Source organism: Streptomyces sp. NPDC058741 (assembly GCF_042746715.1).
Taxonomy (GTDB): domain Bacteria; phylum Actinomycetota; class Actinomycetes; order Streptomycetales; family Streptomycetaceae; genus Streptomyces.
This window is the reverse complement of the sequence record NZ_JBHYQH010000005.1, coordinates 80453-193417: the sequence shown is the minus strand read 5'-3', so window position 1 is coordinate 193417 and position 112965 is coordinate 80453. Positions and strand designations below refer to the sequence as shown.

Annotated in this window: 106 protein-coding genes, 2 tRNA genes and 6 pseudogenes (2 of these 114 only partly in view); 53 read left to right on the top strand and 61 right to left on the bottom strand. The window is 70.6% G+C overall.

Annotated elements, in window-relative coordinates; all coding sequences use genetic code 11:
• From atpA to ACFW6P_RS06225, 22 genes are all read right to left on the bottom strand, one after another.
• Nucleotides 1-337 carry the 5' portion of a F0F1 ATP synthase subunit alpha gene (gene atpA / locus ACFW6P_RS06330; protein ID WP_386352257.1) on the bottom strand. Its footprint begins 1253 nt before the window's first position, so the window shows 337 of its 1590 coding nt (coding positions 1-337); its start codon is at nt 335-337; the stop codon falls past the left edge of the window.
• A gap of 124 nt (nt 338-461) precedes the next feature.
• Complete coding sequence (locus ACFW6P_RS06325; protein WP_386352254.1) at nt 462-1277, bottom strand: F0F1 ATP synthase subunit delta; 816 nt, start codon at nt 1275-1277, stop codon at nt 462-464.
• Nucleotides 1274-1822 (bottom strand): F0F1 ATP synthase subunit B, encoded by a 549-nt coding sequence (locus ACFW6P_RS06320; protein ID WP_386352251.1) that lies wholly within the window; start codon nt 1820-1822, stop codon nt 1274-1276. Before ACFW6P_RS06320 ends, ACFW6P_RS06325 begins: the two co-directional genes overlap by 4 nt.
• A 39-nt stretch (nt 1823-1861) precedes the next feature.
• On the bottom strand, nt 1862-2098 hold the full coding sequence (locus ACFW6P_RS06315; protein WP_031104199.1) for an ATP synthase subunit C: 237 nt from the start codon (nt 2096-2098) through the stop codon (nt 1862-1864).
• Nucleotides 2099-2176: 78 nt separating this feature from the next.
• A complete protein-coding gene (atpB, locus tag ACFW6P_RS06310) occupies nt 2177-2947 on the bottom strand; it encodes a F0F1 ATP synthase subunit A (protein WP_386352434.1) in 771 nt (256 codons plus the stop codon).
• A gap of 273 nt (nt 2948-3220) precedes the next feature.
• Nucleotides 3221-3658, bottom strand: coding sequence for a hypothetical protein (locus ACFW6P_RS06305; RefSeq protein WP_386352248.1), 438 nt, complete (start codon nt 3656-3658; stop codon nt 3221-3223).
• 307 nt (nt 3659-3965) lie between these two features.
• On the bottom strand, nt 3966-5312 hold the full coding sequence (locus ACFW6P_RS06300) for an MraY family glycosyltransferase (protein ID WP_386352246.1): 1347 nt from the start codon (nt 5310-5312) through the stop codon (nt 3966-3968).
• Between the two features lie 129 nt (nt 5313-5441).
• Nucleotides 5442-6680 carry a serine hydroxymethyltransferase gene (glyA, locus tag ACFW6P_RS06295; RefSeq protein ID WP_386352243.1) on the bottom strand — a complete coding sequence of 413 codons (1239 nt, stop codon included), beginning with the start codon at nt 6678-6680 and terminating at the stop codon, nt 5442-5444.
• 97 nt (nt 6681-6777) lie between these two features.
• Nucleotides 6778-7455 (bottom strand): protein-tyrosine-phosphatase, encoded by a 678-nt coding sequence (locus ACFW6P_RS06290; protein ID WP_386352240.1) that lies wholly within the window; start codon nt 7453-7455, stop codon nt 6778-6780.
• Entirely contained in the window at nt 7452-8099 is a 648-nt protein-coding gene (locus ACFW6P_RS06285) for an L-threonylcarbamoyladenylate synthase (RefSeq protein ID WP_386352237.1), read from the bottom strand. The genes ACFW6P_RS06290 and ACFW6P_RS06285 overlap by 4 nt, the downstream gene beginning before the upstream one ends.
• A 70-nt stretch (nt 8100-8169) precedes the next feature.
• Nucleotides 8170-9015, bottom strand: a complete 846-nt coding sequence (gene prmC, locus ACFW6P_RS06280) for a peptide chain release factor N(5)-glutamine methyltransferase (protein WP_386352234.1) — start codon at nt 9013-9015, stop codon at nt 8170-8172.
• Between the two features lie 31 nt (nt 9016-9046).
• Complete coding sequence (gene prfA / locus ACFW6P_RS06275) at nt 9047-10123, bottom strand: peptide chain release factor 1 (protein WP_386352231.1); 1077 nt, start codon at nt 10121-10123, stop codon at nt 9047-9049.
• 106 nt (nt 10124-10229) lie between these two features.
• Entirely contained in the window at nt 10230-10451 is a 222-nt protein-coding gene (rpmE, locus tag ACFW6P_RS06270; RefSeq protein ID WP_003992975.1) for a 50S ribosomal protein L31, read from the bottom strand.
• 185 nt (nt 10452-10636) lie between these two features.
• A complete protein-coding gene (locus ACFW6P_RS06265) occupies nt 10637-11773 on the bottom strand; it encodes an LCP family protein (RefSeq protein WP_386352227.1) in 1137 nt (378 codons plus the stop codon).
• Between the two features lie 208 nt (nt 11774-11981).
• Nucleotides 11982-13769 (bottom strand): trypsin-like serine protease, encoded by a 1788-nt coding sequence (locus ACFW6P_RS06260; RefSeq protein ID WP_386352224.1) that lies wholly within the window; start codon nt 13767-13769, stop codon nt 11982-11984.
• Nucleotides 13770-13893: 124 nt separating this feature from the next.
• Nucleotides 13894-15921, bottom strand: coding sequence for a transcription termination factor Rho (gene rho / locus ACFW6P_RS06255; RefSeq protein WP_386352221.1), 2028 nt, complete (start codon nt 15919-15921; stop codon nt 13894-13896).
• Nucleotides 15922-16323: 402 nt separating this feature from the next.
• On the bottom strand, nt 16324-17253 hold the full coding sequence (thrB, locus tag ACFW6P_RS06250; RefSeq protein ID WP_386352220.1) for a homoserine kinase: 930 nt from the start codon (nt 17251-17253) through the stop codon (nt 16324-16326).
• 362 nt (nt 17254-17615) lie between these two features.
• Nucleotides 17616-18674: a threonine synthase gene (thrC, locus tag ACFW6P_RS06245; RefSeq protein WP_386352217.1), complete on the bottom strand. Its 1059-nt coding sequence runs from the start codon at nt 18672-18674 to the stop codon at nt 17616-17618.
• Nucleotides 18675-18680: 6 nt separating this feature from the next.
• Nucleotides 18681-19973, bottom strand: coding sequence for a homoserine dehydrogenase (locus tag ACFW6P_RS06240; RefSeq protein ID WP_386352215.1), 1293 nt, complete (start codon nt 19971-19973; stop codon nt 18681-18683).
• Nucleotides 19974-20131: 158 nt separating this feature from the next.
• Entirely contained in the window at nt 20132-21523 is a 1392-nt protein-coding gene (gene lysA, locus ACFW6P_RS06235; RefSeq protein WP_386423037.1) for a diaminopimelate decarboxylase, read from the bottom strand.
• 25 nt (nt 21524-21548) lie between these two features.
• Complete coding sequence (nrtL, locus tag ACFW6P_RS06230) at nt 21549-22667, bottom strand: ArgS-related anticodon-binding protein NrtL (RefSeq protein WP_386423035.1); 1119 nt, start codon at nt 22665-22667, stop codon at nt 21549-21551.
• 146 nt (nt 22668-22813) lie between these two features.
• Nucleotides 22814-23416 (bottom strand): response regulator, encoded by a 603-nt coding sequence (locus ACFW6P_RS06225; RefSeq protein WP_386352431.1) that lies wholly within the window; start codon nt 23414-23416, stop codon nt 22814-22816.
• 120 nt (nt 23417-23536) lie between these two features.
• On the opposite strand from ACFW6P_RS06225, the gene ACFW6P_RS06220 reads away from it, so the two are divergent.
• The 10 genes and pseudogenes from ACFW6P_RS06220 to ACFW6P_RS06175 all read left to right on the top strand — a co-directional run bounded on the left by ACFW6P_RS06220 (nt 23537) and on the right by ACFW6P_RS06175 (nt 32654).
• A tRNA-Arg gene (locus ACFW6P_RS06220) sits at nt 23537-23608 on the top strand.
• 1261 nt (nt 23609-24869) lie between these two features.
• On the top strand, nt 24870-25511 hold the full coding sequence (locus ACFW6P_RS06215) for a DUF4241 domain-containing protein (RefSeq protein WP_386352206.1): 642 nt from the start codon (nt 24870-24872) through the stop codon (nt 25509-25511).
• A gap of 197 nt (nt 25512-25708) precedes the next feature.
• Nucleotides 25709-26482 (top strand): NYN domain-containing protein, encoded by a 774-nt coding sequence (locus ACFW6P_RS06210; RefSeq protein WP_149182621.1) that lies wholly within the window; start codon nt 25709-25711, stop codon nt 26480-26482.
• Nucleotides 26483-27096: 614 nt separating this feature from the next.
• A complete protein-coding gene (locus tag ACFW6P_RS06205) occupies nt 27097-28119 on the top strand; it encodes a hypothetical protein (protein ID WP_386352202.1) in 1023 nt (340 codons plus the stop codon).
• A 226-nt stretch (nt 28120-28345) separates the two neighbouring features.
• Nucleotides 28346-28720 (top strand): hypothetical protein, encoded by a 375-nt coding sequence (locus ACFW6P_RS06200; protein ID WP_386423033.1) that lies wholly within the window; start codon nt 28346-28348, stop codon nt 28718-28720.
• 291 nt (nt 28721-29011) lie between these two features.
• Nucleotides 29012-30032, top strand: a pseudogene (locus ACFW6P_RS06195) (DNA-directed RNA polymerase subunit alpha).
• A 651-nt stretch (nt 30033-30683) separates the two neighbouring features.
• A complete protein-coding gene (locus ACFW6P_RS06190; protein ID WP_386423031.1) occupies nt 30684-31553 on the top strand; it encodes a hypothetical protein in 870 nt (289 codons plus the stop codon).
• Between the two features lie 97 nt (nt 31554-31650).
• Nucleotides 31651-31836, top strand: coding sequence for a hypothetical protein (locus ACFW6P_RS06185; RefSeq protein WP_386352193.1), 186 nt, complete (start codon nt 31651-31653; stop codon nt 31834-31836).
• A 144-nt stretch (nt 31837-31980) separates the two neighbouring features.
• On the top strand, nt 31981-32244 hold the full coding sequence (locus ACFW6P_RS06180; RefSeq protein ID WP_149182616.1) for a CopG family transcriptional regulator: 264 nt from the start codon (nt 31981-31983) through the stop codon (nt 32242-32244).
• The gene (locus tag ACFW6P_RS06175) at nt 32241-32654 is read left to right on the top strand and encodes a PIN domain-containing protein (RefSeq protein WP_149182615.1); all 414 of its coding nucleotides are present in this window, start codon (nt 32241-32243) and stop codon (nt 32652-32654) included. Before ACFW6P_RS06180 ends, ACFW6P_RS06175 begins: the two co-directional genes overlap by 4 nt.
• A gap of 97 nt (nt 32655-32751) precedes the next feature.
• Here the strand turns inward: ACFW6P_RS06175 and ACFW6P_RS06170 are convergent, their stop codons facing one another.
• From ACFW6P_RS06170 to ACFW6P_RS06155, 4 genes are all read right to left on the bottom strand, one after another.
• Nucleotides 32752-34671, bottom strand: a complete 1920-nt coding sequence (locus ACFW6P_RS06170; protein ID WP_386352187.1) for a hypothetical protein — start codon at nt 34669-34671, stop codon at nt 32752-32754.
• Complete coding sequence (locus ACFW6P_RS06165) at nt 34668-35246, bottom strand: hypothetical protein (protein WP_149182613.1); 579 nt, start codon at nt 35244-35246, stop codon at nt 34668-34670. The genes ACFW6P_RS06170 and ACFW6P_RS06165 overlap by 4 nt, the downstream gene beginning before the upstream one ends.
• Entirely contained in the window at nt 35236-36324 is a 1089-nt protein-coding gene (locus tag ACFW6P_RS06160; RefSeq protein ID WP_187645617.1) for a dsDNA nuclease domain-containing protein, read from the bottom strand. Before ACFW6P_RS06160 ends, ACFW6P_RS06165 begins: the two co-directional genes overlap by 11 nt.
• Nucleotides 36325-36641: 317 nt before the next feature.
• Nucleotides 36642-38060 (bottom strand): tyrosine-type recombinase/integrase, encoded by a 1419-nt coding sequence (locus tag ACFW6P_RS06155; RefSeq protein WP_386423028.1) that lies wholly within the window; start codon nt 38058-38060, stop codon nt 36642-36644.
• Between the two features lie 211 nt (nt 38061-38271).
• Here ACFW6P_RS06155 and ACFW6P_RS06150 point away from each other — a divergent pair, with 211 nt between their 5' ends.
• Both ACFW6P_RS06150 and ACFW6P_RS06145 read left to right on the top strand, forming a co-directional pair.
• The gene (locus ACFW6P_RS06150; RefSeq protein ID WP_386352176.1) at nt 38272-39672 is read left to right on the top strand and encodes a hypothetical protein; all 1401 of its coding nucleotides are present in this window, start codon (nt 38272-38274) and stop codon (nt 39670-39672) included.
• 815 nt (nt 39673-40487) lie between these two features.
• Nucleotides 40488-40586 (top strand) — tRNA-Arg (locus tag ACFW6P_RS06145).
• Nucleotides 40587-40860: 274 nt separating this feature from the next.
• On the opposite strand, the gene ACFW6P_RS06140 is transcribed toward ACFW6P_RS06145, so the two are convergent.
• Nucleotides 40861-41310: an SPW repeat protein gene (locus ACFW6P_RS06140; RefSeq protein WP_386352174.1), complete on the bottom strand. Its 450-nt coding sequence runs from the start codon at nt 41308-41310 to the stop codon at nt 40861-40863.
• Between the two features lie 302 nt (nt 41311-41612).
• Here ACFW6P_RS06140 and ACFW6P_RS06135 point away from each other — a divergent pair, with 302 nt between their 5' ends.
• From ACFW6P_RS06135 to ACFW6P_RS06125, 3 genes are all read left to right on the top strand, one after another.
• Nucleotides 41613-41888, top strand: coding sequence for a DUF6448 family protein (locus ACFW6P_RS06135; protein ID WP_386352171.1), 276 nt, complete (start codon nt 41613-41615; stop codon nt 41886-41888).
• 95 nt (nt 41889-41983) lie between these two features.
• Nucleotides 41984-42169, top strand: coding sequence for a 2TM domain-containing protein (locus tag ACFW6P_RS06130; RefSeq protein WP_386423026.1), 186 nt, complete (start codon nt 41984-41986; stop codon nt 42167-42169).
• Nucleotides 42170-42300: 131 nt separating this feature from the next.
• Nucleotides 42301-42759, top strand: coding sequence for an Asp23/Gls24 family envelope stress response protein (locus ACFW6P_RS06125; protein WP_386352165.1), 459 nt, complete (start codon nt 42301-42303; stop codon nt 42757-42759).
• 301 nt (nt 42760-43060) lie between these two features.
• Here ACFW6P_RS06125 and ACFW6P_RS06120 read toward each other — a convergent pair whose 3' ends face one another.
• The 3 genes from ACFW6P_RS06120 to ACFW6P_RS06110 form a co-directional block, all read right to left on the bottom strand.
• Complete coding sequence (locus tag ACFW6P_RS06120; RefSeq protein WP_386423059.1) at nt 43061-43570, bottom strand: MBL fold metallo-hydrolase; 510 nt, start codon at nt 43568-43570, stop codon at nt 43061-43063.
• Nucleotides 43498-43782, bottom strand: a complete 285-nt coding sequence (locus ACFW6P_RS06115) for a hypothetical protein (protein WP_386423024.1) — start codon at nt 43780-43782, stop codon at nt 43498-43500. Before ACFW6P_RS06115 ends, ACFW6P_RS06120 begins: the two co-directional genes overlap by 73 nt.
• Nucleotides 43783-43915: 133 nt before the next feature.
• Complete coding sequence (locus tag ACFW6P_RS06110; protein WP_386423057.1) at nt 43916-44950, bottom strand: Ku protein; 1035 nt, start codon at nt 44948-44950, stop codon at nt 43916-43918.
• A 54-nt stretch (nt 44951-45004) separates the two neighbouring features.
• Here ACFW6P_RS06110 and ligD point away from each other — a divergent pair, with 54 nt between their 5' ends.
• Complete coding sequence (gene ligD / locus ACFW6P_RS06105; protein WP_386352157.1) at nt 45005-45886, top strand: non-homologous end-joining DNA ligase; 882 nt, start codon at nt 45005-45007, stop codon at nt 45884-45886.
• 270 nt (nt 45887-46156) lie between these two features.
• Here the strand turns inward: ligD and ACFW6P_RS06100 are convergent, their stop codons facing one another.
• Nucleotides 46157-46960 (bottom strand): nuclease-related domain-containing protein, encoded by an 804-nt coding sequence (locus tag ACFW6P_RS06100; protein ID WP_386352155.1) that lies wholly within the window; start codon nt 46958-46960, stop codon nt 46157-46159.
• Between the two features lie 165 nt (nt 46961-47125).
• Here ACFW6P_RS06100 and ACFW6P_RS06095 point away from each other — a divergent pair, with 165 nt between their 5' ends.
• From ACFW6P_RS06095 to ACFW6P_RS06050, 10 genes and pseudogenes are all read left to right on the top strand, one after another.
• The gene (locus ACFW6P_RS06095) at nt 47126-47629 is read left to right on the top strand and encodes a protein phosphatase (protein ID WP_386352152.1); all 504 of its coding nucleotides are present in this window, start codon (nt 47126-47128) and stop codon (nt 47627-47629) included.
• Nucleotides 47630-47985: 356 nt separating this feature from the next.
• A pseudogene (locus ACFW6P_RS06090) lies at nt 47986-48725 on the top strand (hypothetical protein).
• Between the two features lie 150 nt (nt 48726-48875).
• Entirely contained in the window at nt 48876-50060 is a 1185-nt protein-coding gene (locus ACFW6P_RS06085; protein ID WP_386352150.1) for a histidine kinase dimerization/phospho-acceptor domain-containing protein, read from the top strand.
• 37 nt (nt 50061-50097) lie between these two features.
• Entirely contained in the window at nt 50098-50565 is a 468-nt protein-coding gene (locus ACFW6P_RS06080; RefSeq protein WP_386352148.1) for an SH3 domain-containing protein, read from the top strand.
• A gap of 52 nt (nt 50566-50617) precedes the next feature.
• A complete protein-coding gene (locus ACFW6P_RS06075) occupies nt 50618-51982 on the top strand; it encodes an FtsW/RodA/SpoVE family cell cycle protein (protein WP_386352145.1) in 1365 nt (454 codons plus the stop codon).
• Nucleotides 51979-53457 (top strand): penicillin-binding transpeptidase domain-containing protein, encoded by a 1479-nt coding sequence (locus ACFW6P_RS06070; protein ID WP_386352142.1) that lies wholly within the window; start codon nt 51979-51981, stop codon nt 53455-53457. The genes ACFW6P_RS06075 and ACFW6P_RS06070 overlap by 4 nt, the downstream gene beginning before the upstream one ends.
• Nucleotides 53458-53664: 207 nt before the next feature.
• Nucleotides 53665-54603: a diiron oxygenase gene (locus ACFW6P_RS06065; RefSeq protein WP_386352139.1), complete on the top strand. Its 939-nt coding sequence runs from the start codon at nt 53665-53667 to the stop codon at nt 54601-54603.
• Between the two features lie 336 nt (nt 54604-54939).
• Complete coding sequence (locus tag ACFW6P_RS06060; RefSeq protein WP_386352136.1) at nt 54940-55599, top strand: TetR/AcrR family transcriptional regulator; 660 nt, start codon at nt 54940-54942, stop codon at nt 55597-55599.
• A 4-nt stretch (nt 55600-55603) separates the two neighbouring features.
• On the top strand, nt 55604-55903 hold the full coding sequence (locus ACFW6P_RS06055) for a hypothetical protein (protein WP_386352134.1): 300 nt from the start codon (nt 55604-55606) through the stop codon (nt 55901-55903).
• 108 nt (nt 55904-56011) lie between these two features.
• The gene (locus tag ACFW6P_RS06050) at nt 56012-57355 is read left to right on the top strand and encodes an NlpC/P60 family protein (protein ID WP_386352131.1); all 1344 of its coding nucleotides are present in this window, start codon (nt 56012-56014) and stop codon (nt 57353-57355) included.
• Here ACFW6P_RS06050 and ACFW6P_RS06045 read toward each other — a convergent pair.
• The 5 genes from ACFW6P_RS06045 to ACFW6P_RS06025 are packed head-to-tail and all read right to left on the bottom strand — an operon-like array spanning nt 57325 to nt 62973.
• Nucleotides 57325-58581: a styrene monooxygenase/indole monooxygenase family protein gene (locus ACFW6P_RS06045; protein WP_386352128.1), complete on the bottom strand. Its 1257-nt coding sequence runs from the start codon at nt 58579-58581 to the stop codon at nt 57325-57327. The genes ACFW6P_RS06050 and ACFW6P_RS06045 overlap by 31 nt on opposite strands.
• 13 nt (nt 58582-58594) lie before the next feature.
• A complete protein-coding gene (locus ACFW6P_RS06040) occupies nt 58595-59242 on the bottom strand; it encodes an ATP/GTP-binding protein (RefSeq protein WP_386352125.1) in 648 nt (215 codons plus the stop codon).
• On the bottom strand, nt 59223-59645 hold the full coding sequence (locus ACFW6P_RS06035; RefSeq protein ID WP_386352122.1) for a DUF742 domain-containing protein: 423 nt from the start codon (nt 59643-59645) through the stop codon (nt 59223-59225). Before ACFW6P_RS06035 ends, ACFW6P_RS06040 begins: the two co-directional genes overlap by 20 nt.
• The gene (locus tag ACFW6P_RS06030; protein ID WP_386352119.1) at nt 59642-60166 is read right to left on the bottom strand and encodes a roadblock/LC7 domain-containing protein; all 525 of its coding nucleotides are present in this window, start codon (nt 60164-60166) and stop codon (nt 59642-59644) included. Before ACFW6P_RS06030 ends, ACFW6P_RS06035 begins: the two co-directional genes overlap by 4 nt.
• Complete coding sequence (locus ACFW6P_RS06025) at nt 60163-62973, bottom strand: nitrate- and nitrite sensing domain-containing protein (protein WP_386352116.1); 2811 nt, start codon at nt 62971-62973, stop codon at nt 60163-60165. Before ACFW6P_RS06025 ends, ACFW6P_RS06030 begins: the two co-directional genes overlap by 4 nt.
• Before the next feature lie 368 nt (nt 62974-63341).
• Here ACFW6P_RS06025 and ACFW6P_RS06020 point away from each other — a divergent pair, with 368 nt between their 5' ends.
• Together ACFW6P_RS06020 and ACFW6P_RS06015 are read left to right on the top strand one after the other, a co-directional pair.
• Nucleotides 63342-64127 carry a protein phosphatase 2C domain-containing protein gene (locus ACFW6P_RS06020; protein WP_386352113.1) on the top strand — a complete coding sequence of 262 codons (786 nt, stop codon included), beginning with the start codon at nt 63342-63344 and terminating at the stop codon, nt 64125-64127.
• A 119-nt stretch (nt 64128-64246) separates the two neighbouring features.
• On the top strand, nt 64247-64891 hold the full coding sequence (locus ACFW6P_RS06015; RefSeq protein ID WP_386352110.1) for a transposase domain-containing protein: 645 nt from the start codon (nt 64247-64249) through the stop codon (nt 64889-64891).
• Here the strand turns inward: ACFW6P_RS06015 and ACFW6P_RS06010 are convergent.
• The 3 genes from ACFW6P_RS06010 to ACFW6P_RS06000 all read right to left on the bottom strand — a co-directional run bounded on the left by ACFW6P_RS06010 (nt 64869) and on the right by ACFW6P_RS06000 (nt 68382).
• Entirely contained in the window at nt 64869-65357 is a 489-nt protein-coding gene (locus tag ACFW6P_RS06010) for a MarR family winged helix-turn-helix transcriptional regulator (RefSeq protein ID WP_386352107.1), read from the bottom strand. The two genes, ACFW6P_RS06015 and ACFW6P_RS06010, sit on opposite strands and share 23 nt — an antisense overlap.
• Nucleotides 65358-65532: 175 nt before the next feature.
• Nucleotides 65533-67947 carry an endopeptidase La gene (gene lon / locus ACFW6P_RS06005; RefSeq protein ID WP_386352105.1) on the bottom strand — a complete coding sequence of 805 codons (2415 nt, stop codon included), beginning with the start codon at nt 67945-67947 and terminating at the stop codon, nt 65533-65535.
• 90 nt (nt 67948-68037) lie between these two features.
• A complete protein-coding gene (locus tag ACFW6P_RS06000; protein WP_386352425.1) occupies nt 68038-68382 on the bottom strand; it encodes a rhomboid-like protein in 345 nt (114 codons plus the stop codon).
• A 667-nt stretch (nt 68383-69049) separates the two neighbouring features.
• Here ACFW6P_RS06000 and ACFW6P_RS05995 point away from each other — a divergent pair.
• The 5 genes from ACFW6P_RS05995 (at nt 69050) to ACFW6P_RS05975 (ending at nt 76185) form a co-directional block, all read left to right on the top strand.
• A complete protein-coding gene (locus ACFW6P_RS05995; protein ID WP_386352102.1) occupies nt 69050-69730 on the top strand; it encodes a spermidine synthase in 681 nt (226 codons plus the stop codon).
• Nucleotides 69731-69865: 135 nt separating this feature from the next.
• On the top strand, nt 69866-70606 hold the full coding sequence (locus ACFW6P_RS05990) for a response regulator transcription factor (RefSeq protein WP_386352099.1): 741 nt from the start codon (nt 69866-69868) through the stop codon (nt 70604-70606).
• Nucleotides 70603-71715 (top strand): ATP-binding protein, encoded by a 1113-nt coding sequence (locus ACFW6P_RS05985; protein WP_386352097.1) that lies wholly within the window; start codon nt 70603-70605, stop codon nt 71713-71715. Before ACFW6P_RS05990 ends, ACFW6P_RS05985 begins: the two co-directional genes overlap by 4 nt.
• Nucleotides 71716-71996: 281 nt before the next feature.
• The gene (locus ACFW6P_RS05980) at nt 71997-75863 is read left to right on the top strand and encodes a multifunctional oxoglutarate decarboxylase/oxoglutarate dehydrogenase thiamine pyrophosphate-binding subunit/dihydrolipoyllysine-residue succinyltransferase subunit (RefSeq protein WP_386352094.1); all 3867 of its coding nucleotides are present in this window, start codon (nt 71997-71999) and stop codon (nt 75861-75863) included.
• A 142-nt stretch (nt 75864-76005) separates the two neighbouring features.
• The gene (locus ACFW6P_RS05975) at nt 76006-76185 is read left to right on the top strand and encodes a DUF6104 family protein (RefSeq protein WP_386352091.1); all 180 of its coding nucleotides are present in this window, start codon (nt 76006-76008) and stop codon (nt 76183-76185) included.
• Nucleotides 76186-76209: 24 nt separating this feature from the next.
• On the opposite strand, the gene ACFW6P_RS05970 is transcribed toward ACFW6P_RS05975, so the two are convergent.
• Nucleotides 76210-77076, bottom strand: coding sequence for a hypothetical protein (locus tag ACFW6P_RS05970; protein ID WP_386352089.1), 867 nt, complete (start codon nt 77074-77076; stop codon nt 76210-76212).
• 147 nt (nt 77077-77223) lie between these two features.
• Here ACFW6P_RS05970 and ACFW6P_RS05965 point away from each other — a divergent pair, with 147 nt between their 5' ends.
• Both ACFW6P_RS05965 and ACFW6P_RS05960 read left to right on the top strand, forming a co-directional pair.
• The gene (locus ACFW6P_RS05965) at nt 77224-78189 is read left to right on the top strand and encodes a DUF4097 domain-containing protein (protein ID WP_386352086.1); all 966 of its coding nucleotides are present in this window, start codon (nt 77224-77226) and stop codon (nt 78187-78189) included.
• 1 nt (nt 78190) lies between these two features.
• Nucleotides 78191-79255 carry a PadR family transcriptional regulator gene (locus tag ACFW6P_RS05960; protein ID WP_386352083.1) on the top strand — a complete coding sequence of 355 codons (1065 nt, stop codon included), beginning with the start codon at nt 78191-78193 and terminating at the stop codon, nt 79253-79255.
• 29 nt (nt 79256-79284) lie between these two features.
• Here the strand turns inward: ACFW6P_RS05960 and ACFW6P_RS05955 are convergent, their stop codons facing one another.
• The 4 genes from ACFW6P_RS05955 to ACFW6P_RS05940 form a co-directional block, all read right to left on the bottom strand.
• Nucleotides 79285-79857 (bottom strand): Clp protease N-terminal domain-containing protein, encoded by a 573-nt coding sequence (locus tag ACFW6P_RS05955; protein ID WP_386352080.1) that lies wholly within the window; start codon nt 79855-79857, stop codon nt 79285-79287.
• Entirely contained in the window at nt 79857-80066 is a 210-nt protein-coding gene (locus ACFW6P_RS05950; RefSeq protein WP_073889424.1) for an HTH domain-containing protein, read from the bottom strand. The genes ACFW6P_RS05955 and ACFW6P_RS05950 overlap by 1 nt, the downstream gene beginning before the upstream one ends.
• Nucleotides 80067-80190: 124 nt before the next feature.
• Nucleotides 80191-81156, bottom strand: coding sequence for a zinc-binding dehydrogenase (locus ACFW6P_RS05945; protein ID WP_386352077.1), 966 nt, complete (start codon nt 81154-81156; stop codon nt 80191-80193).
• A gap of 201 nt (nt 81157-81357) precedes the next feature.
• Nucleotides 81358-82590, bottom strand: a complete 1233-nt coding sequence (locus tag ACFW6P_RS05940) for an NADP-dependent malic enzyme (protein ID WP_386352075.1) — start codon at nt 82588-82590, stop codon at nt 81358-81360.
• A 593-nt stretch (nt 82591-83183) separates the two neighbouring features.
• Here ACFW6P_RS05940 and ACFW6P_RS05935 point away from each other — a divergent pair.
• From ACFW6P_RS05935 to ACFW6P_RS05920, 4 genes are all read left to right on the top strand, one after another.
• The gene (locus ACFW6P_RS05935; protein WP_386352072.1) at nt 83184-84137 is read left to right on the top strand and encodes an ABC transporter substrate-binding protein; all 954 of its coding nucleotides are present in this window, start codon (nt 83184-83186) and stop codon (nt 84135-84137) included.
• Nucleotides 84138-84169: 32 nt separating this feature from the next.
• Nucleotides 84170-85111 carry an amino acid ABC transporter permease gene (locus ACFW6P_RS05930; RefSeq protein ID WP_386352070.1) on the top strand — a complete coding sequence of 314 codons (942 nt, stop codon included), beginning with the start codon at nt 84170-84172 and terminating at the stop codon, nt 85109-85111.
• A complete protein-coding gene (locus ACFW6P_RS05925; protein WP_386352068.1) occupies nt 85108-85869 on the top strand; it encodes an amino acid ABC transporter ATP-binding protein in 762 nt (253 codons plus the stop codon). The genes ACFW6P_RS05930 and ACFW6P_RS05925 overlap by 4 nt, the downstream gene beginning before the upstream one ends.
• Nucleotides 85870-86061: 192 nt before the next feature.
• Complete coding sequence (locus ACFW6P_RS05920; RefSeq protein WP_386352064.1) at nt 86062-86712, top strand: CGNR zinc finger domain-containing protein; 651 nt, start codon at nt 86062-86064, stop codon at nt 86710-86712.
• Here ACFW6P_RS05920 and sodX read toward each other — a convergent pair.
• Nucleotides 86595-87029: a nickel-type superoxide dismutase maturation protease gene (sodX, locus tag ACFW6P_RS05915; protein WP_386352061.1), complete on the bottom strand. Its 435-nt coding sequence runs from the start codon at nt 87027-87029 to the stop codon at nt 86595-86597. The genes ACFW6P_RS05920 and sodX overlap by 118 nt on opposite strands.
• 145 nt (nt 87030-87174) lie before the next feature.
• Here sodX and sodN point away from each other — a divergent pair, with 145 nt between their 5' ends.
• Entirely contained in the window at nt 87175-87570 is a 396-nt protein-coding gene (gene sodN, locus ACFW6P_RS05910; protein ID WP_004983535.1) for a superoxide dismutase, Ni, read from the top strand.
• 240 nt (nt 87571-87810) lie between these two features.
• Here the strand turns inward: sodN and ACFW6P_RS05905 are convergent.
• Nucleotides 87811-88011 (bottom strand): annotated as a pseudogene (locus tag ACFW6P_RS05905) (inorganic phosphate transporter); the annotation flags it as partial.
• 102 nt (nt 88012-88113) lie between these two features.
• On the opposite strand from ACFW6P_RS05905, the gene ACFW6P_RS05900 reads away from it, so the two are divergent.
• A complete protein-coding gene (locus ACFW6P_RS05900; protein WP_386352058.1) occupies nt 88114-88848 on the top strand; it encodes a VOC family protein in 735 nt (244 codons plus the stop codon).
• Here the strand turns inward: ACFW6P_RS05900 and ACFW6P_RS05895 are convergent.
• Nucleotides 88845-89033 carry a hypothetical protein gene (locus ACFW6P_RS05895; protein ID WP_386423021.1) on the bottom strand — a complete coding sequence of 63 codons (189 nt, stop codon included), beginning with the start codon at nt 89031-89033 and terminating at the stop codon, nt 88845-88847. The genes ACFW6P_RS05900 and ACFW6P_RS05895 overlap by 4 nt on opposite strands.
• A gap of 437 nt (nt 89034-89470) precedes the next feature.
• Complete coding sequence (locus tag ACFW6P_RS05890; protein ID WP_386352052.1) at nt 89471-90055, bottom strand: dihydrofolate reductase family protein; 585 nt, start codon at nt 90053-90055, stop codon at nt 89471-89473.
• 113 nt (nt 90056-90168) lie between these two features.
• On the opposite strand from ACFW6P_RS05890, the gene ACFW6P_RS05885 reads away from it, so the two are divergent.
• A complete protein-coding gene (locus ACFW6P_RS05885; RefSeq protein ID WP_386352049.1) occupies nt 90169-90822 on the top strand; it encodes a TetR/AcrR family transcriptional regulator in 654 nt (217 codons plus the stop codon).
• Here the strand turns inward: ACFW6P_RS05885 and ACFW6P_RS05880 are convergent.
• On the bottom strand, nt 90819-91433 hold the full coding sequence (locus ACFW6P_RS05880; RefSeq protein ID WP_386352047.1) for a GNAT family N-acetyltransferase: 615 nt from the start codon (nt 91431-91433) through the stop codon (nt 90819-90821). The two genes, ACFW6P_RS05885 and ACFW6P_RS05880, sit on opposite strands and share 4 nt — an antisense overlap.
• 698 nt (nt 91434-92131) lie before the next feature.
• Nucleotides 92132-92818: pseudogene (locus ACFW6P_RS05875) on the bottom strand (cyclic nucleotide-binding domain-containing protein); the annotation flags it as partial.
• Nucleotides 92819-93144: 326 nt separating this feature from the next.
• Here ACFW6P_RS05875 and ACFW6P_RS05870 point away from each other — a divergent pair.
• Nucleotides 93145-94068 (top strand): 1-aminocyclopropane-1-carboxylate deaminase/D-cysteine desulfhydrase, encoded by a 924-nt coding sequence (locus tag ACFW6P_RS05870; RefSeq protein WP_386355652.1) that lies wholly within the window; start codon nt 93145-93147, stop codon nt 94066-94068.
• Nucleotides 94069-94146: 78 nt separating this feature from the next.
• Here ACFW6P_RS05870 and ACFW6P_RS05865 read toward each other — a convergent pair whose 3' ends face one another.
• Complete coding sequence (locus tag ACFW6P_RS05865) at nt 94147-95745, bottom strand: Na+/H+ antiporter (RefSeq protein ID WP_386355649.1); 1599 nt, start codon at nt 95743-95745, stop codon at nt 94147-94149.
• Nucleotides 95746-95808: 63 nt separating this feature from the next.
• Between ACFW6P_RS05865 and ACFW6P_RS05860 the strand changes: the two genes are divergently transcribed.
• The 3 genes from ACFW6P_RS05860 (at nt 95809) to ACFW6P_RS05850 (ending at nt 97910) form a co-directional block, all read left to right on the top strand.
• On the top strand, nt 95809-96069 hold the full coding sequence (locus ACFW6P_RS05860) for a UBP-type zinc finger domain-containing protein (RefSeq protein ID WP_386355646.1): 261 nt from the start codon (nt 95809-95811) through the stop codon (nt 96067-96069).
• Nucleotides 96070-96342: 273 nt separating this feature from the next.
• On the top strand, nt 96343-96756 hold the full coding sequence (locus tag ACFW6P_RS05855) for an anti-sigma regulatory factor (protein ID WP_356436328.1): 414 nt from the start codon (nt 96343-96345) through the stop codon (nt 96754-96756).
• 17 nt (nt 96757-96773) lie between these two features.
• On the top strand, nt 96774-97910 hold the full coding sequence (locus ACFW6P_RS05850; RefSeq protein ID WP_386423019.1) for an RNA polymerase sigma factor SigF: 1137 nt from the start codon (nt 96774-96776) through the stop codon (nt 97908-97910).
• Nucleotides 97911-97913: 3 nt separating this feature from the next.
• Here the strand turns inward: ACFW6P_RS05850 and ACFW6P_RS05845 are convergent, their stop codons facing one another.
• Nucleotides 97914-98360, bottom strand: a complete 447-nt coding sequence (locus ACFW6P_RS05845; RefSeq protein WP_386355639.1) for a hypothetical protein — start codon at nt 98358-98360, stop codon at nt 97914-97916.
• 115 nt (nt 98361-98475) lie between these two features.
• On the opposite strand from ACFW6P_RS05845, the gene ACFW6P_RS05840 reads away from it, so the two are divergent.
• Both ACFW6P_RS05840 and ACFW6P_RS05835 read left to right on the top strand, forming a co-directional pair.
• Nucleotides 98476-99444 (top strand): diacylglycerol/lipid kinase family protein, encoded by a 969-nt coding sequence (locus tag ACFW6P_RS05840; protein WP_386355636.1) that lies wholly within the window; start codon nt 98476-98478, stop codon nt 99442-99444.
• Between the two features lie 318 nt (nt 99445-99762).
• Complete coding sequence (locus ACFW6P_RS05835) at nt 99763-100020, top strand: WhiB family transcriptional regulator (RefSeq protein ID WP_003992873.1); 258 nt, start codon at nt 99763-99765, stop codon at nt 100018-100020.
• 252 nt (nt 100021-100272) lie between these two features.
• Here the strand turns inward: ACFW6P_RS05835 and ACFW6P_RS05830 are convergent, their stop codons facing one another.
• Together ACFW6P_RS05830 and ACFW6P_RS05825 are read right to left on the bottom strand one after the other, a co-directional pair.
• Nucleotides 100273-101739: a sensor histidine kinase gene (locus ACFW6P_RS05830; protein WP_386355664.1), complete on the bottom strand. Its 1467-nt coding sequence runs from the start codon at nt 101737-101739 to the stop codon at nt 100273-100275.
• Between the two features lie 399 nt (nt 101740-102138).
• Nucleotides 102139-102795, bottom strand: a complete 657-nt coding sequence (locus tag ACFW6P_RS05825) for a TetR/AcrR family transcriptional regulator (RefSeq protein WP_386355634.1) — start codon at nt 102793-102795, stop codon at nt 102139-102141.
• 87 nt (nt 102796-102882) lie between these two features.
• On the opposite strand from ACFW6P_RS05825, the pseudogene ACFW6P_RS05820 reads away from it, so the two are divergent.
• Nucleotides 102883-103632, top strand: a pseudogene (locus ACFW6P_RS05820) (SDR family oxidoreductase); the annotation flags it as partial.
• Nucleotides 103633-103719: 87 nt separating this feature from the next.
• Here ACFW6P_RS05820 and ACFW6P_RS05815 read toward each other — a convergent pair.
• Nucleotides 103720-103884, bottom strand: a pseudogene (locus ACFW6P_RS05815) (glucosamine-6-phosphate deaminase); the annotation flags it as partial.
• A gap of 221 nt (nt 103885-104105) precedes the next feature.
• Here ACFW6P_RS05815 and nagB point away from each other — a divergent pair.
• Nucleotides 104106-104891, top strand: a complete 786-nt coding sequence (gene nagB, locus ACFW6P_RS05810; protein WP_386355631.1) for a glucosamine-6-phosphate deaminase — start codon at nt 104106-104108, stop codon at nt 104889-104891.
• Here nagB and ACFW6P_RS05805 read toward each other — a convergent pair.
• The 6 genes from ACFW6P_RS05805 to ACFW6P_RS05780 form a co-directional block, all read right to left on the bottom strand.
• Nucleotides 104888-105445, bottom strand: a complete 558-nt coding sequence (locus ACFW6P_RS05805; RefSeq protein ID WP_386355628.1) for a hypothetical protein — start codon at nt 105443-105445, stop codon at nt 104888-104890. The two genes, nagB and ACFW6P_RS05805, sit on opposite strands and share 4 nt — an antisense overlap.
• A complete protein-coding gene (locus tag ACFW6P_RS05800; RefSeq protein WP_309097223.1) occupies nt 105442-105690 on the bottom strand; it encodes a helix-turn-helix transcriptional regulator in 249 nt (82 codons plus the stop codon). Before ACFW6P_RS05800 ends, ACFW6P_RS05805 begins: the two co-directional genes overlap by 4 nt.
• 58 nt (nt 105691-105748) lie before the next feature.
• Nucleotides 105749-107287, bottom strand: coding sequence for a glycoside hydrolase family 3 protein (locus ACFW6P_RS05795; protein ID WP_386355625.1), 1539 nt, complete (start codon nt 107285-107287; stop codon nt 105749-105751).
• Nucleotides 107288-107296: 9 nt separating this feature from the next.
• On the bottom strand, nt 107297-108139 hold the full coding sequence (locus tag ACFW6P_RS05790; protein WP_386355622.1) for a carbohydrate ABC transporter permease: 843 nt from the start codon (nt 108137-108139) through the stop codon (nt 107297-107299).
• Complete coding sequence (locus tag ACFW6P_RS05785) at nt 108136-109128, bottom strand: carbohydrate ABC transporter permease (RefSeq protein ID WP_386355619.1); 993 nt, start codon at nt 109126-109128, stop codon at nt 108136-108138. The genes ACFW6P_RS05790 and ACFW6P_RS05785 overlap by 4 nt, the downstream gene beginning before the upstream one ends.
• 146 nt (nt 109129-109274) lie before the next feature.
• Nucleotides 109275-110555, bottom strand: a complete 1281-nt coding sequence (locus ACFW6P_RS05780; RefSeq protein ID WP_386423017.1) for an extracellular solute-binding protein — start codon at nt 110553-110555, stop codon at nt 109275-109277.
• Between the two features lie 316 nt (nt 110556-110871).
• Between ACFW6P_RS05780 and ACFW6P_RS05775 the strand changes: the two genes are divergently transcribed.
• The 3 genes from ACFW6P_RS05775 to mctP all read left to right on the top strand — a co-directional run.
• On the top strand, nt 110872-111636 hold the full coding sequence (locus ACFW6P_RS05775) for a GntR family transcriptional regulator (RefSeq protein WP_386355613.1): 765 nt from the start codon (nt 110872-110874) through the stop codon (nt 111634-111636).
• Between the two features lie 131 nt (nt 111637-111767).
• Nucleotides 111768-112034 (top strand): DUF3311 domain-containing protein, encoded by a 267-nt coding sequence (locus ACFW6P_RS05770; protein ID WP_386355610.1) that lies wholly within the window; start codon nt 111768-111770, stop codon nt 112032-112034.
• A protein-coding gene (mctP, locus tag ACFW6P_RS05765) for a monocarboxylate uptake permease MctP (RefSeq protein WP_386355607.1) crosses the window boundary here: on the top strand, nt 112031-112965 show its 5' portion. It continues 694 nt past the right edge of the window; 935 of the gene's 1629 nt are visible here — the first part of the coding sequence; it begins with the start codon at nt 112031-112033; the stop codon falls past the right edge of the window. Before ACFW6P_RS05770 ends, mctP begins: the two co-directional genes overlap by 4 nt.

The window sequence follows — 112965 nt, the reverse complement described above, 5'->3', positions numbered from 1 at the left end:
CCACCACGCGGCCGAGGTAGCCCTCGCCCACCGCGACGGAGAGAACCTCACCGGTACGGGAGACCGGCTGACCCTCCTCGACGCCGCTGAACTCGCCGAGGACGATGGCACCGATCTCGCGCTCCTCGAGGTTGAGGGCGAGGCCGAGGGTGCCGTCCTCGAACTTCAGCAGCTCGTTGGCCATGGTCGAGGGCAGGCCCTCGACCTTCGCGATGCCGTCGCCGGCAAAGGTGACCGTACCGACCTCCTCGCGCGAGGCCGCGTCCGGCTTGTACGCCTGGACGAAGTTCTCCAGCGCGTCCCGGATCTCCTCCGGCCGGATCGTGAGCTCCGCCATCTGGGTTCCCTGCTCTCCTTGTTGGGCCCGAAGTTTCTTAGGGGGTCTGGGGGCGACCCCCAGGATTCTTCTGCACGGCCCAACCAGGGCCGTCGTCAGTACGTACTGCCTATTGAGTTGCTGCTCAGCCGGCGAGCCGACGGCCGGCGTCCTCGATACGGTCCGCGAGGGAGCCGTTGATGACCTCGTCGCCGACCTGCACCCGGATCCCGCCGAGGACCTCGGGGTCCACGTCCAGGTTGAGGTGCATCGGGCGGCCGTAGAGCTTCGCGAGGGCGGCACCCAGGCGCTGCTTCTGCGGGTCGCTCAGCGGGACCGCCGAGGTGACGATGGCCACCATGCGGTTCCGGCGATCGGCGGCGAGCTTGGACAGGGACTCGAGTCCCGTCTCCAGGCTACGTCCCCGCGGCGCGGTCACAAGGCGCGTGACCAGACGCTCGGTGGCCGACTGGGCCCGGCCGCCGAGGAGGCTGCGCAGCAGCCCGCTCTTGGCCGAGGTGGTGGCCTTGCGGTCCGTCAGCGCGGCACGCAGCTCGGTGCTGCCGGAGACGATCCGCCCGAACCGGAACAGCTCGTCCTCGACGTCGTCGAGCGCGCCGGCCTGCTGGGCGGCCGAGAGGTCGGCGGCGTCGGCCAGTTGCTCCAGCGCATCCACCAGGTCGCGCGAGCGCGACCAGCGCGAGCGCACCATGCCGGCCACCAGGTCGGCGGCCGGGCCGCTGACCTGGGTGCCGAGCAGGCGCTGGGCCAGCTCGGCCTTGGCCTGACCGTCCTGCGCCGGGTCGGTGAGGACCCGACGCAGCGACACCTCGCGGTCGAGCAGCGTGGTGACGGCGGCCAGCTCGTCGGCGAGCGAGCCCGCGTTCACGGACGTGGAGTCCGTCAGCGCGTCGAGACGCTCTCGTGCGGCTGCCAGGGCCTCGCGGCTCGCTCCGTTCATCGGCCGGCCTCGGCCTTCTCCTCGAGCCCGTCGAGGAACCGGTCGATCACGCGGCTCTGCCGGGCGTGGTCCTCGAGGGACTCCCCGACGAGCTTGCCGGCCAGGTCGGTGGCGAGCTTGCCGACGTCCTGGCGCAGCGCGGATGCGGCGGCCTTGCGGTCGGCCTCGATCTGGGCGTGACCCGCGGCGACGATCTCCTCGCGCTGCCGCTGGCCCTCGGCCCGCATCTCGGCGATGAGGGTGGCACCCTGCTCCTGCGCCTCCTGGCGCAGACGCGCGGCCTCGTGCCGGGCCTCGGCGAGCTGTGCCTTGTACTGCTCAAGGACGCTCTGGGCCTCGACCTTCATGGTCTCGGCCTCTTCGATACCGCCTTCGATCGCCGCGCGGCGCTCCTCCAGAACCTTGTTGATGTTCGGAAGCAGCTTCTTCCAGAAGAAGAAGAACACGATGGCGAAGGCGATGGTGCCGACGAGCAGCTCGGGGCCCGGAGGAATCAGCGGGTTCTGCTCCTCCTCGGCCGCCAGCTGTACCAGGTTGGCGATCACATCAGTGCCTTTCGTCGATGCGTGTCGATAAGCGGGTGATTACTTACCGAACACGAACGGCATAACGATGCCGATGAGGGCGAGCGCCTCACAGAAGGCGAAGCCCAGGATCTGGTTGGCACGGATCAGGCCGGCGGCCTCGGGCTGACGAGCCAGGGCCTGGGTGCCGTTACCGAAGATGATGCCGACGCCGATGCCGGGGCCGATGGCGGAGAGGCCGTAGCCGATGGAGCCGAGCGAACCGGAGACAGCGGCGAGGGTCTCAGTGGCAGCCATGCTGATTCTTCCTTCTCTTTCACGGACCGGCGGGGGTTGGCCACCGGACGTATCGGGGAACTGCGGGGGCGGAGGGGCTCAGTGGTGCTCGGCCAGAGCGCCCTGGATGTAGGTGCAGGCGAGGAGCACGAAGACGTACGCCTGGACGGCCTGCACGAAAAGCTCGAAGAGGATCATGACCATGGTCATGACGAAGGAGATGCCGGCCGCCGGGATCATCCAGCTGTTGAGCAGGTACCAGGAGGCGACGGTGAACATCACCAGCATCAGGTGGCCGGCGAACATGTTCGCGAACAGTCGCACCGCGTGCGTGAAGGGCCGGACGAGCAGGTTCGAGAAGAACTCGATGACCATGACCAGCGGCAGCACCGGGCCCAGCGACCTGTCGTAGCCGGTCACGTTCTTGAAGAACCCGACGAAGCCGTGCCGCTTGAAGGTCAGCGAGACCCAGGTCACGTAGACGACCGCGGCGAGAACCGCCGGGTACGCGATGATCGACGACACCGGGAACTGCGCGAGCGGGATCACGGACCAGATGTTCATGATCCAGATGAAGAAGAACAGCGAGACCATCAGGGGGACGTACTTCTCGCCCTCCTTCTTGCCGAGGGTCTCGTAGACGATGCCGCGACGGACGAAGTCGTAGCCGGCCTCACCGACCATCTGCAGCTTGCCGGGCACCACCTTCGCCTTGCCGAAGGCCGCCCAGAAGAAGCCGATGACGAGAACGGTGGTGATGAGGGCGAGCAGCATCACCTTGTTGAACTCGTACCCCCCGACCGTGGCGATCGGCTTGAAGAGGAACGAGTGCAGGCCCGGAGCCGGAAAACCACACCCGTTGTCGGACATGATCCGACAGCTCCAGTCGAAGGCGAGCTGGGTCTGGTCAGCACTCACCGCGGGCTCCTTCGGTGTGACGCATAGGTACGGCAACCTCGTTGTGTCGGCGCGGCGCGCAGCCGCGGGTCGGCACCGGACTGGTGTTACGGATGTGAGGGCGGCTGAGGGGCATCGAGCCTCGCGTTCGAGCAGGCGTCAGCTCAGATGCCCGCGCCCGCGATGCCGCAGTTGGCACCGGACGATAGCAGGAGTTCTCCGTGCTCCTTATCGCGCCCCTACTCGTCACGACGACGACCCGGTCTTCTCGGCGTTCTCGCTCTTCTCGGAGTCCGGGTCCACGTAGAAGATCTTGGCCTTCATGTGCGCACGGGCCTGCGCGGCCATCCACACGACCGTCGCGACGACGAGCCCGATGGCGAACGTCTTCGCGTTGAAGAGAGAGGTGTCCTTGAAGAGGGCGACGAAGATCAGGAGAAGCAGCAGCTGCGCGACATAGAGCATGAGCCCCATGGCCTGGAACAACTGCGGGAGCGTTTTCGCCGTCCACTGGAGAACGTACAGACCGATCCCCATGAAGAGGATGGCCAGCAGTGCGCCCACGGCGGCGCCGACGGCTCCCTTGCCTCCGGCCAACACGCCACTGACGGCGGCCGCGACCACACCGGCAGCGGCTGTGGGCACAGCGCACTGCAGAAGGTTCCGGGCGTCATGGGACGGCATGGCGGCAACTCCGCTTTCGCAGGGGGCAGGGGTGTCGTCATGGACGAGCGTAGTCCCGGGCTGAGTGGAGTCCTCACGCCAACGGACCGTCGCACTGCGGTCCTTCGGCTCTGTCCGGGGGTTCTCGTGAACCGTATCACAAACTATTTGATGCAGTCTTTACCTGGGGATGTGCGTACTGTCACACATGAGAGTGAACACGCCCGTCTGAGCGAGAACCCAGCCGAGATGTCTGGTAACGGGCGCTTCGCACCCCCATCACACTCCCATAGCAACCCCACGAGTTGGCAATGCTCTAGTCAGATTCTTACCTTGTCCCCGCCTTGCGCCGGTCGGCCAGACGCGAACGGGGGCCGATGGCGGTCGCTCCGTTGACGCCGGCGACTCCGGAGGCCACCGGGGTGCGGTCCTCGGCCTCGGCGGGGACGGGCCGGCCGGTCGCGGACGCCGGGGTCGAGGCCTCCGGCGCGAGGGCCTCGACCGTGCCGCGGCGCCGGTAGCGCGGCGGCACGAACCGCTCCATCCAGCGCGGGGTGCGCGGCGTGAAGCGCGGCAGCAGGAGGAGGACCAGGCCGATCGCGCTGAGGAAGACGACGCCGAGCACGATCCACATGGACGCCGAGTTGACCGAGTAGGCCAGGGCGCCGAAGGCGATCAGCGCGGACCAGAAGTACATGATGAGCACCGCGCGGCTGTGCGAGTGGCCGATCTCCAGCAGGCGGTGGTGCAGATGGCCGCGGTCGGCGGCGAACGGCGACTGGCCGCGCCAGGTGCGGCGCACGATCGCCAGAATCAGGTCGGCGGCCGGCACCGCGATGATGGTCAGCGGCAGCAGCAGCGGGATGTAGACCGGGACCGTCTGGTGCACGGCCTCCTTCTCCGAGCCGACGTACAGGTTCAGCGCGTCCGGGTCGACCTGCCCCGTGACGGAGATCGCACCGGCGGCCAGGACCAGGCCGATCAGCATCGAGCCCGAGTCGCCCATGAAGATCCGCGCGGGGTGCATGTTGTGCGGCAGGAAGCCCAGGCACATCCCCATCAGGATCGCGGAGAAGAGGGTGGCGGGGGCGGCGGCCTCGACGCCGTACGAGTACCAGATGCGGTACGCGTACAGGAAGAACGCGGTGGCCGCGATGCAGACCATGCCCGCCGCGAGGCCGTCCAGGCCGTCGACGAAGTTGACCGCGTTGATGGTGATGACGACCAGCGCCACCGTGAGCAGCGTGCCCTGCCACTGGGTGAGCGCGACCGAGCCGACGCCGGGCACGGGCAGCCACAGGATCGTCAGACCCTGCATGACCATCACGCCCGCGGCGATCATCTGGCCGCCCAGCTTGATCAGGGCGTCGATCTCGAACTTGTCGTCCAGGACGCCGATCAGCCAGATCAGTGCAGCCCCGGAGAGCAGCGCCCGCGGTTCGTTGGACGTCTCGAAGACCTGGTCCAGGTTGGTCAGGTGGTCGGCGACCAGCAGGCCCGCGCACAGGCCGGAGAACATCGCGATACCACCGAGCCGCGGAGTGGGTTCCCGGTGCACGTCACGTGCCCGGATCTCCGGCATCGCTCCGGCGACGATCGCGAACTTCCGTACCGGCCCGGTCAGCAGATACGTCACCGCGGCCGTCACGCAGAGCGTCAGGAGGTATTCACGCACGGGCTTCCCCACAGGTCTCGCTGGCCATCTCAGCCTCACACCCTAGCGATGCGCGCATACGAGTGGGGACTTCCGGGTAGCGACGATGGTTGCACGATCAGCTGTGCACCCTGGTGCGCCTACCCCGGCTCACGCCGGATACGGCGGAAATCCACCGGCCAGCTCCCGCACTTCCTCACGGGCCCGCGCCGTCTCCGTCACCCCCCTCAGCACCTGCGCGAGCAGTCCGGCGATCCGGGCCATCTCCGCCTCGCCCATGCCCTGGGTGGTGAGCGCGGCCGTGCCGAGCCGCAGCCCGCGGGCGTCGCCGTGCGGCAGCGCACAGCAGTCCAGGACCATCCCGGCCGCGGCGAGACGGCCCCGGGCGGTGCGCCCGTCGACACCGAGGGGCGCCGGGTCGGCGGTGATCAGGTGGGTGTCGGTGCCGCCGGTGGTGACGGCCAGGCCCTCCGCGGCGAGCCGGGCCGCGAGCACCCGCGCGTTCGCCACCACCTGACGGGCGTACGCGGAGAACGCCGGTGTCGCCGCCTCACCGAAGGCCACGGCCTTGGCGGCGACGGTGTGCATCTGGGCGCCGCCCTGGGTGAAGGGGAACACCGCCCGGTCGACCCGCTCGGCCAGCTCCGCCCGGCACAGGATCATGCCCCCGCGCGGGCCGCGCAGCACCTTGTGCGTGGTCGCGCACACGATGTCGGCGTACGGCACGGGGTTCGGCGCCGCTCCCCCGGCCACCAGCCCGATGGGGTGGGCGGCGTCCGCGACGAGGTAGGCGCCCACCTCGTCGGCGACCTCGCGGAAGAAGACGTGGTCGAAGTGGCGGGGGTAGGCGATCGAACCGCACACGATCGCCTTCGGCCGGCGCGTGCGGGCCAGGGTGCGCACCTGCTCGTGGTCGACGAGGCCGGACTCGGCGTCCACGCCGTAGCCGACGAAGTCGAACCAGCGGCCGGAGAAGTTGGCGGGCGAGCCGTGCGTGAGGTGACCCCCGTACGGCAGGCCGAGGGCGAGGACGGTGTCGCCGGGGCGCAGCAGGGCGGCGTAGGCGGCCAGTACCGCCGAAGTGCCCGAGTGGCACTGGACGTTGGCGTGGTCGGCGCCGAACAGCGCCTTGGCCCGGTCGACGGCGAGGCGCTCGGCGACGTCGGCGATCTCGCACCCGCCGTGGTGCCGTGCCCCCGGGTAGCCTTCGGCGTACTTGTCGGCGAGCGGTGAGCCGAGGGCGGCCAGCACAGCCGGCGAGGTGAAGTTCTCGGCGGCGATCAGCTGCAGCGTCGTCGCCTGCCGCTCCCGTTCCGCCAGCAGCACGTCGGCGAGCTCGGGGTCCTGCCGGCGCAGGACGTCGGCCTCGAGGGCAGGGATGACCGTCATGGTGGGCTCCGGGCGACGAGTTCCTACGTGCTTCTGGACGGTTCGCCGTGGTGACGTACGACCAATGTAGGCCCGGGGCCCGCGGGGCGCTCGGTGCCTACGTCCGTGCGGGAACGCCGGTGAGGGCCGTGACGACCGGGTCGAGCGCCTGGTGTATCTCGTCCCCGATGGACCGGAAGAACGTCAGGGGCGCCCCGTACGGGTCGTAGACCTCGTCCGCCTCGGCGTCCGGGGCCAGCAGCCACCCGCGGAGAGCGGCCGCGGCGCGCACCAGGGCACGCGCGCGGAACACCACGCCCTCCTCCAGGGGAGGCAGGGTGGCCGGATCGATGGCCTTCACCAGACGGGTGAACTCCTTCAGCGTGAAGGTGCGCAGCCCGGCCGAGTGGCCCATGGAGATGACCTGCGCCCGGTGGTCGCGGGTGGCGGTCAGCACCAGGTCGGCCCGGATGACGTGCTCGTCGAGGAGTTCGCGTCCGGTGAAGCCGGAGGCGTCCGCGCCGAAGTCGGCGAGGACGGCCTCCGCGTGGGACTCCATGGGCGCGCCCTCGTGGCCCCAGGTGCCGGCGCTCTCGACGATGAGCCCGCCGCCCAGGATCCCCAGCCGCTCCTGCACGAAATGGCGGGTCAGCCGCTCGGTGATGGGCGAGCGGCACACGTTGCCGGTGCTGACGTGGAGGATGCGGAAGCTGTCGCGCGGTAGCCCCACGAAGGTCGTCGTGATCTCCGCCGCGCTCTCCCCGTCGCCTATGCCACGCCCCTCAGGGGCCGTCAATTCGCCACCTCGAGGTCGGGTACGACCTTCCTCAGCTCATCGGCCGAGAGCGCGCCCGCGCGCAGCAGCAGCGGCACCTCGCGGGTCACGTCGACGATGGACGAGGGCACGTTGCCGGGCGTCGGGCCGCCGTCGAGGTAGACGGAGACGGAGTCGCCGAGCATCTCCTGCGCGGCGTCGCAGTTCTCCGGCGCCGGGTGGCCGGTGAGGTTGGCGGAGGAGACGGCCATGGGGCCGACCTCGGTGAGCAGCTCGATGGCGACCGGGTGCAGCGGCATGCGCACGGCGACGGTGCCACGGGTGTCCCCGAGGTCCCACTGCAGGGACGGCTGGTGCTTGGCGACGAGCGTCAGGGCGCCCGGCCAGAAGGCGTCGACCAGCTCCCAGGCCAGCTCGGAGAAGTCGGTGACGAGCCCGTGCAGCGTGTTCGGGGAGCCGATGAGGACGGGCGTGGGCATGTTGCGGCCCCGGCCCTTGGCGTCCAGCAGGTCGGCGACGGCCTCCGCGGAGAACGCGTCCGCGCCGATGCCGTACACCGTGTCCGTCGGCAGCACCACGAGCTCGCCACGGCGGACGGCGGACGCTGCCTCGCGCAGACCGGTCACACGGTCGGTCGCGTCGTTGGTGTCGTATCGCCGTGCCATCTTTAGCTGGCCTCCTCGTACACGTGCTGCGGGGATGAAGACGGGGCGGTCCGCGAGGACCGCGGGGTGCTCACGGCAGTGCCTTGCGGGCCGTGGCGAAGCGGGGGCGGTTGTTCAGGTCCGGGTGGTCGGCGGCGTCGGTCCAGCCGCGGTCCTCGGCGAAGATCCACGGCACCTGCCCGCCCTGGGTGTCGGCGTGCTCCACGACCACGACGCCGCCGGGGCGCAGCAGCCGGTGGGCGGTGCGCTCCAGGCCGCGGATGAGGTCGAGGCCGTCCTCGCCGGAGAACAGGGCCATGCCGGGGTCGTAGTCGCGTGCCTCGGGGGCGACGTACTCCCACTCGGTGAGGGGGATGTACGGCGGGTTGGTGATGACGAGGTCGACCTGGCCGTCGAGGTCGGGGAAGGCCGTGAGGGCGTTGCCCTGCCGCAGGTCGACCCTGGTCCCCTCGACGTTCTTGCGGGTCCACACCAGGGCGTCCTCGGACAGCTCCACGGCGTGCACGCGCGAGCGCGGCACCTCCTGGGCCAGGGCGAGCGCGATGGCGCCGGAGCCGGTGCACAGGTCGACGATGCACGGCTCGACGACGTCCATGGCCCGTACGGCGTCTATGGCCCAGCCGACCACGGACTCCGTCTCGGGCCGCGGCACGAACACCCCGGGGCCGACCTGGAGTTCCAGGTAGCGGAAGTAGGCGCGCCCGGTGATGTGCTGGAGCGGCTCGCGGGCCTCGCGGCGGGCGATGACCTCCCAGTAGCGGGCGTCGAAGTCGGAGTCCTTGACGGAGTGCAGCTCCCCGCGCTTCACGCCGTGCACGAACGCGGCGAGCTCCTCCGCGTCGGTACGCGGCGAGGGCACGCCGGCGTCGGCGAGCCGCTGGGTGGCCTGGGCCACCTCGGCGAGCAGCAGATTCACTCAAGTCCTCCGGAAGTTGCTCGTTCGTTCCTTACGCGGCTGCCAGCTTCGCCGCGGAGTCCGCGTCGACGCAGGCCTGGATCACCGCGTCGAGGTCGCCGTCCAGGACCTGGTCCAGGTTGTACGCCTTGAAGCCGACGCGGTGGTCCGAGATGCGGTTCTCCGGGAAGTTGTACGTGCGGATCTTCTCGGAGCGGTCGACCGTGCGGACCTGGCTTCGGCGGGCGTCGGCGGCTTCCTTCTCGGCCTCCTCCTGCGCCGCGGCGAGCAGCCTGGAGCGCAGGATACGCAGTGCCTGCTCCTTGTTCTGCAGCTGGCTCTTCTCGTTCTGGCAGGAGGCGACGACTCCGGTGGGGATGTGCGTGATGCGCACGGCGGAGTCGGTGGTGTTGACGGACTGCCCGCCCGGGCCGGAGGACCGGTAGACGTCGATGCGCAGATCGTTGGGGTTGATCTCGACGTCGATCTCCTCGGCCTCGGGCGTGACCAGCACACCGGCCGCGGAGGTGTGGATCCGGCCCTGGGACTCGGTCGCGGGCACGCGCTGCACGCGGTGCACCCCGCCCTCGTACTTCAGCCGCGCCCACACGCCCTGGCCGGGCTCGGTGGCACCCTGGCCGCCCTTGGTCTTCACCGCGACCTGGACGTCCTTGTAGCCGCCCAGCTCGGACTCGGTGGCGTCGATGATCTCGGTCTTCCAGCCGACGCGCTCGGCGTAGCGCAGGTACATGCGCAGCAGGTCGCCGGCGAACAGGGCCGACTCGTCGCCGCCCGCGCCCGCCTTGATCTCGAGGATGACGTCCTTGTCGTCGCTGGGGTCGCGCGGGACCAGCAGCAGGCGCAGCTTCTCGGTCAGCTCCTCGCGCCGCTCCTCCAGCTCCTTGACCTCGGCGACGAAGTCGTGGTCGGTGGCGGCGAACTCGCGCGCCGTCTCGATGTCGTCGCCCGTCTGCGTCCAGGACCGGTACGTGGCGACGATGGGGGTGAGCTCGGCGTAACGCTTGTTCAGCTTGCGCGCGTTGGCCTGATCGGCGTGGACCGACGGGTCGGCGAGCTTCTTCTCCAGGTCGGCGTGCTCGGCGACGAGTTCCTCGACGGCCTCGAACATCTTGGGGCTCCTGTGTGCGGACGGGGGTGAAGGGCGGGCGACCAAAAACGCCGGTCCCGGAGCGCCCGGTGGGGGGCGCGTCCGCGGACCGGCGAAATGGGGCTCGCTACTTCTTGGAGCCGGCGGCCTTGCCGAAGCGGGCCTCGAAGCGGGCCACACGGCCACCGGTGTCGAGGATCTTCTGCTTGCCCGTGTAGAACGGGTGGCACTCGGAGCACACGTCGGCCCGGATGGTGCCGGACTCGATGGTGCTGCGCGTGGTGAACGACGCGCCGCAGGTGCAGCTGACCTGCGTCTCGACGTACTCGGGGTGGATGTCGCGCTTCAAGGTGTCTCCTAGGTTTCGGGAGGGCGCCGGGTCGCCGCCGCGGGATACGGGGGCGTGAACCGGAGCCGACGTACCAGTCTGCCAGGACTGGGGCCATCCCCCAAAACCGGGGGTTGCGGTCGTTTGTTCCCCGCGGGCGGCCGGGGTCCGCTCGCGCAGGTCCCGCGCCCACGGGGACGTACCCCCTACGGGGCGCTCACGACTCCCTTGGCCTCGCCCGCGGCCGTGCCCTTGGTGGCGCTCGCCGGGATCGGCTTGTCGTCCTGGAGCGCCTTCCAGATCCGGTCGGCCTTCTTCTTCTGCAGCAGGACGCGGTTGGGGTCGGCCGGGTCGTAGACGACCGGCATGGTGACCATGTGCATCCCGGAGGGACCGATGCCCTTGAGGCCGCCCGCGAAGGAGGCCAGCCTGTCGACGGAGCCGAGGTCGGAGTCGGCCGTGACCGTCTTCGTCGCGGTCTGGGCGAGGTCGTAGAGCTTCTTCGGGTCGGTGAAGACGCCGACGTCCTTGATCTGGGTGATCAGGGCCTTGATGAAGGCCTGCTGGAGCTGGATGCGGCCGAGGTCGGAGCCGTCGCCGACGCCGTGGCGGGTGCGGACCAGGCCGAGGGCCTGCTGACCGTCGAGTCTGTGGGTGCCGGCCTTGAGTTTGAGGTGGCTCTCGGGGTCGTCGATGTCCTCGGTCGTGGTGACGTCGACGCCGCCGAGGTCGTCGACGAGCTTCTGGAAGCCGGAGAAGTCGACCTCCAGGTAGTGGTCCATGCGCAGGTCCGTGATCGACTCGACGGTCTTCACGGCGCAGGCGGCGCCACCGGTGGAGTAGGCGGAGTTGAACATCGCGTCGCGCGCGGCGGGGTGCTCGTCGCCGTCGGTGTCCGTGCACGCGGGCCGGTCGATGAGGGTGTCGCGCGGGATGGAGACCACGCTGGCCTTCTTGTGGCCCTCGTAGAGGTGGACGATCATCGCCGTGTCCGAGCGGGCGCTGCCGTCGTCGGTGCCGCCGCCGAGCTTCCTGTTGCTGCCGGAGCGGGTGTCGGAGCCGAGGACCAGGATGTTCTCGGAGCCGTTGTCCGCCTTCTCGGGCCGGTCGGCGCCGAGGGCATGGTCGATGTCGACGCTCTTGAGGTTGCCGTTGAGCTTGAAGTACACGTACCCCACCCCGGTACCCCCGAGGACGACGATGCCCGCAGCGGTCCAGGCCGCGATCAGCAGGCCCTTGTGACGCTTGCGGGGCGTGCGGCGGCGGTCCGCGACGCGGCGGCCCGGGCCGTCGGTACCGCTGTCGCCCGGTATGCCCGGGCCCGGCGTGCTCTCGGCGGACATGTGCTCCTCAGCTCGTCTGCGTTCGGTTACCCCCTGCGGTGGGAGCCAGGCGTGGCCGGGTGGTGACCCTTCCTCCCACCATCGTCGCTCCACCCGGTCGGACGGAGAAACTCGGGAAAGGGTTGCACGACGCACTGTGCCCACCGCGTACGGCGGTGGGCACGGTGCGTGTGCGTCACGGCGAGGTGGACCTCGCTCACCTGCGGCTTCAGCCGAAGATGTCGTACTGCTTGAAATCGGTACCGACGGACATGCGTGTGGCGAAGATCTCGCTGGTCGCCTTGCCGGTGCCCGCGTACAGGTAGAGCGTGCCGCCGGGGGTGCGGGCCAGGAAGTCGGCCCTGCCGTCGCCGGTGACGTCACCGGGGGCGTCGAAGGCGTTGTAGCCGCTCCAGGTGCGCACCTTGATCCGGGCCGAGAAGGCGCCCGAGCCGGACTTGCCGGTGCCCTTGTAGAGGTACATGTAGCTGCCCGACGAGCTGCGGGCGATCAGGTCGGTCTTGCCGTCGCCGGTGAAGTCGCCCTTGCCGCGCACGGAGTTGTACTGGTTCCAGCCGGAGCCGACCTTGACCCGGGTGGCGAAGGTGCCGTTGCCCTGGCCCGGGTAGATCCACAGCACACCGGCGGAGTCGACCGACAGCAGGTCGGGCCGGTAGTCGCCGGTGACGTCACCCGGCGCGACGATGCGGGTGCGGGTCTTCCAGTTGTCGGCGATCTGCCGGGTGGACCAGGTGCCGCTGGAGATGACGTAGTGCGTCCAGAAGACGTCGCCGTCGCTGCTGCGCCGGTAGACCAGGTCCTGGTAGCCGTCGCGGTCCAGGTCGGTCTGCAGGACGACGTTGACGCCGCTCCAGTTGCCCCAGGACTCGCGGGCGGCGAACGAGGTGCCCTTGGAATCCTTGGAGTAGCCGGTCGTCGTCGCCGCGTTGCGCACCCACAGGTCGGCCTTGTGGTCGCCGCTGATGTTGGTGTCGTCCAGACGCGGGTAGGTGGCGCCGACGTACGAGCTGACCTTGCTGAAGACGCTGTAGGCGCCCTTGGCGACGCAGTCGGTCACGCCCCAGGACACGACCCCGACGATCCGGTTGTTCACGACCAGGGGGCCGCCGGAGTCGCCGTTGCAGGCGGAGACGGTGCCGGTGTCGCCGCCGGTGGCGGGCTTGCCCGCGCACACCATGTGGCCCTTGACGAAGTCCGTGCCGTAGTAGCCCGCGCAGGTGGTGTCGGACTGGATCGGCAGCGTGGCCGTCTTCAGCGTCTCGGAGACGGCGTCGCTGGTGGAGCTGGTGCGGCCCCAGCCGTAGACCTTGGCGCTGGTGCCGGCCTGGTAGGACGTGGTGTCGCCGGAGGTCGTCATGCGGATCGGCGTGGCCTTCACCGGGACGGGCAGGGTGAGCACCGCGATGTCGTTGTCGATGGTCGTCGCGCTGTACGACGGGTGGTTCCACTGCCGCCAGACGCCGGTGACGGTGCCGCCGTGCAGGTCGGTGCCGTCCGCGGAGGGCAGCTGCGAAGTGCCGGTGACGACGGCGCCGTTGCCGTTCCAGTCGTAGCCCTTGACGCAGTGCGCGGCCGTGAGGATCTTCGTCGGCGCGACCACGGCGCCGCCGCAGAAGAACCCGATGTCGTCGCCGGTGGCGGTGGTGCCCCGGTCGTCGTAGTAGTGGAGCTGCGCCATCCACGGGGCCGTGCCGATGGTCGTCTCGGTGCCGCCGATGACCATCGCGTCGATGCCGCCGTCGGTGGTGCCCGCGCTGAGCGAGGCCTTGCTGGTCTTCCCGGCGACGTCGTCACCGGCCATGGCGCCGGCGACGCGCTTCTCCAGCTCGGCGAGCGACGGCGAGCTGGTGGCGGACTTGAGCGCCGGCCGCGGCAGCGGGGTGGCGGCGCCGGCGGAGGTCGTCAGCAGCGCGGCCCCCACGGCCGCGGCCACCCCGGCCGCGGCGACGGGCAGCGCGATCCGTATCCGACGTCTGTGCCGACCGGCCCCAGGCATGGGTCTACCCACGTATGTCCCCCCTCGGGATCACAGGTTCGAAGAGAGCGTGATCCTACCGGCACACCGGCGGCACGAAGGGCCGCCCCCGTGCGGGGAGCGGCCCTGTCGTGCGGTGCCTGGCTCAGTCGCCGTTGCCGGGCGTCGGAGTCGTCTTCTGGATCTGCATCAGGAACTCGACGTTCGACTTCGTCTGCTTCATCTTGTCGAGGAGCAGCTCGATGGCCTGCTGCTGGTCGAGCGCGTGCAGCACCCGGCGCAGCTTCCAGACGACCGCCAGCTCCTCGTTGCCGAGCAGGATCTCCTCCTTGCGGGTACCGGACGCGTCCACGTCCACCGCCGGGAAGATGCGCTTGTCGGCGAGCTTCCGGTCGAGCTTGAGCTCCATGTTGCCGGTGCCCTTGAACTCCTCGAAGATCACCTCGTCCATGCGGGACCCGGTGTCCACCAGGGCGGTGGCGAGGATGGTCAGCGAGCCGCCGTCCTCGATGTTGCGGGCCGCACCGAAGAACCGCTTCGGCGGGTACAGGGCGGTCGAGTCGACACCGCCGGACAGGATGCGGCCGGAGGCCGGGGCGGCGAGGTTGTACGCACGGCCCAGACGGGTGATCGAGTCGAGCAGGACGACCACGTCGTGGCCCAGTTCCACCAGGCGCTTGGCGCGCTCGATGGCGAGCTCGGCGACCGTGGTGTGGTCCTCGGCGGGGCGGTCGAAGGTCGAGGAGATGACCTCGCCCTTGACCGACCGCTGCATGTCGGTGACCTCTTCCGGACGCTCGTCGACCAGGACGACCATCAGGTGGCACTCGGGGTTGTTGTGCGTGATCGCGTTGGCGACCGCCTGCATGATCATGGTCTTGCCGGTCTTCGGCGGGGCCACGATCAGACCGCGCTGACCCTTGCCGATCGGCGACACGAGGTCGATGATGCGGGTGGTGAGCACACCCGGGTCCGTCTCCAGACGGAGGCGGTCCTGCGGGTACAGCGGCGTCAGCTTGTTGAACTCCGGTCGGCCGCGGCCGTGTTCGGGCGCCATGCCGTTGACGGAGTCCAGGCGCACCAGCGCGTTGAACTTCTCGCGCCGCTCGCCCTCCTTGGGCTGGCGGACGGCACCGGTGATGTGGTCGCCCTTGCGCAGGCCGTTCTTGCGGACCTGGGCGAGGGAGACGTACACGTCGTTGGGGCCGGGCAGGTAGCCGGAGGTGCGGATGAAGGCGTAGTTGTCGAGGATGTCGAGGATGCCCGCGACGGGGATCAGGACGTCGTCGTCGGTGATCTGCGGCTCCTGCACCTCGTCGCGGCCACGGCGGCCACGGCGGTCGCGGTAGCGCCCGCGGCGGCCACGACGGCCGCCCTCGAAGTCGTCCGCGTCCTCGTCGGCCCGCGGTCCGCGGTCCTGGCGGCCGCCGGCCTGCTGGCCCTGCTGGCCGCGCTGGCCGCCGCCCTGCTGGTCGTCGCCCTTGCGGCGGTCGCGGTCCCTGCCCCGGCCGCGGTCGCGGTCACGGTCGCGACGACGGCCCTCGCCGCCGTCACCGGAGTCGGACTTGGCGTCGTTGTTCTGCGACTGCTGCTGCGCGGGCGCCTCGCCCTTGGACTCGTTCTTCGCCTCGGCGGCGACGGTCTCGGGAGCGGAAGAAGGGGATCCGGCGTCGGCCGTGGCACGGCGGCGACGGCGCTCGGACGGCGCGTCGTCCGCGCCGCGCTCGGCCTCGCCCGCGCGGGCGGTGCCCGGCTGGCCGGGGATCTCGATCTGCTGCTGAGCCGCGGCCTTGTCGGCGGGGGCCTCCGAGGCCGCCTTCGCGTCCGCCTTCTTCTCGGCCTGCTCACCGTTGTCGCCCGTACGGGTGCGGGAGGTCGCGCGGCGCTTCGGCTTGGTCTCGCCGGCGGCGTCGGCCTTCGCGGCCGGGGCGGCGCCGCCGGACGCCTGCGCTTCCTTGATGACCTCGATCAGCTGGCTCTTGCGCATCCGCGCGGTGCCCCTGATACCCAGGCCGGAGGCGACCTGTTGCAGCTCGGCCAGCACCATGCCCTCGAGGCCGGTACCACGGCGCCGCCGGGAGCCGGCACCGGTGGCAGGCGCGGAGGCGTCCGTGGCGGGCGCGGCAGCGGTCTCCTCGACACGTGCGCCCATCAGATCGGTGGTGTCGCTCACGAAGGGTCCTTCCCTGGAGCGGACGTCGGCCTGTCTGGCTCGGCGACCGGTTGTGCTGTCCGGCTTCGGTCCGTGTGGTGTGAACCGTGCCGGGGCGGTGGTCCGCCTGAACGGCGGAGGAATCTGGTGATGGCGCTTCCTTGAGCCGTGACACCCAGTGTCAGTGTCACGCGGCGTGGTCGCACCGGTTCCGGAGCGTGCCCTGCGAACCGCTCAGTGTCCTTGTACGGCGTACGGTCCGACGTACGGGACGCAGTGCGGCTTGGGGAGCTCCCGGAAGAATGTCTGTCCCGGACGGGGACACGAGGCACCTCGCCATGGTGGGGTCGGGTGCAGACTTGAGATTAACACTACCGGATCCAACAAACATTCCCCCTCTCGAAATCCGGCAACCGCGCGCTTTCACACGTCATGGGAGGTCGCGAGCGGCAGCACGCTCGCACCCTGCACGTCCAGGCCCAGCCGGTTCGCGGCCCAGTCGCCACCGGCCAGGGCCTCGACCTTGCCGGCGGTGCCCGCGTCGGCCAGCGCCATGACCGTCGGCCCCGCGCCGGAGATGACGGCCGGGATGCCCTCGGCCCGCAGCCGCTCCACGAGCGCCGCGCTCTCGGGCATGGCCGGGGCCCGGTACTCCTGGTGCAGACGGTCCTCGGTGGCCGGCAGCAGCAGTTCGGGACGCCGGGTCATGGCCTCGACCAGCAGGGCGGCCCGGCCGGCGTTGGTGGCCGCGTCGACATGCGGAACGGTGCGCGGGAGCAGCCCCCGCGCCGTCTCGGTGAGTACCGGCTTTCCGGGGACGAACACCACCGGAACGATGGAATCGGCGGGGTCCATCCTGATCGCGCGGGCCGCGCCGCCCTCCATCCAGGAGAGCGTGAAGCCGCCGAGCAGACACGCCGCGACGTTGTCGGGGTGTCCCTCGATCTCCGTGGCGAGCTCCAGCAGCACCGCGTCGTCGAGCTTGGCCTCGGCGCCTATGGTCACGGCCCGGGCGGCGACGATGCCGGCGCAGATGGCGGCCGAGGAGGAACCGAGGCCCCGGCCGTGCGGGATGCGGTTGGCGCAGACGATCTCCAGGCCGCGCGGCTGCCCGCCCAGCAGATCGAAGGCGGCGCGCAGGGAACGTACGAGAAGGTGCTGCTCGTCGCGCGGGAGCGTCTCGCTGCCCTCACCCGCGATGTCGATGTGCAGCCCGGAGTCGGCCACCCGGACGACCACGTCGTCGTACAGACCCAGCGCGAGGCCCAGGGCGTCGAAGCCCGGGCCGAGGTTGGCGCTGGTGGCGGGGACGCGCACCCGGACGGCGGCGGCGCGGAACGCTGGACCGGCCATCGCTCGATGACTCTCCTTGAGCTGCGAAATTGTCGAATGACGTTCGATGGACATTCGATGGTGTACGAGAACCCTCGGGGCCGCTGCCGACCGGACGGGCCGGCCGCTGTCCCGGCCGCGGAGACGGCGCGGCACCGCGTTCCGGGCGGAGGCATATGCGGCGGGCGGGTTCAGTACAGCCTATCGAAGGAAGGTTCCGCGGCGACATAGGGCGCACAGGAGGCGCACGATGCGTGTCGTAAGCCCCCTGTGCATCCGCCGTAGGGATCATCCCCGGTCGAGCGCCGTCTTACGCCGGACCGTGCCGGGCATGTCCCCGGCGCTGGGCGTGTCGACGCACGTCAGGACGGCCCCGGGCGCCCTCAGGCGAGACCCAGGCGCTCCGCCGCGGCCGCCGCGTCGACGGGGACGGTGACCGGCTGCGGGGCTCCGGCGACCGCCCAGTCGGGGTCCTTCAGGCCGTTGCCGGTGACCGTGCAGACGATCCGCTGGCCCGGGTCGACCTTGCCCTGCTCGGCGGCCTTCAGCAGACCGGCCACCGACGCCGCGGACGCGGGCTCGACGAAGACGCCCTCCTGCGCGGCCAACAGCCGGTAGGCGCGGAGGATCTCACGGTCCGTCACCTCGTCGATGAGACCGCCCGACTCGTCGCGCGCGGCGAGCGCGTAGCTCCACGAGGCCGGGTTTCCGATGCGGATGGCGGTGGCGATGGTCGAGGGGTCCTTGACGATCTCGCCGCGCACGATCGGGGCGCTGCCGGAGGCCTGGAAGCCCCACATCCGGGGCGTCCGGGAGGCGACGCCGTCGGCGGCGTACTCCCGGTAGCCCTTCCAGTAGGCCGTGATGTTGCCCGCGTTGCCGACTGGCAGGACGTGGATGTCGGGCGCGTCGCCGAGCATGTCCACGATCTCGAACGCGGCCGTCTTCTGCCCTTCGATACGTACCGGGTTGACCGAATTGACCAGCGCCACCGGGTAGTTGTCGCTCAGGGCGCGGGCGAGGGTGAGGCAGTCGTCGAAGTTGCCGTCGACCTGGAGGATCCTCGCGCCGTGCACGAGGGCCTGGCCCATCTTGCCGAGCGCGATCTTGCCCTGCGGCACGAGCACGGCGCAGACCATCCCGGCCCGCACCGCGTACGCGGCGGCGGAGGCGGAGGTGTTGCCGGTGGAGGCGCAGATGACGGCCTTCGCGCCCTCCTCCTTGGCCCGCGTGATGGCCATGGTCATGCCGCGGTCCTTGAAGGAACCGGTCGGGTTGGCGCCCTCCACCTTGAGGTGGACCTCGCAGCCCGTGCGCTCGGAGAGCACCTGCGCGGGCACGAGGGGCGTACCGCCCTCACGGAGCGTCACGACCGGCGTGCTGTCGGATACCGGCAGCCGGTCCCGGTACTCCTCGATGATTCCGCGCCACTGGTGGGTCATTGCTGGTTACTCTCCTTCAACCCGCATGATGCTGGCGACACCACGCACGGTGTCGAGCTTGCGCAACGCCTCGACGGTCCCGGTGAGGGCCGCGTCGGACGCGCGGTGCGTGACGACGACGAGGGAGGCCTCGCCGTCCTTCCCCGACTGGCGAACCGTGTCGATCGAGACTCCGTGCTCGGCGAAGACGGTGGCGACCTGGGCGAGAACACCCGGTTTGTCGGCCACGTCGAGGCTGATGTGGTAGCGCGTGACGACGTCGCCCATCGGGGACACCGGCAGGGCGGCGTAGGCGGACTCACCCGGTCCGGTCGCGCCGTCGAGCCGGTTGCGGCAGACGGCGACCAGGTCGCCGAGGACGGCCGAGGCCGTCGGGGAACCGCCCGCTCCGGGGCCGTAGAACATGAGCTGCCCGGCGGCGTCGGACTCGACGAACACCGCGTTGTAGGCGCCGCGCACGGAGGCCAGCGGGTGGCTCAGCGGGATCATCGCCGGGTGCACGCGCGCGGTGACGGACCCGCCGTCCGCGGCCCGCTCGCAGATGGCGAGCAGCTTGATGGTGCAGCCCATCCCCTTGGCGGAGGCGAAGTCGGCGGCGGTCACCTCGGTCATGCCCTCCCGGTAGACGTCGTCGAGGCGCACGCGTGTGTGGAAGGCGATGCCGGCGAGGATCGCGGCCTTGGCGGCGGCGTCGAAGCCCTCGACGTCGGCGGTCGGGTCCGCCTCGGCGTACCCGAGGGCGGTGGCCTCGTCGAGGGCCTCCTGGTAGCCGGCGCCTGTGGAGTCCATCTTGTCGAGGATGAAGTTGGTGGTGCCGTTGACGATGCCCATCACCCGGTTGATCTTGTCGCCGGCGAGGGACTCGCGCAGCGGCCGGATCAGCGGGATGGCACCGGCGACGGCGGCCTCGTAGTAGAGGTCCTTGCCGTGCTCCCCGGCGGCGGCGTGCAGGGCGGCGCCGTCCTGGGCGAGCAGCGCCTTGTTGGCGGAGACGACGGAGGCGCCGTGCTCGAAGGCGGCGGTGATGAGGGTGCGCGCGGGCTCGATGCCGCCGATCACCTCCACCACGACGTCGATGTCGCCGCGTTTGACGAGGGCGGTGGCGTCCGTGGTGACGAGGGCGGGGTCGATGCCCTCGCGGACCTTGTCGGGCCTGCGCACGGCCACGCCCGCCAGCTCCACCGGGGCGCCGATGCGGGCCGTGAGGTCGTCGGCGTGCGTCGTCATGATGCGCGCCACCTCTGAGCCGACCACTCCACAGCCCAGCAGCGCCACCTTCAGCGGACGCGTACGCATCATCCGACCTCGTTTCCTCATGACCGTCTACGGTGCAACCAGTCTCACCCACCGAACGGGACTTTCTGCCCCTGGTCCGGATCGTGAGATGTCTATTTCATTTGTACGCGGGTGGAGGACAGGAGATCTTCCACCCGCTCCCGCCGGCCGCCCGGCGTCCCTCAGCCGACGTCCAGACGCAGGAGGTCCTCCTCCGTCTCCCGGCGGACGATGACCCGCGCCTCGCGGTCGCGCACGGCCACGACCGGCGGCCGCAGCACGTGGTTGTAGTTGCTGGCCATGGACCGGCAGTAGGCGCCCGTGGCGGGCACGGCGAGGAGGTCACCCGGTGCCAGGTCGGCCGGCAGGAACGCGTCCTTCACCACGATGTCCCCGCTCTCGCAGTGCTTGCCGACGACCCGGGCGAGCATCGGCGCGGCGTCGGAGGTGCGGGAGACCAGCGCCACGCTGTACTCGGCGTCGTAGAGCGCGGTACGGATGTTGTCCGACATGCCGCCGTCGACGGAGACGTAGGTGCGCAGCCCGTCGAGGGGCTTGGTGGTGCCGACCTCGTAGAGCGTGAAGGCGGTCGGGCCGACGATGGCACGCCCCGGCTCGACGGAGATGCGGGGCGTGCGCAGCCTGGCCGCCTCGCACTCGCGGCCGACGATCTCGCTGAGCGCCTTGGCGATCTCGTGCGGCTCGCGGGGGTCGTCGTCACTGGTGTACGCGATCCCGAGCCCGCCGCCGAGGTCGATCTCCGGCAGCTCGATCCCGTGCTCGTCGCGGATGTCCTTCAACAGGCCGACCACCCGGTGCGCGGCGACCTCGAACCCGGACATGTCGAAGATCTGCGACCCGATGTGGCTGTGGATGCCGACGAGCTCCAGACCGTCGAGCTGCAGCGCCCGCCGCACGGCCTCGGCGGCCTGACCACCGGCCAGCGGAATGCCGAACTTCTGGTCCTCGTGGGCCGTGGCGATGAACTCGTGGGTGTGGGCCTCCACACCCACGGTGATCCGGATGAGGACCTTCTGCCGCCTGCCCAGGCCCTGCGCGATGTGGGCGACGCGCACGATCTCCTGGAAGGAGTCGAGCACGATGTGTCCGACCCCGGCCTCGACGGCCCGGGTGATCTCCTCGACGGACTTGTTGTTGCCGTGGAAGGCGACGCGCTCGGCGGGCATGCCGGCGGACAGCGCGGTGCCCAGCTCACCGCCGGAGCACACGTCCACGTTCAGCCCCTCCTCGTGCAGCCAGCGCACGACGGCACGGGAGAGGAACGCCTTGCCGGCGTAGTAGACGTCGGCATCGGTCCCGAAGGCGGTGCGCCACGCCCGCGCGCGGGCCCGGAAGTCGGTCTCGTCCAGGACGTACGCCGGGGTGCCGAACTCCTCGGCGAGCCGCGTGACCGGGATGCCCCCGACGGTGAGGACACCGTCCTCGTCACGCGTGACGGTTTGCGCCCACACCTTGGGGTCGAGCGCGTTGAGGTCGGCGGGCGGGGCGGAGTAGTGCCCCTCGGGCAGGACATCGGCGTGACGGGGCCCGGCGGGATGTGCGGAACGGCTCATGGTTTCGTGTGCCTCTTCTTGGCTCTCAGAGGTGTTCGGGTGCGTCGATGCCGAGCAGGGACAGGCCACCGGCCAGCACCGCCCCGGCGGCTTCGGCGAGCGCGAGCCGGGCACGATGGGCGGCCGAGGGTTTGTCCTCCCCGACGGGCAGCACGGCGGACAGCAGCGGCAGCGTGGCATCGGCGACGGCGACCAGATGCCGGGCGAGACGGTCGGGGCTGCGGTGGGTGGCGGTGGCGGCCAGGATCCGGGGGTGGTCGGCGAGGAGGGGGAGCAGGACGGGGGTGTTTGTGTCGGGTGCGGGGCTGGAGAGCGGTGGGGGGGTGTGAGTGTTGGGTACGGGGCCGGGCTCGGGGTGGAGGCCGAGGTCGTCGGCGTTGCGCAGGAGGGCCCGGGTGCGGGCGTGGGCGTACCGGACGCGGAAGAGGGGGTTGGCCTCCCGCTGGACCAGGTGATCGGCGGTGATCCGGGGACGGTCGTGGGGAGCGGGGTGCAGCAGGGCCCAGCGTGCGGCGTCACGGCCGAGGGGGACCGGATCGGCCGGGGCGGGAACGGGCCGCAGATCGATCCGCAGGTCGGCGAAGGTACGGGACCCGCGGCCGGTGAAGTCCACGTGCTCTCGGCCGCTGAAGTCCACGCCGAGGACGGACTCCCACTCCGCCTCCGCAGGGAGCCCGCCGGTGCACTCGACCCGGACGAAGTCGCCCTGACTGCGCAGCGCACGGGCGAGGGCGTCCGCCGTCACGACGGCCCGGACCTCCGCCGGGCACCGCATGTGGGCGATGTTCCCGCTGAACCCGACGGCGTGCCCGTAGCGCCGCCCGCGCCGCAGGATCTCCTCGACCAGGCCGACGGAGGCGTCGCTCTCCAGGCTGAGGTTGAGAAACCCGGGCCCGGTGACGACGACGTCCCTGACGCACCACTCGTCGAGCAGCCGCGCGCGAAGGATCTCGGCGACGTGCTGGGCCGGCTGCCCCGCGGGGCGGGCCAGCTGGAGGGCGACATTGGTGGCGTAGTCACCACACCCTCCGGGCGCGGGTGGAGTCACCACGGCCCGCTCCGGCACGGTCACGTTGAGCACCCCGTCGTCGACAGCGCGACGCACGGCGTGCAGCACGGTGCGGGAGAGCTCGGCGGGGGTCACGGGCACCAGCGTATGGGAGGAGGGGGGTGGGAACGCGAGCCGGTTTGGAGGAGGGTCCGAGATGTGGACGGGTGGGGTGGACGAGGTGGAGTGGTGCGTGGAACTACTGGAGCGGCGGCCGGCTGACGGACGGCGCGTACGTGCAACTAGGGCAGGACGGGCTGGTCGAGCGGCGGTGCGTCGCCACCGGCAAAAGTGGGCGCTTGGCCACCGGCAGAGGCTATGGATTCCGACGGATCAGTCGGGGCGGCAACCGCTGCGTGGCTTCCGCTGCCGCTGTCGTCACCGCCCTCGGCATCGCCGCCCTCCTGCCGCCCACCCCGCCGTGCCCGCTCCAGCAACTGCTGCACCATGAGGACCAGTTCGGCCGGCTCGAAGGGCTTGGACAGGAAGGCGTCCACCCCGACCTCGAGCCCGGCCTCGACCTCGGGGTGACTGCACGCGCTGACGATCGCCAGGGGCAGGTCCCGGGTCAGCGGGTCGGCTCGCAGCCGGGCGGCGGTCCTGAGCCCGTCGAGCCGGGGCATGACCACGTCGAGGGTCACGACATCAGGCCGTACCTGACGAACGACATCTAGACACTCGGCACCATCAGCCGCGGTCACGACCTCCAGCCCCTCAAGCTCGAGGTTGACCCTGATCAGCTGCCGGATGACCTTGTTGTCGTCCACAACAAGCACCCGGCCCGACGCGCCTGGCACAACTCGAGAGTAGGTCGACCCCGGCCACCGCGTCCGGGTTTTCCCCACTTCCACCCCGCACGAGGGACTCACACCCCCTCCCCGGCAGCGGAAACCCGTTCATGACCACCTCGAGGGAGCTGGTAGTGTTCTACCCGTCGCCGCGAGCAACAGCTCTCCGGCCGACACGCCCCCGTAGCTCAGGGGATAGAGCAACGGCCTCCGGAGCCGTGTGCGCAGGTTCGAATCCTGCCGGGGGCACTCCGGGAAAGAACTCCTGACCTGCAGAAATACAGGTCGGGAGTTTTTGCGTTCACATCAAAACGCACACGGTCTTTTGACCGTTGCTCTTTTCGAGGAAGGCGCTGCGCCACGGCTTGTGGATAACCCATTCCACAGGTCGATTTCCGCAGGTCAACGACTCACCGCTAGGCATTCAGCGACCTCGCTCCCCAGCAAATGTCGGCCGAGCCGCGTCGCGGGAACCATGGGGTCGCTTTCCTTCGAACATCGCGCATGGCCTGCCTTTATGTGACTGACGGCACATGGAAACGCAAACGGTCTGGTGGGTCGTTGCCGCTTCGGCTTGGAGTGTTGACAGCAGCCTCACAGGGCGCGAGTCGAGCCATTCGTCACTCCAGCGCTGCAGTAGATCCCGCCGCGTATAGGAGGGCCTGTCCCCATGGCTTCGTATGTTGGCAACGGCGGAAGAGTAACGACCGGCACGGACACGCCAGGGCCGGACTTCGCACCCGACGGATCCGCAGCAAGCAAGGCGGACACCCAGCCGGCGCCACGGTGCGCCTGCACCGATGCACCGCGTGGCCGGAAGACGCGAGCACGGCTGTGACAGGGCCGCCCTCCCCGGCGCTGAGATCAGCGTGATCATTGACGTGACGTACGGGGAGGGCTGGGACGCCGCCTCCCGCATGGTCCTTGGTCCCATCAGCCGGGAGCACGCCGCGAACCGGGACGCTACGGGCGAGCGGTACGCCGTGGTGCTGCGCGAGCGAGGGCGCCCGCAGCCGGTCGCCGTGCTGACCATCGCCTGGGCGCACGACTACCTGGGCGTGTGGGCGTACGACGATCAGGGCCGTCGCACCCGTGAACTCGATCTGCGCCGCTTGGAACCCGATCGGCTCCTCCTCCGCCACATCGCTCAGTGGAGGTACGACAGCGACGACATGGCGGAGTTCGCAGACCGCGCGGGGCGCGTGCTCATCGACCTCTACCCGGACGGCAGGGGCCGGAAGGTGTCCGAACCGAAGGGGATCGGGGCGGCTCGCTGCACACCCTGGCCGATGTTCCGGACGAAAAGCGCTGGGCGCCAGCTCCCGCATTTGGCGACTGGGCGTGGGCGGTGGCCATGGCGACCGACGGGCACGTATCCGGCGTCTCCCTGCGGGACGCACCGGTACAACGTCCTCCCCAGGACGGTCCGGCGGAAGACCGGGAGCACGGTCATGCCACCGCCCCCGGGTGGTGTCCGCCCAGCCCCCTGCGCCCGAGCTACCTCGACGAGATGTTCACGCCCGGCACCCGCTTCACCCCACCGGACACCCAGGCCACCGGCCCGTATGTCGTCGAGCGCGTCGTCGACGCAGGATCGCTACGGCTGCCGACCGGTCGGATCGTCGCCTGCGATCCGGGTTGGCTGGATCCCGGCGAGCCGTTCACGGTGGCCGTACCGCCCGGCAGCTACCGCATGCAGATCGCGACTGCGGCCTACCGGACCGAGCACTGGGGCAAGACACTGGACATGCAGGATTTCACCGCCGCGCGCATCCTCATCTCCGGCAAACCCACGGCGACTTGGGAGCTGGCGCTGCGTCTCGGGGAGGACCCGCGGACGCTGCGCGACGGCGAGTTCTACGGATTCGGCGTGGACACAGGCGCCGGCTGCTTCGTCGACGCCGCGGCGGCCGACAGGCTCACCGGCGGAGAGAACACTGTCCCGGACGACGACAGCCCCGACGGCATCGTCGTCCTCGACGACCCGGAGTCCGGCGGCAACCTCATCGTCTACCCAAGCGGCATGGGAGACGGCTCCTACCCGGTGTGGATCGGCCGGGACGCCGACGGGGAGGTCACGTGCCTCGTCGCCGACATGCTGATCCTGCGCCATCAGGAACTGCTGCCGAACCGATCTCAGCAGGACTCGTAGCGGAACTCGCCGGCGCCTCGGCGCGACGGACCGTCGGGCACCCCTCAGGCTCGCGTAGCTCTGGAAACAGTGGCCGTCGACGTAACGGGCGGTCGAAAAGGGCTGGTGCGGTTCCCTGCGCCGCAGGGCGTTGGGCTTGGCTTGGACTCGGTGACTCCTCCGCGACTGCGAGATCGTCTGCGCTACCGTCGGGTGCTGTGGAGAGCACTGCGAAACTGGCGGTATTGATCGACGCCGACAACGCCAAGCCCTCGGCTCTGGAGGAGCTGCTGGCAGAGGTCGCCAAGTACGGCACCGCGCACGTCAAGCGGGCCTACGGCGACTGGACCGGAACTCAGCTGAAGGGCTGGAAGGACCAGTTGCTCGCCCAGTCGATCCAGCCGATCCAGCAGTTCGCCTACACCACCGGAAAGAACGCCACCGACTCCGCCATGGTCATAGACGCCATGGACCTGCTGTACTCGGGGCGCTTCGACGGGTTCTGCATCGTCTCCAGCGACAGCGACTTCACCCGCCTCGCGGCCCGCATCCGCGAGTCCGGCCTGACTGTATACGGATTCGGAGAACGCAAGACCCCTAAGCCGTTCGTCGCGGCGTGCGACAAGTTCCTTTACATCGAGAATCTCAAGAGCGCCACCGCCCCGGCTGAGGCGAAACCGGCCGCGCGAGCCACGGCGGTCAAGCTGAAGGGCGACACCGCGCTGGTCAACCTCCTTCGTCAAGCAGTGGAGGCAGCCTCCGACGACGACGGCTGGGCCCACCTCGCGAACGTCGGCCACATCATCACCAAGCAGCGCTCCGACTTCGACTCCCGCACGTACGGCTACACCAAGCTGAGCGACCTCCTGGCCGCCACCACTCTGTTCGAGATGGACCGCCGCACACCCGGCGGCGGAAAGACTGCCGTCATATACGCTCGCGACAAGCGCCACACCGGCAACGGTCCCAAGGAGACAGTGTCAGGGGACTGATCTTCCGGCGCTGCTCAAACCCCTGTTGCCGCCCGCGGCATCCGGGTCGACCGACCGGCACACCAGTCGCAGAACGTCACAAATCACCAGTTCGGTGACAGCTTCGCACCCGGCCTCTGATACCGGACGTTGGTCCGGTGGTGCCTCGCACGGGGCGAGAGCCACCGGCTCGTCCACGCTGGGGGAAGGCGCCGATTTTGAGAGGGCGCGATGACGTTCGCTCAGCCGTCGCGCCAACCGGGACCACCGCGGCGGCGCGCCGAAGCTCGACTATGTCATGGCCACGCGGGGAAGGCAGGTGACGGGGGAGAGCACCTACCTGCCTCGGATACGGGCGTACCCGCTAACGAGGGGAGGAACGGGCATCACGGGACCTTTGCATACGGTCCACCTGCTCCAGCGTCCCGGCCGCCCGAAGCGTCACACCCCCGCACTCCCGTGTCCGCCGGATCGGGGTCGGCCATCCGCACCGGTTTCTTGGGCCGCAGCCTGTTGCCTCCGGAGCGGGAAGGCCCGGAGTCTGGGTCTGCCGCCATGTGTCCGCATCGTCTCCTGTCCGACGGTTCGTCCATGACCAGGGCCCACTGTCAGTGCCCGGCGGCACAATCGACCTCATGCGCGACCACCGCAACTTCAGAATGGCCGAGGGCGCAGAAATCGTCGGCCGCCAACGTGATGCGTACGAGATGCGGATCAGCATCCCGCTCGACGAAGACGGCTTCCTCGGACGCCAGTGCCCGGCCTGCTCGCTGCTCTTCCGCATGGACGCGCAGCAGTACGAGGCGCTGCCCGACGACCTCACCCTGTGGTGCGTCTACTGCGGCCACCACGCCGAGCACTCCGAGTTCGTGACCGCCCAGCAGCGCGAACGCCTCATGCAGGCCGTGGGCGACCTCGGCATGCAGATCGTGAGCCGGGAACTGAACCGCGCCTTCAGCGGCCTGTCCCGCCGAAGCTCCCGAGGGAGCGGGGTGTCAATCACCTATCGGTCGCAGCCCTACTACCCCCGTCCCCTGCCAGGCATCAGCGAAGAACGCCTCGCCCGCATCCGCACCTGCCCCGGCTGCCAGGGCCGGTATGCGGTCTTCGGGGAACACCGGTACTGCCCAGTCTGCGGACAACTCCCCGCCGGCTCCGTGGCGTTCGACGCCCTCGAGGCCGACAAGGCGCGACTGGACGCCTTGGAGGCCCTACCGCCCGAAGCCAAAGCGCCGCTGCGCGAGCAAGGGGTCTTCACCCGCAACTGGGTGGACACCATCGAGAACATGGTGGGCGCCGTCGAGTCGCTTGCCTCCGCCACCTTCCGCGCGGCCATGCCCAATGCGGAGGACCACCTCAAGGGCAAGGGCAACGTCTTCCAGCGTCTCGACGACACAGCGGACCTGTTCGTCGCCACCGGACACGCGGACATCCGCACCGCTGTCGGGCCCGCGACCTGGCAGCGGCTGACGGAGACCTGGGCGACCCGCCACGTCTTCACGCACAACGACGGGGTCGTGGACGCGCGATACCTGGCCAGAGTCCCCGCGTCCACTGCCCGCGTCGGGCAGCGCCTCGTCGTCACCGGCGAAATGTGCCGCCAGGCGCTCGACGACACCACCACCCTCTGCGAAGCCCTCGTGGCGCTCGCACCCTGACGAATGCGAAGGTGCAGCGATGGACACTGGGGTGGCTGCCCTGCTGGGTACAGCCGTGGGAGGACTCCTCGGAGCAGGCGGGACACCAGGGCAGCCGCCCTGACGGGGACGGTCTCAGGGACGCAGTCAGCACTCGCAATGGCGACGTCAGGGGCGACGCGAGGTATACAGCAGATTCCTTGAGGCCATCACGGCCCACCAGGAAGCTCTGGGACGTCTTTCGTCCATGGCCTACGCCTCCGTCCGGGGAGACCACTCTTCGGAAGAACTCGGCACCGCGTGGCAGGAGGTATCCGCGCTCCTGCCGGTAGTGCGCGCCACCGGCCCCATCGTCATGGTCGAAGGACCACGCGGCATCGCAGACCTGGTCGCGGCCATCGTGGAACTTGCGACCACCGCCACACACAACGCCAGGTCATATTCCTTGATCCACGCCAAGCGCGCGTACGACGATCCAGCACTTGGCCAACGCTCGCGAGCGGCGTCGATGGCTGCCTCCGAACTCAAAAAGAAGCTTTCAGCCTTCGCAGAGCGGGCGCGAAACGCCCTGGACGCTCCGGACGGGCTTCTCGACGGCATCGGCCTCCCAGCACAGCGCTGACCCCGCGCAGGGCGTACAGAGGCCCTGACTTTGCTTTGATCGGGACCGTCGAACGGACCTCCGTCGTGGGGCGGGCTGACTTCTGACTGGGTCCCGCGCTGCCCAAGAGCCTGGACCACGATGCGAGCCGGGGTCTACTTCATAACCGCCTCGTACCGGTCGAGCACCAGGGCCATCAGCTGGTGCGCGCCTTCAGCCATCAGGTGCGGTGAACGACCGCCCGTATCGCACGTACCCTCGTGGTGTCTACGGCGTCACATAGCGGGCGCCAAACACTGGAGGCAATACCTCGTGCTGATTGCTCAGCGTCCTTCGTTGACCGAAGAGGTCGTCGACGAGTTCCGCTCCCGGTTCGTGATCGAGCCGCTGGAGCCGGGCTTCGGCTACACCCTCGGCAACTCCCTTCGCCGCACGCTCTTCTCCTCGATCCCGGGTGCGGCGGTCACGTCCATCCGCATCGACGGTGTCCTGCACGAGTTCACCACCGTGCCGGGCGTCAAGGAGGACGTCACCGACCTGATCCTCAACATCAAGCAGCTGGTCGTCTCCTCGGAGCACGACGAGCCCGGTCGTGATGTACCTGCGCAAGCAGGGCCCGGGTCTGGTCACCGCCGCCGACATCGCGCCCCCGGCCGGTGTCGAGGTCCACAACCCCGACCTCGTCCTCGCCACGCTCAACGGCAAGGGCAAGCTGGAGATGGAGCTGACGGTCGAGCGCGGCCGCGGTTACGTCTCCGCCGTGCAGAACAAGCAGGTCGGCCAGGAGATCGGGCGCATCCCGGTCGACTCGATCTATTCGCCGGTTCTGAAGGTCACGTACAAGGTCGAGGCCACGCGTGTCGAGCAGCGTACCGACTTCGACAAGCTGATCGTCGACGTCGAGACCAAGCAGGCGATGCGTCCGCGTGACGCCATGGCCTCCGCCGGTAAGACCCTGGTCGAGCTGTTCGGTCTCGCCCGCGAGCTGAACATCGAGGCCGAGGGCATCGACATGGGCCCGTCCCCCACGGACGCCGCCCTTGCCGCTGATCTGGCGCTGCCGATCGAGGAGCTCGAACTCACCGTCCGTTCGTACAACTGCCTCAAACGTGAGGGCGTCCACTCGGTGGGTGAGCTTCTGGCGCGTTCCGAGGCGGACCTGATGGACATCCGTAACTTCGGTGCGAAGTCCATCGACGAGGTCAAGGCGAAGCTGGCCGGACTGGGCCTGGGCCTCAAGGACAGCCCGCCCGGATTCGACCCCACGGCCGCGGTCGACACCTTCGCCACCAACGACGCGGACACGAGGTTCGTCGAGACCGAGCAATACTGAACGCTCTTCGCTGCCCGCCCAAGCCAGTGTGCCCGGGCGCATTCAGTCGCGCCGGCGTACCAGCTCGGCTGCGACCCCGGGAGCCGTGAGGGGAGCTGCTGCTCTGGGCCAGGCCGACGCGGATGGCCCGCACCAGCTCCGCACCGAGCTTGCCCGCCAAATCCGCGACGCCAAGGTGCGAGAGAGGGCAATCCAGAGCAATCGGACGCGGCCGGGAGTATACGCACGTTCAGCGCTGGCCCAGGAGAAACCACTCGATCATTCCCTCCGCAGCGAGGATCATGGCGGAATGGCTGCGTACCTGTATGACCGGCTGGTGACGGAGGACGAATACCGCCAGCGCATCCGGCGGCACCGTCCCAGCTCACTGCTGCCCCTGATCGCTGCGGCGGCGGCCCGCTACAGCTCGCCCGAGCAGCCACAGCCGTGGCTAAAAAGCCCCTCAATGAAGTACACGCCCTGGGCGCTGGCTGACGCGGCCCGCGTCAGCCTGGCCTACGGAACCGAGCACCTGCGCTCCGAGGCCACCGAACGCGACCTGCTGGAGATCCTGGCCGCGTACTCCAGCCTGAAGGAACCGACCCTTCACGGCACCGACGAGGGCCCGGTCCGCCTGAGGGACTTCATGATGCGCCTGGGCGGCGAGCAGATGTGGCCTTCCAGGCACCGGAGTTCTTCAGCCTGGCCCGTACGGCGGCGCTGTACCTTCACACTCCGTTCCCCGCACACCGCCAGCCCCGCTGCATGGTCCCCGGCTGGGACACCGAGGTGTTCGGCTGCCCGCTGCCCGACTACGTCGGCACCGCACAACTGCTGTGGGGATGTGCGCTGTTCAACACAGGGCGTTTCGATCCCGCGCTCTACGACGGCCCGGACGGGGAGAACTTCAACCGCACCGTCAGCCGGGACACCGTCCTGCGCGTCGTCGAACGGCACTTCGCCACCGACGTGGCCTCTATCAAGGCAGCCGAGAACCAGGCCACGCGGAACCTGGCGAGGGTGGCTGGCGGCACAGCGGCACAGCTGCGCCGCTTCACCTACAACCCGCTGCTGGGCCGGCCGGCGGTCACCGGCTTCGGACCTGGCCTGCTGTGTCCCTCGCCCCAGCTGGTCTGGCGCAAAGCGACCCCGTCTGGCATCTACCACACAGGACGCGAGCACTTCGGACCCGACTTCCTGCAGGAGACCGGCTACCTCTTCGAGGAGTACGTCGGCCGCCAGCTCCGCCTGATACCGGACGCCGACGTGGTCTCGGAGATCACGTACCGGGTCAAGCGGAACGAACTGCAGAGCGTCGACTGGATCGTCGTCTTCGACGACCTGGTGCTGCTCGTGGAGGTCAAGTCCATGATGCCGACCGAGAACGCCCGGCTCGGCCTGGAACTCGGAGTCGCCGAGACCGACAGCAAACTGGCCCGCGCCTACCGCCAGGTCAACGCCGCGTCGGCCCAGATCGACCAGCGCCATCCGGCATTCGCCGGCGGCCGACCGGCCACGCCAGGCGCTGATCGTCACCCTTGAGCCGTTCCCCGTCGCCAACGCCAACCTGCCCCACCTCGGGCTGCCCACCGTCGATGTCCCGACCACGGTCGTCGCGGCCCACGAAGTCGAACGCCTGGTGACCCTGACCGACACCACCCCCAGCTCTCTGCTCCTGGAACGGACGGCCGACCCCCAACGCTCCACCTGGGCCCTCAACGAGTGCCTGAACGGGCACGAGAACTCCCTGAACCCGGTCCTCGTCCAGGGATGGGCGTCCTACCCCTGGGCCAGCGGCCGGCTGTCGGCCCTGAACACGCCGTAGTCCGTCTCCCCCGGCCGGGGCGCCAGGTCGTCTGGGGACTCACACAGGGACGGATCACCGGCGGGCCGGTGGCCGCCCGGCCCCGTACGGTCGGGTCCGAGTTCCGCACACACAGGTGGGAGGATGAGCGGTAGGATAGGTAGCATGAGTGAACCTACCGGCAAGTACTCGATCACCATGCCGCGCGACATCGCCGAAGCCGCCAAGGCCCGCAGCGGCCCCTCCGGCCTGTCCGCCTATGTCGCCGCCGCCGTCGCCCGCCAGATCGAACGCGACAACCTCAACGAACTCATCACCGTCGCCGAAGCCGAACACGGCCCCGTCACCGACGAGGAGATCCAGGCCCTGCGCGACCAGCTCCACCAGGCCCGCGACAACCAGGCGACGGGCGGAGCGAACGCCGCGTGACCCGCTCCCCCGCCACCCCCGGCGGCACCCTCGTACTGGACAGCGAGGGACTGGCCAAGGCCGTCCTCCGCGACCGCACGGTCACCGCCTGGCTCGCCCTCGCCCGAGCCGACGACCTGCGGGTGATCACCTCCGCGGCCACCCTGGTGGAAGTCGTCCACCCGCGGATCAACCGCCCCGCCCTGGAGTGGACGCTCTCGCGCCTCGTCGTCGAACCGGTCACCGAGCCCATCGCCCGCCACGCCGCCGCCCTCCTCGCCGACGCCGGCCTGCACGGCCACAAGTACGCCATCGACGCCATGCTCAGCGCCACCGCCCTCGCCGCCCCCGGGCCGGCCACGATCCTCACCTCGGATCCCGAGGACCTGACCGCGCTGTGCGGTGGGCACGCCACCGTCATCAAAGTCTGATCCTGCTCTCGACTTATGGCTGAGTCATGGCCGCTCTCTGCGACGCCCGTTCAAGATCCACCTTGGGATCCGTTACACCGGGAGTGAGGGTGTCTACCTACGGCGCTTCGTACTCCTTGGGCATATGGATTTGCCGGATGGTGGCCGGGTCGCGTGGCACCGGAACGGCTTGGGTGCTGATGATCTGGGTGCCCGTGGCCTGGGCCGCGTTTGCCAGATCCTGCAGGACGTCGTCGACCACAGTGGTGCCGATGCCCTGCTGGTAGGGGTTGTCCAGGAGCAGCAGGCCGGGGGCTGCTGCTCCTTCGTCGAGGTCAGAGGCCAGGAACAGGGTGGCGTAGCTGTAAGCCAGGAAGAAGAGCACCTTCGTCTCTGCCCCCAGGGCTTGGTCCCAGGGGCGAGTGCCGACGTAGAAAGTGAGGTCACTGTCGTTGATGGTGATGGCGCCCTTGACCCAGCCGCGTTCGCGGTAGCGGTGCAGGAATTCGTTCATTCGCTCGGCGAACAGGGCGCATCGTTCGACGGAAGTGAGCGTAGCTGTGGCAACTGCGGCGGGCTCTTGGGCGAGTGCGTCGACGGCTTGTTGTGCAGCGGCGACGGCCTGGCTGGCTACGGCGCGGCGTTGGAGGATCTCCTCGATGGCGGGAAAGGCTGTCATCTTCTGTTCGAGCTGGGCGATCTGGGCGGCGAGGTTTTCGAGGCTGGCCATGAAGGGGGCCAGCTGCGCGGCGCGTTCTTCGTTGATGCGATGCGCGAGCCGTGCCTGTTCGCTTTGAAGGTCTGCTCGGCGGGTGCGGGCCGTCTGCAGATCGGCGGCGGTGCGGGCGGTGACATCTTCCAGGTCGGCAAGTTCTGACTTGAGTGACCGGATCTCCACGTGTGCCCGTCGGCGGCGCTGGTCGTCGTCGACCGGTTGGAAGCACAGGTAGCAGGCGTCTTCGCCATGCTCTCGGTGCGGGTCCACGCGTTGTTCGCATGCTGGGCAGAGTCGTACGGGGAGGGCGTCGAAGGTCTCCACGGAGGCGATGAGGCGTTCCATGCGGGTCACTTCCGAGGTGACCGTCTGGGCGGAGTAGGCGTGTTCGTTGCTGAGTTGTTCGAGCGCGACGACCTCGTCGACCGCCAGTTGCAACCGCCTGGATATGTCTTCGTAGGCGCTCGTCAGTGACGAGTCGTATCCGGCTGCCGTCTCGGTGGTGGACGTTCCCTGCAGGAGGCTGTTGATCTCGCGCGTCAGTTCATGACGTCGTTGGCGAACCGCGTGCAGTTGAGCGGTGACCTCTTCCCGTGCGGTCGCTACCTGGTCGAGGGTGCGGGCGACGGGAATGCGGAGCCGTTCGGAGATGGCGGTGACGGCCTGCAATGTGCTGTCCTGCACGTCCCGCTCCACTGCCTGGGCTTCGGCAAGGCGCCGCCTGGCCTGGGCGACGGCGAACTCCTTGGTGTCGTAGCGGGAGCCGGCAAAGCCGAGGAGCATGCTGACGACGCCGCGCCGGATGAATTCCTGCTCCTTGTTGGCGAAGCTCGTCCAGGACTCCTCGTTGCGGTAGAAGTGGCGCAGCAGGTTCCGGAAGGACAAGGGCGTCAGTTCACTGGCCGTGGCCGGGTGGAGACCCTTGGGGATGCGCAGGTTGGGCCAGCCCAGTTCGCGCAGGATCCAGTCGGAGAAGTCGGCGTCGGTCAGCTCGTCTCCGTCGGCGTACACCTTGTTCATACGCCCGTGCTGGAGGAGACGAGTCAGGGTGCGGGGGTGGCCGTTGAGCCGGATCGCGGTGGAGACCTCGATGTACTCGTCGGAGACGGCGGCACCGAGAGCATCGATCATCCCGCCGCGGTCGCCGAAGCAGTAGTCGATGACCTTCAGCGTGGTGGTCTTGGAGCTGTTGCGGGGCCCGCTGAGGATGTTCAGCATGCCGGTTCCGAAGGCATACTCGTCGATTTCTGCGGTGTTGTGGACGAGCTTGACGGAGTCGATCCTGATCCCGCGGTCGGGGTGGGCGGTCACGGGTTTTGTCATGGCCGGATCTCCTGGCGGAAGGGCGCGTTGCCGACCTCGTCTGGGAACAGGTCGTAGATCAGGTTCTTCAGGTCGGTGCCCGACATGGCAGCCAGATTTCCTCGCATAGCCTGACAGCGCCGGACCAGTGGCTGGAACTGAGGGGCCTCGGTAAGGCGTTGTGCGGTCCTCTTGCCGGCGGCTTTGAGTTTCACTCGTTCGACCCGGTGGGTGGTGATGGTCACGAGGTCCCGAGAGACGAGGAAGGCGAGGAATTGCCGGTAGCGCTGGTCCCAGGGTCCGTAGCGGTAGCGGATCATCGGTGCCTCGACTTCGGACGGGTCACGGGCGAGAAACGCGGTTTCGGTATCGACGGCTTCCGGCATCGCGGCGTGGGCCCGCTCCAGGAATCCTGGATAGCGCACGAAGAAATCAAGTTTGGCGAACTTCGTCCGTCCCTCGATATAGGGGCCGGGCTCCTCGCCGCAGAGGTAGATGAGCAGCAGGAGCCGTGTTGCGTGGAAGTCAGGGGAGTCGTCCGGGTCCCAGGCGCGATACAGCGGGGGCACCACGCTGCTGCCGATCTTATGAGGCATCGGCGTACCTGTTCTGGCAGCGTGCCGTGATGTCGGAAAGCACTGCGTGGGCCTCGGCGAGGGTGAACTGCCGGCTGGTCACCTCGGGCAGCTCGCTCACGGCCACAAGCGTCTCGAAGTACGCCGCTGAGCCGGCGGCGAGGCGTCCGGCGCGTCGTTTCGCCATCGTGAGCGTGCAGATGGCGTTGATCTGATCGGCCAGGTCGTCGTACGCGCGGCGCCGGGTGCCGACACTGGCGCGGTAGGTCCGACGGTAGGCGAGCATGGCATCGTGCTGGGCTTCCGCCTCGGGCTCCGGTATTTCGGCAGCTCGCAGCTTGAGCTTGAGTTTCATCAACAGTTCGGTGGAACCGTCTCGCCGTCGCCCGGTTGCTCTGCGCACGCTGTCGTCCAGGGCCCGGCCGAAGTCGTCCGCGGTGAAGGTTGTCGGTCGCAACTCAAGGGCGCTGCGGGCTATGTACTTGGAGATCAGCCAGATCATGACCTCCTCGACTTCCTCGTACAGCGGTTTCTCGCCCAGGCACGCTTCCACCAGTGGCGCCAGTCGCGCCATGGCCTCGGCCTCGACCTGGTCGATGGTGCGCGCCTCCACCAGGACGTCCAGGCGGTCGACACACCATCCGATGTCCCTGCCGTCTGGCAGTTGCACCCCGCTGAGCCTCTTGACGATGTCCGCGCGGGCGTCCGCGCTCACCGGGCCGCGAGGACGATCACGTTCCGCGACGAACGCATACAGGTCCCGCTGGGGCGTCTCGTTGACGATGAAGGTGAACCGTGTGCCGTCCGGCAGCGGCTTGCCCAGGAACAGCTTGCCCAGATAGCTGCTGTCTGCGGCCTTCTTTTCCTCCGGCTTGCAAACGTTGGCGATACTGTGCCGCGTACCGGCTTCCTCGATCGTCTTGACCTGCCGGTATACGGGGGCGCCATCCCGATGACACAGGATGTCCTCCAGGTCCTCCCACGAGACCGCCGTCCACCGCCCTTCGAGCATGTCCAGGCAGTCCAGCAACGTGACGGCATCCTGGTAGGCGAACCCGCGCCTGCTCCGACGGCCGCCGTCAGCAGGCGCGAGAGTCACGGCTGCCTCGTGCGCGCTGGCGCACAGCGCTGAACCCTCGATACACGGCAAAATGGCCTGTTCGCACAGTTCCCCCATAAGCCACTTCGGAGCATGCAGTAGATCACCGCATCACCCAGAAGAGCAACGGTCGTGCAGAACATCAACCCCGCTCCGTGTCCGCGCCGCTACACCTGCGGCACGGCAGGAGATGTGACGGCGGCTCAAGCGCGAGCCACGGACATGCGCAGGGGAACCGTCGGGGACGCGCACGCACGCGAGCGCACGCCGCAACGGTCGGACCGCGTACCCACCCACGCCATGTCCGCGATCCCAGGCTAATCGTGCGCCTGGTCAGGCTCAGGCGGCTGGTCGTAGGAGCTCAACAGCCCTTCGATGCGCTGGTTGTTGATGGACTGCCGGTCATACAGGCACTTCGCGTACCGGGACAGCAGAACCTCGACACTGTTGCCGGCCCGCTGGGCGACCTCGGCCGGGTCCGCGCCCGCGCACAGCCACGTGGACAGCGCCGAATGCCGCAGATCGTACGGCCGCTTCGCGAGCGGCGTGCTGGTGAGCGCCGGAGACAGGGCAAGGTCACGGCTCTCACGCCAGACCCGGTGGTAGGTGGAGTAGCTGACGACCCGGCCCTGCTCGGTGAAGAACAGCCGCCCATCGTCGGCCGTGCCGAACGTGGCAACATGCTCCCTCCACATCGCCACCAGATGCGGAGGCAACGGCACCACCCGCGTCTCCCCGGGCGGGCGGTTCTTCAGCCCGCGCTCATCATGGAACTCGCCGGTGTCGGTCCACCGTTTACCCGCCTGCGGCCGAGTACGGTGCAGGATCAGCCGCCCCCACCCAGTGCGGGGCAGCCGGCAGTCCGGCAGCGCCACCGCGACCGCCTCCTCCGGACGCAGGCCCGCGTAGTACATGCCCGCGAAGAACCCGACCAGCCGACGGCCCCGAGCCCTCCGGTAGCCGCCCACGTAGGAGACGGCGTCCAGCAGATCCCGCGCCTGGTACGGGTTGGCCACCACCCGCGGATCCACCGCCACCGCCGGTTTAGGCACCCGCCAGCGAACCCTGTTCAACGGGTGGCTGCCCAGCTCGCCCCGCTCCACGGCGTAATGCAGCGCGTGCACCAGTACCTTGCGCTTACGGCGCATCGTCTCCACCGCCGCCTCACTCCCGTCCAGCTTGCGGCGCAGCGACTCCAGCACATCACGTGCCAGGACCGGATCATGCAGATCCACCAGGGGACGGGATGCCTTGGCGACCCACTGCAGCACCAGCCGGTCCTGCGCCGACATCTCCCCCTGTCCGGGCCGGAGCGTGACGAACGCCCAGTGCCGCAGGGCACGGCGCAGCAGGTGCCCGTTCGGCCGGCCCGGCAGGTCCCCCAGCATCGCCATCGTGACGGCCGTCAGCGCGTCGCTGACCTCGTCCCGGGTCTTCGCCGCCCGGCCTGGCCAATGGGCTCGCGCGTACTCGGTCGCGAAGGAGTACCAGCTCATGTGCGACGGCCCCCGTGCCCCCTGGCCGGAGTTGCTCACCTCGGCCAGTCCCACGCGGATGGCCCGCACCAGCTCCGCCCCGAACTCTCCGGCCAAGCCCGCGACCGCGCTGCCGCCGTGCGGCTGCGCCGGGGTTCGGTCCGCAGGCTGCTCGGGCTGAGATGCGACGCCGTGGTGCTCGTTCAGGTCCATACCCGCCTCCTTCTGATCGGCGGGAGAATGGCTGCCCGGCACATCCACACCAACATCCCCTCACAAGAGGGCACTCGAGCGGCGTCATGTTGACGAGCGCGGATTGTCGGACGTTCGACCCGGCTTCCGTCACCACTGGTCATACCTGGTCCCGGTGTGGCCAGTTGTGGTCCTTGCCGCACTATGCGCACTTGCACGCGCCCCGATGTCCCGAACTACCGTTCCCGGCCAGCCCGAGCACGGACACCGTGGGGGATGCATGGCGAGAACCGCGCGACAGATCCTGAACGCTCTCAGCCGCTCGACGAGCGTTCACATCCACTCGACGACAGAACTGGCCGCGCACGTGGACTCCGCGGCGGCGGCCATCGACAAGCGGCGCCGACAGAAGGGCCAGGAGGCAGCGCGCAGGAAGCCCGACCTGCGGCCGGTCGCGCTGGCCGAGCACGGGCGGTCCATTGACCTGACGCCGTGGCAGGTGCTGCATGCCGTAGCCCGCGGCTACGTGCTGGCCGGCCAGGGAATGGGGCGCGGGCTGGCGGAACACTGGCTGAGCCTGAAGTTCTGCGAGGCGCTGGACGGCAATCGCGCCGGCGCCATGGATCTCACCGACAAGGGCCGCTCTTCCGAAAGCTGGTATAAGGGCATGCAGGCCCGGGAGCTGGCCGTCGGCTTCGGGCTCGCCGTGGCGGAGCACATCGTGCAGCAGCGCTACCCCGACCACATCGTCTCGGTCGTCGATACGAACACGGTACTGCGAGCCGGCTGGCCCCTGAGCGTCTCCCAACGGAACAAGGGCTCAAGGCCCCGGCCCGACTACATCATCGAGGCATGGAAACCCGGCGAGCCGTCGAAAGTCACCTTCGTGGCCTGCCGCGGAAACCACCAGAAGCCCAGCAAGCGCACCGGCCGAACCCGCAGCACCACGATCCAGCAACTGGTCAAGGGAGCAGAACTGACCGAGGGCATGCAGATCGGCCCCTGGAACACGACGCCCTGTTTGATGCTGTCCACCGAACTCATGGGCCAGGGCGGAGTCGTGGTCAATGTGCTGCAATCCCCCGGCGAGGCTCTGCTCCCCCTCCGAATACCCGGCGCCCTGAATGACGCCGACGAGGAGATCAGGGACAAGCCCGGAATCCCCTACCCCAACGCCATTCGCATACCTGCCCGCGACGGTCGACGGGCGCGGACGGCCGACGGCTTCCAAGTGGGCGAGGACGATCTCGCCTGGTTCGGCCAGCTCCTGGCCCGTACCGCAGCAGCCGGCCTGACCGCTTTCTCGGGCGGACGGAAATACACGGCCGGGTATCTCACCGCCCGCCAAGGGCGAGAGCACTACGACGTGCCCGCCTTCGCCGCAACATCGAGCGTCGACGACGCGGACATCGAGGTCGGCGACACGAAATTCGTCGGCACGGACAACGTCTTCCGCATGGGGACCGCACGCATCGAGGCATTCTCCGGAATGGACTCAGAACTGTACGAACTGATCAAAGCCGGCCGCGTGGAGGAGTACCGGCAAGCGGCCTACGAACTCCACTCCAAACGGCGCGACTCCCATGAAGCCGGGAAATGGAACGACCCGATCTCGTTCCAGGACGACGGCAGCATCATGGCCCTGAGCATCCTGCCCATCCGCAAACGGCGGCCGCTCTGAACCAACAACTCAGGAGATCTTGGCTCTCCTGCGCTCACCGCTACGGCAGCGCAACATAGCGCGGGATCGCCGGTTGGCCAAACCGGCGATCCTCCGGATCATTGACAGTCCACCGCCACCACCTGCCCGCACGTCGAAAGGCCGCATCCCTAATCCCAGCCTCACAACTTCACACGACCGGCCGCCTGTATTCACGACCAGGCAGCCCGAGCAGCGCTTCCAGGACGCGGTCGACCCACCGGGTCGGCCTTCCCAGGGCGTTACGCAAGAGCGTCGCGCCGACGCCGAGCGCTGCCGGGCGAAGGGAGATCGGCGCCGTCTTGGCCTTGGTTCGCGCCGGCTGGCCTTCGCCTGCCGTCTGCGACTGCCGACAAAGCCGCCGGCATCCGACTCGCACGTTCGCAGTCGCGGTTCGCCGGCCAACACCGTCTACCGCGCTGCGGCGTGGTGCCCACTCCGGCACCAAGTCAGGGCGGGTCTCCCTCAGCCCGCCGGAGGCTGGAGAGTCAGCAGGGACACACACGCCAAGGTCATGCGGATGAGAAGCGGCGGGACGCGCCCGTCGGCCACCGTTCACCCCGGCACCGCGCGCGAGCGCCCCAACCGAGCCAGGCGCACAACCCGCTCTCTTGGCCTGCCCGCACGCTCCGGGCAGCCTCCTTGTTCGATTGAGGAGCGCACTATATACCCCTACGCTTGCCCGAGGAAATCGTGATCTACGTCATGGCGCATGGATCGACTATCGCGGGGAACGATAGGGATCAGGCGAGCAAAATGGGCTTTTTCATTCTCGCGGGACATGCGCGGGACGGCGGGCCTGACAACCTGTCAAGTAAGCCGCTGACCTGCGAAAACACGCGGGAAGTCGACGGCCTCCGGAGCCGTGTGCGCAGGTTCGAATCCTGCCGGGGGCACCTCGAAGAAGGTGCCGAAAGACCCCGCCACCAGCGAGAACGCTGAGGACGGGGTCTTCGCGTTGAGGCCGCCGTGATCCTTTCGGGGCGGCCGGGGAACGGGGCCCGCGGGCGGGCAGTGGAGGGGATGTTGAAGCGTCGCCCGAGGTGCAACCCTGGATCCGAGCCGTCAGGCGCCCGCCGCATCCAGGGGAACCAAGCCTCCGGCCCTCACTGACCTTCCCCAAGGTCGAGGTGTTTTTACCCTGATGGCCGGTCAGCTCCGCCCGCCGGCTCAGGGAGCGGACGGGCGGCCGGAGGCTCCAGGGTTGCGGTCCGCCGGGCGACCGGCCGCGGCGGCCGTCAGGGCCGTCAGGAGTCCTATGACTCCGACGATGACATTGTTGACGATGGTCTTCGTCGTGGAGACGTCACCGGCCACGACCCACGGCGCAATGATCGTCCACACACTCAGCGCGCACGCCGCCCACGCCATGCTGTGTACACGGTCGTAGGCACGGCCGAAGCCACCGCTCATGAGAAGGGCGTACGCGATACCGGTGATCAGGTTGGTGACCGCCAGGGTGGAGAGGTTGTTGAAGCCCGTGATCCAGGGCGAGGCCGCGAGGTACAGCCCTGTGAGGAGGGCCATGGTCTCGATGGCTTGTGCCCTCGGAGTACTCGCGGTGCGCTCGGCCATCTCGTGGCGTTCACGCATGGCGATGATGTCGGGGTGCGTTGCCATGTCGGAACTGTGAGGGGTTGCCATGCCGGTTACCTCCGAAATGTCACTTTCGTACCGTTCACCGGGCGAGTACCCCGAAGGCACGTTGTAACCACTGTGCGTGGGTTGAGTCGATGGTTCGGATGAGCCGCCCATGGCCGCCATGAGAGCGGCCACGACTTCGTGAAGGACCAGGAGCAGGGCCGTGGCACCTCCTGCGGGTCGCAGTACGGCCATGTCCGTCGAGCATCCGCAACCTTGCTGGTAACCCCTCCGCTCACGGCTCACGGCCGAGGGGAGAACGGTGCGGCCTGCGGTTCCGGTTGCACTGCGGGCTGAAGCCGGCCGGGCCCGATGTCGGGCCGGTGATACCGGCCGCCGGGCGTGCCTTCGACGCCGGCTCGGCGCAGGAGCTGGTCGACGTGTTGTACGGCGTCGTCCGTGAGCAAGCCGGACAGCGGTACTCCCGGGCCATGGGGCTCCGGGAGCACGCCGGCGAGGGGACGGCTGCCGCCCGCGCGTACGTGGAGGCGAGCCTCGGTCTGCAGGTGTGGGCCCACCGCCTGTACCGGCAGGCGCTCGCCGCCCCGCACCCGTGACATCCCGTGGGAGGGGACCAACGGCCCCCGTGCGGTGCTCGGGCAGCGGCGGGACGATGGAAGGGACATCGGCAGCTCACCGAGGGGGGGACGGCATGAGTCACGTCGGGACGTCACCGGAGTACGACCGGGCCAAGGCCCGGGTGCAGAAGAAGCGGAAGTTCCGCACCGATCTGCTCACCCATATCGCGATCAACGCGTTCCTCGTCGTGGTCTGGGCGTTCACGGGGCTTGGTTTTTCTGGCCGGGCTGGGTCATGGCGGTACGGGGTGTGTTCCTGATCCTCTTCGGCACAAGTGAGTGCCGGCGGACGGGGTGTACGCTCCGCCACTTGTGCCGCAAACGCCCCATTGTTCTACCGTGGAGAAGAACGACGCTGCTCACCCCCTCACCCACCATCGAGGTGACGGTCATGACGGAAACCACTCAGCGCAGGACCACCCCGGACGGGGCCGGATCGCAGGGCGGCCGCAAGGGCTCGCCGGAGACCCGGGGGAACACCGCGATCGCGGATACGGTCGTGGCGAAGATCGCGGGCATGGCCGCCCGGGAGATCCCCGAGGTGCACAACCTCGGCGCCGGGATGACCAGGGCCTTCGGTGCCGTGCGCCAGCGCGTGCCCGGCACGGGCACCGGTGTCACGCAGGGCGTGAAGGTGGAGGTCGGCGAGCGTCAGGCCGCCGTCGATCTGGACGTCGTCATCGAGTACGGCGCCGCCATCGTCGACACCGCCGCGGATGTGCGGACCAATGTCGTCAACGCGATCGAGCGGATGACCGGTCTGGAGGTCGTGGAGGTCAACATCGCCGTCGACGACGTCCACCTGCCGGACGAGGAGGAGCCCGAGCAGGAGGAACGGCGGGTGGCGTGAGCGGTGGTGCGCCGCCAGGGGGGAGGGGACGGCCAGGCCACCGGGCCCGGATTCCCCGGGTTCCTCTCCCCGCTCGGTGACGGGCGGTGAGGGGGCTGTCGGAGGTGTCAGGAGTACACGGGCCGGGGCCGTTGGACCGCCCCTGCCGGTGTACCTCTGGCAGCCGGGGTCAGTAGGCCTTCGGGACCGCCCCCGGCTCAGCGGACACGCGGGCGTGCATCGCCGTGGCCGCAGTGGACGATGCGGTCCCCCAGGCCGACGCGGTCCGCCCCCGTCAGGAACGCGGAGAGCGGTGCGCGCATCACCGTGTAGTGGCCGTAGTGGATCGGCAGGGCGGGGGGGCCGGTCGGCGGGCCAGTTCCGCGCCCTGGGCGCCGTCCATGGTGACCACGAAGCCGCCGGGGAGCGTGGTTCCGCCCAGACGGACTACGGCCAGGTCGGCGGCCGGGAAGCGCTCGGTGATCTCGTCGAGGCCGTCGTGGAGGACCGTGTCGCCCGAGATGTACAGCCGCATGCGGGGCGGGCCGCCGGCCGGGCCCGCATGCGGCTCCAGCATGCTGCCCATCACCGGCGGCAGGAGCCTGCGCAGTACCGCGTGGCCGGCGTGGCGGCCGGGCAGGGCCGTGACCGTGACCTGCCTTCCGTCGCGCTGGAGGGGTGAGCCAGCGCCAGGTGCGCAGCCCCGCCGTGCGGGGAAGCCGTGCGCGATCTTGAGGCGGCGGGCCGCATGCGGTGTGGTCAGGATCGGCACCGTGTGGTCGAGGTGCCGGCGGGCGCGGCGGTCCCAGCGGTCCCCGTGCAGGTGCGACAGGACGATGCCGTCGAGGCGCGGGAGGTCGTGCCAGTCGATCGTAGGCTCTCGGTCAGGCGGCGACTCAGCAGCCCGGGACCGAGGTAGGCGTACTGCCCGCGGTGCAGGAAGTTCGGGTCCGTGAGCAGGGTGAGCGGGCCCTGCGACAGCAGGACGGTCGCGTTTCCGATGAAGTGGATGTCGAGCGCGTCGTCCTGAGTGCGGCCGTTCATGGGGTGCGGCATCGGGCCCCTCCGCTCCGCGGTCGGCTCCGGTCGTCCGGCGCCGGGTACCCGGGCGGGGGCGGCCCAGTCCGCGGCCCCGGCCCCGGCGCGGCAGGTGCTCTTCGAGAAGGAGGTGGCGGGGTCAGGCCGAGCGCTTGCGGGACGTCGACTTCTTCGCGGTGGTCTTCTTGGCCGCCGTCTTCTTCGTGCCCTGGGCTGACTTGGCCGTCGACTTCTTCGACGACGCGGCCGACGAGGCGGTCGTCTTCTTGGCCGCCGTCTTCTTCGCCGTGGACGTCGACTTCTTGCCGCCGGTCTGCTTGGGAGCCGCGCGGGACGTCGTCTTGCGCTGGGGCAGCGACGTGACCTCGGCGTGGTCCTCGGCCTCCTCCCCGCGGGACTCGCGGGCCGCGCGGACGCTGTTCTCCAGCGCCGCCATCAGGTCCAGGACCTTGCCGCCCGCCGCGGGTTCCGGGGCCTGGGGCAGGGACTCGCCGGCTGCCTTGGCGGCGATGACCTCCTCGACGGCCTCCCGGTACTCGTCGTGCAGGTCCTCCAGGTCGACCTCGCCGAGCGTGTCCATCAGCGCGTCCGCCAGGTCCAGCTCCTTGTCGCGGACCGTGACGTTCGCGTCGGGGGCCAGTCCCTCGGGGGCGCGGACCTCGTCGGGCCACAGCAGGCCGTGCATGGCGATGGCGTCGCCGACCACCCTGAGCATGCCGAGCCGCTCCCGGCCGCGCAGGGCGAACTTGGCGATCGCCACCTTGTTGCTGCGCTTGAGGGCCTCGCGCAGGAGGGTGTACGGCTTCGCGGCGGGTGCGCCGCTGGCCTGGAGGTAGTACGCGGCGTCCATCTGGAGCGGGTCGATCCGGTCGGCCGGCACGAAGGCGACGATCTCGATCGTCTTGGCCGTGGGGATCGGCAGGCTGGACAGGTCGTCCTCGGTGATCGGGATGATCGTGCCGTCCGCGTCCTCGTAGCCCTTGCCGATCTCCCCCTGGGTGACCTCGCGGTCCTCCAGCTCGCAGAACTTGCGGTAGCGGATGCGGCCGCCGTCCTCGGTGTGGATCTGGCGGAAGGAGATCGAGTGGCTCTCGGTGGCGTTCACCAGCTTGATCGGGATGCTGACCAGGCCGAACGAGATGGCGCCGTTCCAAATGGATCTCACGTGCAGCACCCTTCCGATCACGCTCGGGAGTTTTCGTTGTGGTTTGCGTGGGATTCTTATCGTATGGCGCCTATCACGGAGGTGGAGGGGCGACGGCTCGCGCTCAGCAATCTGGAGAAGGTGCTGTATCCCGGCAGCGGCTTCACCAAGGGGGAGGTGCTGCACTACTACGCGACCGTCGCCGACGCCCTGCTGCCGCATCTGCGGGACCGGGCCGTGTCGTTCCTGCGGTATCCGGACGGTCCGGACGGGCAGCTGTTCTTCACCAAGAACGTGCCTCCGGGTACGCCCGAGTGGGTCACCACCGCGGAGGTGCCGCGGGTCGAGGGACCCTCCCGGATGGTGCTGGTGCAGGACCTGCCGAGCCTGATGTGGTCGGCGAACCTGGTCACCGAGTTCCACACCCACCAGTGGCTCGTGGACGCCCCGGAGGAGGCCGACCGGATCGTCTTCGACCTCGATCCGGGAGCGCCGGCGAGCATCGTGCAGTGCTGCGAGGTGGCGCTGTGGCTGCGGGAGCGGCTCGCCGGCGACGGGATCGAGGCCTACGGCAAGACGTCCGGCTCCAAGGGACTGCATCTGCTCGCCGCCGTGCGCGGGGCGTCGTCCGAGCAGGTGTCCGAGTACGCCAAGGAGCTCGCCGTGGAGGCGGAGAAGGCCATGCCACGGCTGGCCCTGCACCGGATGACGCGCAGTCTGCGCCCAGGGAAGGTCTTCGTCGACTGGAGCCAGAACGCCGCCCGCAAGACCACGGCGGCGCCCTACACCTTGCGGGCCCGCGCGGAGCCGACCGTCTCCGCGCCGGTGACCTGGGAGGAGATCGAGGAGTGCCGCGCGCCGGGCGACCTGGACGTCCACGCCTGTGACATCGCCGCACGCGTGCGGGGCCACGGCGACCTGCTCGCGCCGCTGCTCGACAGGAAGCGGGCCGGGAAACTCCCCTAGCCGCAGCGGTATGCGGATCGGCAGCCGTATCCCCAGCCAGCCGTATCCCCAGCCAGCCGAAGCCGGGGCACGGCCGGAGCCACAGCCGAAGCAGGAGCCGGAGCCGGAGCCGTACCCGAAGCAGGAGCCGGAGCCGGAGCCGTACCCGAAGCCGGAGCCGGAACCACAGCCGAAGCCGGAACCGGTGACGACATCGCGGTCACAGCCACGGCCGGGGTCATGAGCGGAGCCGGCCGCAGCCGTGGACCTGCGGCACACTCCGCGCTTCGCTCACACCCGGGCCCAGGTGTTCCGGTCCCTCGCCATCGCGTGCAGGGCCTGCACGTCCGCCGGTTTAAGGAGGCCGCCCTGGCGGGACAGGGCGTCCAGGTCCGTGTCGGTGAGGATGCGGACGTCGCGGGGGGCGGCGGGTGTCGAGACGCTCGCCGGGGCCAGCAGGGCGAGCACCGGGCGGACCTCGGCCGTCAGGGCGTGGGAGGCGCGGGCGGCGTCGGAACGGACGCGGCGGAGCAGGGGGTAGGGGTCGCGGCGGCCGAGGGCGACCACGGGGTCGGAGACGGTCACGCGGTGCTTGCGGGCGTACAGGGTGTGGACGGCGTAGAGGCCGCCCGGGCCGATGAGCAGGTGGTGGATGCGGTCGCCGCCGGGGAGCGGCACGGAGTGCAGGGCGTGCCAGCCGGCGCCGTCCAGGCGGTCCAGGGCGTCCCCGATCGCCTGCTCGGCCGCCAGGGCCCGGCGGCGCGGGTCGGGGCGCAGCCTCCGGGGCGGGCCGGGGTCGCGGTCGAGAGCGACGAGCAGGGCCTCGCCGGGGCGGTTGGGGGCGAGATCGTCGTCGGGGTGGAGGGTCATCCGGGCGAGTTCGGCGGACGTCGGCACCGGGGGCGGTCCCACCTCCACGGGGCCGGTGATGAACGGGCGGAGGGCCTGCAGAACCTCGGCCTCGTGGTCCTCCCCGAGGAGGTTCACCCGGGCCGCCTCACGGTCGTACCAGGCGATGTTCCTGCCGTCCGGAAGGCAGACGTAGAGGCGCTCCTGGCCGTGCCTGTAGGCCGGTACGACGCGCAGTCCGTCCATGCGGCATCACCCCTGACCATGGGAACAGGAGGGGTGCTGCGGGGGCAAGAACCCGGCTATTTTGGAGAGAGCCGGGCCTGCCCCGCGAATCGGGTGGAGCGGGGCGGCGTGCCAGGTCGGAGCGCCGGAGGCGGGCCCTCGGGCGGTGATGCCGGGGAGGCGCCGTTGCGAACACGCGGGAAGGCCGACGTACCGGCTCCGCGGAGCCCGTGGAGCGAGGTCGTCCCCGGCCTGTGGATGGGCGGGCACGAGTTCGCGGGGTCCTCGGGCGGTGTGGAGTCCGCCGTCGTACGGGACGAGTTCGACCTCGTGCAGACACTGCTGCGGCTGCCGGGGCACGGGCCCGACCCGGGCGTCCCGCACCACGTCTGGCCGATCCCGGACGGGCCGCTGGACGGGACCCAACTGGCCGGGGTGATCCGGCTGGCCGACGCCGCGTGCGAGGCGCTGGACGAGGGCCGCAGGGTCCTCGTGCGCTGCTTCCACGGCTACAACCGCTCGGGCCTCGTCGTCGCGCACGCGCTGATGCGCCGGGGCAGTTCCGCCGACGCGGCGATCCGTCTGATCCGGGGGAGCCGCTCGCCCTGGGCGCTGCACAACGACCTGTTCGTCGCGTACCTGCGGGCCGGGCTGACCACGGCCCGGCTGCTGGAGGAGCTCGCCGAGTAGACGGCGCACGGAAGCCCTCCCGTCCCAGTGGGACGTCCCCGCGAACCCTCCCAGCCCAGTGGGACGTCCCCGCGAACCCTCCCAGCCGAAGGGGACGTCCCCGCGAACCCTCTCGCCCAAATGGGACGTCCCCGCGAATATGGTGTACACGGCCGGCGGTCGCGTCCGAGCCGTGTGATCGTCCGACGAACCGCAGGAGTGCAGTGTCCCGCAGCCGCACCGGTCCCCGCGCACACCGGCCCGGCCTCCGCGCACACCACCCCGCCACTGCCACCGGACGCCCCGCCGCTGCCACCCGCCGCGCCACCGCTGCCACCGGCCGTGCCGCAGTCGCCGCCCGTCGTGCCGCCGTCGCCGTGCTGCTGCTGGCGGCCGCCGTCGGCTGCGGTGACGCCGGAGGGCTGGAGGGCGCGGGGCGACTCCGACGGCGGGGGGACCGGCCCGGCTCTGGCCGGGGCTGACGCCGGCGTCCAGTCCGGCGTTCGAGATCGGCGAGGTGAACACCGAGGTGGTCAAGGGCGTCGAGGTGCCCGCCGGCGACGACATCCGCCGGGTGGACCCGGTCGCGATCGTCCGGGCGCAGATCGCCGCCGACCCGGACGGCTACGCCGGCGACAAGGGGCCCCACCGCGAGACCGCACGCCGGATGGACGACTGCGCCGAGGGCCCGGAACACGGCACGTGCCCGGTGCTCCGGCCGTACTACCGGGACCTGACCGGCGACGGCCGCGACGACCTGACGCCGGGCTTCAGGCTGTTGGCGGGCAAGACCACGGCCGTGCGCGTCTACACCGTCGACAGGCACCGGCTCGTGCAGGTGATGACCTGGGAGGACGCGCTGAGCGGCGTGGAGCTGGCGGGCCGCTCGCTGGTCGTCCGCTCGCCCTCCGAGGTCGCGGGCTACGAGTACCGCCTGCAGTGGACCTGGGACCGGGACCAGCGGGCCATGTTCCTCACCCACGACGAGATGCTCCGCACCGGCCCGCACGACCACGCCCGGCACCCCGGGGCCCGCCCCTCCGCCTCCGCCTCCTCCCCCACCGCCGCCTCCCCCACCGCCCGGCCCTCCGTCTCCCCGTCCGCGGGCACCGGATGAGACCCGCGCTCCCCCGGTGGTCGGGGACCCTCGCCGTGAAGGCCGCCGTCTTCATCGCGGTGATGTGCTGCGCCCCGGCGGCTCTGCTCGGCGTCCTGGTGCACGTGCGGGTGATCCGACCAGACCGTCGGCGAGGCCCGCGGCCTGGCGTTGCAGCGGCTGGCGCAGGAGACGGAGCGGTACGAGGCCGGGCACGCGCTCCGGCCGGGCGCGGGGGTGGATCCCCCGGGGCTGCCCCGGTCGCTGCGGGACCTGGCGGTGGGCGGGGAGCGAGGCACGATGGTCGGCGACCTGGAGGGGCGCCCGACCATGTGGGAGGCGGGGCCCGTCGACGGCGGCCGGCCCCTGGCGGTGGCGCTGGACCACGCGCAGCAGGCGCGGACCATCGACGGCCTGGACCGGGCCATCCTGTGGTCGTCGGGTCTGGCGATCGGGCCGACGCTGCTGGTCGGCGCGTTCGCGGTGACCCGGGTGACGCGGCGGCTGCGCACCACCGCGCTGGTGGCCCGGCGGATCAGCGCGGGCGATCTGGACGCGCGCGTGAACGACCCCCGTACGCGGCCGCGGGCGAGGCGTCCGCCGCGCGGACGTCCTCGAAGGCAGGTCCCGCAGGACGAGGTGGCCGCGGTCGCCGCCGCGCTGGACTCCATGGCGGCGTCGCTGCAGGGCAGGCTGTTCGCCGAGCAGCGGTTCACGGCGGACGTGGCGCACGAGCTGCGGACCCCGCCGACCGGGCTGCAGGCGGCGTCCGAACTGCTGCCGCCGGGGCGGCCGACGGAGCTGGTGCGCGACCGGGTGTCGGCGCTGCGGACGCTGACGGAGGACCTGATGGAGATCTCCCGGCTGGACACGGGCACCGAGCGGCTGGAGCTGGAAGCGGAGCGGCTGGGGCCGCTCGCCGGGCGGGTGGTGCGGGCGGCCGGGAAGGGCACGCGGGTCGAGGTCGTCCGGGACGTGTCGGTGGAGACGGGCCGGCGGCGGCTGGAGCGGGTGCTGGGGAACCTCGTGGCCAACGCGCACCAGCACGGGCGGGGTCCGGTGGTGCTGACCGTGGACGGGCCGGTGGTCACGGTCCGCGATCACGGGGACGGCTTCCCGGAGTACCTGGTCGCACACGGGCCGCAGCGGTTCCGCTCGGAGGGACGGGTCCCGGTGGCACGGGCTCGGGCTGACCATCGCGCTGGGCCAGGCGGAGGTGCTGGGGGCGCGGCTGGTGTTCGCCAACGCCCCGGACGGCGGGGCCGTGGCGACGCTGCGCCTGCCGGTGGAGTGAGGGTCCGGGGCGGCTCCTCCTATGGCCCAGTGTGGGAAGCGGGGCCCGGGGGGCGCTCCTAATGTGGCGGTAAGTCAGCTCGGGCACTTTCGCCCCCACATGGAGGTCACTTTCATGTCCCTGCGCTCCCGTATCGCCATAATCACCGCCGCCGGACTCCTCGCCGCCGCGGCCGCCATCACGCCCGCCGCCGCGCAGAACGACTGGGACGGGAGCGGCGGCAACGGCAACGGCAACCACGCCCAGAGCGGCGGCAACGGCGCCCACCACCAGGACCCGAGCGGCGGCAACGGCGGCCACCACTCCCAGGGCGGCGGCGACGGCGGCCGCCAGGGCCTGTACAAGGGCGTCGTCACGGCGCGGACGCTGGCGCTGCGCAGCGCCCCGAACCGCGGCTCGCAGATCATCCGGTACGCCCACAAGGGCGAGGTCGTCAGCATCTTCTGCAAGACGGGCGGCGAGACCGTGCAGGGCAACCCCCTCTGGTACCTCCTCACGGACGGCACCTGGGCCTGGGGCGCCGCGCGGCACATCGACAACATCGGCCCCTCGCCACGCTGGTGCTGACACTCGGTCACCCAAAGCAGCACGAGACGCACTGTTTGGGTAGGTTCCGGACATGAGCAAGGCCGGAATCACCGTGGTGACGGCGGACCCGCCCGCGCCCGCCGTCCGCCGCCTCCCCCGGCGCCGAGGGGTCGAACTCGCCCTGATCGTCCTGGCCGTCCTGCTGTCGGTGTACGGCTACTGCGCCGTGGGACTGGCCCGGGAGGGCGCCGTGCCGCCCGGCGCCGCCGGCTACGGCGCCGGACTCGGCGTCCTCGCGCTGCTGGCCCATCTGGCGGTGCGCCTGCGCGCCCCGCACGCAGACCCGCTGCCGCTGCCGATCGGCGTGCTGCTCAACGGCCTCGGCCTGGTGCTCATCTACCGGCTCGACCTGCAGACCCCGGGCGACCGGGCGGCACCGGCCCAGCTGGTGTGGTCGACGCTGGGGATCGCGCTGTTCATCGTGGTCGTCCTGCTGCTGCGCGACCACCGCGTGCTCCAGCGCTACACGTACGTGTGTGTCGTCGCCGCGCTGGTGCTGCTCACGCTGCCGATCCTGTTCCCGGCGGTGAACGGGGCCCGGCTCTGGATCCGGATCGCCGGGTTCTCCATCCAGCCGGGCGAGTTCGCGAAGGTGCTGCTGGCGGTGTTCTTCGCCGCGTACCTGGCCGCGAACCGCAACGCCCTCGCCTACACCGGCCGCAGGATCTGGAAGCTGCAGTTCCCCACCGGCCGGGTCCTCGGCCCGATCCTCGCCGTCTGGGTGGTGAGCGTCGGCGTGCTGATCCTGGAACACGACCTGGGCACCTCGCTGCTCTTCTTCGGCCTGTTCGTCGTGCTGCTCTACGTCGCCACCGGCCGCACCGGCTGGATCGCCCTGGGGCTGCTGCTGGCGGCGCTGGGCGCGGTCGCCGTCGGCCGGCTGGAGCCGCACGTGCACAGCAGGATCGAGACCTGGCTGCACCCGTTCGCGTCGATCGAGGCGGGGGAGGGAGCGGGCCAGCTCGCCCAGTCGCTGTTCGCCTTCGCCGAGGGCGGTGTCCTCGGCACCGGCCTCGGGCTCGGCCACTCCTTCCTCATCGGCTTCGCGGTGAAGTCGGACTTCATCCTGGCCACGGCCGGTGAGGAGCTGGGCCTGGCGGGCCTGTCCGCGATCTTCGTCCTGTACGGGCTGCTGGTGGAGCGGGGCTTCCGGGCGGGCCTCGTCCTGCGCGAGCCCTTCGGCCGGCTGCTCGCGGTCGGGCTCGCCTCGCTGGTGGCGCTGCAGGTGTTCGTGATCGCGGGCGGGGTGACCGGCCTGATCCCGCTGACCGGCATGGCGATGCCGTTCCTCGCGCAGGGCGGCTCGTCGGTGGTCACCAACTGGTCGATCGTGGCCCTGCTGGTCCGGGTGAGCGACTCGGCCCGGCGGCAGGACGACGGACAGGACACCCGGTGACCCGGCACATCCGGCACGCCGGCGTCTTCTGCGCGCTGCTGCTGGTGGCCCTGCTGGTGAACGCCGCCCGCGTCCAGCTCGTCCAGGCCCCGCAATACGACCGCAACCCCGCCAACCGGCGTCCGGACATCGCCCGTTACGAGCAGCCGCGCGGCGACATCCTGGTCGGGGGCCGGCCCGTGACCGGCTCGAAGGACACCCGGGAGCACCTGCGCTACGAGAGGACCTACGCCGACGGCCCGCTGTACGCGCCGGTCACCGGCTTCGCCTCCCAGCGGTACGGGACGACGCTCCTGGAGAACACCGAGGACGGGGTGCTGTCCGGTTCGGACCCGATGCTCGCGCCGTTCCCGCTGTGGAGCGACTTCACCCGCGCGCGCAGCTCCGGCGGGGACGTCGTCACGACGCTCGATCCGGCGGCGCAGCGGGCCGCGTACAAGGGACTCACCGGCCTCAAGGGGGCGGTCGCGGCGCTGGACCCCTCGACCGGCCGGATCCTGGCCCTGGTGTCGACCCCGTCCTACGACCCGCAGCCGCTGTCGGGGAACGGTGCGGCGGCGGCCCGGGCCTGGGCGCGCCTCACCGCGGACGAGGACCGCCCGATGCTCAACCGGGCGGCGCTGCAGACGTATCCGCCGGGCTCCACCTTCAAGGTCGTCACCGCGGCGGCCGCGCTGGACGCCGGGGTCGTCACCGACCTGGACGCGCCGACCGACTCCCCCGACCCCTACACGCTGCCCGGTACCCGGACCCGGCTGGAGAACGCGTCGCGGGGCTGCGGGAACGCCTCCGTGCGCAAGGCCTTCACGCTGTCCTGCAACACGGTGTTCGCCAAGCTCGGCGTGGAGGTGGGCGCGCGGGACATGAGGGCCACGGCCCGCGCCTTCGGCTTCGACAACGCGGGACTGCGCGTCCCCTTCCCGGTGGCCCGCTCCGTCTTCGACACCACCCTGGACCGGGCGCAGCTGGCCCTGTCCTCGATCGGCCAGTACAACACCCGTGCGACGCCGTTGCAGATGGCGATGGTCGCGGCGGCCGTGGCCAACGGCGGCCAGGTCCGCGAGCCCTACCTGGTGGAGCGCACGACCCGGCCGGGCGGCAGCATCCTCGCCACCGCCGGCTCCCGAGCGGCGCGCCAGGCGATGTCCCCCTCGACCGCGGCACGGCTGCGGGCGCTGATGCGGGAGGTCGTCGAGAAGGGCGGCGGCCGCCGGGCCGCGATCCGCGGCGCGAAGGTGGGCGGCAAGACCGGCACCGCCCAGCACGGCCTCGGCAACACCGGCACCCCGTACGCCTGGTTCGTCTCCTGGGCCCAGGGCGACCGCGACCTGGCCGCGCGGGTCGCGGTGGCGGTCGTGGTGGAGGAGGCGGAGGAGGAGCGGCGGAACATCAGCGGCGCCGGTGACGCGGCTCCGATCGCCCGGGCGGTGATGGAGGCGGTACTGAAGTCGCCTGGCGGCACGCCCGGTTCGTGACACCGGCCCGGCGCGACGGGCCGGAAGCGGAGTCGCCCGGCTCCAGGACGCCCCGGCTGAACTGCCAGGAGGCGTGGTGTCGGCGCGGTTCACAGCCCACACGAGGTAGACACCGGGTCAACCAGTCGCGCGCGGGGGATTGACGAGCTTACTGACAGGTAGTCTCATAAGAGGGACAGTGACGTGTGCACAACGAGGTGGGCAGCCATGACGACCCTGACGGAAGCCGACGCGCTCGACGGCCTGCGCGATGCCCTCGGTCTGCTCAAGGACCGGGAGCAGGTGGCCCAACGGCTGCTCGACTCCTCCGCCAAGCACTCCTTCGACCCCGACAAAGAACTGGACTGGGACGCCCCCTTCGAGGAGGGCAAGTGGTTCTGGCCGCCGGAGCTGGTGTCGCTGTACGACACCCCGATCTGGAAACGGATGGGCGAGGAGCAGCGGATCCTGCTCTCCCAGCACGAGGCGGCGGCCCTGGCCTCGCTCGGCATCTGGTTCGAGATCATCCTGATGCAGCTGCTGGTGCGGCACATCTACGACAAGGCGGCGACGAGCGCGCATGTCCGCTACGCACTCACCGAGATCGAGGACGAGTGCCGCCACTCCAAGATGTTCGCCCGTCTGATCTCCCACGGCGGCACGCCCTGGTACCCGGTCAGCCGCGCCCACCAGCACCTCGGCCGGCTGTTCAAGACCGTCTCGACCACGCCGGGTTCCTTCACGGCGACCCTGCTCGGCGAGGAGGTCCTGGACTGGATGCAGCGCCTGACCTTCCCGGACGAGCGCGTCCAGACCCTGGTCCGCGGCGTCACCCGCATCCACGTCGTGGAGGAGGCCCGCCACGTCCGCTACGCCCGCGAGGAACTGCGCCGCCAGATGGTGACGGCCCCTAAGTGGTCCCAGGAGTTCACCCGCATCACCTCCGGAGAGTTCGCCCGGGTCTTCTCGGTGGCGTTCGTGAACCCGGAGGTCTACACGAACGTCGGCCTCGACAGGCGGGAGGCCCTCGCCCAGGTCCGCGCGAGCGGCCACCGCCGCGAGGTCATGCAGACCGGCTCCAAGCGGCTCACCGACTTCCTCGACGACATCGGCGTCCTGCGCGGCGTCGGCCGCCGCCTGTGGAAGTCCTCGGGCCTGCTGGCCTGACCCCACATCACAGTGCCCCCGGTTGCGGCCGGGTGGGGCCCCGACGTCTCACCACCCGGCCACGCACCCACACGGCCCCGTACCCGCCGGACGGCGCAAGGGAACGTGCCGGGGGGAGCCCGCCCGCAGCGGTCAGCGCGTCAACGAACACTCAGCCGACACGCAAGTCCATCGCGCCAATCCGAGGACGGACACCCCCCGACGCGGCCCCGCCCCACTCGAAGCCGGCACGCGCAACGCGCACCCCCACCGAACGAGCCACAGGCCGCCGCAGGCACCCTCCAGGACCCCCCACTCCGCTACGCAGCCCCCGACCCCCCGATTACGCTGCGGAACATGACACCAGCCGCCCCCACCCCCGCCTACCGGCGACTCAGCGTCGAGGAGCGCCGCAGCCAGCTGCTCACCGCCGCCCTGGACCTCTTCGCGCACCGCGCCCCGGAGGACGTGTCCCTGGACGACGTGGCGGAGGCGGCCGGGGTGTCGCGGCCCCTGGTCTACCGGTACTTCCCCGGCGGCAAGCAGCAGCTCTACGAGGCCGCCCTGCGCTCCGCCGCCGACGAACTGCGGCACTGCTTCGACGAGCCCCGCGAAGGCCCTCTCCTCCCCCGCCTGTCCCGCGCCGTCGACCGCTACCTCCGCTTCGTCGACGAGCACGACACCGGCTTCAGCGCCCTCCTCCAGGGCGGCAGCGTCGTGGAGACCTCCCACACCACCGCCATCGTCGACGGCGTCCGCCGCGTCGCCGCCGAGCACATCCTCAGCCACCTCGGCGTCACCGGCCCCGGCCCCCGCCTGCGGATGACGATCCGCATGTGGATCACCGCCGTGGAGGCGTCCTCGCTCATCTGGCTCGACGAGGACAAGCAACCGCCCGCCGAGGAGCTGCGCGACTGGCTCGTCGAACAGTTCGTCGCCATGCTCACGGTCACCGCCCGCCGCGACCCGCAGACCGACGCCCTGGTCGTGGCCCTCGCCGAGGATGTCCGACACTGATCCCGTGAAGAGCGAAGACACCCCCTTCGAGGGCGGCCCCATGGACGGCAGGGTCCTGCCCGTCCTGCTCGGCATCACGGGCCACCCGCCGAGGACGTACCGCATCCCCGTCCCGGACCCGGCCGGCGGCCCGCCCACGGTCCTGGTCTACCGCCGCGTCCCCCGGGGACCGGGCAAGGTCAGCCTGACCAACCGCTGGAAGTACGCGTACGCCCCCGAGGGCGTCCCGCCCCGCCGGCTCAACTGGCCCTGGTCGAGGCCAGACGCCACGCCGCCCGGCAAGCCGGATGACGCCGACGGGTGACGTCGTTGCGCCGAACCGCGCACACCCACCGCGCGCACCCCGCGCACACGCCTGATCCTCACGAGTGTCCGGCGGCGAAAGAGCCGCCCCCTCACCGGAGGTGATGGCATGTCAGCAAGGCTCGTGCGTCTGGTCTGCATCGCGGCGACGGCGGCCACCACGATCCTCGCCCCCACACCCCTCCCCGCCACGGCGGCCCCCGACCCGGCCGGCCCGGCGGCGCGGAACGCCTCCCTCTCCGGCCTCCTGACGGATCTTCAGGAGCTGTACACGAAGGCCGAGAAGGCCACCACGGCCTACAACGCCACCGAGGAGAGGCTCACGAGGCAGCGCGACGAGACCGACCGCCTGGACCGCGCCCTCGCCCGGGCCCGGCTCTCCCTGCACGACAGCCGGGGCGCGGCCGGCCGTCTGGCCCGCCAGCAGTACCAGAGCAGCAGCGACCTCTCCCCGTACGTGCGTCTGCTCCTGGCCCGCGACCCCCAGCACGCGATCGAGCAGGGCCATGTGATCGGCCGGCTGGCGCGGGAGCGGGCCGACACCGTCGGCCGGCTCACCGGCGACGCGCGCGAGGCGGACCGGCTGGCCCGCAAGGCCCGCGCGGCCCTGGACAAGCAGCTCGCGCTCGCCGAACGGCGCAAGAAGGAACGGGACGAGGTCCGCGGGCGGCTGCACGACGTGGAGGACCTGCTCGCCTCCCTCGACCAGGACCGGCTCAGCGAACTCGCCGCGTTCGAGGAGAAGGGCACCGGCAAGACCGGGAAGAGGTTCCTCGCGGCGGGCGCGCCGGGAAGCAGCGCCGTCGACGCAATCGAAAGCAGGACCGACACCGGTACCCGCACCGACACCGCCAAGGGCACCCGCAGCGACACAGACACCGGCACCGCCAAGGGCACCCGCAGCGAAGGCGAGAGCGACACCGACAGCGTCACCGACACCGACATCGACAGCAAGAACCCCGGCACCGGAATCCGCCGCCCGACCGCCGAGGGCAGCCGCGCCGTCCGCCACGCCGTGCGGCAGCTCGGCAAGCCCTACGAATGGGGCGCGCAGGGCCCGGCGGCGTACGACTGCTCCGGCCTGACCTCGCAGGCCTGGGCGGCGGCGGGCAGGCCCATCCCCCGGACCAGTCAGGAGCAGTGGAGGCGGCTGCGGCGGATTCCGCTGGGCGCGCTGCGCCCGGGGGACCTGGTCGTCTACTTCCCGAAGGCCACGCACGTGGCGCTGTACCTCGGCGACGGCATGGTCGTCCAGGCGCCCCGCCCGGGCGCGAGGGTGAAGGTGTCACCGCTCGCGGCCAACCCGATCCTGGGCGCCGTACGCCCGGACCCGGGCGGGGAGCCCCTGCGACGGTTCGAGCCGCCGGAGCTTCCCGAGGGCGCCATGGACGGGCCGGACGAGGGCTACGAGGGCTACGAGGGTCAGGCGGCTCCGGAGACCTCGGCCAGGTAGGCCTGCGTCCTGGCCGGGTCGTAGAAGTAGTTCTCGAAGTCGGCCGGGTTGTCGAAGCCGTTGGCGAAGCGGTCGGCGACCGGCTGGAGCTGACCGGCGGCGCCGATGAGGTTCAGCACGTGCTCCGGCGGCGGCGCGAGCATCGTGTTGGTCCACCTGGTGACGTGCTGGGCGGTCTGCCAGTAGCGGTCGAAGGTGGCCCGCATCCACTCCTCGTCGAACGGCTTGTCCCCGTGCTCGACGATCGAGGCGATGTAGGCCGCGGCGCACTTGGAGGCCGAGTTGGAGCCCTGGCCGGTGATGGGGTCGTTGGCCACGACGACGTCGGCGGCGCCGAGCACGAGTCCGCCGCCGGGGAGGCGGCCGATCGGGTTGCGGACGGTGGGGGCGTAGCGCCCGGCCAGCGTGCCGCCGGCGTCGGTCAGCTCGACCTTGGTGGCCCGCGCGTACTCCCAGGGCAGGTACCGCTCCATGAGTTCCAGGGTCAGGGAGAGGTGCTCGGCCGGGTCCTTGACGCCGTTGAAGACGTCGAGCGGGCCGCCGGGTATGCCCTCCCAGAACAGGATGTCGGCGCGGCCGGAGGTGGTGAGGGTCGGCATCACGAACATCTCGCCGACGCCCGGCACGAGGTTGCAGCGGACCGCTTCGGTGCCGGGGTGCTCGGGGCGCGGGCCGAGGCCGTGGACGTAGGAGACGGCCAGGGCGCGCTGCGGCTCGCTGTACGGGGAGCGCTCCGGGTCGCGGGCGAACATCTGCACGAGTTCGCCCTTGCCGGCCGCGACCAGCACCAGGTCGTACGTGCGGGAGAAGTAGTCGAGGTCGCCGACGGCGGCGCCGTGGATGACGAGCTGGCCGCCGCGCTGGGCGAAGGTCTCCATCCAGCCGGCCATCTTCACGCGCTGGTCGATGGACTGCGCGTGTCCGTCGAGGCGGCCCAGCCAGTCGATGGCGCGGGCGGCGGGGCCCTCGGCCCAGGAGCCGGGGGCGGCGACCGAGACGCCGAGTCCTTCGATCTTCGGGGCCTGGGACTCCCAGAAGTTCAGCTGGAGATCGCGCTCGTGCTGCAGGGCCGTGTGGAACATGCACTGCGTGGACATGACCCGGCCGGTGCGGATCTCGTCCGCCGTCCGGTTGGACATGAGGGTGACCTCGTACCCCTGGGACTGGAGGCCGAGAGCGATCTGGAGGCCGGACTGGCCGGCTCCGACGACGAGTATCTTCCGCATGCGGGGCTGTCTCCTACTCGGGGGTTTCGTCGAGCGCGTGGCCCACGAGGGCCAGGAGGGTCTCGATCACGGAGATCCGGCGACGCGCGTCCATGATCATGACAGGTATGTGTCGCGGGATGGTCAACGCCTCCCTCACGTCCTCCGGTTCGAACAGCTCGCTGTCGTCGAAGTGGTTGACGGCGACGACATACGGCAGCCCGGAGCTCTCGAAGTAGTCGAGGACCGGGAAGCAGTCCTTCAGGCGGCGCGTGTCGGCCAGCACGACGGCGCCGATCGCGCCGCGCACGATGTCGTCCCACATGAACCAGAACCGCTGCTGGCCCGGCGTGCCGAACAGGTAGAGCACCAGGTCGTCGTCGAGCGTGAGGCGCCCGAAGTCCATGGCGACGGTGGTGGAGGTCTTGCCCGGCGTGGCGGTGAGGTCGTCGGTGCCCTCGCTCGCCTCGGTCATCAGCGCCTCGGTCTGCAGCGGCGTGATCTCCGAGGCGGAGGTGACCATCGTGGTCTTGCCCACGCCGAAGCCGCCCGCCACCACGATCTTCGTGGCAATGGGAGCACGGGTGCGATCCGTCTGCCAGGCATGCATGTTCTCGTCCGGCTGCGCCGACGGGGTTGAAGCAGTGACGCCGTGAGCGGCGTCAGAGACGACGGAGTCCACTCAGCACCCTTTCCAGCAGAGCGCGGTCCGGGCGGCCCGTGCCGTGGCCGGTTCCCGTTCCGTACACACGGATCCTTCCCTGGTCCGCGAGGTCGCTGAGGAGCACGCGGACCACACCGAGCGGCATCTTCATCAGCGCGGCGATCTCGGCCACCGTTCGCATCCGGCGGCACAGTTCGACGATGGCCCGCAGTTCCGGCATCACACGGGTGGACAGGGAGCCGTTGGTCAGTTCCCTGCGCTCCTCTGCGGCCTCCAGCGCGGCCGTGCTGGCCACGAACGTCTCGACCAGCAGGACGTGCCCGAAACGGGTACGGCCGCCGGTGAGCGAGTAGGGGCGGACCCGGGCGGGTTTGCGGTCGCCGCCGCGCATCGGGAGCTGCTGCCTGGGCGTACTGCTCATCGTGCACTCCTGGTCGTCTGGGACTCCTCCAGGGATTTTCGGAGCTCGCTGCGGAGTTCCGGCGTCAGGACGTGGCCGGCGCGGCCGACGAACAGAGCCATGTGGTACGCCACCACGCTCATGTCGCAGTCCGCGGAGCCGTGGACGCCGAGCAGCGAGCCGTCGCTGATCGACATCACGAACAGGCTGCCCTCGTCCATGGCGATCATCGTGTGCTTGACCCCGCCGTAGTCCATCAGCTTGGCGGCGCCGATGGTGAGGCTGCCGATGCCGGAGACGATGGTGGCCAGGTCGGCGGCGGAGCCGCTGGGCCCGCTCCGCCCGGTGTCGCCGGCCTGCAGGGCCTGCCGGGCCTCCTTGTTGCGGTGCTCGTCGGAGGAGAGCAGGAGCAGTCCGTCGGACGAGACGACCGCGACCGAGAGGATGCCGGGCACCTCCTCGACGAGGTTGGTCAGCAGCCAGTGCAGGTTGCGGGCCTCACTGCTCAGTCCGATCAGTCCGAAGGTACTGGGCGCGGTCAACTGCTTGCCTCCTCGGCTGTGCCCCCCGTGGCTTCTTCCGGTCCAGCTGGTACTGCGGTGCCGGTCGCCGGCCGCTGGTGCGAGGCCGTCCTCTCGGCGATCTCCGCCTCGATCTCGCGGTATCCGGCCTGCGCGCCCTGGCGGAAGCCGCCGAGCCGGCGGCGCAGGGCCTCGGCGTCCACGGAGCCGCTGCGCTGGCGTGGAGCGGTGGCGGTGGCGGTGATCTTGGGTGTGCGCTTGGGGAGGCCCTTGTCGGTGACGCGTTCCTGCTCGGCGTCGGCCTCCGCCTCGGCACCGCCTTCGGCGTCTTCGTCCCCACCCGCGCCACGCGTGCGGCTCTCGTGGTCGTACGCGGGTGCCCCTGGCGGGACGGAGGTGCCGTCGGCGGCCGCGGAATCGTGCCGTGTCGGCTCCGGCTCGCCCTGCGGGATCGGGGCGACCAGTTCCATCGTCGTCTCGGCGGGCGTCTCCACCGGCTGCGTGGCGGCCGGGGCCTCCTCGGGCTCGGCCGGTTCCGGATGCCCCCCGGCGTCCTCGTCCGGATGGGGATGCCCGCCGGCCTCCTCCCGCTCGACCGCCCGCTCCGCCAGCGCGACCAGCGGGTCCCCACCGTCGGTCCGGCCGTGCAGGACGTTGGAGTTGGCCTCGGCGTCGGCGCCGGGCAGGGAGAAGGAGTGCGTGCCCCCGCCCGCCGGGCCGGAAGCGGGTACGGCCGCGGCCGGGGCCGCCGCCAGCAGGGTGCGCGGCAGGACCACGACCGCCGCGACCCCGCCCTGCTTCTGCTCGCGCAGCTGCACGCGCACACCGTGGCGGTGGGCGAGGCGGGCCACGACGTACAGGCCGAGGCCGAGGCCGTCCTCGCCCTCCTGGTCGTAGGGCGCCTCCGGGTCGAACTCGCTCAGGCGGGAGTTGAGGCGCTCCAGGCGGTCGTCGGCCATGCCGATGCCCTCGTCCTGCACGGAGAGCATGACCTCGCCGTTCTCCAGCAGCCAGCCGGAGATCTCCACGGGCAGGTCCGGCGGGGAGAACGAGGTGGCGTTCTCCAGGAGCTCGGCCAGCAGGTGGGAGAGGTCGTCCGCGGCGAACCCGGCGATGTGGGCGTGCGGGGGCAGGGCCGCGATCCGGACACGTTCGTAGCGCTCGATCTCGCTGACCGCGGCGCGGACGACGTCCACGAGGGGCACGGGTCCGGCGGCGTGCTGGACGTGCTCGGTGCCGGCGAGCACCAGGAGGTTCTCGCTGTGACGGCGCATGACCGTGGCGAAGTGGTCGAGCTTGAACAGCGTGGCGAGGCGCTCCGGGTCCTGCTCGCGCTCCTCCAGGCCCTCGATCACGGCGAGTTGGCGCTCGACGAGGCCGAGGGTGCGCAGTGCGAGGCTGACGAAGGTGCCGCCGATGGCCGTGCGCAGCCGCTCCAGCTGGGCGCCGGAATCGGCGAGTTGACCGCGCAGTTCCTCGCGGGCGTCGGCCATCTTCTGGCGCTGGCCGACCAGGTGCTTGCGGTCGGACTCCAGCGTGGTGATCCGCTCGGTGAGGGCGGCGGCGTGCGCGTGCAGGGCGTTGACGGAGCGGACGACCTGGGCGAACTCGTCGTTGCGGCCGGTGAACTTCACCGGCTCCTCGGTGGCCGGCTCCTCGGCCTCGGCGAGGCGCTTGGAGCCCAGGCGCAGCACCGCGAGGGGGCGCGTGAGGCTGCGGGCCATGCCGGTGGCGACACCGACGGCGAGCAGCATCAGGGCGCCGAGGACCGCGATGCGGATCTCCAGCGCGGTGACGTCGTCGTCGCGCAGGGCCTCCAGGTCCTTGGTGCGGCGGTCGTACAGGGCGGACTCGACGCCGCGCATCAGGTCGACGCGGGCGGAGAGGGCCGCGTCCAGCTTCTCGGGGTCGGTGGAGAGCTCGCCGTCCGAGAGGGAGGGCTGGTCGGTCAGGGTCGCGAGGTACTTCTCTGCGGAGTTGACCTCGGTGCCGGTGACCGTGTTGTCGAAGGAGGTGCGGGCCTCCTTGGGGGCGGTGGCGCGGAAGTCGGCCAGGGCCGCGTCGGAGCGCAGCCGGGCCTGCTGGGCGGCGGCGCTCAGGGCGTCACGGCGGCGGCTGTCGGCGCCGGAGGACCCTGAGGTCCCGGTCGGCAGGCCGGTGACCGGGTCGATGACCGTCCGCGTGCTGCTCGGCACGCTGAGCGCGGCGAGCAACAGCCCCCGGGCCGCGGCGGCCTGCTGCACGGCGGAGTCCAGCTCGGCCAGGGCGTGGCCGCCCGCGCCGGCGCGCGGCGGCGTCTGCTGCGCCAGGTCCTCGGCGATCCGGTGGAGGCCGGTGATGGTCACGGAATACGCCTGGTGCGCTTCGAGGGCGCTGCTCTTGCCGGTGAGCGCGGCGCGCCGTACGGCGGCTATGGCGTCGAGGTCCGAGCGGAGCCCGGCGGGCGTGTCGCTGTCGGAGCGCAGCTCCTCGACCTGCCGGTCCACGCGGGCGCTGTGCTGCTCGGAGGGTGCCTTGGACTTGGGGCGGCCGGCCGCGATGTAGGCCGTGACCTTGTCACGCTCGTCGGCGAGGGAGTGCGCGAGCGCCAGGGCGTCCTGCGTCTGCCCGGCGAGCGTCACCAGCTCCTGCGTGTCGTGGAGTTGCCCGGAGGCGGCCAGCACGGACGGCGTGCCGGCACCGGCGATGGCCGCGGCGACCACGGCCACGGCCACGATCAGCCGGTTGCGTACGTGTGTGGGTCGTCCCTTGCCGGTGGGGGGCGTCGGATCGGCTCCCTGAGCGGGGGCCGTCTGTTTGCCTGTGCGACGAGGCCGCGTCTTCTGCACCGGTGCTCGCATTCCTGACTAGTGAACCTTGGGCCCGGATGACGCTCCGTCAACTGGTGCGCACTCCCGGTACACTTCCCGACCCTCCCAGCGCCGGTGGGCAGCGCACGCGCATCACCTGACCCGCCACTCGAAGGAGTGAACCCCGGAGGGGAGTTGAGGGGCAAGTTCCACCGGCCCTTGCAGGGGCCGGGCGCGGCACGCCGGTTGGACGCCGGAAGCAGGGCGGTGGCAGTATTCGCCACCACGTCTTCCCGGAACAAAGCATTCCCTCCCAAACAGGGCGGCCGACCTGCGCGGGTACACCGGTCCGGCGACCGACGGCGGCATTTTGCGGACGTTGTGAAGAGCTCGTGCAGACTGGCCGGATGCGTACGGAACTCGCCTCGGAGCCAGGAGACGCCGACCGCCCCAACGAGGACTTCGCCGCTGTCGGGCTCCCCGCCTCGGGACAGGGCGGTTCGGTCGTCGTCCTGGACGGTGTCACGCCGCCGCGGACCGGGACGGGCTGTCTCCATTCGGTCCCCTGGTACACCGCACGGCTCGGCGGCGCCCTGACCGAACTGACCGTTTCCCTCCCGGATGTTCCCCTGGTCGACGCCCTGTTCCGCGCCCTCGCGCGTACCGCCGAGGCACATGCGGCAACCTGTGACCTTTCTCACCCGCGCACTCCGCAGGCCACGGTGGTCGCGGCCCGTTGGAATCCGGACACGGTGGAGTACCTGGTCCTGTCGGACTCGGCGCTGCTCCTGGAGTCCCCGGACGGGGTCGTGACACCCGTCCTCGACGACCGGCTGGCCCTGCTCCCGCGTTCGGCCCTGGCCACGGACGCGCTGGTGGACGCGACGGTCCGCAACAAGGAGGGCGGTTTCTTCACGGCCGCCGCCGACCCCGCCGTGGCCCGGCGGGCGGTGACCGGCGCCCTGCCCCGCCGCGAGGTCCGCGCCCTGGCCGCCCTGACCGACGGCGCGGGCCGCTGGGTGGAGCGCTTCGGGGAGGGCGACTGGACGGACTGCCTCCGGCTCGTCCGCAAGGAGGGCCCGCAGGCGCTGGTGGACCGCGTCCGGACGCTGGAACGCTCGGACGCCGCCCGGGCGTTCCCGGGCCGGGGCAAGGCGCACGACGACGCGACGGTCGTGTACGTCGAGTTCTAGGGGCAACGCCGTTCAGTTGAGGGCGGAGGCTCTTCGTCAAGGCTGGTGAACGAGGCAGCGGAGCTGGTGTAGAAGAGGTTTGTCGTCCAAGACGTCCTGACCACAGGAGCTCCGCTGCCATGACCAGGACGGTCGGGGTAGCGGCCGGGGTGTTCGCGCCGGGGCATATCGGTGAGCTGACCAGGATCATCCCGATCGAGATGGTCGACGAGGTGCTGGCGGCGACCGGTGCGGTGCAGCGCAGGGTCCGGCTGCTGCCGGCGCGGGTCACGGTGTACCTGCTGCTGGCCGGAGCGCTGTTCAACGGGTCGGGCTACCGGCAGGTCCTCGACCGGTTGCGTGCCGGGCTGTCGGGCCTGGCAACGGTTGGGCCCAGCGGCAGCGCTCTTCGCCAGGCGCGACAGCGGCTGGGCCCGGCACCGGTGAAGGCACTGTGTGACCTGGCGAGCGGACCCGCGGTCACGACCGCCGTCGTCGCCCGGAGGGCGGCCCCGCGGCGTCCGGTACGTGCTCCCGGCGTGCCGGGCGGACGTCCCCGTGCGGAGGTGGCCGTGCGGCGGACCGGCCGGTCCAGGCCGCCCCAGCCGTTGGCACGGGGCGTACTCGGGCTCTCGCCCGGTGAGACGAGAGAGGGGTCGCCTGCTCGTCCAGGGGCTCTCTGCTCGAAGAGCTCTGGGGAAGTGCCGGGCGTCGCGGGGCGGACGGGTGGGTGCCTGCAGCCCCTGGCCGCGCTGGGGGCCGCTACTTCTCCATGCCGCGGTTGAGCTGGTGCAGCAGCCGGGCCAGCTCCGTGACCTCGCGGGTGTCCCAGTCGGCCAGACGGCCGGCGTAGCGTGCGCGGCGGGCCTCCCGGACCCGGCGGACGCGGTCCTGGCCCTCAGGGGTGAGGGCGACCAGCCAGGCCCGGCCGTCGGCGGGGTCGGGCTCGCGGGCGACCAGGCCGAGCTCCTCCAGGGCGCGCAGCTGGCGGGACATCGTGGCCTTGCCGACACCGATGTAGGCGGCGAGCTCGGTGGCCCGCTGCTTGCCACACTCGCCCAGCCGGACGAGCAGCCCGTACGCGGAGGGCTCCAGGTCGGGGTGGACCTCGCGGGCCATCTCGCCCTGGCTGGCCCGGGCGCGCCGCAGCAGCACGGTCAGCTCGCGCTCCAGCGCGAGGAAGGCGGGCTGGTTCACACCGCTTCGCGCATCGGCCTCGCGGTGTTCCTCGTCGTTGCCGCCGTCGTGCACGTCAGCCCTGCCTCGGTTGTCGCCCGCTGTCTGAATTCTCCAACGGCTGCGGGCGCCGCCGCAGCTCGGCAAGTATTCCGCAGGTCGCGGGGTGCGTGTCGACAGGCCCCGCGCAGGGGTGAAGGCCCGGGCCTCCCTCACGGGACCCGGGCCTTCCCTCATCCGATGACCTCCGTCACGCGGCCACCGGAACCTCCTGCGCCGCGCCGCTCGCGGCGGGCGCGAGCGCCAGCTCCAGGACCTGGCGGACGTCGGTGACGGCGTGGACGTCGAGCTTGTCCAGCACCTCCGCCGGGACGTCGTCCAGGTCGGGCTCATTGCGCTTGGGGATGATCACCGTGGTGACCCCGGACCGGTGCGCCGCGAGCAGCTTCTGCTTGACCCCGCCGATCGGCAGGACCCGCCCGGTCAGCGAGACCTCGCCGGTCATCGCCACGTCCGTGCGGACCAGCCGGCCGGAGAGGAGGGACGCGAGGGCCGTGGTCATCGTGATGCCGGCGCTCGGGCCGTCCTTGGGGACCGCGCCCGCCGGGAAGTGGATGTGCACGCCCCGGTCCTTCAGATCGGCCACCGGCAGTTCCAGCTCGGCGCCGTGCGAGCGCAGGAAGCTCAGCGCGATCTGCGCGGACTCCTTCATCACGTCGCCCAGCTGACCGGTGAGGGTCAGCCCCGCCGCGCCCGTCTCCGGGTCGGCCAGCGACGCCTCGACGTAGAGCACGTCACCGCCGGCCCCGGTCACCGCGAGCCCGGTGGCCACACCCGGCACGGACGTCCGCCGCTCGGCCGGGTCCTGGGCGGACTCGGGCACGTGGTGCGGCCGGCCGATCAGCGCGCGCAGGTCCTCGTCCCGGACGGTGAACGGCAGCTCCCGCTCGCCCAGTTCGTGCTGGGCCGCGACCTTGCGCAGCAGTCGGGCGATCGACCGCTCCAGGGTGCGCACGCCCGCCTCGCGCGTGTACTCGCCGGCGAGCCTGCGCAGTGCGTCCTCGTCGAGGGTCACCTCTTCCTTGTCCAGCCCGGCCCGCTCCAGCTGGCGCGGGAGCAGGTGGTCGCGGGCGATGACGACCTTCTCGTCCTCGGTGTAGCCGTCCAGGCGGACGATCTCCATCCGGTCGGCCAGGGCCTCCGGGATCGCCTCGAGGACGTTGGCCGTGGCGAGGAAGACGACGTCGGACAGGTCGAGTTCGACCTCCAGGTAGTGGTCCCGGAAGGTGTGGTTCTGCGCCGGGTCCAGCACTTCGAGCAGCGCCGCGGCCGGGTCGCCCCGGAAGTCCGAGCCCACCTTGTCGATCTCGTCGAGCAGCACGACCGGGTTCATCGACCCGGCCTCCTTGATCGCCCGGACGACCCGGCCCGGCAGCGCGCCGACGTACGTGCGCCGATGCCCGCGGATCTCGGCCTCGTCGCGCACACCGCCGAGGGCGACCCGGACGAACCTGCGGCCCATCGCGTGGGCGACGGACTCGCCGAGCGAGGTCTTGCCGACGCCGGGCGGACCGACGAGCGCGAGCACGGCACCGCCGCGCCGCCCGCCGACGACGCCGAGGCCCCGGTCGTTACGCCGCTTGCGCACCGCCAGGTACTCGGTGATGCGCTCCTTGACGTCCTCCAGGCCGGCGTGCTCGGCGTCCAGCACGGCCTTGGCACCCTGGATGTCGTAGGCGTCCTCGGTGCGCTCGTTCCACGGCATCTCCAGGACCGTGTCGAGCCAGGTGCGGATCCAGGAGCCCTCCGGGGACTGGTCGGAGGACCGCTCCAGCTTGTCGACCTCCTTGAGCGCGGCCTCGCGGACCTTCTCGGGCAGGTCGGCGGCCTCCACCCGGGCACGGTAGTCGTCGGACTCCTCGCCCTCCTGCTCGCCGTTCAGCTCGCGCAACTCCTTGCGGACCGCCTCCAGCTGACGCCGCAGCAGGAACTCGCGCTGCTGCTTGTCGACGCCCTCCTGGACGTCCTTGGCGATGGACTCGGCCACGTCCTGCTCGGCGAGGTGGTCGCGCAGCTGCTGCGTGGCGAGCTTGAGCCGGGCCACCGGGTCGGCGGTCTCCAGCAGTGCGACCTTCTGCTCGGTGGTCAGGAACGGCGAGTAGCCGGAGTTGTCGGCGAGCGCCGAGACGTCGTCGATGGCCTGGACCCGGTCGACGACCTGCCAGGCACCGCGCTTGCGGAGCCAGGCGGTGGCGAGGGCCTTGTATTCCTTGACCAGTTCGGCGACCTGGCCGGGCACCGGCTCCGGGACGGTCTCGTCGACGCTCGTGCCCTCGACCCAGAGGGCCGCGCCGGGGCCCGTCGTCCCCGCACCGATCCTCACCCGCCCCCGGCCGCGGATCAGGGCGCCCGGATCGCCGTCGGCGAGGCGGCCGACCTGTTCGACCGTGCCGAGGACGCCGGTGTTCGCGTAGGTGCCGTCGATCCGCGGCACCAGGAGTACCCGGGGCTTGCCGGGCGTTGACCGGGCAGCGGCCTGGGCGGCCTCCACCGCTGCACGGACCTCGTTGTCGCTCAGGTCCAGTGGGACCACCATCCCGGGCAGGACGACCTCGTCGTCGAGCGGCAGCACAGGCAGGGTGAGCGGTGTGGACGTCGAAGCCATGATCTCCCCTTCGGCAGTCAAGTTGAGCTATGCCGACTCAATGCTGGAGGGAGGCCGAATGTTCCCCGAGGCGTGTTCGCTCTGAGCGATCTAGCGGGATGCGGTACTTCGTGCCAGGTCGGAGGAATGACCGGGCTGCCGGTTCCCGCTCCGGCTCCGGACCGCAGGCCAGGTGGCCACGCCGACGAGGAGGGCGATGAGATGCCCCCAGTCGGTCATCGGGTCGCTGAGGGCGAGCAGGTCGTCGAGGAGCATCGCCCCGGCGGTGCCCAGCAGCGGCAGGCGCAGGCGGAGCGGAAGCAGGCCGGCCAGGGCGCCGGTCCCGGCGGCGGCACCGAAGCTGACGCCGTAGTCGAGGCGGTGCAGGGAACTGCCGGGGAGGTGCCCGGCCTGCATCGCGAGCCCCACGGGCACCTCGGTCGCCGGCGTGGCCAGGACGTGCCCGAGCAGGAAGACACCCGCCGCGATCAGGGCGCCGGTCCGCCGTTTCCAGCGCGGTCAGGACGCGCACGAGGCCGGCGGCGAACGAGGAGGCCGTTCCACCCGCGAGCCACAGGGCGCTGCCGGCCGGCACGAACCCGGGCGTCCGCACCAGGTGCGCCACATCGGTGCTGGAGGCCTGGAGCAGGCCGTGCACGAGCGCCGGATCCGCGTACGCGGTGATCAGCGAGGCGACGCAGAGGACGAGTGAGAAGCCGAAGGTGAACGGCGTACCGGTGGGGGTCGGCAGCAGGTGCCGGCGCCGCGGCCGGGACGTCCTTACGGGGAGGAACGGTCCGGCGCCCGCTGCCGCGGTAGGCCGTCCAGCGGCCCCGCCGTGCCGGGGCCGGGCTCGTCCGCCGCAGGCGTCGAGGCAGCCCCACCGCCGAGCGCGGCCACCACAGGCGTCGAGGCAGCCCCACCGCCGGGCGCTTGCCGATCCGCCACGGGCGCCGCTTCCGTCACGTCCCGGCCCTCGCCCTTGCCCACGCACTCGCCCACGCCGACCGCTTCTTACTCCGCCCGGCGCCGTCCGCCCGCCGTGCCGCGGTACGCGCACCCCGTCCGCGTCGCCCGTCGAAAATCCCGGCGCCGAACATCCCTTCCCTGCCAGGATTCCCCCATGGTCACCTCGTACGACATGCCCGACGTGCTGGACCGCCGCGAAGGACCGCACGGCGAGGTCGTGCTGCGCAGGCGGCCCGGCGGCCGGCTGGAGATCATCGCGAACGGCTGCTTCCTGATGGACACCTCCGACGGCCGCTCGGAACGGCTGCTCGTGGACGCGGCGCTGGCCGCCCTGCCCGGCCGGAGCCACCCCGACGTACTGATCGGCGGACTCGGTGTCGGCTTCTCGCTCGCACACGCGTCCGCGAATCCGCGCTGGGGGCGGATCACGGTGGTGGAACGCGAGCGCGCGATCGTCGACTGGCACCGCGACGGCCCGCTCTCCGTGTTCACCGCGGACGCCCTCGCCGACCCCCGCACGCACGTCGTCGAGGCGGACCTGGTGACGCACGTCCATGAGACGTCCGACACGTACGACGCGCTGTGCCTCGACATCGACAACGGCCCCGGCTGGACGGTCACCGAGGGAAACGCACATCTGTACGGTGAGGCCGGACTGGCGCACTGCGCGCGGGTGTTGAGACCCGGCGGAGTTCTCGCCGTGTGGTCGGCCCAGCCGTCACCGGAATTCGAAGAAACCTTGCGGAATGCCGGGTTCCAACAGGTGCGTACCGAAGAGATCCCCGTTGCCCGGGGCGTTCCGGACGTCGTGCACCTCGCCATCAGCCCTGGATAGCAAAGGTGTGCCGCCTCCCCGTACGCTGCTCCTGCGACGCCGATCATTCAAGCGTCAATCGCAAGCATGCGCAGGCATAGCCAGTCAGAAGGAATCACCCCACTGATTCCGGAAAGCACACCCCAGGGGCGGGCGATGGAGCAGACACAGACCTCCCACAGCGGTTCGGCGACGGCTACCCCGGGCGCACAGCGCCGGGTTCTCGTCGTCGAGGACGACGCCACGATCGTGGACGCCATCGCGACCCGTCTGCGAGCCGAGGGATTCCTCGTGCAAACCGCCGGCGACGGCCCGGCAGCGGTCGACACGGCCGAGGCCTGGCAGCCCGACCTGCTCATCCTCGACATCATGCTGCCGGGCTTCGACGGGCTGGAGGTCTGCCGGCGCGTACAGGCCGCCCGCCCGGTGCCGGTGCTGATGCTCACCGCGCGCGACGACGAGACCGACATGCTGGTCGGGCTCGGGGTCGGCGCCGACGACTACATGACCAAGCCCTTCTCCATGCGGGAGCTGGCGGCGCGCGTGCACGTCCTGCTGCGCCGGGTGGAGCGGGCCGCGATCGCCGCCGCGACGCCGCGCAGCGGCATCCTGCGCCTGGGCGAACTGGAGATCGACCACGCCCAGCGCCGGGTGAGGGTGCGCAGCGAGGACGTCCACCTCACGCCCACCGAGTTCGACCTGCTGGTCTGCCTGGCGAACACCCCGCGCGCGGTGCTCTCCCGCGAGCAGCTGCTCGCCGAGGTCTGGGACTGGGCGGACGCCTCCGGCACCCGCACGGTCGACAGCCACATCAAGGCGCTGCGCCGGAAGATCGGCGCCGAGCGGATCCGCACCGTGCACGGTGTGGGCTACGCCCTGGAGACCCCGACGCCATGAGCGGCGGGCCGGCCGCACGCAGAGACCCCGGGGAGCCGGAACCCTGGGGCAAGGTGAGCCCGTTCTCGATCAAGACCAAGCTGGGCGCGCTGGTCGTCATCTCGGTGCTGATCACCACGGGCCTGTCGGTGATCGCGGTGCACACGAAGACGGAGCTGCGCTTCATCACGGTCTTCTCGATGATCGCCACGCTTCTCATCACGCAGTTCGTGGCCCATTCGCTCACCGCGCCGCTGGACGAGATGACCGCCGTGGCGCGTTCCATCTCGCAGGGCGACTACACGCGCCGGGTGCGGGAGAACCGGCGTGACGAGCTGGGCGACCTGGCCGTGACGATCAACGCCATGGCCGACGAGCTGGAGGCCCAGGACAGCCAGCGCAAGGAGCTGGTGGCGAACGTCTCGCACGAGCTGCGCACGCCCATCGCGGGGCTGCGCGCGGTGCTGGAGAACATCGTCGACGGCGTCACCCAGGCCGACCCGGAGACCATGCGCACGGCGCTGAAGCAGACCGAGCGGCTGGGCCGGCTGGTGGAGACGCTGCTGGACCTGTCGCGGCTGGACAACGGCGTCGTCCCACTGAAGCGGCGGCGGTTCGAGGTGTGGCCGTATCTCTCGGGTGTGCTCAAGGAGGCCAACATGGTCGCCTCGGTGCGCGCGGGCATCGCCACCGGCTCGGGCAGCCACACGCGCACGGACGTCCATCTGCACCTCGACGTCTCCCCGCCGGAGCTGACCGCCAACGCCGACCCGGAGCGCATCCACCAGGTCGTGGCGAATCTCATCGACAACGCGGTCAAGCACAGTCCGCCGCACGGCCGGGTGACGGTCAAGGCGCGACGCGGGGCGCTGCCGGAGTCGCTGCAGCTGGAGGTCCTGGACGAGGGGCCCGGCATTCCGAAGTCGGAGTGGCACCGCGTCTTCGAGCGGTTCAACCGCGGCAGCGCCAAGCGGCCGCAGGGGCCGGGCAGCGACGGCGGCACGGGTCTGGGCCTGGCGATCGCGCGCTGGGCGGTCGATCTGCACGGCGGCCGGATCGGAGTGGCCGAATCCGAGCGGGGTTGCCGGATTCTTGTCACTCTTCCGGGAGAGCCATCCGTGCCGAGTTGACGTAAAGTTCGAAGCGGAGCCTCAAGATCCACCAGTGTCCGCGCTGACGGACACGTGTGAGCAGGCGCAGCCCCGCACCGCGGGTGCGCCGGGTCAGGCCGCGCCGTTCCCTCCTGAAGCGGAACCACGCTTGTTTCCCGCCATTTCAAGCCCCGAAACACGCTTCAAGATGTGACTTACGCGACGTTGCACGGGCCCGGCCTGACCTTCACGGCCGGGGGGGCGTAGCCTTGATTCCCGCTGTCCATCATCTTGTGAAGCGGAAGAGGGCGGTTGCCGCCGTGTCGCCACAGTCCCCCAGTAACTCGAGCATCTCGACCGACACCGACCAAGTGGGCAAGAACCCCGCCGCGTCGTTCGGTGCCAACGAGTGGCTCGTCGACGAGATCTATCAGCAGTACCTCCAGGACCCGAACTCGGTGGACCGAGCCTGGTGGGACTTCTTCGCCGACTACAAGCCCGGGGCGGCCGCCGGCCCGGCTCCGGCGGGTACCGCGGCCGCGGGGGCCGCGGGGACCACCACCGCTCAGCCCGCGGCTCCGGCCGCTCCTGCCCAGTCCGCGGCCCCGGCCGCCGCTGCGCAGCCCGCGGCCCCCGCTCAGGCCGCTCCGAAGCCCGCCGCCGCGCCGACGGCGAAGCCCGCCGAGGCCAAGCCCGCCGCGCAGGCACCGGCTCCGGCCGCCGCCCCTGCGAAGGCCGCCCCGGCCGCTCAGCCGGCCGCCGCCAGGCCCGCGGCGGCAGCCGCGGCGAAGAAGGCCTCGTCCGACGGCGGGGCCCCCTCGGGCCCCGAGCAGGTCGTGCTGCGCGGCCCGGCCGCCGCGGTCGCGAGGAACATGGACGCCTCCCTGGAGCTGCCCACGGCCACGTCCGTGCGCGCGGTCCCGGTGAAGCTGCTGTTCGACAACCGCATCGTCATCAACAACCACCTGAAGCGGGCGCGGGGCGGGAAGATCTCCTTCACGCACCTCATCGGCTACGCGATGGTCCAGGCCATCAAGGCCATGCCGGCGATGAACCACTCGTTCGCCAAGGTGGACGGCAAGCCCACCCTGGTCAAGCCGGACCACGTCAACCTCGGTCTCGCCATCGACCTGGTCAAGCCCAACGGCGACCGCCAGCTCGTCGTCGCGGCGATCAAGAAGGCCGAGACGCTGAGCTTCTTCGAGTTCTGGCAGGCCTACGAGGACATCGTCCGCCGCGCCCGCGACGGCAAGCTGACGATGGACGACTTCTCCGGTGTCACGGTCTCCCTGACCAACCCCGGCGGCCTCGGCACGGTCCACTCGGTGCCGCGCCTGATGCCCGGCCAGTCCGTGATCATGGGCGTCGGCTCCATGGACTACCCCGCGGAGTTCCAGGGCACCTCCCAGGACACCCTGAACAAGCTCGGCATCTCGAAGGTCATGACGCTCACGTCGACCTACGACCACCGGGTCATCCAGGGCGCCGCCTCCGGCGAGTTCCTCCGCCAGGTCGCGAACCTCCTCCTCGGCGAGAACGGCTTCTACGACGACGTCTTCGAGTCGCTGCGCATCCCCTACGAGCCGGTCCGCTGGCTCAAGGACATCGACGCGAGCCACGACGACGACGTCACCAAGGCCGCCCGTGTCTTCGAGCTGATCCACTCCTACCGGGTCCGCGGCCACGTCATGGCCGACACCGACCCGCTGGAGTACCAGCAGCGCAAGCACCCCGACCTGGACATCACCGAGCACGGCCTCACGCTCTGGGACCTGGAGCGCGAGTTCGCCGTCGGCGGCTTCGCCGGCAAGTCGATGATGAAGCTGCGCGACATCCTCGGCGTCCTGCGCGACTCGTACTGCCGCACCACCGGCATCGAGTTCATGCACATCCAGGACCCCAAGCAGCGCAAGTGGATCCAGGACCGCGTCGAGCGCCCGCACTCCAAGCCGGAGCGCGAGGAGCAGCTGCGCATCCTGCGCCGCCTGAACGCGGCCGAGGCGTTCGAGACCTTCCTGCAGACCAAGTACGTCGGCCAGAAGCGCTTCTCGCTGGAGGGCGGCGAGTCCGTCATCCCGCTGCTGGACGCGGTGCTGGACTCGGCGGCCGAGTCCCGCCTGGACGAGGTCGTCATCGGCATGGCCCACCGCGGCCGCCTGAACGTGCTGGCCAACATCGTCGGCAAGTCCTACGCGCAGATCTTCCGCGAGTTCGAGGGCAACCTCGACCCGAAGTCGATGCACGGTTCCGGCGACGTGAAGTACCACCTGGGCGCCGAGGGCACCTTCACCGGCCTCGACGGCGAGCAGATCGCGGTCTCCCTGGTCGCCAACCCCTCGCACCTGGAGGCGGTCGACCCGGTCCTGGAGGGCGTCTCGCGCGCCAAGCAGGACATCATCAACAAGGGCGGCACGGACTTCACGGTCCTGCCCGTGGCGATCCACGGCGACGCGGCCTTCGCGGGCCAGGGCGTGGTGGCCGAGACCCTGAACATGTCGCAGCTGCGCGGCTACCGCACCGGCGGCACGGTCCACATCGTCATCAACAACCAGGTCGGCTTCACGGCGGCGCCCGAGTCCTCGCGCTCCTCCATGTACGCCACCGACGTGGCCCGCATGATCGAGGCCCCGATCTTCCACGTGAACGGCGACGACCCGGAGGCCGTGGTCCGTGTGGCCCGTCTGGCCTTCGAGTTCCGCCAGGCGTTCAACAAGGACGTGGTGATCGACCTCATCTGCTACCGCCGCCGCGGTCACAACGAGTCGGACAACCCGGCCTTCACGCAGCCGCTGATGTACGACCTGATCGACAAGAAGCGCTCGGTGCGCAAGCTCTACACCGAGTCCCTCATCGGTCGCGGCGACATCACCCTGGAAGAGGCCGAGCAGGCGCTGCAGGACTACCAGGGCCAGCTGGAGAAGGTCTTCACGGAGGTCCGCGAGGCCACCTCCCAGCCGGCCACGATCGAGCCGTCGGACCCGCAGGCCGAGTTCCCCGTCGCCGTGAACACCGCGGTGAGCACGGAGGTCGTCAAGCGGATCGCCGAGTCCCAGGTCAACATCCCCGACCACATCACCGTCCACCCGCGTCTGCTGCCGCAGATGCAGCGCCGGGCGTCGATGGTCGAGGACGGCACGATCGACTGGGGCATGGGCGAGACCCTCGCGATCGGCTCCCTGCTGCTGGAGGGCGTCCCGGTCCGTCTGGCGGGCCAGGACTCGCAGCGCGGTACGTTCGGCCAGCGTCACGCGGTCATCATCGACCGCAGCACGGGCGAGGAGTACACGCCGCTGCAGTACCTCTCCGAGGACCAGGCGCGGCTCAACGTCTACAACTCCCTGCTCTCCGAGTACGCGGCGATGGGCTTCGAGTACGGCTACTCGCTGGCCCGCCCCGAGGCGCTCGTCATGTGGGAGGCGCAGTTCGGCGACTTCGTCAACGGCGCCCAGACGGTCGTCGACGAGTTCATCTCGTCGGCCGAGCAGAAGTGGGCGCAGACCTCCGGCGTCGTGCTGCTGCTGCCGCACGGCTACGAGGGCCAGGGTCCGGACCACTCCTCGGCCCGCCCGGAGCGCTTCCTGCAGATGTGCGCGCAGAACAACATGACGGTCGCCATGCCGACGTCGCCGTCGAACTACTTCCACCTCCTGCGGTGGCAGGTGCACAACCCGCACCACAAGCCGCTGGTGGTCTTCACGCCGAAGTCGATGCTGCGCCTGAAGGCCGCTGCGGCGAAGGCGGAGGAGTTCACGACGGGCCACTTCCAGCCCGTGATCGGCGACGGGTCGGTCGACCCGGCCGCCGTGAGGAAGGTCGTCTTCTGCGCCGGCAAGGTCTACTACGACCTGGAGGCCGAGCGGCAGAAGCGCGGCGTCACGGACACGGCGATCATCCGCATCGAGCGCCTGTACCCGCTGCCGGGTACCGAGCTCCAGGCGGAGATCAAGAAGTACCCGAACGCCGAGAAGTACCTGTGGGCCCAGGAGGAGCCGGCGAACCAGGGTGCCTGGCCGTTCATCGCGCTCAACCTGATCGACCACCTGGACCTGGCGGTCGGCGCGGAGGTCCCGCACGGCGAGCGCCTGCGCCGCATCTCGCGCCCGCACTCGTCGTCCCCGGCGGTGGGCTCCGCGAAGCGGCACCAGGCCGAGCAGGAGCAGCTGGTGCGGGAGGTGTTCGAGGCGTGAGCCTCTGAACTCGCCTGACGTGAAGGCCCGGTCCCCTTCGGGGGGCCGGGCCTTTCCGCTCCGCGGCGGAGCACGGCCGCCGGTCGGGTACGTAGGCTGTTTCCGGCACCACCATCCGGGACGAACGCAGGAGAACAACCCCATGTACTACACCGACCGCGGCATCGAGGAGCTGGAGAAGCGGCGCGGCGAGGAGGAGGTCACCTTCGAGTGGCTCGCCGAGCAGCTGCGGACGTTCGTCGACCTCAACCCCGACTTCGAGGTGCCGGTGGAGCGGCTGGCGACGTGGCTGGCACGGCTGGACGACGAGGACGACGAGTAGGGGCGGGGCGCCCGGCCCGAGTGGTCAGCGGCCTTCGCTCCGGCCGGGCCCTCCCGGGCGCCACTCGCTCGGGAGCGTGAGCCCGTAGGACAGGCCCATCGCGCCGTGGGCCAGGAGCAGGGCCCCGGCCGCCGTCCAGCCGCCACTGCGCTGCCGCAGTCCCCTGGCCAGGAGCGGAACGCCCACCGCCATCTGGGCGAGGGCCAGGGTGCGGGCCTTGGGGCTGCCGGTCCAGGGCATCCACGGGCCGAGGCGGCTGTGGGTGACGGTGCCGCGTCCGGCGGCCGCCTCGCGCCCGTCCGGCCGGTCGACGGACACGCTGCCGGGCTGCAGCGCGGCGGCTCGGCCGAGGCGGTCGGACGGTTCGCCGGGGGTGAGCCCTCGCGGCAGCAGGACGCCCACGCGCGCGAGGACCGCCAGCAGCCCGCGCAGGCGGACGGCGGCGTCGGCCGCGGCATCGAATCTCGTCAGCTTGTCGAGGGGCCGGACGTCCAGGACGGGATCGAGACCGAGGCGCGCGGCGAAGGTGCGCAGTGCCTCGTCCTCCCCCGCCGGGACGCCGCTCGCGAGCCACACGAAACCGACCGGGCGGCGGAAGCCGGACGCGAGGGTGAAGCCGGCGTGGTCGGTGTCCCACCACAGGGCGAGGACGGGCCAGGGCGCCCCGACGGCGAGGGCCGTGGCCCAGCCGGTGACCACGCGGTCGACGGGCTCGGCGTCCTCCCGCCAGGGCCGGCCCTCCGGGACCAGGACGCTCCAGTCGTCGCCGGCGCGGGTGAGCCGCATGGGTTCGCGCAGCAGGCGGGCCACGGGGGCGACGACCCCGGGCGCCGCCCGGCACAGCAGCAGGGCCCCGGACCCGGGAGCGGTGCGGGCTGCTTCCGTCGACATGGTCACACGCTAGGTCGAATCGCCCGTCTTCGAACACTTATGACGGCTTCACCATCCCCAGAACGGGTGTCTTGACTTTCCAGCAGCGCGATATATCGTGAAAACGAGAAGACGCGATATGGCGCGTCGAGTCGGGGAGGTCCCACCATGTCCGAGTGGTCCGTCGCGGAGCCGAGCAAGCTCACCTTCGACGAGCCCGTGAGCGAGCTTCACGTGCGCCTCGTCAGCGGAACGGTGAACGTGGTGGGCACGGACGAAGGTTCCGCCCGCCTGGAGGTCTCGCGGATCGAGGGGCCGCCCCTGGTGGTGACCCAGCAGGGCGGCGCCCTCTCGGTGGCCTACGAGGACCTGCCCTGGAAGGGCTTCCTCACGTGCCTGGACCGCAAGGCCTGGCGCCGCAGCGCGGTCGTCTCCCTCGCCGTTCCGGCGGGCACGCGCGTGGAGGTGGGCGTGGTCGGCGCAGCGGCCGTGATCTCGGGGATCCAGGGCCCGTCCCTGGTGAAGGGCGTCACGGGCGACACCACGCTGGTGGGCCTGTCCGGCCCGGTCCGCGCCGAGACGGTCTCGGGGAACCTGGAGGCCCAGGCCGTCACGGGCGACCTGCGGTTCAGCTCGGTCTCCGGAGATCTCACCGTGGTCGAGGGATCCGGCCCCTCCGTACGGGCCGACTCGGTGAGCGGCTCCATGATCCTCGACCTCGACCCGGAGGGCCCCACGGACGTGCGGCTGAACAGCGTCTCGGGCGAGATCGCGATCCGGCTGCCGTACCCGGCGGACGCGGACGTCGAGGCGAACACCGCGAGCGGCGCGGTCTCCAACGCCTTCGAGGACCTGCGGGTGCACGGCCAGTGGGGTACCCACAAGATCACGGGCCGCCTCGGCGCGGGCACCGGCAAACTGCGGGCGACCACCGTCTCCGGCTCGATCGCCCTGCTGCGCCGGCCGGCCGGGAAGGACGACGCGCCGCAGGACGCGCGCCCGGGTGCCGGCGGCTCACCGGCAGCCCCCGCGGGCGGCCCCCAGGACTACTCGGGAGACCATTCCGTCTCCGGCCCGGGCGACGGTGCCCCCCGTGTCCCGGCCGACGGCACGACCGACAAGAAGGTGCTCTGACATGCCCCCCGTCTTCGCCCACGGCCGCCTGCGCCTGTACCTGCTGAAGCTGCTGGACGAGGCCCCGCGCCACGGCTACGAGGTCATCCGCCTCCTCGAGGAGCGTTTCCAGGGGCTGTACGCGCCGTCGGCGGGCACGGTCTATCCGCGCCTGGCCAAGCTGGAGGCCGAGGGCCTGGTCACCCACATCACGGAGGGCGGCCGCAAGGTCTACTCGATCACGGACGCGGGCCGCGCCGAACTGGCCGACCGCAGTGGCGAGCTGGCCGACCTGGAGCTGGAGATCCGCGAGTCCGTCGCGGAGCTGGCAGCGGAGATCCAGGCCGATGTGCACGGGGCCGCGGGCGACCTGCGCCGAGAGATGCGCGCGGCGGCGACCGAGGCCCGCCGGGACGACGGCGGCCGCGGCACCCAGGGCTCCCCCTTCGGCGACTTCGGCGCGCCCGGCGACAAGGAGGCCTGGCGGGTCGCCAAGGAGGAGATGCGGCGCGCCCGCCAGGAGTGGAAGGAACAGGCCCGGCGCGCCAAGGACGAGAGCCGCCGCGCACGGGAGGACGCCCAGCGCGCCCGCCGCCAGGCGAAGGAGGCCCAGGAGCAGGCCCGTGCCCAGGCTCAGGAGCAGGTGCAGCGCATCGCCCGTCGGGTCCAGGAGCAGGTGCAGGACCACTTCGCCCGAGGCGACTGGCCCACGGGCCTGCGCGAGGGCCTGAGCGAACTGGCCAGGGAGGTCGGCGAGTTCGGAAAGGGCTACGGCAAGGACTTCGGCTTCGACTGGACCGGCACCGGCACGGACGGTTCGAAGACCGCAGCCCCTCGGCCGGCACCGTCACAGCCCACCGGGGACGTCCCGGCCTCCTACGCACCGGCCTGGGCCCATGAGGACGCCGCAGAGTCCACCGGCGACCCGGCCCGCGATCTGGACCGCCTCCTCGACCGCTTCCGGGACGACATCCGCGACGCGGCCCGGGACCACGGGGTCAACACCGACCAGCTGCGCGACGCCCGACGTCATCTGTCGGAGGCGGCAGCCCACATAGGAGCCCTGCTGCGCACCCCGAGGAAGTGACGGGAGGCGTCGGCCACCGGCGCCGTCCGTCACCCGGCCTTGGCCTCGCCACCGCCGCCGTACAGCACCCGCACCAGCGACGCGTACGTCACCCCGTGGTCGGCGAGGACCTCGGCCGGCACGCCCGGGCGCGGGGTCAGGGCGAGCAGGATGTGCTCGTCACCGATGTGCCGGTCCCGCCGGGCGAGAGCCGCCCGCAGCGACCGCTCCAGTACGTCCCTGGCGCCCCGGCCGAAGGAGGGCCGCCCCGGACACCACCGCTTGTCGCCATGGTCACCGGCCATGGCGCCGACCCCGTGCACGTCCTCCACCCGGGCCACGATCTCGTCCACGTCGATGCCGAGCCCGGCGAGCGCCTCACTGTCGGCCCGGGTCAGCCCGGCCCGCCTCCGCGCCTCACGCAGCGCCTCCCGCACGGACTCCCTGTCCTCCCCGAGCCCGAGGGCGGCGAGCGCGAAGGACCCGCGGCTGCCCCGACGGTCGAGCAGAGCGAGCAGGAGATGCTCCGGCTCCACGCGCCGACCGCCCTCGGCGCTCCCCTCCACCTGCGCGAAGGCGCCCTTCACCACGTCCCGGGCGTCTTTCGTGAAACGCTCGAACATCAACGCCTCCCGTACTTCTTGTGCACGGCCTGCCTGCTCACACCGAGTTCGGCGGCGATCTCCTGCCACGACCAGCCCTGGTTGCGGGCGTTGCGCACCTGCACGGCCTCCAGCTGCTCCAGCAGCCTGCGCAGTGCGGCGACCGCCCTGAGTCCGACCCGCGGGTCACGATCCCCGGCCCTCTCGGCCAGATCGGTTGCTTCGGTCATGTTGTCAACCTAGATTGACAACCCTCCTCACGTCAACCACCGTTGACAAATGGAACGGCCGGCCCGTTTCCGGACCGGCCGTCGAGCAACGCAGCTCCCTGCTCAGGGGTTGTTCATGGGTTGCTCAGGGGTTGGTCAGCACCACTTTGCCGAACTGCTCACCCGAGGCGAGCCGCTCGAAGCCCTCGCGCGCGCGGTCCATGGGCAGCACCTCGTCGATGACCGGCCGCACCCCCGTCGCGGCACAGAACGACAGCAGATCCTCCAGTTCGTCCTTGGTCCCCATCGTCGAACCGACGACCTTCAGTTCCAGGAAGAAGATCCGGGTCAGCTCGGCGTGCGAGGGCCGGTCCCCACTGGTGGCACCGGAGATCACCAGCGTGCCGCCGGGCCTCAGCGACTTCACGGAGTGCGACCAGGTCGCGGCCCCGACGGTCTCGATCACGGCGTCGACCCGCTGCGGCAGCCGCGCTCCGGACTCCAGCGCCTCCACGGCGCCCAGTTCCAGGGCCCGCCTGCGCTTGGCCTCGTCCCGGCTGGTGGCGAAGACCCGGAGCCCGGCCGCCTTGCCCAGCACGATGGCCGCCGTGGCGACACCGCCGCCGGCGCCCTGCACCAGCACGGAGTCACCGGGCCGGACACCGGCGTTGGTGAACAGCATCCGATAGGCGGTCAGCCAGGCCGTGGGCAGACAGGCGGCCTCCTCGAAGGAGAGCTCCTTCGGCTTGGGCAGGATGTTCCAGGTCGGCACGGCCACCTGCTCGGCGAAGGTGCCCTGGTAACGCTCGGTCAGGATGGAGCGGGGCTCCGCGGGGCCGACCCCGTGCCCGCTCTGGCCGATCACGGAGTGCAGGACGACCTCGTTGCCGTCCTCGTCGATCCCGGCGGCGTCGCAGCCGAGGATCATCGGCAGCTTGTCCTCCGCGAGGCCGACGCCGCGCAGGGACCAGAGGTCGTGGTGGTTGAGGGAGGCGGCCTTGACGGTGACGGTGCTCCAGCCGGGACGGGTCTCGGGAGCCGGGCGCTCCCCCAGCTCCAGACCGGACAGCGGCTGGTCGCGGTCGATTCGGGCGGCGTAGACAGCGAACATGACCTTGACGATAGGTTCCAGGACCGGCTTGGCGGAACCACCGGCCGCTGTGAGACACACCCTCTTGCCAGGACCTCGGCGGTGGTACCCGGGCGGACAGCCGAGCCAGGACGCGCCCCCGCCGGCGTACGGAAGGGGGAGCTCAGAACAAAAAGGTGGCCCCACCCGATCCGGGCGGGGCCACTCACACCACCGGCGACGTCAGCGCCGGGCCACGCCCTCGGCCCGGGCCGCAGCCGCGACGGCGGCCGTGACCGCCGGGGCCACCCGCTCGTCGAACGGCGAGGGGATGACGTAGTCGGCCGACAGGTCGTCCCCGACCACCGCCGCCAGCGCCTCGGCGGCCGCCAGCTTCATACCCTCGGTGATCCGGGAGGCGCGCACCTGCAGCGCCCCCGCGAAGATGCCGGGGAACGCCAGCACGTTGTTGATCTGGTTCGGGAAGTCGGAGCGCCCGGTGGCGACCACGGCCGCGTACTTGTGCGCGACCTCGGGGTGCACCTCGGGGTTCGGGTTCGCCATGGCGAAGACGAACGCCCCCTCGGCCATCGAGGACACCGCGGACTCCGGCACGGTCCCGCCCGAGACGCCGATGAACACATCGGCCCCGGCGAGCGCCGTCTCCAGCGACCCCGAGATCCCGGCCTTGTTCGTGAACCCGGCCAGCTCCCGCTTGACGGGTGTGAGGTCGTCCCGGTCCGCCGACACCACGCCCTTGCGGTCGGCCACGGCGACATCGCCGACGCCGGCCTCGACCAGCATCTTCGCGATGGCGACTCCGGCCGCGCCCGCGCCGGAGATGACGGCGCGCAGGTCGCCCAGCGCCCGTCCGCTCAGCCGCGCGGCGTTCCGCAGGGCGGCGAGGGTCACCACCGCCGTGCCGTGCTGGTCGTCGTGGAAGACCGGGATGTCCAGCCGCTCCTGCAGCTTCCGCTCGATCTCGAAGCACCGCGGCGCCGAGATGTCCTCCAGGTTGACTCCGCCGAACGAGGGCGCGAGCCGCACCACCGTCTCGACGATCTCGTCGACGTCCGTGCAGTCCAGCGCGATCGGGACCGCGTCCACGCCGCCGAACTGCTTGAACAGGATGGCCTTGCCCTCCATCACGGGGAGGGAGGCCTCGGGCCCGATGTCACCGAGCCCCAGAACGGCCGTACCGTCCGTCACGACGGCCACGACCGACGACTTCCACGTGTAGTCGTGCACGAGCTCCGGCTGCTCCGCGATCGCGCTGCACACCTTCGCGACGCCGGGCGTGTACGCCAGGGACAGGTCGTCCTTGTCACGGACCGGCACGGTGGCCTGCACGGCCATCTTGCCGCCGCGGTGCAGCGCGAACGCCGGGTCGAAGGAGTCGAGGGGCTCCGCACCGCCCTCGCCGCCCGTATCGCCGGTCTTGCTCTCGCTGCGAGGATTGACGATCTCCGCTGCCACTTCGTTCTACCCCTTAAATCTTCATTGGTTTGAGGGTGGCCACTCCTGGTGAGGGGTGGGCGGGACCGCGTACGGCCGTGGACGTGCTCTGTACGTGATACGTACGGGCGCGTACGCGACGGGCGCGCCGCACACGCGCCCTGAGCCCCGGATGAGGGGTGTGGAGACCCTTCTTACCGGACGCGGGCCGCCGACGACGAGTCCATAACGCCAAGGTCACATGACGGTGCCCCGACTTTTCGTCCAATGTCGGTACAACCCCTGGACAAACCATCGACAACCACTCAAGCGGCCGCGAAGCTCGCGGGCTCCATGCTGAAATCCCTGGGTACGCCGAAGATCTTCCGGCTGGAAGCACTGATTCCCATAGAAGGTCCAGCCGCGGGGGAGCGGGGTGATGCGGTTCGGGGATCGCCCGTTATCCGATTTTGACATGGCCGGCCCCCAGAATCGCGCAGTCCGAATGGCAAGATGCCGTAATCACACGAGGTCGCGGCACTCGAAGGCGTGTGCTCCGCCGACCCCATGGCGCTGCCCTTCCCGCAGTCGCCGGCCCCATCGGCAACTCCACCCATCCGCCGGAGGAACCCACCATGACCGCAAGCTCCACCCGTCGCACCACCGCCGCACGTTCCCGTATAGCAGCGGTCGGCGCGATCGCGGTCGCAGGCGCACTGATGCTCACCGGATGCGGTGACCAGACCAAGGACACCGGCTCGGGCAGCGACACCGCCGCCTCGGCCCCGCTCGCCGACAAGCTGCCCAAGTCGATCCGCGACAAGGGCGTCATCAAGGTCGGCTCCGACATCGCGTACGCCCCGGTCGAGTTCAAGGACAGCTCCGGCAAGGTGGTCGGCATCGACCCCGACCTCGCCGCCGCCATGGGCAAGCAGCTCGGAGTGGACTTCCAGTTCGAGAACGGCACCTTCGACACCCTGATCACGGGTCTGCGCTCGAAGCGGTACGACATCGCCATGTCCGCGATGACCGACACCAAGGACCGCCAGGAGGGCATCGACTCCGACACCGGCAAGAAGGTCGGTGAGGGCGTCGACTTCGTGGACTACTTCACCGCCGGTGTCTCGATCTACACCAAGAAGGGCGACGACCAGGGCATCAGGACCTGGTCCGACCTGTGCGGCAAGAAGATCGTGTTGCAGCGCGGCACGGTCTCCGAGGACCTGGCCAAGGCCGAGTCGAAGAAGTGCCCGAAGGGCGAAAAGATCGCCCTGGAGGCCTTCGACAACGACCAGCAGGCCCAGACCCGCCTGCGCGCGGGCGGCGCCGACGCCGGCTCGTCCGACTTCCCGGTCGCCGCGTACGCCGTCAAGACCTCCGGTGGCGGCAAGGACTTCGAGCTGGTCGGCGAGCAGGTCGAGGCCGCGCCGTACGGCATCGCGGTCGCCAAGGACCAGACGGAGCTGCGGGACGCCCTCAAGGCCGCGCTCGACGCCGTGATCAAGAGCGGCGAGTACGAGAAGATCATGAAGAAGTGGGGCGTCACCGACGGCTCCGTGCAGGAAGCCACCATCAATGGCGGCAAGTGACCGCGCCCGAGCGGCACTGAAAGGCAACACCCGTGACTGTTGACATCGACAAGACGGCGTCGGACACACCGCCGTCCGGGCCGGAGGCCGTCAAGGCCATCCCGGTCCGGCACTACGGCCGGTACGTCTCCGCCGTCGTCGCCCTCGCCCTGCTGGGCGGCGTCATCTACGCCTTCTCCCAGGGCAAGATCAACTGGGGTGCGATCCCCGACTACTTCTTCGACGACCGCATCCTGAACGGTGTCGGCAAGACGCTGCTGCTGACGGTGCTGTCCATGGCGATCGGCATCGTCGGCGGCGTGCTGCTCGCCGTGATGCGCCTGTCGAAGAACCCGGTGACCTCGTCGATCGCCTGGTTCTACATCTGGTTCTTCCGCGGCACCCCGGTGCTGGTCCAGCTGATCGTCTGGTTCAACCTGGGCCTGGTCTTCGAGTACATCAACCTCGGGCCGTTCTACAAGGACGAGTGGTCGGACTTCATGACCCCGTTCCTGACGGCGCTGCTGGGCCTCGGCCTGAACGAGGCCGCCTACATGGCGGAGATCTGCCGCGCCGGTCTGCTCTCGGTCGACGAGGGCCAGACGGAGGCGTCGCACGCGCTGGGCATGAGCCACTCCAAGACGCTGCGCCGCATCGTCATCCCGCAGGCGATGCGCGTGATCGTGCCGCCGACGGGCAACGAGGTCATCAACATGCTGAAGACGACCTCGCTGGTCTCGGTCGTCCAGTATCCCGAGCTGCTGCGCGCGGCCCAGGACATCGGCCAGACCTCCGGCGCCCCCGCCGAGATGCTGTTCCTGGCGGCGGCCTGGTACCTGCTGCTGACCTCGGTCTTCAGCGTCGGGCAGTACTACCTGGAGCGGTACTACGCGCGTGGTTCGAGCCGGTCGCTCCCGGCCACGCCGTTCCAGAAGATCAAGGCGAACGTGCTGTCCCTGTCCAGCCGCTCGAAGCCGACGGGAGGCACCGCATGACCGCCATGGTCAAGGCCGAAGGCGTCCACAAGTCGTTCGGCCCCGTAGAGGTCCTCAGGGGCATCGACCTGGAGGTGAGGTCCGGCGAGGTGTTCTGCCTCATCGGCCCCTCCGGTTCCGGCAAGTCGACCTTCCTGAGGTGCATCAACCACCTGGAGAAGATCAACGCCGGCCGCCTGTACGTGGACGGCGAACTGGTGGGCTACCGCCAGAAGGGCGACAAGCTCTACGAGCTGAAGGACAGCGAGGTCGCCGTCAAGCGCCGGGACATCGGCATGGTCTTCCAGCGCTTCAACCTGTTCCCGCACATGACGGCCGTCGAGAACGTCATGGAGGCGCCGGTCCAGGTCAAGGGCGCGAACAAGGGCCAGGCCCGGCTACGGGCCCTGGAGCTGCTGGACCGGGTGGGGCTGGCCGACAAGGCGGGCAACTTCCCCTCGCAGCTCTCCGGCGGCCAGCAGCAGCGCGTCGCCATCGCCCGGGCGCTCGCCATGGACCCGAAGCTGATGCTGTTCGACGAGCCGACCTCGGCGCTCGACCCGGAGCTGGTCGGTGACGTCCTGGACGTCATGCGCGACCTCGCCGAGTCCGGCATGACCATGATCGTCGTCACCCACGAGATGGGCTTCGCCCGCGAGGTGGGCGACAGCCTGGTCTTCATGGACGGAGGCGTGGTGGTCGAATCCGGTCACCCGCGCGAGGTGCTGACCAACCCGCAGCACGAGCGGACGAAGTCGTTCCTGTCCAAGGTGCTCTGACGGCACGCACGGCGAGGGGGCGGTACGGGATGCCCGTACCGCCCCCTTCGTCCGTCCCGCTTCAGGCAGCCCGGCGAAGGTGTCCCCGGCGAGGGGCAGGAGCGCCGGACCGTGAACGTAATACCCTGGAAGCACCACCAGCTGTTACCAGTGCACGTTTCTCGACGATGAAGCCCTTCGTAAGGACTATTAGTGGAACTGGCCTATTACTCGGATTACGCCGTGCGCCTCGTCAACACCGAGGAACCGGCCCGGGGCAAGGACACGCTGACGTCGGTCGAGGCCGTTCGTGACCTGTTCGGCGCCAGCCAGTCGGCGGCCCGGCGTGCCACCGACGCGGACGTGACGCGGTTCCGCTCGATCCGGGCGCGGCTGCGCGCGGTCTTCGAGGCGGCCGACGCGGGCGACGAGACGCTCGCCGTCGACCTGCTCAACTCGCTGCTGCTGGAGTTCCCGGTGAGCCCGCAGATCTCAGGGCACGACTTCCGCGACGACGACGGCCGTCCGCTGTGGCACATGCACCTGGCGGACCACCCCTCCAACGCGACCGCGGGCTACGCCGCGATCGCCGCGATGGGCCTCGCGTTCCACCTCACCGAGTACGGCGTGGACCGGCTCGGCCTGTGCGAGGCCGCGCCCTGCCGCAACGTCTACCTGGACACCTCCACCAACCGCTCCCGGCGCTACTGCTCCGACCGCTGCGCGACCCGCGCCAACGTGGCCGCCTACCGCGCCCGCAAACGGCTGGAGGCCGCCCGGCCGGAGAGCACGGGCCTCGCGGCGGACAGCGCCCAGCGGAGCAGGGTCCAGGGCGAACGCCGGGCGGACCTGAGCGGCCGGTAGCGGAACCGGACCCGCCCCAGCACCAGGTCGTCGGGGACGACACCGTAGTCGGTGCTGTCGCCGCCGGCGTAGGCGTTGTCACCGAGCACCCACCAGCCGCCCTCGCGCCGCTCGGCGACCCGCTTGACCACGAGCAGGTCCTGCTGGAAGGGATGCCGGAGCACGACGACGTCCCCGGGCCTGACCCGGGCGCCGTAGTGCACCAGGAGCCGGTCCCCGTGGTAAAGGGTCGGCACCATGGAGGGTCCGGTCACCTCGGCGACGCCGAAGGGCGCGCCCGGCCTCCCCCGCTCGGACTCCTGCGACCGCTCCGGCATCACCCGGCACCTCCCCGGTTCATCGTCCACCAGTCTCAGTCTCACCCCGGACTTTTGTCCTAAGCCCCAGGGGGCACTCGCGAAAAGCCGTCCCTCACGGAGTAATGTCCCCTGTGAGAAGACGATCACGAGGAAGGAATGCTCCATGCTTTCCCGCCTGTTTGCCCCCAAGGTCAAGGTCAGCGCGCACTGCGACCTTCCCTGCGGTGTGTACGACCCCGCCCAGGCCCGCATCGAGGCGGAGTCGGTCAAGGCCGTTCAGGAGAAGATGGCCGGTAACGACGACCCGCACTTCCAGGCGCGCGCCACCGTCATCAAGGAGCAGCGTGCCGAGCTCGCGAAGCACCACGTCTCGGTGCTCTGGAGCGACTACTTCAAGCCCCCGCACTTCGAGAAGTACCCGGAGCTGCACCAGCTGGTCAACGACACCCTGAAGGCCCTCTCGGCCGCGAAGGCGTCGACCGACCCGGCCACCGGCCAGAAGGCGCTGGACTACATCGCCCAGATCGACAAGATCTTCTGGGAGACCAAGAAGGCCTGATCGCCGAACACGGCGAAGGGGCCCGGCCGGAGCCACGGTCGGGCCCCTTCGCCGTGCCCGTGGGAGCTCACCCGAGGGCTCCGGCCGTTCAGGCGGCCGAGCCGACCTTGGCGGGTGGCTCGGGGCGCAGGGTGACGTCGGGTGCGTCGTTGACGTTCCCGGCGTGCACCGGGTTGCGGCGCGAGGCGAGCACGTTGCCCGCCGCGAGGGCGGCGCCGACCAGGGCGACGGCGGCCGTGCCGAGACGGCCCTGGCCACCTCGGTGGGCGGGAAGGCACCGGCCACGGCGAGGACACCGCTGATCAGGACCGCCGTCCGGGGTGCGAGCGCGCCGGTGGCGATGGACGTGGCCCTCGCGTTCGCCGTGTCGTGGAATCCGTTGGTGAAGTCGAACGCGAGTGCCGTGACGACGACTGCCACGAGGAACGTGATGTCGTCCATTCCTGCATGCGAACAAGCCGGGGCCGGGGGGCGGGGCGGCGAGGCAGGGGATGATCGAGGTTGACGCAGGTGGCCGCGGTGCGGCCCTCTACGATCGCGCCCATGACGATCCGCTGGACGTACGCCTTCATCGACCGGCCGCGCCCGGCCTTCGGTGCCGCCTGTGACTTCTGGACTGCGGTCACCGCCACCCGCCTCTCCGAACTGCGCGGGGACCGCTCGGAGTTCGCCACCCTGCTCCCGGACGGCGCCGACGCCTGTGTGAAGGTGCAGGCGGTCGCGTCGGGGACCGGCGGCGCGCACCTCGACTTCTGCGTGGACGACGTGCGGGAGTTCGCCGCGTCGGCGGTGCGGCTCGGCGCGCGCGTGGTGGCGGACCACGGGTCGCTGGTCGTGCTGCGCTCGCCCGGCGGGCAGCTGCTCTGCGCCGACCCGTGGCGGGGGCAGTCGGCCCGCCCGGGCGTGGTGCGGGGCAGCCGACTCGACCAGGTGTGCCTGGACGTCCCGCCCTCGGTCCACTCTGCCGAAGTCGCCTTCTGGAGCGGGCTCCTGACCGGTTGGGACTCGGTGCCGGGCTCCCTGCCGGAGTTCCACGTGGTCAAGCCGCCGCCCGGTCTGCCGCTCCGACTGCTTCTGCAGCGCCTCGACGAGGAACGCCCCGCCTCCGCCCACCTCGACCTCGCCTGCACAGAGGTGGCCGCGACCCGGGCGTGGCACGAGCAGCGGGGCGCCGCGTTCGTGGCCGCCTTCCCCGGCTGGACGGTGATGCGCGACCCGGCCGGAGGCACGTACTGCCTGACGACCCGCGACCCGGAGACGGGTGGGCTGCGGATCTAGGGTGACTCGAGGTAGACGCACGCCACCGCGCCAGCCGTGTCCGATGCCGGGCAGGGAGGCAGGTCATGGCGCTCGCCGGGCTGGTTCTCCTCCCAGACGTCCGGACCGCCGGGGTAGGTGGAGTCCCGCAGCCAGAGGGTCAGCCCGCCCGCGACGACGACGGCCAGCGCCCACACGATCACCACCCCGCGCCACCCTGCGACGCCTTCCCCTCGTCATGCTCACGCCTTCCACGCTCGTACCCAGGACCCGATGACCGGTCGGCGCCTCCGGGTCAGGCGGGTCTCGACCGGAGGACGGTGGAGCCGGCCTCGGCGCTCGGCACGGGGCCTGGCTCAGGAGCTCTCCGCGACGGACGCTCCGGGGGCCGACTCCGGCTCTCCGGGCTTCTCAGCGGCAGGGACCGCCGTGGCGGGGCGGGTGTCATCGCCCGCGGCGGCACCGGGCGCGCTCTCCGCGCCGTACGCCGCGCACCCGGCGTTTCGGCAGGGGCCCGCCACCCACCGCGGAACCCATGCGCCCAGCGTCTTGTGGCGCCGGACGACCGTTTCCACTGGCTGTCCACAGCTGGGACAGACGTGTGCCTCGCTGTCCATGTCCCCAGCGTAGGCCGGGGGGCGGCTCAGCGCTTCCTGCCGTACGTCCGCACCAGTACGCCGTTGCCGAAGGTGCGCACCGACTCCAGCGTGAACTCCGAGATCGCGAACCCGGAGCCGAACATCGGCATGCCGGAGCCGTAGACGATGGGGTAGGTCTTGATGACGAGTTCGTCGATCTCGTCGAGCAGTTCGCCCGCGATCTGCGAGCCGCCGCACAGGTAGATGCCCAACTCCCCGTTCTCGGCCTTGAGTTCCCGGACCCTGCCGACCGGGTCGTCCGTGATGATCTCGACGTTGGGGTCGGGTGACTCCTTCAGGGTGCCGGAGGCGACGTACTCCCGCAGGTGGGCGTACGGGCTGGTGACGCCTTCCTTCAGGCCGACGCCGTAACTGCCGCGCCCCTGGATGACGGTGTCGAACCGCCGGTTCGGCAGGTCGTCGATGCCCATGGCCCGGCGGCCACGAGTCGCGAGGGTCTCCGGATACTCCGCCGTCAGGAAGGCGAGGAACTCCTCGTCGGCGAAGGGATACATCGACGACGCGTCGCCGGCCGGGTCCCCGATGAAGCCGTCGATGGAGCAGGCGATGAAGTACGTGAGCTTTCGCAAGTCGGTCTCTTTCCATAGGCTCCAGTCGAACCACTCCAGATGTAGTACTCCACCCGTCGTCGTTGCAAGGGATTAACCGCCTCGGGCCGCTGAATGGGCGGAAGGGACTCCACATGGCCAGCAATCCCGAGCGCCGGGCCGCGCTCGTCGACGCCGCCGTCGAGGTGCTCGCGCGCGAGGGTGCGCGCGGGCTGACGTTCCGCGCGGTGGACGCGGAGGCAGGGGTGCCCGTGGGCACCGCCTCCAACTACTTCACCGACCGCGCCGATCTGCTGCGCCAGATCGACACCCGGCTGCACGTACGGCTCGCGCCGGATCCCGACGTGGTCGCCGGGCTGCTCACCCGGCCGAAGGACCGCGCCCTGATCGCGGCCCTCATGCACGACCTCATGGGCCGCGCGACCCGCGACCGCACCGGCTACCTGGCCCTGATGGAGCTGCGCCTGGAGGCCACCCGGCGTCCCGAGCTCCTCGCCTCCTTCACCACGTCGGTACGCGGCGATCTGGAGGAGTCCATGGAGTTCCACCGCACGGCCGGGCTGCCGGGCGGCGACGAGTCCGTCGCCGTGCTGTACCTGGCCATGCTCGGGCTGCTCCTGGAGCATCTGACGCTGCCCGGCGTTCTGGACGGTGTACTGCCCGGGGTGTCGGTACCGGACGGGCTGGTGGAGCGGATCGTGACGACGGTGTTTCCGGAGAGGGCGCTCCCGGAGGCAGTGCTCCCGGAGGCGGTACTTCCGGAGGATGGCGGGGCGGAGAGTGCCTAGCCGGCCTGGTGGACCCTGGGCTCACGCCACATCGGCCACATGGCCGGGCCGTCCGGGAGGTCGATGACCCGGCCGGCGAGTGCGAAGCCCAGACGCTCGTACAGGGCACGGCTGCGGGCACTGCTCGCTTCAAGATAGGCGGGCAGTCCCTCGCGGTCGCAGCGCTCCAGTACCGACTCGATGAGCGCGGTGCCGAGCCCCTCGCCCTGGCGGTCGGGGGCCACGCCGATCATCCACAGGTACTCGTGGGCCCGCCCGGTGGGATGGACCGCCGCGGTCAGCCGGCCGATCAGCTCGATGCGCTCGTTGTCCGGATCGACGGCCTCCCGGACTTGGGCCGGCCCCTCGTCCTCGCCGTCGCCCTCATGACCGTCCTGCGCCGGTACGGACATCCACAGCGCGCAGGCGGAGCCGTCCTCGGCGACGTCCACCCGGCCGGCCGTCAGCACGATGTCGGTGAAGGCGGCCATCAGACCGGGATGATTGGCACGGCGTTCCTCCACCCCCGGGAAGACCCAGCCGCTCACGGGGTCGTCCTGGAACGCCTCGTCGAGGAGCCGGACGACCAGCCCCCGGTCTTCCTCGCTCGCCGTCCGGATCGCCACGCCCATGTTCCGCCCCTTCATTCGTCCTGACGGGCGTCGATCGTAGGGCGACGGGTGGCCCCCGTGCGGGGGCGGACGGGACCTTGGCGCAAACCTGATGAACGCATGTCCCGAACACGGCCGCGCGCGGTGGGGCGGATGAGAGGCGGGTCCCGCACACCGTGGGGCAGTGCGGGACCCGCCGACCGGAGCCCGGCGGCCGTGCGGGGTCAGGAACCGCACGGCCCCGGGCTCCGGGGATCAGCCCTCCGTTCGCCCGAAGGGTCACGAACTCCGGTCGGCAGCCCACGGGGCGGGTTGCCGATCGACACCTCTCGATGCCTCGATCGAGGTTTCCTCAGCCGAGGGCCGGTTCGTGCCCGGCCCTCGGCCTCGCGTCACGCCGGCAAGCGGCGGCCGACTCGCGTTCCACCTCGACCGCAGCCCACCAGCCACCGACCGGCTCCGGCCGACACCCGGCCGCTGTCCCATCGGCCACCGATCGTCTCTCACCAGGCCTGCGGCCCCTTGCTCATCAGCCGCGGCCCGTCCCGCGCCCGGCCCCCGGCCTTCTGCCTCGTCCTCTGCCGAGGGCCGACTCCCGTCCCGCCCGCGGCGGCCGCCGTATCGGCAGAGAGCCGGCTGAGGTCCGGCCTACGGCCGCTGCCCTGGCGGCCGCAGGCACGGCCCGGCCGGCAGGCCGACGGCCGACGCCTTGTCAACTGCTCCGCCCGGTTCTCGCCGTACTTGTTGGAGCGCTGCGCGGGAATCGAGCGGAGCGCCCGGAGGCGCTCGCGCAGCGTCTCCGAGCGCTCGGCGATCTGCGCGAACTCCTGACGGGGCAGGACGAGCACGGTGCAGGCGGTGAGTGCGCGGGCCGTGTACTCCCAGATCGCGTCCTCGTTCAGCAGGGCGTCGTCGCCGAAGTAGGCCCCGTCGGCGAGGATTCCGGGGGACTCGTCCTCCCCGTGGGGGCCCGTGCCGATCTTCTCGACCCTGCCGTGCGCCAGCCGGTACACCTCGTCGGCCTGGATGCCGAACGAGGCGATCACGTTGCCCGCGGGGATCTCCCTCTGGTCGCAGCGGCGGGCGACCTCGCGGAGCACATCGTCGTCCTCGTAGGACCGCAGGGCCGGAAGCTCGCCCAGCTCCGCGGGGATGACCTCGACACGGTCGCCGGTCGTGACGAACGTCAGCCGGCCGTCGCCCACCGCGAACGTCAGGCGCCGGTTCACCCGGTACGTACCGCCCTGGACGTCCACCCAGGGCAGCATCCGCAGCAGCCAGCGGGAACTGATCTCCTGCATCTGCGGCACGGACTTGGTGGTGGTGGCCAGGTTCCGCGCGGCCGCCGTGCCGAGACTCTGCTGCGGCTTGGTCCGCTCCGTGCGGACCTCTTCGCCTACCGACATAGAGAACTGCCCCTCCAGTTGTGGCCGACACCCATATGGCTCGGGCATCGAGGTGCGTGGACCAGCATTCCTCACGCAGAGTCATCGCGCTATTACACGAAAGAGCGGGAATGGATCTTCGTCACGCTGGGCAGACGGCCGCCCGTTCCAGCGCTCGGCGAGCCGCCGCAGGGCTCCGGGCCGGGTGGCGGCAGCCCGCCGGGACATGTCGCTCATGCGTCGGTGAGCGGGCCGGACCAGCCCCTGCGTGATCAGCCGTTCCCCGACCACCGGCAGCCCTGGAGGCGCCCCGGTGCCGGGTGCGGCCTCCAGGTGACAATGGCCCGGTGACCAGCCCCGACACCCCCAGCCCCGACACCCCCGGCCTCGCCGCGCTCGCGCCCCGGCTGCCGTCGCCGGTGCAGGACGTCCCCGACGACCGGTTCGCGCGCCGGGGCGTGCGGCTGCTGCTGAAGCGGGACGATCTGATCCACCCGGAGCTGATCGGCAACAAATGGCGCAAGCTGGCACCGAACCTGACGGCGGCGGCCGGCCGTACCGTCGTCACCTTCGGTGGTGCCTGGTCCAACCACCTGCGCGCCACGGCCGCTGCCGGGCGGCTGCTCGGCATCGCGACGGTGGGTGTCATACGCGGCGACGAGCTGGCCGGCCGGCTGCTCAACCCCTCGCTGGCCCGCTGCGCGGCCGACGGCATGCGCCTGCACTTCGTCGACCGGGCGACGTACCGCGACAAGGCGGATCCACGCGTCCTGGCCGGGATCCTGCGCGGGGCCGACGCCGTGGACGCGTACGTCGTCCCCGAGGGCGGCAGCAACGCCGAAGCCGTGCGCGGTTGCCAGGAGCTCGGCGCCGAGCTGCGCGGTGAGGCCGACGTCGTCGCGGTCGCCTGCGGAACCGGCGGCACCCTGGCGGGGCTGGCCGCCGGTCTCGCTCCCGGTCAGCGTGCCCTGGGCGTGCCGGTCCTCAAGGGCGGCTTCCTGGGCGCCGAGACCGAGGCCCTGCAACAGCGGGTCTTCGGCGCCAGGCGAGGCACCTGGAACCTGGACGACCGCTTCCACTTCGGGGGCTACGCGCGCGTGCCGGACGAGCTCGACGCGTTCGCCGCGGACTTCGAGGACCGCCACGGCCTGCCCGTCGAGCGTCTGTACGTGGCCAAACTGCTGTATGGACTGGTCGCTCTGACCGGTGAAGGCGCCTTCCCGCGCGGGACGACGGTGGCGGCCGTGATCACGGGCCGCCCTTTCCCGTGACGCCGCGGGACCTCGAAGGGTCGACAGCACCCGACGCCAGGGCCCGGCCATGGCACGCGCAGTACGGAGCCACCCGCCCTACGCCGCCTCCCGGAAGGCCGCCGCCTCCTCCAGGTCCAGCCGGCGCAGCAGAGTGCGGAGCATCTCGTCGTCGATGTGCCGGGCGTCCCGGAGCCTGACGAACACCTCGCGCTCGGCACTGATCATCTCCCGCGACAGGCGCCGGTAGGTGTCGTCCACGGACTCGCCGGTGATCGGGTTGGACTGCCCGAGCCGTTCCCAGACGGCGTTGCGGCGGCGTTCCAGGACGGTGCGCAGCCGCTCGGCGAGGGGGGCGGGCAGGGCGTTGCGCTCGTCGGTGAGGAGCTCCTCAAGACGCCGCTCGGCGGCCCGGGAGGCCTGCGCCTGGGCGTTGGCCTCGGCGAGCGTCTCGGCCTGCGCGTCCCGTCCCGGGAATTTCAGCAGCCGGATCAGCGGGGGCAGGGTCAGGCCCTGCACGACCAGGGTGCCGATGACCGTCGTGAACGTGAGGAAGAGGATCAGGTTGCGCTGGGGGAAGGGCACCTTCCCGTCGTGCATGGTCAGCGGGATCGAGAAGGCGATGGCCAGGGAGACCACGCCCCGCATCCCGGCCCACGCGATGACGCAGGGCCCTTTCCAGGTGGGGTCGTCCTCCCGGTTCCGGACCCGCGCCGACAGCAGCCGCGGCAGGAAGGTCGCCGGGTACACCCACAGGAACCGGGCCGCGACGACCACCAGGAAGACGACGGCCGCGTACCAGGCGGCCTGGGATCCCTCGTACTCCCCCAGCCCCCTGAGCACCACCGGCAGCTGCAGCCCGATCAGCGCGAACACCGCCGACTCCAGGACGAAGGCGACCATCTTCCACACCGCCTCCTCCTGCAGGCGGGTGGCGAAGTCCACCTCCCACGCGCGGTGCCCCAGGTAGAGCGCGACGACGACGACCGCGATGACGCCGGAGGCGTGCAGCTGCTCGGCGACGGCGTACGCGACGAACGGGATCAGCAGGGAGAGCGTGTTCTGCGGGAGCGGGTCCTTCACGTGCGTGCGCAGCCAGTGGATCGGCGCCATGAGCACCAGGCCGACCACGAGACCGCCGACCGCGGCGAGCAGGAACTCGCCGACGCCCTCGGCCCAGGTGGCGCCCTCGCCGACGGCGGCGGCCAGGGCGACGCGGTAGGCGGTGATCGCGGTGGCGTCGTTCAGCAGGGACTCGCCCTGGAGGATCGTGGTGATGCGCGAGGGCAGCCCGACCCGGCGTGCCACCGCGGTCGCCGCGACCGCGTCCGGAGGTGCCACGACCGCGCCGAAGACGAGGGCCGCGGTCAGCGGGAGCTCCGGCACGAGCAGGTACAGGGCCCAGCCGACGGCGAAGGTCGCGAACAGCACGTACCCGACGGACAGCATCGCGACCGGCCGCAGCTGAGCCCTCAGGTCGAGGTAGGAACTCTCGGTGGCGGCCGTGTGCAGCAGCGGGGGCAGGATGAGCGGCAGGACGATGTGCGGGTCGAGGGTGTAGTCGGGCACCCCTGGGACGTAGCTGACGGCCAGACCGGCCGCGACCAGCAGCAGAGGTGCCGGCACCGGCGTGCGCCGCCCGGCCGCGGCGATCGCCGTACTGCCCGCGATCAGCAGCAGCAGTGGCATCACGTCCATCGTTCTCGCCCGCCCTCGATTTTTCGACGCGGTCTTCCGCGCGACCGTCGTAACCTGGCCATCATGAAACAGTGCACGCACACCGACGCGCTGCCGCAGTCCGCACCCGTCCCGCTCAGCGAGACGTGTCCGGAGTGCCTGGCGGAGGGCATGGAGCCGGTGCAGCTCCGGCTGTGCCTCACCTGTGGCCACGTCGGTTGCTGCGACTCCTCGCCGGGGCGGCACGCGGCGGGGCACCACAAGGAGTCCGGGCACCCCGTGATGCAGACGCACGAACCCGGCGAGACCTGGCGATGGTGTTTCGTCGACCATGTCCTGGTGTGACACGGCAGAATCCCGACGCAGGACGGTCGACCAGGACGGTTCGACGGTCTGACGTCTGGGTACGTCAACCCGGCGCGCGCTCTTCCCATTTGGGCCCACCCAACCCCTAGACACGGAGAGTGTCCACAGGTTTACTGTGAGTGACGGCACGGGGTCGGGGTCCCGGGGACAGGACCGTCGACAGCGCGATAGCGTCACCGCTGAACCACGTATCGCGTTATCCCGGGGGGCGACCCTCGGCCCTGAAACGCTCGTACCACCATGGAGGTGAGGGTGTCCGAGATCGCAGGCGAGCCCGCGACCCAGGACTTCGTGGAAGTCCGGCTGCCGGCCGCGGGTGCCTACCTGTCGGTGCTGCGTACGGCCACGGCCGGCCTCGCGGCCCGTTTGGACTTCACCCTCGACGAGATCGAGGATCTGCGCATCGCGGTGGACGAGGCCTGCGCGATCCTGCTGCAGCAGGCCGTGCCCGGCTCGGTGCTCAGCTGTGTGTTCCGCCTCGTCGACGACTCGCTCGAGGTCACCGTCTCGGCGCCGACCACGGACGGCCACGCGCCGTCGCGGGACACCTTCGCCTGGACCGTCCTGTCCGCGCTGGCGGGCAAGGTCTCCTCCGCCGTGGACAAGGACAAAACCGTTTCGATCAGCCTCTACAAACAGCGCGGCGCGGGACCCGGGCCGGCGTGAGGAAAGAGGACGGGCCGGTGCGGGACGAAGAGCGCGGCACACGAGAGCTGCCGGCCGAGGGCACGGGCATGGTTGGTCCGGCCGGAACCCGGCGTATGGCGGACGGTATCGACGGCATCCCCGAGCAGGCCCGCCCGCACCCCGAGGACGACTCCCCGGAGGCCGTCCGTCCGGGCGGGGGACGGGCGGACCAGCGCCATGTCACGCGGAGCGCGCCACCGGGCGGGGGGATCACCGCGTCTCCGGTCCAGGGGGGTCCCCCCTCTCACGCGAAGCCGAGAGGGGCGGCGGAGGCGAGGGCTCGGGGAAGGGCGACGGGCGGGACGATGAGCGAGCACCAGCGACACTCCGAGGACGAGAAGCCGAGCGCACACCACTCGCAGGGCGCGCAGCACGGCTCTCCGGACCGCAGCGGGGCGCGCGAGATGTTCCTCAAGCTGCGCACCCTGAGCAGCGGCAGCCCGGAGTACGCGGAGCTCCGCAACCAGCTGGTCCGGATGCACCTCCCGCTGGTGGAGCACCTCGCACGGCGCTTCCGCAACCGCGGCGAGCCGCTGGACGACCTCACCCAGGTCGCCACGATCGGCCTCATCAAATCGGTCGACCGCTTCGACCCGGACCGCGGCGTGGAGTTCTCCACCTACGCGACGCCGACGGTCGTGGGCGAGATCAAGCGGCACTTCCGCGACAAGGGCTGGGCCGTGCGCGTGCCGCGCCGGCTGCAGGAGCTGCGCCTGGCGCTCACCACGGCCACGGCCGAGCTGTCACAGCTGCACGGCCGCTCCCCCACCGTCCACGAACTCGCCGAGAAGCTGGCGATCTCGGAGGAGGAGGTCCTGGAGGGCCTGGAGTCCGCCAACGCGTACTCCACGCTGTCCCTGGACGTCCCCGACACCGACGACGAGTCGCCGGCGGTCGCCGACACCCTCGGGGCGGAGGACGAGGCGCTGGAGGGCGTGGAGTACCGCGAGTCCCTCAAGCCGCTGCTGGAGGACCTTCCGCCGCGCGAGAAGCGGATCCTGCTGCTGCGGTTCTTCGGCAACATGACCCAGTCGCAGATCGCGCAGGAGGTCGGCATCTCCCAGATGCACGTCTCCCGTCTGCTGGCGCGCACGCTCGCGCAACTGCGGGAAAAGCTCCTCGTCGAGGAGTGACGGCTACTTCTCGCCGTCGCCGGCGTGACCGGGCCCGCGGATCCCGAGGGCCCGGGTCGTCTCGGGGTTCACCAGCAGCACGAGCGAGGCCACGGCCACGACGGCGAGGGCGATCCCGCCGGGAATGGCCATGCTGTCGGCCTGCAGCAGGTTGTAGGCGACCGGCAGCGCCAGGAGCTGGGTGATGACGGCCGGACCGCGGCTCCAGCTGCGCAGGGCGAGCAGTCCACGGGCCGCGAGGAGCGGCAGCAGCGCGAGCGCGACCAGCGTGACACCCCCGGTGACGGCCTGCTGCCGGTCGTCCGGATGCCCCGTGAAGCCCAGGACGAGGATCCAGACCCCGCCGACGACCAGCGCGAGCCCCTCCAGGGCGGCGAGCAGCGCGGCGTACGTCAGCCGCCGGGGGCGGCCGGTGGTGTCCTCGGTCGTGGGGGTCTGCTCACTGCTCACCCTTGAAGAGTAGCCCTCGCCCGGCGTACCCCCGTGGTGAGGTTCACCCCCGCCCTCCTGCCTGACCCCCACCTCGCTCTGGGCCAGGTACCACCCAGTAGGTACGCTGCCAGTCATGCGTGCACTCCTCGTGGTCAACCCGGCGGCAACCACCACCAGTGCGCGCACACGCGACGTACTGATCCACGCGCTCGCCAGCGAGATGAAGCTGGAGGCGGTCACCACGGAGTACCGCGGCCACGCCCGCGACCTGGGCCGTCAGGCGGCGGACAGCGACGACATCGACCTGGTGGTGGCCCTCGGCGGCGACGGCACGGTCAACGAGGTGGTCAACGGCCTGCTGCACGGCGGTCCCGCCCCGGAGCACCTGCCCGGCCTCGCCGTGGTCCCGGGCGGCTCCACGAACGTTTTCGCCCGCGCCCTCGGCCTGCCGAACGACGCCGTGGAGGCCACCGGCGCCCTGCTGGACGCCCTGCGCGACGGCAGCGAACGGACCGTGGGCCTGGGCCTGACCTCGGGCACGCCGGGCACGGAGGACGAGTCGGTGCCGTCCCGCTGGTTCACGTTCAACGCGGGCCTGGGCTTCGACGCGGGGGTGGTCGGCCGGGTGGAACAGCACCGCGAGCGCGGCCGGAAGTCCACCCACGCCCTGTACGTGCGCCAGGTGGTGCGTCAGCTGCTGGGCGAGCCGAACCGCACGAGCGGGACGATCACCCTCGAGCGGGCCGGCGAGGAACCGGTGACCGATCTGGTGCTGTCCATAGTCTCGAACACCTCCCCGTGGACGTTTCTGGGGAATCGCCCGATCTACGCGGCACCTAAGGCCTCGTTCGATACCGGCCTCGACATCTTCGCTCTCAGCCGCCTGTCGACCGCCGCCGTTGCCCGGTATGGCACCCAGTTGCTCACTTCGTCCCCCGAGCGGGGACCCAAGGGTAAACACGCCACCTCGCTGCACGACTTGACGCAGTTCACCTTGCATTCGAAGGTGCCCCTGCCCCTCCAGATGGACGGTGACCACCTGGGGCTGCGAACCAGCGTGACGTTCACAGGCGTACGCCGTGCACTGCGTGTGATTGTGTGAGCAGAACTGGCTAAAGTCCTTTCACTCGAACGTTTAGGCCAGGGTCCACCCCATGGAAGTACGGCTGTGACCTAGTCGACACCGAAGAATCAAAAAAAACTTTCCGGTAGGGGTTGTATCCGCCGCTGAGGTTTGCGAGTCTCTACGTGGCGATCGGGACGGCCCGCGACATCGGCCTCCACTGATCACCGGAACCCCTCTTCAACTCACCGGACCCACGCCGGGGAACTGGCGATCGGCCCTTCACTTGTTGAGGGATTCGTGAAAGCGTTCACATTCACAAGCACTTGCACGTAATATCAAGGAGAGGTAGCAGCCATGGACTGGCGTCACAACGCCGTTTGCCGCGAGGAAGACCCCGAGCTCTTCTTCCCCATCGGCAACACCGGTCCTGCGCTGCTGCAGATCGAGGAAGCCAAGGCCGTCTGCCGTCGCTGCCCGGTGATCGAGCAGTGTCTGCAGTGGGCGCTCGAGTCCGGTCAGGACTCCGGCGTCTGGGGTGGTCTCAGCGAGGACGAGCGCCGCGCCATGAAGCGCCGCGCCGCCCGCAACCGGGCTCGTCAGGCCTCCGCCTGACATCCCACCCCTGCTGACAGCCTGAGCTTGGCGGCGCGTGTGCCTGTCGGCATCACTTCGCTGACGGCGAGTACGCATCTCCCGCCCCCGAGCCGCAGCGCGCAGTTCCCCCGATGCGCTTAGTTAAGCAGCAACGAGCTTAAGCCCCGGTCCACTCGATGGCCCGGGGCTCAATGCTTTCCAGCGGCCGGCTCACCTTCTCCGGTCCTTGGGGCTGTTCACCTCTTGGATCTGTTCACCCCTCGGCCCGGTTCACTTCTGGGACCGCACCGGAATGTCCAAGATCACACGGGTGCCGCGCTCCGGGGCCGGGACCATGTCGAAGGTGCCGCCCAACTCGCCCTCCACCAGAGTGCGCACGATCTGCAGCCCGAGATTGCCGGCGGTGTGCGGATCGAAGCCCGTCGGCAGTCCCACGCCGTCGTCCTGGACGGTGACCAGCAGGCGGGCCTCCTTCGTGGTGCCGCCGCGGACCGCCGCCACCTCGACCGAACCGGTGTCGCCCTCACGGAAGCCGTGTTCCAGCGCGTTCTGAAGGACCTCGGTCAGCACCATCGACAGCGGAGTGGCGACCTCCGCGTCGAGGATGCCGAAGCGTCCGGTGCGCCGGCCGGTGACCTTGCCGGGGGAGATCTCCGCCACCATCGCCAGCACGCGGTCGGCGATGTCGTCGAACTCGACGCGTTCGTCCAGGTTCTGGGAGAGCGTCTCGTGGACGATCGCAATCGATCCGACCCGGCGCACCGCCTCCTCGAGAGCCTCGCGGCCGCGGTCGGACTCGATGCGGCGGGCCTGGAGCCGGAGCAGGGCCGCCACGGTCTGGAGGTTGTTCTTGACCCGGTGGTGGATCTCGCGGATGGTCGCGTCCTTGGTGATCAACTCGCGTTCGCGGCGACGCAGTTCCGTGACGTCACGGAGGAGCACCAGCGAGCCGATGCGGGTGCCCTTGGGTTTGAGAGGGATCGCCCGGAACTGGATCACCCCGTAGTTGGCCTCGATCTCGAACTCGCGGGGCGCCCAGCCGCTGGCAACCTTGGCCAGCGCCTCGTCCACCGGCCCCCGCGTCGGGGCGAGTTCCGCGGTGGTCCTGCCGAGGTGCTGGCCGACGAGGTCGGAGGCGAGCCCGAGCCGGTGGTAGGCGGACAGGGCGTTCGGGGAGGCGTACTGGACGATGCCGTCGGCGTCGACCCGGATCAGTCCGTCGCCCACCCGGGGCGAGGCGTCCATGTCGAGCTGCTGGTTCGCGAACGGGAAGGAACCAGCAGCGATCATCTGTGCGAGGTCGGAGGCGCTCTGCAGGTACGTGAGCTCCAGCCGGCTGGGGGTGCGGACGGTGAGGAGATTGGTGTTGCGCGCGATGACCCCGAGGACGCGCCCCTCCCGCCGCACGGGGATCGACTCGACGCGGACGGGGACCTCCTCGCGCCACTCCGGGTCGCCCTCGCGCACGATGCGGCCCTCGTCGAGGGCTGTGTCCAGCATCGGCCGGCGGCCGCGCGGGACGAGATGACCCACCATGTCGTCCTGGTACGAGGTCGGGCCGGTGTTGGGCCGCATCTGCGCGACCGAGACGTACCGGGTGCCGTCGCTGGTGGGGACCCAGAGGACCAGGTCGGCGAAGGAGAGGTCGGAGAGCAGCTGCCACTCCGAGACCAGCAGGTGCAACCACTCGAGAGCGGTGTCGTCGAGAGCGGTGTGCTGGCGTACGAGTTCGTTCATGGAGGGCACGGGGCGAGCGTACCCGGGCGTTCGTACGGCCCTGAAATACAAGGGGTCCGGGACATCGGCGGCCCCGGGCCGACGGATCTTCGGAACACCCGCGGGCCGCGGCGCTGAGAGGGACCCTCAACCCTCCCGGCACCGCAGCCCGGAGCAGTATCGGCCGTGGGGTGTGCGGTCCCGGTCGGCCGAAGGATGAGGAGCCGGGGCAGTCAGGGCAGAGAGCCTCGGTTCCTCGATCCGCCTTCCTGTGCGGGGAAGGCGGAGGCTGGTGCGCGTCGCACACGCGCTCTCATGACGCATTGTGGACTAGACCACTCACGGGTGTCCATGCGTGGGAGGCTTTTTGTCGTTGTCACTTCGGCGCCCCGCCGGACAGGCGAGCGTCCACCACGCAGCCTAACCCGTACGGGTTCCCGTGCGGGGCCAGATGGACATGGCAATTTCGGCGACCGCCGCCAGTTCCTCCCGGCTCGCCCCGTCCCGCGCCTGTTGTGACATGCCCTGGATCATCGCCCCGGTATGGCGCGCCAGCGCGGCGGCATCGGTGTCCGGTGGCAGCACACCGGCGGCCACGTCGGCTCTGATGCGGCTCTCGAACGCGGCGATGTCGGCGTTGCGGCGCTCCCGCAGCGACTGTTCGACCTCGGGGGTCGAACAGTTCGCGGCGGCGTGCACCACGAGACAGCCGTGCGGATGGCCGGACTCCGTGTAGGCGGTGGCCGCCTCGCGCAGCGTGCGCGCGACGGCGGCCCGTGCGGTGGGCTCCTCGGCGAGAGCCCGGTCGGCGAACGACCCGTAGCGCGCGCCGTAGACGCGCACGACCTCGTCGAAGAGGGACCGCTTGTCACCGAAGGCCGCGTAGAGGCTGGGGGCGCCGATGTCCATGACGCGGGTGAGGTCGGAGACGGACGTCGCCTCGTAGCCGTGCTCCCAGAAGGCGAGGAGGGCCTTCTCCAGCGCGGTCCCACGATCGAAGGAGCGGGGGCGCCCGCGAGGCCTTCCCCTGGGCTGGCCCGCGGCGTTCGTTCCGCCCTCGTTCACCATGGGGTGCATTTTATAGCGGGCACTAGAGAAATGTCTGCGGGCTGCTGTACGGTCATTTCTGTAGCGACCACTAGCTAAATGCGAGGGGGGGCCGCCATGGGCGCGCTCACGGGCAGGACGGCACTCGTCCAGGGGGGCGAGCAGGGGCATCGGTCGAGGGATCGCCGAGCGGCTGGCGCGGGACGGCGCGCGGGTCGCGGTGCACTACGGCAGGAACGGGACGGCTGCGAAGGAGACGGTGGCGGCGATCGAGGCGGAGGGGGGCTCTGCGTTCGCCCAGGGCGCCGAGCTGGGCACACCCGGGGACGCCGAGGCGCTCTGGGAGCGGTTCGACCGGCACGCGGACGGCCTGGACGTCCTGGTGCACAACGCGGGGATCGGCACCTCGCGTCCGATCCCGGAGCTGGAGGAGCGGGAGTACGACGAGATCTTCGCGGTGAACGTGAAGGCGCCGTTCTTCATCGTCAAGCACGGCATGAGGCGGCTGCGGGACTGCGGCCGTGTCGTCAACGTCTCGTCGGGGCTCGCCCGTACCGCGGTGATACCGGACAACGCGGCGTACGCCATGACGAAGGGCGCGCTGGACGTCCTCTCCCGCGACCTGTCCAAGGTGCTGGCCCCCGGGGCATCACGGTGAACTCGGTGGCGCCGGGGATCATCGATACCGACAACACGGCGGGCCTGCTGCGCGGAAGTCCCGATGGCTGGGCGAGGGCAGTGGCGATATCGGCGCTCGGCGGAGCGGGGAAGCCCACCGAGGTCGCCGACGTGGTGGCGCTCCTCGTCGCGGACGCGGCGCGATGGGTGACGGGGAGCTGGGTCGATGTGACGGGCGGTTCGCTGACTCAGCCGGCTCCGGGTCCACTGGGGCCAGGAGTCGTCCGGTGGTGCGTCCCCTGCCCCATGGTGCATGGGTCGGCTCCCCCTGCGCCCTCAGCGGGTCTGCGTCACCTTCACCAAGGCGCGCGGTGCGTCCGGGTCCGAGCCGCGCGCGATCGTGGTCTCGTAGGCGAGCCGTTGCAGGGGGATGGCCTCCAGGACAGGCTGGGCCTCCACGGGCACGCCGTCCGTGGGCAGCACGAACCCGGCCACGCCCGCGGCCGCGCCGGCCTCCTTCCGGGGTGCGGGCGGCCGCACCTTCCGTTCCACTCCCCCGGTCCGGGGCGCGCCCGCGCAAGACCCTGACCTCCCCGGGAGCGGCCGCCGTCACCCTGGGAGCGACGTCCCCGCTCTGTTAGATTGGTCTAAACCACATGACCCATTGACGCCTCCCAGGTCCAGTCCCAGGTGAGCATCTCTCTCAGATCGGCAGGTCCAGCGTGGAAGTTGTCATCGTCCCGGACGCCAAGGCGGGCGGCGAGCTCATCGCCGAGGCCATGGCCCAGCTGCTCCGTCGCAAGCCCGACGCACTGCTCGGCGTGGCGACCGGATCGACGCCGCTGCCCGTGTACGAGGCGCTGGCGGCCAAGGTGCGCTCCGGTGCCGTGGACGTCTCGCGGGCGCGCATAGCCCAGCTCGACGAGTACGTGGGGCTGCCCGCCGACCACCCGGAGTCCTACCGCTCGGTGCTGCGGCGGGAGGTGCTGGAGCCGCTCGGGATCGGCATGGGCCGGTTCACGGGGCCGGACGGCACGGCCGAGGACGTGCCGGGGGCGTGCGCGGCGTACGACACGGCGCTGTCGGACGCCGGGGGTGTGGACCTTCAGCTGCTCGGCATCGGGACCGACGGGCACATCGGGTTCAACGAGCCGTGCTCGTCGCTGGCGTCGCGGACGCGGATCAAGACGCTGACCGAGCAGACCCGGATCGACAACGCCCGCTTCTTCGGCGGCGACATCGATCAGGTGCCGCACCACGTGATCACGCAGGGCATAGGCACCATCCTGGAGGCCCGCCACCTGGTGCTGCTCGCCACCGGCGAAGGCAAGGCTGACGCGGTCGCGGCGACGGTGGAGGGACCGGTCGCGGCGGTCTGCCCGGCGTCCGCGCTCCACCTCCACCCGCATGCGACCGTCGTCGCCGACGAGGCCGCCGCGTCGAAGCTGAAGCTGGCGGACTACTTCCGGCACACGTACGTCAACAAGCCGGAGTGGCAGGGCATCTAGCCGCCGGATCCGGCTCCTTGGACGTCCGCTCCGCTGACGTCGTCCTCGGCCGGCTCGTCCTGGGCACGGAGGCCGGCCACCCACAGGGGCATGACCCAGTGGACGACGAGGACGGCGATGAGGAGGGGCGCCGCGTAGGCCGTCGGGGCGTCACCGGCGAGCCCGCCGGTGATCAGCAGGGCGGCGGCCGCGGTGAGCAGGAGCAGGGTCGTGATGCGGTGGGACCGGGCCAGGACGCGATCGCGTTCCGCCGACTGCCGCTCGTCGAGGACGTGTTCGCGCAGTTCCAGCAGACCTCGGGTGGCGCCGTTGATGACGCCGGTGGCGACCATCCAGGGCAGGAGCAGCACCGCCATCACGGGGACGGTCCACAGCGGCTCCCCCTCGGCGAGGAACAGGTAGGCCATCAGCCCGCCGAGGGCCAGGGTGAGCGCGACGTGGATGGCGACGGCCAGGCGGCGACGGGCGGCCGTGGCGTACCAGGCGGCCCCGCGGCGGTCGTTCATCAGCCGCAGCATGCTCCGGTCGTAGCGGGTCAGGCGTGGTGTCGTCATGGCTGGTTCCTCCCGTAGACCTCGTCCGTGAGCGGCCGGAACGGTTCGAGGGAGAACAGGGCCTCGACCGGAAGTCCGAAGAACCTGGAGATCTTCAGCGCCAGGTCGAGGCTCGGGTTGTACTGCCCCCGCTCGATGTAGCCGATGGTCTGGTAGTGGGCTCCCACCGCCTCGGCCAGGCTCTGGCGCGACACCTTCCGTTCGGCACGCACCATGGCCAACCTGTTGTGCACCTGCTCGCTCATGTATAAGAAGTACTACATTCAGGGGCAGCTCTACAACCGCTGATCCGGAGTGTGCGGTCTACGGACCCGTGACTCCCGCGATCACCTCGGCCGCCGCCCGCCCGCAGACGCGGGCCGCGCCGTGGGTGGCGATGTGGAGTGCGCCGCGGGGTCCGGCCTGCGGGACGCCCATCTCGACGATGATCGTGTCGGGGCGGACGGCCAGCAGGGTGTCGAGAGCGGAGGACATCCAGGGGTGGCGGTGTTCGTCGCGGACGACGGCGACGATGCGGCGTGGCCCGGCCGCCTGGAGGGCGGCGCGGCCGGCGTTCTCCCCGGCTTCGCGCTCCGGACCGTCCGCGGCGGAGAAGCTGCCCGTGACCGTTCCGGGCAGGAGGTGGACGAGTTCGGCGGCGACACCCCAGGGGGTCTCGTCGCCGACGGCGATGTTGGCGACGGGGGTGAGGGCGGCGACGTAGGGAGGTGCGGTGAGTGGCTCGAAGGCCGAGGGGCTGCCCAGGCCGGGGGCGGCGGTGACCGTCAGGGCGCGGCGCGCGGCGTGCAGGCCGATCTCGCCACAGCCGAAGTCCTCGGGCGAGGGGCCTGCCGTGCCCGTCCAGGCGGCCAGGGTGCGCACCCGTTCGGCGGCTTCGGCGAGGCGTTCCTCCGGGAGGTCGCCCGCGCGGACCGCGGCGACCAGGGCGTCCCGCAGGCGGAGCACGGTGGCGTTGTCGGCGAGGCCGCCACCGACGCAGATCGCGTCGGCTCCCGCGGCGATGGCGAGGACGCTGCCGCGTTCGATGCCGTAGGTGCCGGCGATGGCGCGCATCTCCATGCCGTCGGTGACGATGAGGCCGTCGTAGCCGAGTGCGCCGCGGAGCAGGCCGCTGAGGATGCGGTGCGAGAGGGTGGCCGGGCGGTCGGGGTCGAGCGCCGGGACGAGGATGTGGGCACTCATGACGGCCCGTGTGCCCGCGGCGACGGCCGCACGGAACGGGGTCAGTTCACGCTCGGCCAGCACCTCTGCGGAGACGTCGATGCGCGGCAGGGCGTGATGGGAGTCGACGGCAGTGTCGCCGTGCCCCGGGAAGTGCTTGGTGCAGGCGGCGACCCCGGCGGACTGCAGGCCCGTGACGTAGGCGGCGGTGTGCCGGGCGGCCAGGGCGGTGTCGGCGCCGAAGGAACGCACGCCGATGACCGGGTTGCGCGGGTCGGAGTTCACGTCGGCGGAGGGGGCCCAGTTGAGGTTGACGCCGCAGGCGGCGAGGCGGCGGCCCAGTTCGTGGGCGACCTGGTGGGTCAGCTCCACGTCGTCGACCGCGCCGAGGGCGTGGTTGCCCGGGAAGGAGGAGCCGCTGCGCACCTCCAGGCGGGTCACGTCACCGCCCTCCTCGTCGATCGCGACCAGGACGTCGTCGCGCTCGGCCCGCAGCTGAGCGGTCAGGGCGGCCAGTTGGCCGGGTGAGGCGATGTTGCGGCCGAACAGTCCGACGGAGGCGAGGCCCTCACCGAGCCGGCGCAGCAGCCAGTCGGGGGCGGTGGTCCCGGTGAAGCCGGGCTGCAGGACGGTCAGGGCGTCGCGGGTGAGCGTGTCGGTGCCGCTGGCGAGTGTCGTCATCGGGTGAGGTCATCCCTTCACGGCGCCCGCGGTCAGGCCCGCGGCCATCTTGCGCTGGACGAGGAGGAAGAGGGCGACGATCGGCACGGCCATCATCGTGGCTCCGGCCATCATCGGGGCGTATTCGGTGCCGTGCTTGGTGGTGAAGTTGCCGAGCCAGACGGTCGCGGTCTGGTTCCTCTGGCTCAGGAGCATCAGGGCGTAGAGGTACTCGTTCCAGGCCTGGATGAAACCGTAGACCGAGGTGGCGACCATCCCGGGGGCCAGGAGCGGGAAGACGACCCGGAGGAAGGCGCTGGTGCGGGAGCAGCCGTCGACCATGGCCGCCTCCTCCAGTTCCCGCGGGATGTTGACGATGAAGCCCCGCAGCGTCCAGACCGTGAACGGCAGGACGAAGGTCAGGTAGGTGATGATGAGGCCGGTCAGCCGGTCGTACTGGCCCAGGTCGTTGAGCAGCAGGAACACCGGGATGATCATGGCGACCAGCGGGACCATCTGGACGGCCAGGATGCCGACGATCACGATCTTGCGGCCGCGGAAGGCGAACCGTGAGATGGCGAGCGCTGCCAGCAGCCCGACGGCCATGCCGACGACGACGACCGCCAGCGACACCACCAGGCTGCGGCCCACGGGGCCCCAGAAGTCGGCGATGTCCAGCGCCCGGCCGAAGTTGTCGAGGGTGAGGCCGGTCGGGAGCAGGCTCGGGTCCGGGTCGATGGCGTCCCCGGCGGGCTTGAACGCCGTGTTGAGCATCCAGTAGAGCGGGAAGCCGGCGACGAGGAAGACCAGGAGTCCGAGGAGGTTCCAGCCGAGCCGCGACTTCTGGCGGCCGGCTCCGGCGAAGGTGCTCATTCGACCTCTCCAATCTTCAGCATCTGCCGCATGTAGACGGCGACCACGCCGAGCAGCAGCAGGACGGTGATCAGTGCGATGGCCGAGCCCTGGGCGTAGTCGTTGACGACGAAGGCCCGGTCGTAGGAGTAGGTGTTGAGCACCTGGAACTCCGGCTCGGGGTGGCCGCCGCGCATGACGAACACCTGGGGGAACACGCCCATGTCCCAGATGACCGACAGGGTCGTGAGCATCACGATGATCGGCTTGAGGACGGGCAGGGTGACGTAGCGGAAGACGCCCCAGGACGTGGCGCCGTCCAGACGGGCCGCCTCCTCCAGTTCCCTCGGCACCTGGGTGAGACCGGCGCTGAGCGTGATGACCACGAAGGGCACGGCTCCCCAGACCACCAGCAGCATGATCACGGCCAGGCCCTCGGGGCCGCTGGCGAACCAGTTGTGGCCGATCATGTCGACGCCGGGCAGTCTGCTGAGCAGCGCGTTGAAGACGCCGTAGTCCGAGTCGAAGAGCCACTTGAAGACGGTGGTCGCCACGATCACGGGCATGCCCCAGCTGGCCACCAGCACGATGTTGATGAGGATCTTCAGCCAGCCCGAGATCCGCTGGAGCAGCAGGGCGAGGGCCATACCGATCACCATCGTGAGGACGACGGCCCCTCCGGCGAAGACGATCGTGCGCAGCACGACGGCCCAGAACTCGCCGTCGCCCAGCACCTTGGCGAAGTTGTCGAGCCCGGCGCTCTCGGCGGGCTGGAAGCCCCACAGCTGCGACTGGCCGAACGTCTGGAAGGACAGGGTGACCAGGCGGGCCAGGGGATAGCCCATGACCAGGGCGAGGATCAGCAGACACGGCGCGAGCAGCAGCCAGGGGACCGCGGCCCCGCCCGACGTCTTGCGCTGCCCGTGCGGCCGCCGGGCCACGGGGGGCGGCGGTGGCGCCTGCCGCGGTGGCGGCACCTTGGCGGGGGTGGTGGTGTGTGCGGCACTCATCGCGCGCTCCTCGGCGGTCCCTCAGGTCGGTCGAACGGCGGGGCTCCACGAGGGGGAGCCCCGCCCTCGGGGCCGGCCGTCCGGGTCGCGCCGCGCCTGCGGGGGAGGCACCGCGGCTCGCTCGGCCCGGACGGCGGACCCGCGGGTCACTTGGTGTTGATGACCTTGTCGATCGCGGCGTCCGCCTCCTTGGCGGCGGCTTCGACCGACTTCTTGCCGGTGCCGATGCTCTGCAGCATGGTCTGCAGGATCTGCGCCTTCTCGACCTGGCCCCAGCCGGGGGCCATCGGGACGAACCAGTTGGACTCGGCGGCGGTGGCGGGGACCGCCGTCTTCGGGTCGTTCTTGAGGGTCGCCAGGTCCGTCTTGTTGTTGGGCAGGTTGCCCTTGGCCATCAGACCCTTCTGCCCGGAGGAGCCGGCGAACGCGTTGATCCACTCGGCGGCCAGCTCCTGCGCGTCGGACTTCACCGGCACAGCGAGGTCGGAGCCACCCAGGAACACGGGCATGTTCTTGCCGGACGGGCCGGGCATCACGAAGTTCTCGAGGTTGCCCTTGAGTTTGCCGCTCTTGTCGTTCTTCGGGTCCTCTGCGGTCGCGCCCTCCCAGGCGGCCGCGAAGATCATGGCGGACTTGCCCTGGCCGTAGACGATGTAGCGGTCGGACTCGTCCTTGGTCTTGTCGCCGTGCATGTAGTCGTCGACGACGTTCTTGAACTCCTTCAGGCCCTTGAGAGACGCGGGCGAGGAGAGCGAGGCCTTCCACTGGCCACCCGACTCGGTGGCGATGGCGCCGCCGGCGTCGTAGACGAAGGACATGGCGGCGTACCAGTCGCGGGTGGGCTGGTACCAGGCGCTGAACTTGTCGCCCTGCTTCTCCTGGATCTTGTCGAGGGCGGCGGTCAGCTCCTTGTACGTCTCAGGCGCCGACTTCACACCGACGGAGGCGGCGATGTCCTTGCGCCAGTTGGCGACGCGGCCGCCGGCGTAGTACGGGACGCCGTAGGTCTTGCCCTCGTAGGTGACGGAGGCCTTCAGGCCGTCGAGCCAGGCGTCCGAGTCGTCGAACTTCCCCTGGTCAAGAGGGGCGAAGGCGCCCTTGACCATGTAGCCGAGCATCTCGGTGTTGCCCATCTCGACGACGTCGGGGGCTTTGTCGGTGGCGAGGACGGCGTCGAGCTTGGCGTTCTTGTCGGGCCAGCCGTAGTACTCGTGGTTGATCTTGAGATCGGGGTGCTTCTTCCGCACCGCGGCGTCGGCGGCCTTCACCAGCTCGGGCCAGTTGTTCTGCGCGTCGACGGTGAGCCAGACGGTCAGCTCCTTGGCGTCCGCGCCCTTGTCGGAGCCACCGTCGCCCTCGCCCCCGCATGCCGCGATGGAGACCATCATGCCCGCGACACCGATCGCGGATATCAGCTTGCGCTTCACGCCACCCTCCTCAGGGATGCCACAAACCCCCCTGCTCCCCGCGGTGAGACATGGGGCACCAGGACCTGGACCAATGGTGTAGACCAGTAGGGGGAGCTTGGACCAGGCCAGAAGGCCTGTCAAGAGTCCCGATACCGCCCTGACCAGCCGTTATGCGACCTACATATGCAGGAACCTTTAAGTAAGAAGGCAGCGAAAAACCTGGTGCACACGGCATACTGCGGGTAGACCACACCGCATGATGGACTAGACCAAAAGAAGCGCCGACGGTATACAGGTGAGATCGTGTCGGCACACCCAGCCGGGAAGGCGGAGCATGAGCACCGACGTCAGCAGTGCGGAGAACGAGACCGGGGCGCCCGTCCGTACCGCACGCGTGCCCAAGTACTACCGCCTGAAGAAGCACCTGCTCGACATGACCGAGACCCAGGCGCCCGGCACGCCCGTCCCGCCCGAGCGCACGCTGGCGACGGAGTTCGACACCTCGCGCACCACCGTGCGCCAGGCGCTGCAGGAACTGGTCGTCGAGGGCCGGCTGGAGCGCATCCAGGGCAAGGGCACGTTCGTCGCCAAGCCCAAGGTCTCGCAGGCCCTGCAGCTGACTTCGTACACCGAGGACATGCGCGCCCAGGGCCTCGAACCCACCTCGCAACTGCTGGACATCGGCTACGTCACCGCCGACGACCGCCTGGCCGGACTGCTGGACATCTCGCCCGGCGGGCGCGTGCTGCGCATCGAGCGGCTGCGCATGGCAAACGGCGAGCCGATGGCCATCGAGACCACGCACCTGAGCGCGAAGCGCTTCCCGGCCCTGCGCCGGTCCCTGGTGAAGTACACGTCGCTCTACACCGCGCTCGCGGAGGTCTACGACGTCCGTCTCGCGGAGGCGGAGGAGACCATCGAGACCTCGCTCGCCACGCCGCGCGAGGCCGGGCTGCTCGGCACGGACGTCGGCCTGCCGATGCTGATGCTGTCCCGGCACTCGCTGGACCGCGAGGGCCGGCCGGTGGAGTGGGTGCGGTCGGTGTACCGCGGGGACAGGTACAAGTTCGTCGCCCGCCTGAAGCGCCCTCAGGAATAGTGCGGCGCACCGGTGAAGAGCCGGTTGCTTTTGGGTACCGCATCACGGACGAGGGGTTCCGCTGTCGGCCCGCGCTGACCTAGATTGCCTGCGCATTGCCCAGGTGATCACTGAGGGGACGGAGCCGCCAGATGTCGCAAGCCCCAGAATCCAGAAGAGGTCCGGTGGTGACGCCCGTACGCGTCGCCATCGCCGTCTTACTCGCAGCACCGTTCGTGGCCATGCTGTGGGTCGGCTCGTACGCCAGGACCGACCCGGCCTTCATCGGGATCCCGTTCTTCTACTGGTACCAGATGGCGTGGGTGCTGATCTCGACCGGGCTGACGATGGTCGCCTACAAGCTGTGGCAGCGTGACCAGCGCGCCCGTGCGGCCTCGAAGGGCGGTGCGTCGCGGTGAAGGACGGCGTGAACGGCGTCGCGCTCGCCGTCTTCATCTTCTTCTTCCTGGCCGTGACGGTCATGGGCTTCCTGGCCTCGCGCTGGCGCAAGGCCGAGAACGAGCACAGCCTCGACGAGTGGGGCCTGGGCGGCCGCTCGTTCGGCACCTGGGTCACCTGGTTCCTGCTGGGCGGCGACCTGTACACGGCCTACACCTTCGTGGCGGTGCCGGCGGCCATCTACGCGGCGGGCGCGGCGGGCTTCTTCGCGGTGCCGTACACGATCCTGGTGTACCCGCTGATCTTCACCTTCCTCCCCCGCCTGTGGTCGGTGTCCCACAAGCACGGCTACGTGACGACGTCCGACTTCGTGCGCGGCCGCTTCGGTTCCAAGGGCCTCTCCCTGGCGGTGGCCCTCACCGGCATCCTCGCGACGATGCCCTACATCGCACTCCAACTGGTCGGCATCCAGGCCGTGCTGGACGTGATGGGCGTGGGCGGCGGCGAGAACACCAACTGGTTCGTCAAGGACCTGCCGCTGCTGATCGCGTTCGGCGTGCTCGCGGCGTACACGTACTCGTCGGGTCTGCGGGCCCCCGCGCTCATCGCGTTCGTGAAGGACACGCTGATCTACATCGTCATCGCGGTGGCGATCATCTACATCCCGATCAAACTGGGCGGTTTCGACGACATCTTCGCCAAGGCGAGCGAGGCGTACAGCCAGACCAACCCGGCGACGGGCGCGCCCCGCGGTGCGCTGACGCCGCCGGAGGCGGGCCAGTGGACCTACGCCACGCTGGCGCTGGGCTCCGCGCTGGCGCTGTTCATGTACCCGCACTCCATCACGGCGACGCTGTCTTCCAAGAGCCGTGAGGTGATCCGCCGCAACACCACGATCCTGCCGCTGTACTCGCTGATGCTGGGTCTGCTGGCCCTGCTCGGCTTCATGGC

Bases quoted from the DNA above. Each gene is read 5' to 3' on its own strand.
- ACFW6P_RS06325 (WP_386352254.1), bottom strand. From the start codon at position 1,277: ATGAACGGAGCGAGCCGCGAGGCCCTGGCAGCCGCACGAGAGCGTCTC.
- ACFW6P_RS06315 (WP_031104199.1), bottom strand. From the start codon at position 2,098: ATGGCTGCCACTGAGACCCTCGCCGCTGTCTCCGGTTCGCTCGGCTCC.
- atpB (WP_386352434.1), bottom strand. From the start codon at position 2,947: ATGTCCGACAACGGGTGTGGTTTTCCGGCTCCGGGCCTGCACTCGTTC.
- ACFW6P_RS06305 (WP_386352248.1), bottom strand. From the start codon at position 3,658: ATGCCGTCCCATGACGCCCGGAACCTTCTGCAGTGCGCTGTGCCCACA.
- glyA (WP_386352243.1), bottom strand. From the start codon at position 6,680: ATGACGGTCATCCCTGCCCTCGAGGCCGACGTCCTGCGCCGGCAGGAC.
- ACFW6P_RS06285 (WP_386352237.1), bottom strand. From the start codon at position 8,099: ATGGCACGGCGATACGACACCAACGACGCGACCGACCGTGTGACCGGT.
- prfA (WP_386352231.1), bottom strand. From the start codon at position 10,123: ATGTTCGAGGCCGTCGAGGAACTCGTCGCCGAGCACGCCGACCTGGAG.
- ACFW6P_RS06265 (WP_386352227.1), bottom strand. From the start codon at position 11,773: ATGTCCGCCGAGAGCACGCCGGGCCCGGGCATACCGGGCGACAGCGGT.
- ACFW6P_RS06260 (WP_386352224.1), bottom strand. From the start codon at position 13,769: ATGCCTGGGGCCGGTCGGCACAGACGTCGGATACGGATCGCGCTGCCC.
- thrB (WP_386352220.1), bottom strand. From the start codon at position 17,253: ATGGCCGGTCCAGCGTTCCGCGCCGCCGCCGTCCGGGTGCGCGTCCCC.
- thrC (WP_386352217.1), bottom strand. From the start codon at position 18,674: ATGACCCACCAGTGGCGCGGAATCATCGAGGAGTACCGGGACCGGCTG.
- ACFW6P_RS06240 (WP_386352215.1), bottom strand. From the start codon at position 19,973: ATGATGCGTACGCGTCCGCTGAAGGTGGCGCTGCTGGGCTGTGGAGTG.
- lysA (WP_386423037.1), bottom strand. From the start codon at position 21,523: ATGAGCCGTTCCGCACATCCCGCCGGGCCCCGTCACGCCGATGTCCTG.
- ACFW6P_RS06215 (WP_386352206.1), top strand. From the start codon at position 24,870: ATGTTCACGCCCGGCACCCGCTTCACCCCACCGGACACCCAGGCCACC.
- ACFW6P_RS06205 (WP_386352202.1), top strand. From the start codon at position 27,097: ATGCGCGACCACCGCAACTTCAGAATGGCCGAGGGCGCAGAAATCGTC.
- ACFW6P_RS06200 (WP_386423033.1), top strand. From the start codon at position 28,346: ATGGCCTACGCCTCCGTCCGGGGAGACCACTCTTCGGAAGAACTCGGC.
- ACFW6P_RS06180 (WP_149182616.1), top strand. From the start codon at position 31,981: ATGAGTGAACCTACCGGCAAGTACTCGATCACCATGCCGCGCGACATC.
- ACFW6P_RS06170 (WP_386352187.1), bottom strand. From the start codon at position 34,671: ATGACAAAACCCGTGACCGCCCACCCCGACCGCGGGATCAGGATCGAC.
- ACFW6P_RS06165 (WP_149182613.1), bottom strand. From the start codon at position 35,246: ATGCCTCATAAGATCGGCAGCAGCGTGGTGCCCCCGCTGTATCGCGCC.
- ACFW6P_RS06150 (WP_386352176.1), top strand. From the start codon at position 38,272: ATGGCGAGAACCGCGCGACAGATCCTGAACGCTCTCAGCCGCTCGACG.
- ACFW6P_RS06140 (WP_386352174.1), bottom strand. From the start codon at position 41,310: ATGGCAACGCACCCCGACATCATCGCCATGCGTGAACGCCACGAGATG.
- ACFW6P_RS06130 (WP_386423026.1), top strand. From the start codon at position 41,984: ATGAGTCACGTCGGGACGTCACCGGAGTACGACCGGGCCAAGGCCCGG.
- ACFW6P_RS06125 (WP_386352165.1), top strand. From the start codon at position 42,301: ATGACGGAAACCACTCAGCGCAGGACCACCCCGGACGGGGCCGGATCG.
- ACFW6P_RS06115 (WP_386423024.1), bottom strand. From the start codon at position 43,782: ATGAACGGCCGCACTCAGGACGACGCGCTCGACATCCACTTCATCGGA.
- ligD (WP_386352157.1), top strand. From the start codon at position 45,005: ATGGCGCCTATCACGGAGGTGGAGGGGCGACGGCTCGCGCTCAGCAAT.
- ACFW6P_RS06100 (WP_386352155.1), bottom strand. From the start codon at position 46,960: ATGGACGGACTGCGCGTCGTACCGGCCTACAGGCACGGCCAGGAGCGC.
- ACFW6P_RS06080 (WP_386352148.1), top strand. From the start codon at position 50,098: ATGGAGGTCACTTTCATGTCCCTGCGCTCCCGTATCGCCATAATCACC.
- ACFW6P_RS06075 (WP_386352145.1), top strand. From the start codon at position 50,618: ATGAGCAAGGCCGGAATCACCGTGGTGACGGCGGACCCGCCCGCGCCC.
- ACFW6P_RS06065 (WP_386352139.1), top strand. From the start codon at position 53,665: ATGACGACCCTGACGGAAGCCGACGCGCTCGACGGCCTGCGCGATGCC.
- ACFW6P_RS06060 (WP_386352136.1), top strand. From the start codon at position 54,940: ATGACACCAGCCGCCCCCACCCCCGCCTACCGGCGACTCAGCGTCGAG.
- ACFW6P_RS06050 (WP_386352131.1), top strand. From the start codon at position 56,012: ATGTCAGCAAGGCTCGTGCGTCTGGTCTGCATCGCGGCGACGGCGGCC.
- ACFW6P_RS06045 (WP_386352128.1), bottom strand. From the start codon at position 58,581: ATGCGGAAGATACTCGTCGTCGGAGCCGGCCAGTCCGGCCTCCAGATC.
- ACFW6P_RS06035 (WP_386352122.1), bottom strand. From the start codon at position 59,645: ATGAGCAGTACGCCCAGGCAGCAGCTCCCGATGCGCGGCGGCGACCGC.
- ACFW6P_RS06020 (WP_386352113.1), top strand. From the start codon at position 63,342: ATGCGTACGGAACTCGCCTCGGAGCCAGGAGACGCCGACCGCCCCAAC.
- ACFW6P_RS06015 (WP_386352110.1), top strand. From the start codon at position 64,247: ATGACCAGGACGGTCGGGGTAGCGGCCGGGGTGTTCGCGCCGGGGCAT.
- lon (WP_386352105.1), bottom strand. From the start codon at position 67,947: ATGGCTTCGACGTCCACACCGCTCACCCTGCCTGTGCTGCCGCTCGAC.
- ACFW6P_RS05995 (WP_386352102.1), top strand. From the start codon at position 69,050: ATGGTCACCTCGTACGACATGCCCGACGTGCTGGACCGCCGCGAAGGA.
- ACFW6P_RS05990 (WP_386352099.1), top strand. From the start codon at position 69,866: ATGGAGCAGACACAGACCTCCCACAGCGGTTCGGCGACGGCTACCCCG.
- ACFW6P_RS05985 (WP_386352097.1), top strand. From the start codon at position 70,603: ATGAGCGGCGGGCCGGCCGCACGCAGAGACCCCGGGGAGCCGGAACCC.
- ACFW6P_RS05975 (WP_386352091.1), top strand. From the start codon at position 76,006: ATGTACTACACCGACCGCGGCATCGAGGAGCTGGAGAAGCGGCGCGGC.
- ACFW6P_RS05970 (WP_386352089.1), bottom strand. From the start codon at position 77,076: ATGTCGACGGAAGCAGCCCGCACCGCTCCCGGGTCCGGGGCCCTGCTG.
- ACFW6P_RS05965 (WP_386352086.1), top strand. From the start codon at position 77,224: ATGTCCGAGTGGTCCGTCGCGGAGCCGAGCAAGCTCACCTTCGACGAG.
- ACFW6P_RS05960 (WP_386352083.1), top strand. From the start codon at position 78,191: ATGCCCCCCGTCTTCGCCCACGGCCGCCTGCGCCTGTACCTGCTGAAG.
- ACFW6P_RS05955 (WP_386352080.1), bottom strand. From the start codon at position 79,857: ATGTTCGAGCGTTTCACGAAAGACGCCCGGGACGTGGTGAAGGGCGCC.
- ACFW6P_RS05950 (WP_073889424.1), bottom strand. From the start codon at position 80,066: ATGACCGAAGCAACCGATCTGGCCGAGAGGGCCGGGGATCGTGACCCG.
- ACFW6P_RS05945 (WP_386352077.1), bottom strand. From the start codon at position 81,156: ATGTTCGCTGTCTACGCCGCCCGAATCGACCGCGACCAGCCGCTGTCC.
- ACFW6P_RS05935 (WP_386352072.1), top strand. From the start codon at position 83,184: ATGACCGCAAGCTCCACCCGTCGCACCACCGCCGCACGTTCCCGTATA.
- ACFW6P_RS05925 (WP_386352068.1), top strand. From the start codon at position 85,108: ATGACCGCCATGGTCAAGGCCGAAGGCGTCCACAAGTCGTTCGGCCCC.
- sodX (WP_386352061.1), bottom strand. From the start codon at position 87,029: ATGCCGGAGCGGTCGCAGGAGTCCGAGCGGGGGAGGCCGGGCGCGCCC.
- sodN (WP_004983535.1), top strand. From the start codon at position 87,175: ATGCTTTCCCGCCTGTTTGCCCCCAAGGTCAAGGTCAGCGCGCACTGC.
- ACFW6P_RS05900 (WP_386352058.1), top strand. From the start codon at position 88,114: ATGACGATCCGCTGGACGTACGCCTTCATCGACCGGCCGCGCCCGGCC.
- ACFW6P_RS05885 (WP_386352049.1), top strand. From the start codon at position 90,169: ATGGCCAGCAATCCCGAGCGCCGGGCCGCGCTCGTCGACGCCGCCGTC.
- ACFW6P_RS05880 (WP_386352047.1), bottom strand. From the start codon at position 91,433: ATGGGCGTGGCGATCCGGACGGCGAGCGAGGAAGACCGGGGGCTGGTC.
- ACFW6P_RS05865 (WP_386355649.1), bottom strand. From the start codon at position 95,745: ATGGACGTGATGCCACTGCTGCTGCTGATCGCGGGCAGTACGGCGATC.
- ACFW6P_RS05860 (WP_386355646.1), top strand. From the start codon at position 95,809: ATGAAACAGTGCACGCACACCGACGCGCTGCCGCAGTCCGCACCCGTC.
- ACFW6P_RS05840 (WP_386355636.1), top strand. From the start codon at position 98,476: ATGCGTGCACTCCTCGTGGTCAACCCGGCGGCAACCACCACCAGTGCG.
- ACFW6P_RS05835 (WP_003992873.1), top strand. From the start codon at position 99,763: ATGGACTGGCGTCACAACGCCGTTTGCCGCGAGGAAGACCCCGAGCTC.
- ACFW6P_RS05830 (WP_386355664.1), bottom strand. From the start codon at position 101,739: ATGAACGAACTCGTACGCCAGCACACCGCTCTCGACGACACCGCTCTC.
- ACFW6P_RS05825 (WP_386355634.1), bottom strand. From the start codon at position 102,795: ATGCACCCCATGGTGAACGAGGGCGGAACGAACGCCGCGGGCCAGCCC.
- ACFW6P_RS05805 (WP_386355628.1), bottom strand. From the start codon at position 105,445: ATGACGACACCACGCCTGACCCGCTACGACCGGAGCATGCTGCGGCTG.
- ACFW6P_RS05800 (WP_309097223.1), bottom strand. From the start codon at position 105,690: ATGAGCGAGCAGGTGCACAACAGGTTGGCCATGGTGCGTGCCGAACGG.
- ACFW6P_RS05795 (WP_386355625.1), bottom strand. From the start codon at position 107,287: ATGACGACACTCGCCAGCGGCACCGACACGCTCACCCGCGACGCCCTG.
- ACFW6P_RS05790 (WP_386355622.1), bottom strand. From the start codon at position 108,139: ATGAGCACCTTCGCCGGAGCCGGCCGCCAGAAGTCGCGGCTCGGCTGG.
- ACFW6P_RS05785 (WP_386355619.1), bottom strand. From the start codon at position 109,128: ATGAGTGCCGCACACACCACCACCCCCGCCAAGGTGCCGCCACCGCGG.
- ACFW6P_RS05775 (WP_386355613.1), top strand. From the start codon at position 110,872: ATGAGCACCGACGTCAGCAGTGCGGAGAACGAGACCGGGGCGCCCGTC.
- ACFW6P_RS05770 (WP_386355610.1), top strand. From the start codon at position 111,768: ATGTCGCAAGCCCCAGAATCCAGAAGAGGTCCGGTGGTGACGCCCGTA.